We start from the raw sequence: 115,343 nt of genomic DNA, 5'->3' as shown, positions 1-115,343 counted from the left end.
ATAGGTTAATAAAAGAAGAAGTGCCATTGGAGTTTACTAAAGGCAGAAAAATTACAGAGCGGGGGCTTAAAAATATTTTAATAAATATTGAAGGAAGTCCTATAAAAGTAACAGCTAAGCAATATGTAAAATTAGATAATGGATTAAACATTATGTGGATGCAGTAAGTAAGTTGTAAAAGGTAGTGGTTTTATGAAATATCTTGCTCACTTTGACAAAGATAAAAGATATGGACAACCATTAAATGAACATCTGAAAGCTGTTGCAGAGATGTGTACTGAAATAGTGCCCAATGTAGTAAAATTTAAGGATATGGACAATGATATAATAAAATACTTAGCATATAATATTGGCTTTTTCCACGATATAGGTAAATACTCGAATTTTTTTCAAGAATATTTAATAGGTAATTACAAAGGTTCCTATAAAAATCATGCTCATATCTCTGCTTGCTTTTCTTATTTATTTTTATTTGATAAAGTTAAAATGATATGTAAGAATGAGAATTTAATGTATATACTTATGTATCTGTGCTATATTATTGTGCGAATGCACCACAACTCTTTGACATTGGATCGGTTGTTTACCATTGAAGGTCAAGATGTAATGTGGCAAGAGCTTAATGTAATAAGGCAGAATTTATTTGAAAATCAACATCAAATTTTAGATGATTTATCAAGTATTGCTCCGAATTTAAAGGATCTTGATTTTTCAACATATCTTGATTTAGAGAGATTAAAGGGAAACAAATATTTTATGAATATGCCTCAACTTTTAAAAATGGGACGATTTGCTGATGAACAATGGTATTTTTTTCTTATATATATGTTTTCATTGCTTGTAGATAGCGACAAACTAGATTCGGCTGAGCTCGTACATAGGTCAGGAAAGTCTATTTCACATAGTAGAGTTGCCAAGTATTTGGCATTTAAGGATAAGGGTAGTGTTGATAAAACATTGCTTTTAAAAAGAGAAAATGCTCGTAGAGAGATGATGAATAATGTAGATAGTTTAACAGATGAACAGATAAAAAACAGCAGATTTTTCATTATTACTGCTCCTACCGGAATTGGTAAAACTTTATCTTCTTTACAATGTGCTTTAAGATTACAGCAAAGAATACAAGATATAGAAGAATATGTTCCAAAAATAATAACTGCTATTCCATTTATCAATATTATCGAACAGACACGTAAAGAGTATGAAAATGTTATAGGAGATCAGGCAAGTTTGGTTGTGCATCATAGATTGGCTGATATTGCATCTAATATAAAATCTAGCGAAAATATACCGATAAGCAAAGCTTTACTTGAGATAGAAGCTTGGGAAGGAGATGTAATTTTAACAACATTTGTCCAATTATTTCAATCTATATTTACGGGTAGAAACAGTGCACTAAAAAAACTTAATAAATTGGCAGGAAGTATCGTAATATTGGATGAAGTACAAGCAATACCAGAGAAATATATGCCTCTTGTTGGTGCTACTTTGCAGAAAATATCTGAATATTATGGTACTCGATTCATACTTATGACAGCTACTCAGCCGAAGATATTGGAATTTGGTGATCGGTTACTGAATAGTCATGAATATAGTAGTAAGAAAACAATTGATTTGTTTCCTTCTTCAGAGACATACTTTGCTCAATTGAAAAGGACTAAATTTGTACCAGTTTTGGAAGAAGAAATGAATACGGACAAATTTGTAGAATTTTTTATTGAAAAATGGAATCCACTTAAATCGGCTGTCATAGTTGTAAATACTATAGAAAGAAGCATAGAGGTATATTATGCATTAAAGTCAGAACTCAAAGGACGAGGTATTGATACTCCTGTGTATTATTTATCGACTAACATAATACCAAAAAAGAGGATGTCGGTTATTCAGGAAGTTGATAAGCTATTGAGAGCTAATAAATCCGTTATTCTGGTTTCTACTCAGACCATAGAAGCAGGAGTAGATTTAGATTTTGACATAGCTTTTAGAGATTTTGCTCCATTAGACTCATTGGTACAGACGGCTGGTCGTGTGAATAGGAATAGTCAAAAAGGTGAACACTTGCCAGTTTACATAGTAAAATTAGCTCATGATAGCGATTATATATATCACCTTTTTAATAGGAAGTTAACAATGGATCTGCTGAGAGAATATAAAGAAATTTACGAATGGCAATATAATAAAATTGTAGATAGGTATTATGACAAAATATTAAGTTTAGGTATACCTCAAGAATCGAAAAATATATGGAATGAAGGTATATTGAAATTAGATTTTAATAAGATACCAGAATTTAAGTTAATAGAGGATTTGTCGTTCATATGCGATGTGTATGTGGAGAAGGATGAAAATGCTACTGTTTTAGCCAATGAATATGAAAATATTATTTTAGAACGAGGTGATTATGCACATTACAATTCATTTGAACGCAAGGCGTTATTAAGGAATATTACGGCAAAAATGAATGATTATATAATACAAGTTAAAGAACGAAAAGTTGAAAGCAATTTGTTGCAGAATTTTGAAATCAGAAATGGGGTACAGAGTTCACTACGGTGGATTTCACCAAAAGATGTATCTAAATTATATGATGAGGAAACAGGTTTTAAATTTATTTAAAAGAAAATTATATAGTCGTTAACATTAAAAAATTTTAAGTAATATTATTACAGAATAACTACAGTGTATTAATTTTAATTTTGAAATTTTCTAAAAAAATATGATAAAATTGCACTAAAATACCCGCTTTGTGAATCAATAAGCGGATGTTGAGGTGCGAAAAAAACATAATTACAAAAACCAAGCGTGGCTATTATGAACTATCAAATAGTATTAATCCAGAGGAAGCCATTATAGCTAGGCTATTTCCTAATGCAGTCATTTTTCTAGAAAGCGCACTTATTTATTATGGCTATACTGATAGAATACCCTCGATAGGACTATATGTGATGTTCTTCGTTATGAGAATAAGCTTGAAAAAGAAGTATTTAACAATGCAGTCCAGCGCTATGTAAAAGACCAAAAGAAAAATATAAGAAAGCTGTTTGAGTACGCTGAATTGTTTAATATCAAAAATGGACCTGTGCTAATAGTGTAGACACAAATAGTTTAAGTTTTCATATCATTGTAAGAGCAGCTTCATACGCCTCTTGAGGGGAATAGCACTATGAATCCTTTTTTGATTATACCAGGATTTAATATATTCAAAGATTGCTATTCTAGCGTCGCTGAAATCATAATATTTGTGATGATTAACCACTTTTTTTTCAATACAGAATGAAAGAATTTAATACAAGCATTGTCATAGGGATTGCCGTTTCTGCAAAGGAATGAACAATGCCTTTTTAGGATAGATATTCCTCAAATTTAGAGCTTGTGTACTGTGTTCAGAATAATGCCATTTGGTTTTTTTAACATTTAAGCAGGTATTTTCTACAGCTCTGATTGCTAATTTAGTAGTTGTAGAAGTAACCATATGAATACCCAATAATCTTTTTAAGAAGGTTTTCTTTTTATTCTTCAACTGGTTTAGATGAGTGGGAATGAAACTTTTTGACTTGATAGTAAGAGGTATGAATTAATAAAATATGTAGATAAAGTTATTGGAGATTAAGCTGTAAAAGGTAGACAAATAGGTATTATTAATCTTAATTTCGAAATTTTATAAAAATAGGTTCTAATTTTATTTACAAATAAAGTGCCGCGTTATGTCTATAACATCTGATAAAATAAAAAGAGAAGCTAAAGATCATCTTATTCATCTTTTGATAAGAGTTAGAAATTTTTATTGTTTTTTTTATTTTTTTATGTGAGAAAATTTTTGATATTGTTTTTTTAAGTGCTTGGTGTTAAAATTTGAATAAGAATGTTTTATCGAAAGTTTAGAGGTGTGATGTATGGGGTGAGGGATTGTACTTGTTTGGAAGAGAGTGATAAGTATTTTGAGAATTTACTTAATCAATCTGCAGTAAGAGGGGTTTTAGGCTTTATCGAGCTTAACAGCGATGAGCTAAATTATATAGCTGATTTAATTTCAAAAGAAGTTGTGAAGCCTTCTTTTGCTAAGTCAGAGTCATTAACTGTATCTATTTTTCTTGTTTGGATTGGCATTATATACTATCAGGATGGCAATTTCTGGTCACATGTATACAATATTTTAAATATATCATCAGATCAAATGCAGTTGCAAAAATATTTAGGCGAGATTTTTTTAAAGACAGTTAAAAAATATAAATTGGTGATGTTTAAGGATAAGCTGCGTTATATCATGCCAATTTTAGCTCATGGTTTCATCCCTAATTTTTATCTCAATGATTATTTTTCTAATATTATACTTCGGATATACAGAGAAAGAGAGGAAGCAGGGCTAAATATCAATTTTGAAGAAGTTAAGCACATTGTATCAAATTGGAGGAAAGAATATAAAGCATATATAGAAAAAGAGGATAGGATTCATAATCTTGATGAAAAGGAAAGAGAATTGCTGATTGCCAAGGATGTATTTTTGAATTTTGTAAAACTTCAGCATTTGATTAAATTAAGAAAACTAATAAAAAAGTCACAGGTGCTTAAGGAACTTTTGCTGATTCCAGATAGATGGCTAGAAGAAAAAGAGGCAGAAAGCGAAAAAATAAGCCTGCAATTGGAGAGATTTCGTGAGATATTCGAGAAGCGGTCTACTTTTGAAAATGAATATAAAGAATTAAATAATCGAATAAAAAGTGAAGCAAAGAAACTTTTTAATCATTGGGATGATGAAAGCGCTAAAGCAGTTTTAGATATTTCTATTGATGAAATAAAATTGCTCTTTAAAAGCGTTATGGACGACAAGAAAAGATTTGGTGGCCCTATGGGGCTGTTTTTCCGACTTTTTATGCCAAGAAAGTATATGATGATGAATGATAACAAAAGAAAATTAGCTTATATGTTTGTTAATATTCCAATAAAGGAGGATTTCTTAAAAGATCTTAATGAGAAACATATTGATGAGTTAATTAATTTTCAAGAGCTTTTAAAAAAGAAAAAGAATTTGGAGTTGTCTTTAAAGGAGATAGTTGAATCAGAAAGAGAAGCTGCAGCAGCAATAAGTGATACTTATACAACTGAGGATATTGTGTCACAATTTAAAAAGCAGTTAGAAAAAACAAACAATGAGATTGCATCATATAAGCAGAATTTAGTTATTTTAGGGAAAGGCAAATTAGATGAAGGAAAAGAAGAATTAAATGAGCAGAGGAATTTGAGAAAGAAGATAAAATCAATCAAGAGTGAAATCTTTTCTCAGTATGATATCAATACATTAGTAAAAAATTTATCACTTAAATTGAAGTATTCGAGTGAACATGAAATTGAGGAACAGTTGAAAAGAGTACAGCAGAAGAAAAAAGGTCTGATGGACGAGTTTAAAGACTCTATTAATCCTCTATATTTTATGAATGAATCCACACGTGTCTTTATTTATCAAGGTGGAGAAATAGCGGATCAGTTTATTTTTCAATCCTTATTATTAATTCAAAGTCTAGAACATGAGAAAGAAAATACATACAATATTTTGCTGCCATCGAGAATAAAAAAATCTATGGAGGATTGGTGGCAGCAAGAAGGTAAAAATTTGCTTACAGAAGAAAGAAAAAGGAAAGAACAAAGAGAAGGAAATAGAATCTCCGTACATAAACCAATCATCAGATTGGATACCATAGAGAGAGCAATTAAGGTTGAAATACCGTCACAATTCATTGAAAATCAAGAGGAAGTTATTTTTACATTAAACGAAGAAAGCGATATAAGAAAAGAGATAAAGATCGACATAAGAAAAACGGATGACAAGAACTACTGTACTGTACCAGTTTCTTTTAATATTGAAAGACCAATGGAAGGTTATCATTTTAAATTATTGATAGGTAAGAAATTTCATGAGTGGAAGGTAAAGGGTATTGATAAGGACTATAAATTCATGTTTTTTACAAATGGAAAGGAGCTTATAGAAGATCTTTTATATCTACCGTATGACAGCTTATATATAGTTGTTCCAATAGGCAGCAAATTTACTCCAAATGAGATAGTAAAAGAAAGAGAAAGACTAATAGGGGATTGGTCTGCATATGAATTTTGCTACATCGATTTAAATGAAATTGACATGTTTCTTATTGAAAGTGGAGGAGGACAATATCTATATAAAAAAAGGGTAAATATTAAGCTGCAGGTATTGAAAGGAAATATGCTAAAAGGAGTACATTCAGGCGGAAAAACAGTGTACAATAATAGATTGCCAGATATAGTTTTCTCAATAAATGATTATGATGATATATCTTATTATGGTTTGCGATTTGATTATCAAGATAATAGCATCTATATGCCACTTGCAGATTTTGATGCATTTATTAAGAGTGGAAATGTCATTTTAATCAATCTGGGTGCCATTGTTTCTCACATTTATGGCGTATGCAAAGTATCATTGATTTATAAGCAAAGTATTATATGGACTGATGACATTGTGGTGGTACCAGATTTAAATATAAAATTTAATCAAAAGTTGTATCCGCCACAGGAAAAGGGAAAAATCCAATTAGGCATATTAGAATTAAGTTCGCAATATCCATTTAAAGTAATGCTTTATACCAATGCGAATGTTGTAGAAGTCGCTGATAATAAAAATTACATAGAATTTGATACAGCAAATGATCAAGTAGATTTGTTATTGCAATATTTTTTAGACACAGAAGTTAGCATTGATATATCTATTGTAGTTCCAAAAATTTATTGGAAAACTGATGATACTGAAGAATGGTGTAGTAGCATTGAAGAGATATGGTTTGAAGATATAGGAAATTTTTACTTAAAGCTACCTACTTCTACTTCTACAAAAGTTAAATTAACGTTATCTCCTGATGTTCAAACAATTGTACCTACTGTGAAAAAAGAAGCAATAGTGTTTAATTTGCGCCAATTTAGTGACAGCATTCGAAGTTGCAACAAAGTGCTTCAGGATTTGGTTCTTTCATTCGATGATGAAGATATTTCTCCGATTTTGCTTGGACGCATTCGACTCTATTGGCAGGTAAAAGATATTGTATTAAGTATGAAAATAGACAATGGAAAAAGGATAATTTCAATCAAGTGGGAGGATCTTGGAAAGGCATCTAATAGAGTTGTCCGTTTATGGCCATTAAATGAAGAGAATTTAGATATGATTGAGTATATCATTGCTGATGGGGTATCACAGTTAGAAATTTCTGAAGATATAGAGAAACTGCCTATTGGTACATACAGATTACAATTTGACGTTGATGATCCATGGAGTGATGATGAAGCTTTGTTGCCGATGGCAGAAGATGGAAATTGCATGGATATCATAGTAGGGGATAAAAGTGAGATATTACAGGAAGTTATAGAAAATGGGTTAGATATAGTTGCTTTTGATGTTGACGGAAAGAAGATCGTATCAGAAGGAAATTATTGGATCGATGATATAAAGACATATTCCGAATTTGAAGGAGAAGAAGGGATGGTTGGCAATATTTATACTTTTGGCGAAAGTGGCAATATTGTACCTCTTGAATACAATCCAGCAAGCTTTTACTTTATGTTAGATCCAAAATATTTTACTAAACTTCCTTTTTTAATAGACAGAGACAAAGATGGATATACGTATTGTAAAAGGTGTAAAGTATTATTTTCAGAAATAGCACATCGTGAATGCAGGAATGATGTAATACTTCCTGACTCTATTTTTGTTAGAATAAGAAGGAGAGGATAGAGATGGCAAAATTAGACCCGCTTTCTGCCACAGAGAGAATTGTAAATAGATATTTGAGTTATGTTGAGACTACATTTTCGTTTAGCGATGTAAATTTGCAGAAACAATTGAAAGAAGAGCTTAGAGGAGTAGGTAGATTTTCAAAGGGACCTATATTAGAAGCTACACCGCCATTTGAAAGCAGCAATTCTATAGACGATATGATTGAGGAAAGAGTTTTATCAAATGAGTTTAAAAAACTTTGTACGCAAGAGCTGCCATTAGAGCGCAACCTATATTTACATCAAAAAAATGCAATTTATAAATTAGTTAAAGATAGAAGGAATCTAATTATAGCGACAGGTACCGGAAGTGGTAAGACCGAAACATTTTTGATACCTATTCTTAATCATTTATTTAGAGAAAAAGAAAATGGTAAGTTAGGACCTGGAGTGAGAGCTCTTCTATTATACCCTATGAATGCGCTTGCTAATGACCAGTTAAAAAGAATGCGTAGACTTCTTAAAAATTATCCTAGTATAACATTTGGTAGTTATACAGGTGAAACTGAAAAAGAAGAAAAGCAAGCTATAGAGCAATTTAAGAAGATGAATCCAAAAGAAGATTTGCTGCCAAATGAGCTACTATCAAGAAAAAGGATGCAGGATACTCCACCGCATATTTTACTTACTAACTATGCGATGTTAGAGTATTTGTTATTGCGCCCGGAGGATAATGTGTTTTTTGATGGAGACTATGCAAAGAATTGGCGATTTATTGTGATTGATGAGATACACATATATTCAGGAGCCAAGGGTATTGAATTGGCTATGCTTTTAAGAAGGTTAAAAGATAGAGTAGTAAAAAGTCGACATGGTGTATTACAGTGCATAGGTACGAGTGCAACACTTGTTGGTGAAAAAGAAGATGATTATAAAGACGTGACAGAGTTTGCTGAGAGGTTATTTGGTGAAAAATTCGAGTGGATTAAAGGTGACTCAAGACGTCAAGATGTTGTGACTGGAAACAAAAAGAGGCTTGTTATTTCACAAGAAAGCTGGAATAAATCTGATGTTAGTCTTTATAATAAGTGGGTTGAAATAGTTGAAGGGAAAGACGTAAATAAAATTGAAAGATTGATTGAAGAAGGCTTAAAAGCCGGTATACCCATTGATGTTTTAGAAAAAGCGAGAAAAAATTCGGATGGGGATTGGAGAAAATTTATTTATATAGTTCTTAGTGGTGATAGTCGGTTGATTGCATTACAAAACATGCTGGAAAAAGAGCCACAGTATTTGTCGAAAGCTGCTAATGTATTATTTGAAGATGAAAGTGATAAGCAACAATTGTTAGTTTCATTAGTTCACTTAGCAAATAACGCAAAAATGGGTGTAAATGAACAGCCTTTGCTTCCAGCAAGATATCATCTGTTTATACGAGCTCTTGAAGGAGGTTTTATTTCTCTATTTCCTAAAAAGCGATTATACTTAGAAAGGCGTGAGTGGGTAGAAGACGAAAAAGGATGCAAATACCGAGTTTTTGAAATTGCAACATGTTCTCAGTGCAGTTCAGTATATTTAGTTGGAGAAATCGATAGAAAGAATGATATAAAGTTTTTAAAACAACCTGGCAATCGTTATTTTGAAGACAGCAACAATTTAGAATATTTTTTGCTTGTTGGAAATAAAGAGCTCGTTCCAGAAAACGAAGATGAGATAGTGTCATCAGGTGAAGATGTTAATTTTTTGGAAAAAGAATATGTGCTTTGTGGTAAGTGCGGTGCCATAAAGGATATAAATGAAATAAGTGATTTTTGCAGCTGTGGTGAAGAGTATAAAGTTTGTGTCATTAAAAGCGATAGTAAAAATGGCGCATTACATAAGTGCCCAGCTTGTGGAACAATGAATACAATAGGCTCAGTAGCAAGGAGATTTGTCATTGGAAATGAAGCTGCTACAAGTGTTTTATCAACTGCTCTTTATCAAGAGATTCCTGATAAAATTGAAGATGTAATAAATGATGATATTGATAATGACTCAGGATGGAATGTGCAGATTAGTGAGGAAGCTAAAACTGAGAGCAATCGCAGAATGTTGATATTCTCTGACAGCCGGCAGGATGCTGCATTCTTTTCTACGTATTTACAGACATCTTATAACCAAATTTTGCAAAGGCGCCTTATTATCATGACATTAGAAAAGTACAAGGATAAAGTTATTAAAAATGAATGGAGAGTAGAAGATTTAGCTGAATACCTAAAAAAATTGATGAATGATTTAAAACTTTTTGATTTAAGCCAACAGCAATTGGAAGAAGAAGCATGGAAATGGGTGCTTTATGAGTTTATGGACAGAGGCGGTTCAACTAGCTTAGAATCACTTGGACTTTTAGGGTTTGTGCCGGTTATGCCATCTGATATAAATTTTGGAAGAGCACTAAAAAGTGATCCTTGGAATCTTACAGAAGATGAGATAAAAAGGATAATGATGATTCTTTTGGATAGCATGCGGAAAAATGGGGCTATTTGCTTTCCTGATAGTGTCAGTCCAAAAGATCAATTTTTTGCACCATTAAATAAAGAATTCTATTTTAAGGAGAATTATGCGATACCTGGCTATATTTATAGTTGGAATCCTGTATCTAAAGGGAGAAATAATACTCGCCTGGACTTTTTAATGCGTCTTTTTAAAGCTAAAGGAAAGAATATTAGTCGCAAAGAAATAGAAGAATTTCTAGAAAATGTATGGAATAAATTACTGTTAGGTAATAAATCGCCTTGGAATAAATATATATCAAGTCACTATGAACGTAACAATATCGGGCAGGTATTTAGATTGAATTTGGATTATTGGAAACTTGTTCCTTCTATAGTTGATGAATCGATTAAGTGGTACAGGTGTACTAAGTGTAATAGGCTATCGTTGCACAATGTTTTGGGAGTTTGCCCTACATATCGATGCGATGGACGTTTAGTTGAGTGTGATCCAAAAGATATATTTAGAGATAATCACTATAGGAAACTCTACACAGACATACTGCCTTTAACTTTAAAAGCCAGTGAACATACTGCACAGCTTACTACTGAAACGGCAGCAGAAATCCAAAAAAAATTTGAGAATGGAGAGATCAACGTTTTAAGTAGCTCTACAACATTTGAATTAGGTGTTGATGTGGGAGACTTGGAGACGGTTTTTATGCGCAATGTACCACCAACGCCTGCCAATTATGTACAGCGTGCAGGACGAGCAGGTAGGAGAACTAGTACAACAGCGTTTGTTCTTACATTTGCTCAAAGACGGTCGCATGATTTTACTTATTATTCAGATCCATTAAATATTGTCAATGGGAAGGTACAAACACCGCACATCGAGATTAAAAATGAAAAAATCATAAAAAGGCATGTATATGCTGTAGCTTTAGCGATGTTTTGGAGATTAAATCCAAATTGTTTTGGAGAGGTTAAAAAATTTTTTATCGAAGATGACAGGCCAATTACCACGATAATAGAGGATTTTTTGATAAAGAGGCCAATGGAATTAAAAGAAAGCCTTATGAGAATTGTGCCAGATGATTTGCATGATGTACTTGGTATCGATGATTGGAGTTGGATGTATGGTTTGCTGGATGAGAAAGAAGGTGTATTAAAAAAGGCAGAGGCAAATTTGCTAAATGATTTGAGGGAATTAAGGAACTTTGAAGAAGAATGCGTCAATGATAAAAACTATTCAAAAGCATCAGCAATTCAGAGGACTATAAACACTTTGGAACGACGCTACATTATTAATTATTTGTCTCAAAATAATGTTATTCCTAAGTATGGATTCCCTGTAGATGTAGTGGAATTGAAAGTGGATCATCATGGAGATGAAGCTAAAGGATTGGAACTGACAAGAGATTTAAAAATAGCATTATCAGAATATGCTCCAGAAAGTCAGATTGTTGCTGGAGGTAAATTATGGACTAGTAAATACATTAAAAAACTGCCTGACCGCGATCCGATTAAATATAATTATGCTATTTGCGATTATTGTGGACATTATTATAGCAATATTGCTGATGTCGAAAAAGATTTTGATACTTGCAGCGTCTGTGGACATAAGATTGGAAATAATCGAGGGGTTTTCATTACACCTGAATTTGGATTTATAGCCGGAGAACCGCAGAAACCAACATTGGTAAAGCCTGAAAGGACATACAGCACTCGAAAATATTTTGCAAAAGAAGGTAAAATCGAAAGAGAACATGAGTATGAGATAGGTGGTTTTCACATAAATATTCAAGCAGGTGATGGAAAGTTAGCAGTTATAAATAGTGCAGGGAAAAGAGGATTTAAAGTATGTGAAACTTGTGGTTACTCAGAAATTAATACTGGCAACCCCTTGAAGATCCATAAAACACCGATGGGTAAAAGTTGCAAAGGTAAATTATCTCGCTATTCGCTTGGCTATGAGTTTAAAACAGATATATTATCATTAAAAATCGTGGGCTATTCCAATGAACGAGAAGGATTTTGGGAATCCTTATTATATGGTTTAATTGAAGGAGCTTGTCGAGAGTTGGAGATTGAGCGGCAGGATATAGATGGTACTTTATACACATACTCAAAAGATCCTTATAGCCCTGCTATAGTATTATTTGATGACGTACCTGGTGGAGCCGGTCAAGTCAAAAGAATCGCCGATAAGGAAAACTTTATAAGAGTATTGAATAGGACATTAGACGTTGTTTCGAGTTGTGAATGTGGTGGAGAAAGGGCTGATACAAGCTGTTATGGGTGCTTACGCAACTATACAAATCAGTATTGCCATGATAAATTAAAAAGAATTTACGTAATAGATTTTATTAATAACCTTTTAAATCAACACAAATAAAAAATGCAGAAGGATAGTTCTGTTGCGTTATAGATGTAATCTGCGATTATAATAAAATAATCACCAATATTGTTACAATAGACATATACAAGAGATTTCTTTAAATCCTGAAGATGTAGATGTTATTGTATTCTGGTCGAAAAATTATGGACCATTGCTCAATAAACTGGATGAGCTAAAAGATAAGTACAGGTTATATTTTTTATTTACGATAACGGGACTAAAAGGAATACTAGAAGAGAATGTAATAGATCCTAATATAGCCATAGAGCAATTTATTAATATATCTTCAAAATTTTCGCCGGAACATATTCAATGGAGGTTTGACCCCATAGTTCTTACAAATGTAACGGAAGCTGATTTTTATATTAATAAATTTACCGAAATAGCAAAAAGATTATATGGTTATACACATCGTTGTTACATTAGCTTTGCTAATATATATACTAAGGTTTTGAGAAATTTTGAATATTTAGAGAAAGTTAGGAACATTAAATTATTAGATAAAAACATAATATATAAAAAAGAGGTTGCTGAAAAATTAGCTGATATTGGTGAGAAATACGATATAAAGTTATACAGTTGTTGCAACGATTTTTTAATAAGCGATAGAATTAGTAAGGCAAGTTGTATTGATGCCGAATATTTAAATAGATTATTTAATATAAATATCAAATCATCTAAAAGTCCAACTAGAAAACAATGTGGATGTTACAAAAGTGTAGATATAGGTGTGTATAATACATGTCCTAATGGATGTTATTATTGCTACGCCAATTATAATAGAGAATTGGCTATGAAGAATTATAAACAACATAATAATAGATCAATGTTTTTACTTAATAAAGATATTGAATTGATAAAAAGATTACCAGATAGGAAATGTGAAAGTAAACAAATCAGTATATTTGATGTGATATAGTCATTTATTATTACATATAGAAAGATTCGTAGAAAAGCCGGATTATGATACAGCAGTGAAATATGTCGAGCGTGGAGACTACATGTGGAATAGCGGAATTTTCATTTGGAAGATATCAACAATACTAAATGCCAAATAAGCAATTTAATAGCAGTCTTATTAAAAAGATATTGTGAATAGTTTAAGATATAGAAAAGCGGGTAAAATAACTTATAAGTAATATTTTTATTAAATATAGTTGTGTTTATTACTTATAAGTAATATAATATAAGTAAGGAGACACATAATGAAGGTGTTGTATAATATAATATATCCGGAGCAATTTTATAGTACTAAAATTTATACACATCCTAAATTTGAAGAAGAATTAAAGAATATTTTGGAATATAGTGGATATAAAGAAAAGTTTATAAGAATGTATAGGCAAAGACTTAAATTTTTAGAAGAGTATCAAAATCAATGTTATAAGAAAAGAGATTGGTTTGAAATTTTAAAGAAAACCGATGGATTGTATTCAATGAAGTTTAAGGGATCGAAAAATATAAGGATAATTTTTAAGTTTACTGGATATAACAAACAAAATATTGCATTATTGTTATGTACATTTGAAGAAAAAAATTCAAAAAATAATAGCAAAAGTAGTTATAAAGAGGCAATCTATATTGCAGAAGAAAGATTAGATGAAATAAGAGAGTTACTGGATTAGCTTTCTGCAATGCAATTAAAATGAGGAGGGAATTTATTATGGAGATTATTGACAATGAATTAAAATTAGGAGATGCATGGAAGTTAATTGATGAGTTAGCTGATGAATCAACAAAAGAAAAGTTTGAATTAGATGATATATTATATGAGATTTCTATGAAGATATATGAATTTAGGATTAAAAATGATTTGACGCAAAAACAGCTTGCTGAGAAATTGGAAATTAAGCAATCAATGGTATCAAAACTTGAAAGTGGTCAATATAATCCAACCATTGAACAACTGTGGAAAATTTCAAAAAAGCTAGGATGGAATTTTAAGATAATATTTGGGGAAGAGAATAGCAAAGCTAAAATCTGGGATACAGTTGACTTTGAAGAAAACCTAAATGATGAAACAGATAAGAAATTAGAGACTAAATTGGCGGTGGGGTCATGATTAATGTAAATAAGGTGTTAGCAGACTTTCAGTTTGTTGGGAATAGGGTATCTGATTTTAAAATTGAGACGAGAGATATAAGAACAAATGAGTTTAAAGTACATGTTACTTACGATTTTGATTATAATATAAAAGAAGTTAAAGAATTGGAAGATAAATATATAGGATATATTGAATTTATAACTGTGATAAAGGCAAAAGTTAAGAATTCAATTTTGTTTAAAATTAATTTAACTATGGAAGGTGTATTTGTTGGAAATACTCAAAAGTTAAAACAAGATGATTTTCTTGGCATGCTGGAGCTAAATGGCTTAACGACACTTTCTCAGTTATCGCGGGCATATATTTTAACTGTTACATCTCTTTCTGGAATAAATCCACCAGTAAAATTGCCTATGGTAAATATTTTTAAATTAATGCAGCAGAAAAAGAATAATGAAGCAAATAAAAAATAAACAGGAAACAAGGAATTTGCTTATAGTTTTAAAAACAATTATGTTAAATTACTGTTTTTGTTTGACTATGACCACGATTTTATGTATTATTGAAAATGATCGTGTATAAGGTGTGATAGGCTATGTTAATACAATGTACAAAAAAGTTGTTAGATGTGCTGGAGAGAAAACCCGTTACGTATGAAGAAGAAAATTTATTATTTTCTTGGCACGCGAATTTAATTACATTGAATCGAAGGAAAACGATAGTTCTTGTAAATGATAAAAACAGATATGTGGTTGTTTTATATGGACTTAAGGCAAAGGATTTTAGAAGGTTTGATGAAGCTATTTTAAATGCTATTCGTCTGGTGTTATTAGATGAGTGTATTGATGAAGAAATTGTGGAAGAGTATATAAGACAGGCGGGAAAAGTTGTATACGGAAAAACAAAAAATAGTATTTATGTAGGGAAAATGAATGCTGCTTGTAATGTGGTGTACTTATATGAAGATTTGCTTTTGGACAATACAGTTTATCAAACTTTTGTAAGCAAAGTGGCAAGCCGTTATTGGGTAGGCAAACAGGAAGAAGGATATACACCTCCAAGTAAAGAAATGTTTAAAGATTTAGAAGCTTTTGCTGATAGACCCATTTTTAAATGCATGGCAGTAGAGTTAAAAGTAACACTTGAGATAGAAAATCATAATATTTGGCGCAGGCTTGTTGTTCCCACAAATACTACATTTACACAGCTTCACAAAGTGCTTCAGGCTGCTTTTGGCTGGCAAGATTATCATCTTCACGAATTTTTCATTTATGGCAATGAACGACAGGATGTCTCATTTATCAATCATCCTTCTTACAGTAAAGATGGATATAAGGCGATTGTAAATTTAGTCAGCGATGAAGAAGCTTTTGATTATCCGAACGAGAGCGGCATAGAAATGATTTTTGAAGCGGGTATTAAGTTATCAGAATATATTCCGCAATATAAAAGGTTGATGTATGTTTATGACTTTGGAGACAATTGGCAGCATTATATTGAAGTTCAAAAGATCATTGACAATTATGATAAAAATTATGCTGTCTGTATTGATGGGGAAGGAAATGCCCCACCAGAAGATGTAGGCGGTGAATATGGCTATGATGAATTTTTAGAAATAATTTCTGATAAAAACAATCCGGAATATGAAAATATGATGGCTTGGGGAGAGAATCAAGGATACAAAGAATTTGATATTGAGGAGGTAAATAAAAAGATTAGTTCATTCTATGAATTAAGTTGCTAACTATGGAATGTTTATTAAATTGGTCAAATAAGTTTATCATGTTTAAAAGAAGCTCTAACGGTAAGTGGGTCACAGGTAACCCTCTTTTATAATTTTTTCACATAAATTAACTTTTATTCAAAATCCTTTCTATATTCAGGATCTTTGAGAAGTTTTTCTTGCTGTTTTTTTATTTCATCAGCAGTAACTAAAAAAGCATATACATATCTTAATTGCTCTTCTGTCAAAACTTGTCCTTTAAAAGTTAACATTTTTCGACCATCTAAAAACTGTTCAATATCTTCAATAGGTATATCTTTATAATTTGAAGAAGTATTTTGACCTTCAATATTATTACTTTCATTAACTTGACGCATAATTTCATCAGATGTTGTATCAAGTGCTTTAGCAATTTTAGAAAGCATTTCAGGATCAAAATATTTATTTTTATTATTTTCTATTTTATATATTGCAGTATTACTAACCCCTAGTATATTTGCTAACTCTCTTTGAGATATATTTTTATTTTGTCTTAATTCTCTTATTACATCGCCAATTGTTTTTTTATTCCTCATCGTAACACTTCCTTTAAAAATTGCTTTTCAATTTCCAATTATAGCAAAAAAGTGACATGAATGTCAACAATAAAGTGACAACTAATTTAAAATTTGTAACCATGTAGAAAAAAGTGATATATATGTAATCTATATAGAGATTAATTATAAAAATTAATAGCTAGATAGTTGACATCCAAATGATTATATACTATAATAAAAATAATCAAATAGATTATTACGAGGAGGATAACTATGGTAAATGTTATTAATGAGATACTTATAAAATATGGTCTAACTCAAAAACAATTATCACAAAAAGTTTATATAAGCCAACGACAACTAATACGCATTAAAAAAGGCGAATCGCGTCCAGGGAATAAATTCATAACAGGTCTAAAAAATGCATTTCCAGAGATTGACCTAAACGAACTTATCGAAAACAGAAAATAAGAATCTTTATTCTAGACAATGTAAATGATACCAATTGCTGTGAAAATTAAGTAAATTGAATGTTATACAATGCACTAATAACTTTTAATAGTTTAAACTTAGTTTTATAAGGATGCCTCCTTTTCTGGCATGATTTCAGTTATATTATGATAATTCTATGAAATTGGAGGAAGTCCTTTGAAATATGCGAAACCTTAAGATTTTAAAGTTTTTTGGGTTTTGCAAATTAAAATCTAATAATTAATGGAGGTGTTAAATTTTTATAAAATAATGAAAAGTTTGGGAGTGTGTGACAACTTATCAAGTAAGTTAGAAAGGAGTATTTGGTTATGTTTAAAAAAGGTTTTTTATGCATTTTGACTTTTATATTTAGTGTAAGCGTTCTACTGACTGGGTGCGGTAATACTTCATCAAAAAAAACTAATTCAAATGTTCAACAAGGTAAAGTAGAATTGACTATGTGGCATTATTTTGCTCAATCTAATCAACAGAAAGCACTTAAAGAAATAGGTGATGCCTTTTCTAAATCTAAGGATGGTAAAGTGACAATAAAATTTCAATATATTCCTTTTGCACAATTAAAACAACAGATTACAATTGGTGCTACCGGTGGTAATTTACCTGATCTTGTGCAAATTGATAGTCCTGATCATGCTTCTTTTGCATCGATGGGTATATTAGAAGATTTAACACCAGAAATAGAACAATGGGGCCAGGTAAAAAAATTTTTTGATGGACCTATACATTCTGTAATGTTAGATGGAAAATATTATGGACTGCCTCTTGACAGTAACTGTTTAGTTCTTTTCTATAATGTAAAAATGTTTAAAAATGCAGGATTAAGCAAACCACCTGCAACCTGGAGTGAACTGGAAGATTATGCAAAAAAATTGACAAAGGGTGATATAAAAGGACTTGCTTTTTCAGCGATAAAAAGTGAGGAAAGTACATTTCAATTTTTACCCTTTGTATGGCAAGCGGGAGCTGATTATAACAATTTAGATTCTAAAGGTGGTATTGAAGCTTTAAGTTTTTGGACAGATTTAGTAAAGAATGGATATGTAAGTAAAGATGTTTTAAACCAAACTCAAGGTGATATTGTAACTGCACAATTTGCTAGTGAGAAGGTTGCAATGATGATTAATGGGCCATATGAAATACCAACGATAGAACAGGCTGCTCCAGATTTTAAAGCAAACGAAGATTGGAAAGTTGCTCCATTGCCTACATATAAAACAGCGGCATCAGCTTTAGGAGGAGAAAACATAGCAGTAATAAAGAGTAGTAAACATAAAGATTTAGCGTGGGAATTTATCAAGTTTTTTGAACAACCACAAATTGCTGAAAAATGGTATAAAGAGGCTGGATATTTACCATCGAGAAAAGATGTTGCAGAGACGTCCAGTTACTGGAAGGATGATCCTATTTTATCTGTGCTTAGCGAAGAGATGAACGTTGCAAGACCACGAGGTCCAGAGCCAAGATGGCCAGAAATTTCAACTGCCATTCAGGAAGCAATACAAGAAGCTCTTACTGGAACGGCGTCACCTGAACAAGCATTGAAAAATGCTTCTGAGCAAATTAACAAAGTGATAAATAAAAAGTAATAAATAATTACTTATTAGTTAATGTTGTTTACGAAGCAAGACTATAGAATTGCATATTTTACTTTTCTATAGTCTTGCAAAAAAATGTTTGTTAAGGAAGTGATTTGGTTGATAAATAAAGTTAATCTGACACCACGTTTTAGAAAAATTCATTACATATATAATTATAGTGTTAAAAATAATTTATCAGGTTATTTATTTGTATTGCCTGCTATAATATTTTTGTTAGTGCTAATTCTTTACCCTATTATATATAATTTTGTTCTAAGTTTTCAAAATGCTACTGTTAGTACATTAAATAGCTCTAGTAAGGAATTTATTGGATTTAATAATTATAAAGAAATTATATACGATAATGCGTTTAAAGCTGCTTTGCGAAATACATTTATTTATACAATCGCATGTATTATATTTCAATTTATAATAGGTTTTATGCTAGCATTGTTCTTTACTCGAAATTTTAAGTTGGCATCATTTCTGAGAGGGCTAACTATGATAGGTTGGATGATACCAGTTGTTGTTACCGCTGCGATTTATAAGTGGATGTTTGATAGCTCTAGTGGAGTTATAAATTATTTTCTTTCGAGTATTGGTATCAAACCTGTGGAATGGTTAACTAACACCGGGACTGCATTATGGGGGGTAATTATTGCAAATATCTGGATTGGTATTCCGTTTAATATGATTCTTTTATCTGCAGGTTTAACTACGCTTCCTGTTACTATTTATGAAGCCGCCGACATAGATGGCGCATCTAAAATCCAGAAATTTTTTTACATAACAGTTCCATTACTTTTTCCGACTATAAAGGTAGTTCTAGCACTAGGATTTTTATATACATTTAAAGTATTTGACCTAATATATGCAATGACAGGAGGGGGACCTGTAAATAGTACCGAAGTTCTGGCTACATTATCGTATAAATATTCATTTGTACAATTTAATTTTGGATATGGAGCTGCTACGGCAAATGTTTTATTTATAATTTTGTTTGCAGTAGGATTATTATATTTAAAGTTTACTGTAGATGAGGAGGTAAACAGATGAGTCAAAATAAAGATAAGTTTTTAAATCTTTTTGGAATAATAATAATTGGTATCTACTTGTTTCCTGTGTATTGGATGTTCAATACATCATTGAAGACCAATAATGAAATATTTGCAAATCCGCCTACATTTTTTCCGCATGTGGTAACAATTTTATCATATATTGAACAATCTAAAGGCATTCTACTATATTTTTTTAACAGCATGTATACATCAATATTTACTACTTTACTAACATTGATATTAGCAGTACCAGCCGCTTATGGAATAGCAAAATATAGAATAAAAGGTCGAGGAATAATTTTACTTTCATTTTTAGTAGCTCAAATGCTGCCGGGTGCTGTTTTATTGACTCCACTTTTCATTTCTTTTAAATCAGCAGGAATTTTAAATACCCAGTACGCTCCGATACTTGCTAATGCTACCGCAACAATACCGTTTTCTATAATAATGTTAAGACCATATTTTTTAAATGTTCCTTCTGAATTAGAAGAATCGGCTAGAATTGACGGATGTAATAATATAATGAGCTTTTTAAGAATAGTAGTTCCAATATCATATCCTGTATTAATAATTTGTGGTGCTCTTTCATTTTTAATGTCATGGGGCAATCTGATATTTCCTTTGACGTTTCTAACTGATGAAAACAAATGGCCTATGACGGTCACAATTTATAGAGCTATTGGACAATATGGCACTCAGTGGAATGATCTTATGGCATTTGCTACAATAGTTACTTTACCAGTTATAATAATGTTTATGTTTGCACAAAAGTATTTGATAAGTGGATTAACTGCCGGTGCATTAAAAGAGTAAATAAATTTTGATTTAAAGTAATTTTTTTACTTCGCTATAATACATAGATATGAGTATAATTGAAAAAATAGTCAAAAACAAAAACCAAATATGCACAAGTCTACTATAATACATGGAAGGGAGGTGAAAAGAAAAAATTTTTATTTCAGTTGTTATAAAAAAATATTAGGTGGTGAGATTTATGCTATGTTAATCATTAGGTTTACACCATAAATGTTTAACTGTGGAGATATTTAAATATATAAAACCTAACCCTAATAATATAATGGAGGGATAATGAAATGGAAAGCATATTCCGTACTGAAATTAATCGTCTTATATGGGAATATAATGGCGAGAAGATTTGGATTGAACCGTGGGGTAAAGATAGCTTACGATTACGTTGTACTATGGAAGCACAGATGCCTGAAAATAGGGATTGGGCCCTTTTACCACAACCAGAAATTAAAGTTGAAATTAAAATTGACGAAAAATGTGCATCTATTACCAATGGTAAACTTACATGTCGTATAAATGAAAATGGTTTTGTGAAGTTTGAAAACGAAAAAGGAGAGACATTGCTTGCTGAACGTTGGCAAAATAGGCAAAATGTTAACAACCGTATATCTCTTATGATACCTGGGCGTGAACTTAAGCCAATACCAGGAGGTCTATATAAAGCGATAGTACGTTTTGAAGGAATTGAAGGAGAAAAATTTTATGGACTAGGACAGCGACAAGAGCCTTTTTTGAATTTAAAAGGCTGTGAACTTGAACTGGCACAGCGCAACTCACAGGTGAATATTCCTTTTGTTTTATCAAATCGTGGTTATGGTTTTTTATGGCATAATCCAGCTTACGGGCGTGTATCATTTGCTAGAAATTGTACTACATGGGTAGCTGAAGTAACACCATTAATTGATTATTGGGTTACTGCAGGTGATACTCCTGCTGAAATTGTTGAAAAATATATGGAGGTTACAGGTAAACCACCAATGATGCCTTATTTTGCTTCAGGATTTTGGCAATGTAAGCTTCGTTATCGTACTCAGGAAGAATTGCTTGATGTTGTGCGAGAATACAAACGCAGAGGATTACCTATTTCAGTAATAGTTATTGACTTTTTCCATTGGCAGCAGCAAGGTGAGTGGTGTTTTGATCCAAAATATTGGCCAGATCCTGAAGGAATGGTAAAAGAGCTTAAAGAAATGGGCGTAGAACTTATGGTATCAATATGGCCTACTGTGGATCCGCGTAGTAGAAATTATAGTGAAATGAAACGCAAGGGGTATTTGGTACGTACTGAACGTGGATTTCGTACACAAATGATTTTTAAGGGTAATGAGGTATTTGTTGATTTTACAAATCCTGATGCTCAAAAATATGTATGGAATAAGGTTAAAGAGAATTATTTCAGATATGGTATAAGGATTTTTTGGCTTGATGAAGCTGAACCAGAATATTCGGTTTATGATTTTGATAACATACGTTATTACTTAGGTCCAAACTTAGAAGTTGGTAATATATATCCAATGCTTTATGCAAAAGCTTTTTATGATGGGATGATGCAAGAGGGCATTAATGATGTTATTAATCTTGCACGTTGCGCGTGGGCTGGAAGTCAGCGTTACGGAGCTGCTGTATGGTCTGGTGATATTCATTCAAATTTTGAAACTTTGCGTAAACAGGTATGTGCTGGCCTTAACATGGGGCTTTCTGGGATACCGTGGTGGACAACAGATATAGGAGGTTTTTTTGGAGGCGATCCTAACGATAAAAAATTTCGTGAGTTAATCATTCGTTGGTTTCAGTATGGAACATTTTGCCCAATTTTCAGATTGCATGGGTATCGATTGCCAACAGGAGAGAATATAAGCGATGGAGATACAGACATACACGATGTCGATACTTGTGGACCAAATGAAGTATGGAGTTTTGGAGAAGAAGCATATGAAATAATAAAGGATTTGTTGTTTTTGCGAGAAAGATTGCGTCCCTATATTATGGAACAGATGAAAGCAGCACATGAAAAGGGTACACCACCAATGCGTCCGCTATTTTATGATTTTCCAAATGATAACGAAGCTTGGAATATAGAAGATCAATTTATGTTTGGTCCAGATATTCTTGTTGCTCCTGTACTTTACGAAGGTGCAAGGTCAAGGGAAGTTTATTTGCCATCAGGTACAGAATGGAGAGATGTTAATTCAGGTTTAGTTTATGACGGTGGGCAATATATTAAATGTGATGCGCCACTAAAAATTATACCGTTGTTTACTAGGAAAGAAGCTAGTATTCAAATAAAGTCTTGATTTACACGCATTTATTGAGACTGTGGGAAGTTTTATAATTTCAAAATTTCCTGCAATCTCTATTTTTTTTATAGCAATAAATATATAATAAAACTAACCATTTTATTAGGGTTTTTCAGTAGGTATTATGTTTAATTTTTATAATTAAAATATATACTATGTGGGGGGAAAATCCGATGAATATAAAAATAAGAGAAGCATTATTTAATGATTATAAATCAATAAGTACTCTCATTAAAGAAGTACATAGTCTACATGTTAAAAATAGGCCGGATGTGTATGCTGATGTGGAGAATCCTTTTACAGAAGAAAGGTTTAAGGAGATATTAAATGACGATAAAGGGAAGATTTTTGTCGTAGAAGATAGTAATAATGAAATAATAGCTTACAGCATTGTAGAAATAATGACTACGAGAAATATTCCAATTCTTAAAGAGAGAAAATTTGTCTATATAGATGATTTATGTGTTAGTTCCACTCATAGAAGAAAAGGCGTGGGGAGAATGCTATTTAAGCATATTGTTGATTATGCAAAAAAATCAGGTGCAGATGCTCTTGAATTAACTGTATGGGAATTTAACAGCGATGCGATTAAGTTTTACGAAGGATTGGGTATGACGACAAAAAACAGAAGAATGGAATTGAAGATTTAACAAAAATCTTTAAATTCTTTTTTATGCCTTTTCATAAATTGCCATATTATGATGTTTATATTAGAAGAAACCTGATTGGTTGATAATATTTAAGTAAAATGTTAAAATTAAGGTAAGTAAAGGGATAAGAGAAAATTATGAAAATTACAATAATGTCAAATTTATAGGAGTGATTAACAGTGAAGTCAAATTTAAACGAAGTGTGGAATTTAATAGATAGTCTGCCGTATGCAGAAAAAAAATAATTTATAAAAGAATGCAAAATGAAATAAACAATAAATTGCTTGATATAGTTGATAAGGTTAATGAAAGAGCTGATACGGATCCAATATCTTTAGAGGACATAACAAAAGAAGTAGAGGATGTTAGAAGGAAGAGATATGGGGGAAAAAATTAAAATAGTTGTAGATACTAATATTTTTATCAGTGCTTTTTTAGGTAGCAAAAAGGCTAGGTTTTTGTTAAAAGATATCATTTATAAATAGCTCAAAGTAGTTGTTTATGCGTGTATTGATAGTCAAATAATACATTTTATTATTGTAAATATGGGTGAAGAAGTGGGCTTGTGTCTACTCTATTGATACAAGTCCAGTTTTTTAGTTATGTGGGAAATCTTATTCATCAGTTATTACCTTATCTTTTGCAAAATACAGAAAATGATGAGATAGACAGGAATAAATGTATTGAAAGAGGTTAGTGCTTGTATGATGTAGAAGATGCAATATGCAGATTAATCGTACAACGCATCTAGAGAGTACAAGAGAAGCCTTCAAGTAAACAAACGTGTAACATGGCGTATAAGAAGAAAGATAAAGAAATAGGTGCACTAGATAAAAGTATATGAAATTGCAAAGTCTCAGTTAAAGGAGAATTAATTGAAGGTATATAGGGGTGTCGCCAAATGGATTTAGTAGATACCTATGCAAGATGGATAAAGAAGAATGTAGATAACCCAGAGATGGTCAGAAAGCTTATTATATTAGGTTTGAAGGCAGAACATGCCTACTTTTCTCTATTTAAAGACAAAAAAGTGCCAAGGTCGTTTAACTACCTAAATAAGATAGGTGTGGAGTTTATATTAAATCCTTTGATATATAGAAATCAGTCAGCATGGGTCAATTTGTTTGCTCCCACCGAAATACTTCATGCTATGGACATATACCCTTTGTGTATAGAGGCCTTTTCTTCTTTCCTTGTTGGTTTTCACTGTGAAGATGTATATGTAGACTATGCCCAACGGTTCGGGATATCTGATACCCTTTGTAGCTATCATAAGGGATTTATAGGAGCTGCTTTAACCGGTCTTTTGCCAAAACCTAAGTTTATGATTACATCATCAATGCTGTGCGATGCCAATATAAGTACATTCAGATATCTTTCATGGTATCACCATATACCCATGTATTCCATAGATGTGCCGCTTGAATATAGCCAACAGAGCATTAGCTATTTAGAAAAACAGCTTAGGGAAATGGTGAAGATGCTGGAAGAGGCAACAGGTAAAAAGATGGATGAGGATAAACTGAAGGATGTAATAAAAAGGGAGAATAAGATTCACGCACATATGAATAGATATATTGATGCTTTGAGGTATAAATGCCATCCTACCACCTTGACGTTAGAGATGTATATGTTGTTTATCAATCATACATTTATGGGGACTCAACCAACATTGAATTTTTATGAGATGTTGACAAATGAGCTGAATAGCTTTCCACACAGCAAAGCAAAGAGGGTATTTTGGGTGCACATCGTGCCTTTTTATCCATATGCATTAAAGCAGTATTTTAATTACAGCCATAGGTATGAAATTTTGGGACTTGACCTGAATTTTGATTATTTAGAGGAGATGGATTATGAAAACCCGTACAGGGCATTGGCCAGAAAAATGCTTCTTAATAATAACAATGGGCCTTATCAAAGGAAAGTGGACAGCATAATGAGCATAGTTGACAGGCTGCAACCTGACGATATAATACATTTTTGTCAGTGGGGATGTAAGCAGTCTGTAGGAGGAATGATGCTGCTTAAAAAGGCGCTGGATGAAAGGGGCATACCTTTTCTTGCTTTGGATGGCGATGGAGCGGATCGGCGCAACCATCATGAAGGACAGATAAATACCAGGTTGGAAGCTTTTTTGGAGATGTTAGATAAGTAAGGGAGATGCTTATGATCATAGGATATATATGTAAATATACACCTATAAAGCTTTTGGAGAGCATGGGTATTGAATGTGTGCGCATTGAGCCAGCATATATTGATAATGGTATAGCCGAAGCCCATATGCATCCCAATGTGTGTACATACGTAAAGGGAGTGCTGACAGAAGTATTTAAGGGGGGATATGATGGCATAATCCTTGTAAACTGCTGTGATAGCGTAATGCGGTTGTATGATGTCATGAAAAACGCAGAAAAGGACAAAATGATATATATGCTGGATTTACCGAGGAAAAGCGGAGACCAGTCAGTGGCCATGTATGCCTCCGAAATAAGAAAACTTATTCAGACATTTACAGATTTCTATGGGAAAAAATTTAATGCTCATGATTTTATAAGATATATATCGACAGAGCAGGAAAATGCCGGGCAATTTAATATGCCCAAGGGAAACGAGGGTATAAGGCTGGCTATAATGGGAGCCAGATGCAATTCTTCTCTTATTGATTTGCTTAAAAAGGCAGGGGCAGATGAGGTGTTAAATTATACATGTACTGGGGATTTATTAAATTATATGCCGCTTCCTGATTTCTCAGCACGTGAGCAGGACATAATAGAGTGGTATGCTGGAAGCCTTATCCGCTCTATACCATGTATGCGCATGGCAGATATTGATAGAAGACGTGATATGTTGAAGGATATAATGGCAAACGTTAATGGAATTGTGTATCATACTATAAAATTTTGTGAGTTCTATTCATATGAGTATTCGTATATAAAGGACAATTATCGTTTTCCCATCTTAAAGATAGAGACCGATTTTACCCAGGGCAGTGAAGGACAACTTATAACAAGGATTGGTGCCTTTGTGGAATCATTGAAGGGTAGCAATAATAAGGCAGAGAGACCTTCACATGGAACTAGGAAAACTATAGTTGCCGGCATAGACAGCGGGTCTTTGTCAACCGACGTTGTTATACTGGATGAAGACTGTAATATACTGTCATATAGCATTGTACCAACTGGTGCATCTATAGTGGATAGTGCTAACAAGGCCTTTTCACAATCTCTTAAAAGAGCTGGGATTGCTCCACAAGATGTTTCGTTCATCGTATCTACTGGATATGGGCGCATTAATATCCCTTTTGCCAATAAACAGGTAACAGAGATAACTTGCCACGGCAAGGGAGCCTATTTCTTAAATAGCAATATAAGGACTATCATTGATATAGGCGGTCAGGATAGTAAGGTTATAAGACTGGATGAAGATGGCAATGTGGTGGATTTTGTAATGAATGATAGGTGTTCGGCAGGTACTGGACGATTTTTGGAAGTTATGGCAAAGGCCCTTGAAATTCCACTGGAAAAGATGGGAGAAGAAGCTGAAAAGGCGACGGAAGACATAAATATTACAAGCATATGCACGGTTTTTGCAGAGTCGGAGGTTATATCCCTTATTGCACAGAATAAAAAAAGGGCAGATATAATAAAGGGATTGCACAATTCAGTGGCCAGCAAAACAATTGGCTTGCTTGACAGGCTTGGCAGGAAGGGTGCCTATATGATGACAGGTGGAGTGGCAAAAAATAGAGGTGTGGTAGATGCAATAGAGCAGCGAATAGGGAACAAAGTACATATTCCTGCGGAGCCACAGATGGTAGGAGCTTTGGGAGCAGCCATTTTGGCGCTACAGGAAATTAAGGTGAAACAAGTTAAGTAAATGAAAATATACGGCTCATTGCTATGACTGCATCCATTAGTAAAGTGCAATTTTGACGGCAAGAAATTGTGGTATATGGGTATAGCTATATGCCCTTATTTTTTATTTTTATCAGGAGTTTATAATTTACAATAATTATTATATAATAATTATAGGCATTTTACTGCAAAAGAGGTGATGAAATGTTTTTGAAATATATGAAAAAATTCTTTAACGGTAAACATGAACCGAAATTTATGGCACTCGACTTTTTTAAATATATAGGACCGGGACTTTTAGTTACTGTCGGCTTTATTGATCCCGGCAATTGGGCGTCAAATGTTGCTGCAGGATCAGACTACGGCTACAAATTGTTGTGGATAGTGACTCTTTCTACTATTATGCTTATTATACTTCAGCACAATGCAGCACATCTCGGAATCGTTACAGGCTACTGCATGTCTGAGGCTGCAAATAAATATTTAAAGCCGCACATATCAAAAATATCGCTTATTTCAGCGGTTTTTGCCTCTATATCGACAGCACTTGCAGAGATCCTCGGTGCGGCAATAGCTCTCAATATGCTGTTTAAAATACCTATAAAAATTGGAAGTTTACTTACGCTTATCCTTGTATCGTGGATGCTTTATACAAACTCATATAGAAAGCTTGAGAAGTGGATTATTGGATTTGTATCGGTTATAGGTATTTCTTTCATATTTGAGTTGTCTTTAGTCCATATAAAATGGAGCGAAGCTTTAGTAGGATGGGTAAGACCTGATTTTCCGTATGGGTCGATGCCAGTTATAATGAGCGTACTTGGTGCTGTCGTGATGCCGCATAATCTTTTTTTACATTCAGAGATTATACAGAGCAGGCAGTGGAATATACAGGATGAGCACATCATGGTAAGACAGCTTAACTATGAGTTTTTTGATACGCTGTTTTCAATGATTATAGGATGGGCAATAAACAGCGCAATGATACTTGTTGCAGCGTCAACTTTTTTTATCAACAATGTGCATGTTACAGAGCTTGAACAGGCGCAGCATTTGCTAAAGCCTCTTCTTGGAAATGCATCGGCAATTGTTTTTGCACTGGCTCTTCTTTTATCTGGTATTTCTTCATCTGTCACAGCTGGAATGGCAGGAGGCAGTATTTTTGCCGGGCTTTATGATGAGCCGTACGATATTAGAGACAGCCATACAAAGACTGGAGTTGCTATTACATATATTTTCGCAGTACTTATTATACTTTTTATAAAAAATCCGTTTGAGGGACTTGTTTATTCACAGATGTTTTTAAGTATACAGCTTCCTATTACAATTTTCCTTCTTATATATCTGACCTCTTCAAAGAGGATAATGGGAAAGTTTGCAAACACGCTATTTTATAGAATTCTTCTATGGACGATAGGGATTATTGTGTCGATTCTAAACATTATGCTTTTATTAAGCTATATCAAATAAATTGATTATTTTACTGGAATAATGATAGAATTAAATCAAATAGATGTCTTACGAAATCTGTAATAGAATCAGCAAAGACAAATGAAGGCATATAACACTGTTTTGTGATATAATTATGTAAAAGTGTTGAAAAGGGAAGTGTTAGTGTGACTACTAATATAAATAATAAATGACATTTTGATGATGGCATTATTAGTAATAAAGAGTTAGATTTATTATCGAATCTAGCTATATATTTTAGAAATGGGAAAATCGATCTGGTTGATATTAAAAAAAGCTAATCCTTTGCTATTGTATCAAATAGCGAAATATGGCAAGCTTCTTTATGGCTCATTAAGGCATTTTGATGAATTTAAATATTATGCATCTTTAAGATATGCTGATACACAATTTTTAAGGGATCAAAAGAGACGGCATCTGCGTAAGGAAATATAATACGTGTCCTAATGGATGTTACTATTGTTATGCAAATTATAACATAGAAATGGCTATGTATAATTATAAAACATAATAATAGATAAATGTTTTTGCTTAATAAAAATATCGAATTAATAAAAAGATTACCAGATAAAAACAAATTAGTATTTTTGATATATAAACATAAATCCATATTTATATTTCCTTAGCGAAATAAAAATTTCTTTAAAAAAGAAGGAAATTGTTATTTTTTGTCGAATATATTATTGTTGTTTATGTTACATGATCCGATAAAATTTATGAGGCTGTTTCGGCGCCATTAAATTTTGTCGGTTGTAATATAAGAGTGGATAGCGGAGATGATAATTTAAATTGTCGATGTCCGTAGGGCGGAGTTTTGCCTTTTTATACCATTTGCTTTTTTAGCAATGACTTATGATAACTATGGAAATAAAAGAGTGAAATATTTGATTTTGTAGTCGATTTTTGACTTAAATTTAATTAAGCGAGGTTATAATGATGACAACATTGAGAGAACTATACGAATATAGAGAAATGCTTTTTAGCATGGTAAAGAAAGATTTAAGGACAAGATATAGAGGCTCTTTTTTAGGTTTTTTGTGGACATTTATTAATCCTTTGCTGCAACTTGTAGTATATTCAATAGTTTTTTCTACAATTATGAGGATGAATATATATAATTTTGCTATGTTTTTATTTGTAGCACTACTACCGTGGATATTTTTTTCAACTTCAATTACACAGAGTACTACAACTATTATGGCAAATAGCAATCTTGTCAAAAAAATATATTTCCCGAGGATTATATTGCCTATATCTGTTGCACTTACTGGTTTTATAAACATGATATTTGGCTTTATTATAGTATTTATAGTGCTTTTTATTTTTAAAATTCATCTTTCATCTTCTATAGTACTGCTGCCGATAGTAATGATAAATGAATTATTGTTTGTAGTAGGATTGAGTATTATTTTTTCTGCTCTAAATGTGTTTTTTAGAGACCTTGAGCATATATTGGGAATTGTAACAATGGCATGGTTCTATTTAACGCCTATTGTTTTTCCTATTAATTTAGTACCAGATAAATATTTAAAACTGTTTTTTTTAAATCCTATGACTTCGATTATTTTACCTTACAGAGATATTCTTTATTATGGACTCTGGCCAAGTAAAAAGTCTTTGCTTTTGATTTTTTTGATGGGTATATGTTTTAATGTTTTTGCATTTATTTTGTTTGATAGACTTCAAAGAAGATTTGCGGAGGAAATATAATTATGTATGCTATCGAAGTAGATAATGTAACAAAGATTTTTAAGATTCATAGGGGCAAGCCAACTACATTAAAAGACAGGCTTATTTTAAAGAACAGGAGTTTAATCGAGGAATTTGTGCCTTTAAATAACGTTTCTTTAAAAGTTAAAAAAGGAGAATCAATTGGTATAATTGGAGAAAATGGTTCTGGGAAAAGTACCCTCCTTAAGCTAATTTCTAAGATTATATATCCGGACAATGGAAAGATCATAACAAGAGGTAAAGTATCGAGTCTTATTGAATTAGGAGCAGGTTTTCATCCTGATTTTACAGGGAGGGAAAACATATATGTAAATGCGTCTATTTTTGGCTTTACAAAGAGAGAAATTGATAAAAAAATTGATGATATTATATCTTTTTCTGAATTAGAGGAATTTATTGATACGCCTGTAAGGACATATTCATCAGGTATGTATATGAGGCTTGCATTTTCAGTTGCAATAAATATTGACCCTGATATATTTTTAATTGATGAGATATTAGCGGTTGGAGATGAGCATTTCCAAAGAAAATGCTTTAACAAACTAAGTGAGTTTAAAAAAAAAGGTGTTACTATTGTTATTGTGTCACATGATTTAGGTTCGATTGAAAAATTATGTGATAAAGCTGTTTGGATAGATAAAGGTATTGTAAAGGAAGAGGGGTCTCCGCGGGATGTCATAAGGTCATATCTTGATTTTTCCACGGAAAGGGATAATAAAAAAGATATGAATATTAGTGTAAAAGCTGAAACAAATGCCGCAGAGGATAATATAATTGGGACAGGTGAAGTTAGAATTACAAAAGTTAAGCTTATCGATGCAGATGGCAGAGAAAAAAACACTTTTAGAACAGGAGAAGAAGCTATAATTAAAATATCTTACAAATGTAATTCGGACGTAGGGAATGATGTGGTATTTGGGATGGCAGTATACAACAGCAATGGGTTAAACTGTTTTGGCACTAATACGCACCTTGACAATATAAATATTAAAGAATTGAAAAGTGAAGGTGAAGTAATGTTTCGAATAAAAGAATTAAATCTTCTCGATGGTGAATATTTTCTTGATGTTTCATGCCATAGAATTAGTGGTGAACTTTATGACTACAAAAAATCAGTATTAACTTTTAATACATACTCAACAATAAAAGAAGTTGGAATATTTAGGCTGGACCATGAATGGCAAATATTATAGTGGGTGATGAATTTTGTCTAAAATCAAAAAAAGCATTATATCGATATTTTTTCTTTTATTATCTGTATTGTTTTTAATTGCTAATGTTAATATTTCAAGTGAGTTTTATACGAGATTTACAGATGAAGTGCCGGTGAGGTATAAGGCGAAAATTATTATTGAAGATGGAAATTTAAATTTTTCACCTGGGCAGAATGCAATTTTAAAGTTAAGACTTGTAAATGAAGGTTCGTATGTGTGGAATGGTTTAGAACCTCAACCTGTAATGTTATCTTATAATATTCTGGACAGCAATTTAAAAGCTGTTAAATCAGATTGCGGAAATATAGTTATTCCGGGTGAAATTTATTATAAATATTTTGTAGATGTAGATGTACCAATAACTGTTCCAAATGCGAAGGGGTCTTACTATATAGAGTTTAATCTGAAGAAGGGCAATAAAGCTGTGTATGTGTCAGATGAAAAAATAAAAATAGAAGTAAAATAAGACAAATCATTATTAGGAATATATGGGAGATGTACTTTTTAAGATTTAATAATAGAGAAAAGCAATTTTTTACAATTGTAGATGATAATATAAAATCTCAACATTTAAAAATTACTCATCACCTTTATGGTTAAGAATAAAGGTGATGATTTTAGGAGGAAGTAGTTATGGAGATTAGCTGCCGTTATGGAATTTTTGAAATTATGTCTTTAAACGATTTGATATCTAAATCGCTTATAGAGTATGGAGAATGGGCACAAATAGAAATAGATACCCTTGCTAAGTTTATTAAACCAGGAGATACAGTAATAGATGCAGGTGCATACATTGGTACGCATACAATAGCATTTGCTAATATAGTTGGCAATAGTGGCAGGGTAATTGCATTTGAACCAAATCCTATAGCTTTTAGAATATTAGAAAATAATTGTGTACGAAATTCATGCAGTAATGTTGTATTATATCCATATGCATTAGGAAATGCTGAAGGGCAGGTTAGTTTATTTATTAATACAAATAACAATGTAGGTGGAAGTTGCTTGTTAGATGTTAATAAAGAAAGTAATGACAGAAATCATCAAATTATTGTTGAACAACGGCGACTTGATTCTATTTTAAACGATTCACTCCATTTTATTAAAGCGGACGTAGAAGGTATGGAACTTGAATTGTTAGAGGGCAGCGAAAATTTAATAATTAAGTATAAACCTGTAATTTTTCTTGAGTTAATTAGTCTACAAAATTCTGTACCTATACTTGAATGGGCTAAAAGATTTGGTTATATAGTTTATGGTATTATAAGTTCTGCATATAACGAGAAAAATTATAATTCATCTACCAAAAACATATTTGGGGAGGCAAAAGAATGCGGACTTTTATTGATTCATTTAAATAAGTTCTATAAATACGAGGATAGTTTGTATATTCTCAATCTTCCCAAAATAGAAACAGTTGATGATTTAGCATTACTTTTACTACACAAACCTCAATATCCTTACGAAATATTGAGTACATCGAAAGCGGCTTTAAAATTGGGTATCAATTATCCTTCTCCTAAAATTGGTTCTTTAGAAAATGAATTAAAATTAAAAGATACAAATATCAAAAATCTAAGCAATGAGCTCACCAACAAAGACTCATTTATTCAAGAGCTAAACTCGAAGATGATCTCATTAGAGAACAAATTAGAATCAAGAGAGGTTGAAATCAAAAGTCTAAGCAATGAGCTCACCAACAAAGACTCATTTATTGAAGAACTAAACTCTAAGATTATTTCTTTAGAGAACGAATTAATTTCTGTTTTACTCAGCAGAAGTTGGCGCTATACAAGACCCATAAGAAAGATCTTAAATAGATTAAGGAAAATAAAGAAAAAAGTAATAGGAAGGACGACAGGAATATGATTAAATGTATTAAATTTTTTGGTTTATCAGGTAAAAAATATATTATAAAAAAGAGCGGACTTTTTGACGAAATATATTATTTAAAATCGTATCCAGATGTAAGACAAGCTGACATAGACCCAATTAAACATTATATATTATTTGGTGAAAAGGAAAGAAGAAATCCTAGTCCATATTTTCAGACGGCGTTTTATTTAGATAAATATCCCGATGTGGCTCAAAGCGGTGTAAATCCACTTTTGCATTATATTTTATTTGGTGCAAAAGAAGGAAGATGGCCAAATCCTGAGTTTGACTCAGGATACTACTTGTTAGCAAATCCAGATGTTAAAGATGCAGGATTAAATCCTCTTGTACACTATATAAAATATGGTCAATATGAAGGTAGAAAAACGAAGGTAAACAATGGAGAGAGATTATTAGCAATTCAAAATGACCCTGCAAAACTCATAAAACTATTGAGATTAATTAATAAAACGAACGTCAAAAAGAGCATCGATTACATAAGAACGTATGGATTAAAAGCGTTTTTTGATAAGATGAGATTGAAGTTAAATACTGTAAATTCAGATTTAAAGATATACGAAGAAAATTACAAGAACATATCGGATGTTATAGATTTATTATTACCAGAACCTTTCATACCACAAGTAAGTATTTCAAGGCCAATAGATATATTGATTCCTGTATATAATGGAAGAGAATTTTTAGATTCTTTACTTAAAAGCATTGTAAAAAATACTTTTGTTCCTTATAGACTTTTAATAGCAAATGATAAGAGTACGGATCCCAGTATATCCAAATATTTAGCAGATTTTGAAAATAATAATCCAAATATAGACATTACTATTATTGAGAATGAAGAGAATTTAGGTTTTGTAAAGACAGTTAATAAACTTGCTAAGCTTACTAAAAATCATTTTGTTATTATAAATACAGATACTGAGGTACCACCACATTGGCTAGAACGAATGATATATCCAATAATAATAAAAAATAATATTGCAAGTGTAACTCCATTTACTAATGCAGGGACAATTTGTAGTTTTCCAAATTTTCTTGTTGACAATCCAATATTTGAGGGTATGGATGTTGCTACCTTAGATTCATACTTTCAATATGTAGATTTTGAAAAAAATTATGTTGAAATTCCAACAGCAGTTGGATTTTGTATGGCTGTAAATCGGAAAGTATATGAAAAGATTGGTCTTTTTGATGAAATATTTGGAAGAGGCTTCTATGAGGAAAATGATTGGTCTATGAGAGCAAGAAAGAATGGTTATAAACATGTGATAGCTACAAATCTTTTTGTTTATCACAAACATGGTGGTTCTTTCTTGTCAGAAGAAAAGAAAAAATTAAATGAAAGAAATAGTAAAATCATGCGTGAAAAACATCCTGAGTATTTTAAATTAGTTGAAGAATTTGTAAGAAAAGATCCCTTAAAAGATTTAAGAGAGAACTTAAGCAAACTTATACGTGAATCTGAATATAACAAAGCTGGAAAACCGACTGTATTTTACATAGGTCATTTGAGCGCAAAGTCTGGTGTAGGAGAAGCTGCTAGAGGTTATATTAAATCATTAGAACTTCTAGGTTTTCAAATAAAAAAATTTGATTTATCTGAAAAGGATTGGTTTAATAGACTTATTAAAGAATATATAACATATTATCCATCTTACGTTTTTGTTCATATGACAGCGAATGAGTTTCTTCATTTTTTAGAATATTCTTATTATAGAAGAAATTTTTTTGCTCGCATTAAAAAAATCTCTAATGTAATAGGAGTTTGGGCGTGGGAATCAAATGAGCCTACAAATGATTTTGTAAATGCAAGTCCATACTTTGATGAGATTTTTTCAATAAGCTCATATATGAAAGAAGCTTTACAAAAGTTAAATATTAATACTTCTGTTGTACCACATGTAGTAGAGTTACAAAGCATAAAAAGTGAAGAAATAGCTGTGTTAAAGGATATAAGAAAGAATTATAATTTTATAGTTGGCTATATGTGCGACTTAAATAGTTGGTCTTATAGAAAAAACCCTATTGGGGTTATAGAAGCGTTTATTAAAGCATTTAATAACAATGAAAATGTAGCTTTGATATTAAAAATTTCTGGTTGGGATAAACATACAACTGATATGTTAGAGATAAATAATAAAATTAAAAATAGCAAGAATATATATATAGTTAAAGAATATTGGACTGATGGACAAAAAAATTTTTTCTATGAAAATATAGATGTTTATTTAGCACTATTTCGTGCAGAAGGCTTTGGTCTCACCGTGGCAGAAGCAATGTTACATGGTGTTCCAGTTGTATGCACGAAATATTCTGGAGTTTTAGATTTTACAGATGAAAAAAGTGTTTTTTATGTAAATTATCAACTATCACCAATTCCGCAAGATTGGGGACCTTATAAAAAGGGTTGGTTATGGGCTAATCCAGATGTTGAAGAAGCATCGCAATTATTGGCTTATATATATAAAAATACAAATATCGCAAAGGTAAAAGCTAAAGAAGGGCAAGAAAAAATAAGAAAAATGTTATCAAAGCATAACATAGCTTCAATAATATATGCGACTCTATCAAAGTATAAATATAAACTCTTTAAGATAGATTAGAATTGGTGTAATATATTTTATGCGATAAAAACAAATGGAGTACCAATAAAATGTAAGCACTTTAGTTGGGGCAAAAATAATGACTTTAATTTAGCAATAAATTATGTAAATTCAAAAATAAAAAAAATGAGGAGGAACATGGACGCATATACGGTGAATTAGATGTTAGAATATCGAACGGTGATGTGATTAAGAGCTATATGGTTTCGATACCAAAATAGGGGGTATATAGTTACATAGATGATATATAGATGAAAATAGAAGAGCAAAGAAGAAGCACATTTACAAAGAGGATTGATTATTATATGGTAGATATTCTTTTATCAACATATAATGGGGAGAAATATATAAAAGAACAAATAGAGTCTATTTTAAATCAGACTTATACAAATTGGCGGTTATTAATACGTGATGATGGTTCATGCGATAGAACGTTAGATATAATAGAAGAGTATGTCAAAAAGCTTAATGGGAAAATATATTTTATCAATGATAGTGATAAGCATCTTGGAGCATCAATGAGTTTTTTTAAGTTATTAAATTATTCTACTGCTGATTATATTATGTTTTGCGATCAAGATGATGTTTGGATACCTGACAAGATAGAAATAACTATAGGGAAAATGAAAGATTTGGAAAAACTTTATCCAGATAAGCCTATATTGGTTCATTCTAATTTAAAAGTTGTAGATGTTGGCTCGAAAACAATTAATGAATCTTTTTGGAAATATCAAAAGTTGAATCCAAATTTAAAAAGATTGAATAATCTTTTAATACAAAACAATGTTACAGGCTGTACTGTTATGATAAACAGAAAACTTAAGAATTTATTAAAAACCGTTCCAAGCAACGCAATAATGCATGATTGGTGGCTTGCACTAATAGCATCGGCATTTGGTATTGTTGAGTATATTGACGAACCACTTATACTTTATAGACAACATGGAGGAAATGATACAGGTGCAAAGAAATACGGAATTTCCTATTTTATTAATAAAACCTTAAATTATGATGAAGCAGTTAAAACAATTAATAAAATTATTAACCAAGGCAAAGAGTTTTATTCAATATACGAGAACATGCTTGCAAAAGAGCAAAAAGACATTATTTATAATTTTATTACACTTTTTGAAGTAGGCAGGCTTAAAAGAATTTATCGCATATTTAAGTATAAATTCTTCAAATATGGCTTTTTGCGAAATTTCGGGTTTATAATTGTCATGCTTATACCGGGTAAAACAAAGGAAAAGGTGATTGCAGATGAAAGTTTCAGTAATAATTCCAACTCTAAATTGCGAAAAGACGATTGAAAATCTCTTAAAAAGGCTAAAGAATCAGACGCAAAAAGCCGATGAAGTAATAGTAGTGGATTCTGAATCTAATGATAATACTGCAGAGATTGCAGAAGAAGAAGGGGCTAAAGTTATAAAAATAAAACGCAGGGATTTCGACCATGGTGGTACGAGAAATTTTGCTGTAGAAAATTCTACAGGAGATGCTATTATTTTTTTAACACAGGATGCACTTCCATATGATGAATATTTTATTGAAAATATTGTTGGACCATTAAAAAATAGTGATGTAGCTGCAGTATACGGAAGGCAAATAGCAAATGAAGATGCTATACCAACTGAGAAGTTTGCGAGACTTTTTAATTATCCGGAAAAAGGATTTATAAAGAGCAAAGAAAATATTAAAGAACTAAGAATTAAAGCATTTTTTTTCTCAAATGTGTGTTCGGCAATAAGGAGAAAAGAATTTGAGCAAGCCGGGAAATTTCCGGATAATACCATTATGAATGAAGATATGATTATTGCATCTAAGCTTATACTAAATGGATATAAAATAGCATATTCGCCAAACGCGATAGTTATACATTATCATAATTATAGTCCGATAAAACAATTTAAAAGAAATTTTGACATTGGCGTATTCTTTTCAGAAAATAGCTGGATTTTGAAATATGGAAAAGCAGAAGGCGAAGGAATTAAATTTTTGAAAGATGAGATTGAATTTTTGTGGAATAATGATAAAAAATGGATAATATATGCGATAATTGACAATATATTCAGGTATTCTGGTTATCAATGTGGTTTAAAACATAAATTTATTCCATTATTTATAAAAAAAAGAATCAGTATGAACACAAATTACTGGTTAATTAAAGAGAGGAGATTTTAATATAATGAAAGGTGTAATATTAGCTGGTGGAACGGGTTCAAGATTGTTTCCACTAACAAAAGTAACCAACAAGCATTTACTACCTGTAGGAAAATATCCAATGATTTATTATCCTATTTATAGGCTAATCGAGGCTGGAATTACAGAAATACTTATTGTAACTGGTAAAGAACATATGGGTAGTGTTGTTAATTTACTCGGCAGTGGTTATGAGTTTGGTGTAGAGTTTACATATAAAATTCAGGATCAGCCTGGTGGTATTGCTCAGGCTTTGGGATTAGCTGAGCATTTTGTAAATGGAGATAAATGTGTTGTAATACTTGGCGATAACATATTTGAAGATAATATCAATTCGTTTGTATCAAGCTTTGAAAAACAAGAAAAAGGTGCTAAAGTCTTATTAAAAGAAGTTCCGGATCCAGAAAGGTTTGGTGTCGCAGAATTAAAAGGAAGTAAAATAATATCAATTGAAGAAAAGCCAAAAAATCCGAAGAGTAATTATTGTGTGACAGGTATATACATGTATGACAGCAGAGTTTTTGATATAATCAAAACGCTGAAGCCGTCCGGAAGAGGAGAACTTGAAATAACAGACGTAAATAATGCATATATAAAAGATGGTACACTTACATATGACATACTTGAGGGTTCATGGACAGATGCGGGAACATTTGAATCTTTAAAAAGAGCGAATGAATTATCGTATAATATAGAGCTTAATTTTAGGGATGCATTAGAATATGCAGCATCTACAAAAGAAATGGAGGATTAGCAATGGAAGAATTAATACAAGGGGTAGAAGTAAAAAAACTTATAAAGCACGTTGATGATAGAGGCTTCTTCATGGAAATATTGAGAGATGACGATAACCTTTTAAAAAGATTTGGACAGGCTTCTATGTCTTTAACATATCCAGGTGTAATAAAAGCATTTCACTACCACAAATTACAGGATGATTTGTGGTTTTTTCCAAAAGGTAATGCACAGGTTGTACTGCATGATATGAGAGATGACTCGCCTACAAAAGGTATGACAAATGTATTTTATATGGGTGAGCACAATCCAATTTTATTATTAATACCTGTGGGTGTTGCACATGGGTATAGAGTTTTAGGAAATGAACCTGTAATAATAACTTATTTTACTACGATGTCATATAACCGAGAAAATCCTGATGAATATAGGATACCATGGGATGATCCGACAATAGGGTTTGATTGGACTACAAAAAACAGGTGAGGTGTTAAGATGAAGGTATTAGTAACAGGTGGAGCAGGGTTTATAGGAAGTAACTTTATAAAATACATGCTTAAAGAACATAAAGATTATAAAGTAATAAACCTAGATAAACTTACATATGCAGGAAACCTTGAAAATTTAAAAGATGTAGAAAACAACTCTAATTATATATTCGTTAAAGGCGATATAACAGACAGGGAGATAGTTGAAAAAATATTTTCGGATGGTATAGATTATGTTGTAAACTTTGCTGCAGAGTCCCATGTTGATAGGAGTATAGAAGATCCTAGTATATTTTTAAAAACTAATGTTTTGGGTACGCAAGTTTTGTTAGATGCAGCAAAAAAATATGGTGTTAAAAAGTATTTGCAAGTGTCTACTGATGAAGTATACGGTTCGCTTGGAAAAACGGGGTATTTTACTGAACAAACATCATTATCACCAAATAGCCCTTATTCTGCAAGTAAAGCATCGGCTGATTTACTTGTTCGAGCTTATCATCATACGTTTGGAACACCTGTAAATATAACAAGATGCTCAAATAATTATGGACCGTATCAATTTCCCGAAAAATTAATACCTCTTATGATAATAAACGCATTGTATGACAAAGAACTACCGGTATATGGTGACGGATTAAATGTAAGAGATTGGTTGTATGTAGAAGATCACTGTAGAGCCATTGATTTAGTACTGCACAAGGGGAAAATTGGTGAAGTATATAATATAGGTGGAAACAATGAGAAAGCAAATATAGAGATAGTGAAACTTATATTAAAAGAACTGAACAAACCAGAATCATTAATTAAATATGTAAAAGATAGACCTGGACATGATAGGCGTTACGCTATAGATTCAACAAAAATACAGCAAGAACTTGGCTGGAAACCAATATACCATTTTGATGAAGGGATGAAGAAAACAATAAAATGGTATATAGACAATGAAGAATGGTGGAACAAGATAATATCAGGTGAATATCAGGATTATTATGTAAAGATGTATAAAAACAGGTAGGTGACGTAATTGAAAATATTAGTAACAGGCAAAACAGGTCAGCTGGGATATGATTTATATGAGCTTTTAAAAGATAAGGAAGATGTTGTAGCTGCAGGAAGAGAAGAATTTGATGTAACTGATATAGATAGTACACATAAATTTATAAAAGAATATTTGCCCGATATAATAATACATTGCGCTGCATATACAAAAGTAGATGACTGCGAAAAAAATATTGATTTAGCTTATAATGTAAATGCTTTGGGTGCAGGTAATATTGCTTCGATATGTAGTGACATAAATGCAAAAATGGTGTACATATCGACAGATTATGTTTTTGATGGGAGTAAAAATATACCATACACGGAATTTGATACACCTAATCCTTTAAATACTTATGGCAGGAGCAAACTTGCGGGCGAAAACATAGTAAAAGAAATATTGGATAAACATTATATTGTAAGAACATCATGGTTATACGGCATAAATGGCAATAATTTTGTTAAAACGATGTTGAGATTATCTAAAGAGAGAAATATGCTTAAAGTAGTAAATGATCAGCATGGGACACCTACTTTTACGAGAGATCTCGCAGAAGGATTGTATTTTCTTATAAAAACAGATGCATACGGGACATATCACATGACAAACAGTGGAGAAACGACTTGGTTTGAATTTGCTAAAAAGATATTTGAAATTGCCAATATAAATATTAATGTAGAACCAATAACAACAGAAGAATATAATGCACCGGCATTAAGACCGAAATATTCTGTTCTCAGTAATTATGTTTTAAAACTGAGATTTAACTACGAATTGAGAAATTGGAAAGAAGGACTAAAAAGCTATCTTAAATTTTCAGTTTAAAGTGAAGGTGTATAATATATGAAATATAAATCTTTTAATATAGTAATAGATGCGTTTGCTCTATTACTCTCCTTTGTTCTTTCTTTATTTTTGCGCTTTAATTTTATTTTTAAAAATATTATTATTGAATGGTATATATATTCTTTCTTGATTATTATGGTTATAGATTTATTAGTTTTATATTTTAAAGGTATATATGAAAAAAATTTTAGCAATGTATTTGAACAAATAAGTGTTATATTTGAAGGACTTATATATTCTACATCTTTATATATTATAATATCATATTCAATAAAAAATACTATATTTTCAAGATTAACATTAGGGTATTTTATTATTTTGTCACTTATATTCCAAATCATCGGGAAGTATTTGCTTTTATATCTTAGAAAATTAGAGTATAGTAAAGGCAAGGGGGTGATAAATACATTAGCCATTGGTGAAATTCAGACTTTTAGTGAGAATTTATTAAAAGAGATAAATAAGAAACATGAATTTGGACTTAATATAATAGGTGTTTTATCTGAACATCATGAAAATAACAGTTTTTTTAATTGTATAGGGGATATTAAAGACTTAGGAAAAATTATTGATAAATATAATGTTAAATCGATTATTATTACTTCTAAAATAGATGACGTTGAAGAAATTGTTGATTACTGTCTTTTGAAATATATAAGTATTTATACTTTAGGAAATGCGATTAATTTAATGAACTATCCAGTAGAAATTGTATTTATAGAAGATACTCCTGTATTAAAAATAAAAGATGTTTTAATCAGCGGGACAACTGCCAGATTAAAGAGGTTAATTGATTTTACACTTTCATTGTTGTTAATCACAAGTTTATCACCATTATTAGTTTTGATTTCGATTTTGATAAAAATAACATCACCAGGGCCTATATTGTTTAAGCATAAAAGGTTAGGATTAAACGGCAAACTTATCAATGTCTATAAATTTAGAACTATGGTAGTAAATGCGCAGGAAGTATTAGAAAAAATTTTATCCGAGGATCCGGATTTAAAGAAGGAATACGAAGAAACATTCAAACTAAAAAATGATCCAAGGTTGACGAAAATAGGGAAAATTCTCAGAAAGACAAGTCTTGATGAATTACCGCAGCTTTTTAACGTTTTAAAAGGTGATATGAGTTTAGTTGGTCCAAGGCCAATTGTTTTAGAAGAAATAAATATGTATAAAGAATATGGAAAGTATCTTTTGCGTGTATTGCCTGGTGTAACAGGTTTATGGCAGGTTAGCGGCAGGAATGACGTTGATTATGAAGAAAGAATTAAAATGGATATGCATTATATTATGAATTGGAATTTATGGCTCGATATAAATATTCTTTTTAAGACGATACCCGCGGTACTTAAAAAAGATGGTGCTTATTGATAGCCTTGATTAATATAATAATAAAAATCCATATTATGGAGCTACAAAACAATCCATTAATTAAGCCTTTATAAAATTTATTATTAAGCATAAAATCACTCCTCTTATTATTATGTTAAGTAAATTATATTTTTATACACGAACTTTTAAAAAAGGGTGATGCATATGATAACAGGTGTTATAATGGCAGGGGGCAAAGGCGAAAGATTCTGGCCCAAAAGCAGGATAAAGATGCCAAAGCAGTTCTTGAAGCTTTATGGCGAAAAGACGATGATTCAGCAAACAGTGGACAGGCTTAAAAAATTGATGCCGATTGAAAATATATTTGTTGTTACAAACATAGATTACGCCGGTATTATTAGCGACCAGATACCGGAACTACCGACTGAAAATATATTGATAGAGCCAATGGGTAAAAATACTGCAGCATGTATAGGACTTGCGGCACTACATACAGAAAGACTTGATAAAAATTCTCTAATGGTTGTTGTTCCATCTGACCATGTGATAAAAGATGAAGAAACATATATAGATGTATTAGTATCAGCATTAGAAAAAGCACAAGATGGTGACAATCTCGTGACAATAGGTATAAAACCTACACATCCAGAAACAGGATATGGATATATAAACTTTAGGAAACTTACAAATGAAATAATAAACAATAATCCTATATATAAGGTAGAAAAATTCGTAGAAAAACCAGATCATGATACTGCAGTTAAATATGTAAAAAGCGGAGATTACCTCTGGAACAGCGGTATGTTTATATGGAAAACATCAACAATATTAAAGGCAATAAAAGAATACATGCCCGGATTAGACAAAGCATTAAATATGATAAGAGAATACTTTGATTCAGATGAGATAGAGAAAGTATTATATGAAGAATACTCAAAACTTGAAAGCATATCGATAGATTACGGCATAATGGAAAAAGCAAAAAATGTCTATGTGGTGCCCGGTGATTTTGGCTGGGATGATGTAGGAAGCTGGACATCAATAGAAAGGCTTTACGAAAAAGACGAGAATGGCAATGTCATAAAAGGCAATGTGGTAAGCGTAGATACAAAGAAATGTATCATAACAGGAAGCGAAAAGCTCATCGCAACACTTGGCATAGAAGATGTCATAATTGTAGACACAGAGGATGCTTTATTAATATGCTCAAAAGACAAAGCTCAGAATGTGAAAGAAGTATTGCAGGAGCTTAAAAAGGAGAAGAGTGAATATTTGTGATGATTAAAGACGAAATAATATCATATTTTTTTTTAAATTTTATCGATATGTTTATTATGGTAAAATTTAAAAAAACAATTTGATATATATTAGGGGTTTTATATGTTAAATTATGCAGAGCCCATGTCATGAAAGTAGGAAAATTTGGCTCAGAGGTAAACCAGCATTCGAGAAGAGAAGGGGTTAACAAGGTATGGATCATAAATTAGATGAGATTAAAAATATATTAGATTATTGGTATAAATTGGAGTTATTTATGCCATTTTGGCCTGAGATAAAAGGCGATAGGGTGATAGCAGATAAAAATAGGAAAATCATACCATATGTAGCCAAGACTAATGATGCAAATGATACATTTGTATATAACATATATCTTGGTAAGATTACTCTGCAGGATTTAATTGAGGATATGTTCAATGCCATTGGTGAAAGAGATGATCTAATTGATAAAGATACATCATTGTCCTGTGTCTGTGTGTTTCAATTAACTTATGAAGGAAAATACATTGAAAAATCATTTCGCGTGGTTAATTTGATCTGGGCAACTGCTAAGGTAATAGAAAGTAAAAGTTTAAATGTAGCACTTGATGAATCAGAAATAAAGGAATTCAATAAAGAAATAGATAGTTCTATATTAGATGAGTTACAACTAAAAGACAAAATAATGTCGTATGAAGATTTGATGAAGATTTTTAAATTTGTCATGAACAAGATTCCAGTAAAAATTAAAATGGAAGATAATGAGTTTTACGTATCTATAAATAAAGAATATATTAAGACAAACAATAATAACTCAGTTGAATACAATGTAGATAGCGGTTTGTCAAATGATAATAATTTCAAACAAGATGAGACTGAGTTGGATACGGTTCAAAATATGGTATCCAGTTTCTATCTTACAGATATTATGGAGATAATAAATAGTTTAAAAGAGCATGAGATTGAGAATAATGATAAAATTGTTGATTATATAGGAGCATTAAAAGAGGACAAGAATAGAATAGAGATTTGCAAAAATGAGGAAGAGATGGAAAAGTGGCTATTACCTGATAAATTTCCGCTTGGAAAATGGCCATCTGAATATAGCCCAAGTTTTATGCAGCAAATAGCCATAAATTTGGCCATATCAGAAGATAAAAATATGGGGTGGATATTCTCAATAAATGGACCACCCGGAACAGGGAAAACAACCCTTATAAAAGAGATAGTAGCTGAAAATGTGGTCAAAAGAGCGTTGCTCATGTGCAAATATGAAAATCCAGATTGCGCTTTTAAACAGCAAGAATTTAAAATGCCAGAGAATGAATTTTTAAGATATTATTATAAACCTGATAAACTGCTTACTAAATATGGAATTTTAATTGCGTCTAATAATAATACAGCTGTTGAGAATATCTCTATGGAATTACCAACTGCTGAAAGCGTCAAAAGTAGCAATACATCACATTTTGATATTGACTGTAATGAAGAGATCTATTTCTCTGGAATTGCAAATAAATTACTGAGTAATAAAAAATGCTGGGGGTTAATATCTGCACGACTTGGTAAAAAATCAAATATTAATAAATTTATAGATGCTATTTGGTTTAATAATGATATAAATCTGAAAAATTATTATAAAGATAGTAAACCTGATTGGTGCAGCGCAAAAAAAGAATTCATGGATAAGTATTCAAAGGTTATGGATTACAGAGAAAAAATTAAGGATGCAGTTGATGCAACAAACGAATATTATGAGCTTAAAAAAGAATGCAGTAATATTAGAAGTAAAATTGATAAGGAACAAAGAGATTTAAAAGAACAAGAGAATATATACAGTTTAAAGGTAGAGGAACAAAAAATTATAGTTGACCAAATAAAAATGTTAACAGAAAACTATAGGTTGCTCAAAACCCGGCTTCCACTTTTCAAAAGAGTATTCTCTTTCTTTTTTAAAAATGACCCTATTGTTTTTCAGCTTACCAAGCTGAGAGGGGAATTGAATTCAGCTATAATCAAACGTACAGATATGGATATGAAAATAAGTAATTTGTTACGTGATCTACATAATCTGAGAAGGAAATATGAAACAGATAAGAGTTATTTAAAAGATAAGGAAGAAAAACTGGCAAAAAGAAATGAAGATATTGCAGAGATTAAGAAACAGTTTGGTTCTAATTTTGCTGGTGAAGAATTTTGGGTGGATATAGAGAAAAATATAAATTCTCAACTTGCTTGCCCATGGACTGATAAAGAATATGATAAACTCAGAGAAGAATTATTCTATTATGCATTAAGACTACATAAGGCGTTTATCTTAAACTCAAAATCAGTAAAGCAAAATATAAATTGTTTGGTCAATATGTGGTGGAATAAATTTTCTATACAGAACAGAAGAGATGCATATGCTCATTTGATCAATACGTTATTTTTTATTGTGCCTGTAATTTCCACTACATTTGCGTCGGTATCTACGCTTTTAAAGTATATAGGTAAAGAAGAACTTGGTACGCTTATTATCGACGAAGCCGGACAGGCCACTCCTCAATCTGCTTTAGGAGCAATGTGGCGGACATGTAAATCCATTGTTATTGGTGACCCTATGCAAATAGAACCTATTGTTACAGTACCTGATATATTTTACGAGAAATTTGCAGCGGAATTAAATATAGATAAAGCATACATTTCTAAGACTGTATCGGTTCAGAATTTTGCGGATAAAGCAAATAGATATGGGGGGTATTTGGTTTGCGGAGATAATAATGTGTGGGCTGGCTGTCCATTGTTGGTACATAGACGCTGTATAGATCCTATGTTTTCTATTTCTAATGAGATTGCATATAATGGTAGAATGCTTAAGGAAACAAAAGAACCAGATAAAAATATACAACTTATATTTAATAAATCTGAATGGCTAAATATAGGAGGTAAAGAAAATGGAAACAAGGATCACTATGTTAAAGAACAAGGAGAAATGGTTGTTCAAATTGTATTAGATGCGATGAAATTAGACGGTAAACTTCCTAATCTTTTTATTATAAGTCCATTTAAATCTGTCATATATAATATGAAGAAAACCCTGAGGGAATCTATTAAAGAAAACCATAAGCAATATAATGATGATGATATTAATCAATGGTTGGAAAGGTCTTGTGGAACCATTCATACATTTCAAGGAAGGGAAGAAAATGAAGCTATTATTATACTCGGCTGTGATGGAAGAAGTGAAGCAGCTGCTCGATGGGCTGGAAGCAAACCCAATATACTCAATGTGGCTGTGACAAGGGCAAAGTATAGGGTTGTCTTTATAGGAAATCATGAATTATGGGAGAAGATACCTTATTTTGGGAAAGCATACAAAATTTTGAGCGAGTATACGAAAGAGCAGTACAATAAAGACCAGTGAGGACATTTTCTGGGGCACACAATGAGTAGTATGTGAAAAGGGTATGTCTTTCCACTGATTGATTTTAATCATCAGTGAGGTAATCTATTGAATTGCTTTTAATAACTGTAATCAAAATTTAATTCAGTTTACTTTCAACTTTATTTTAATATTTTATTTTTAAGATCATAAGAAAATGCATCGAACTTAACATTTATGGCATTGAGTATATTTTCTTGAGCTTTCTTTATTCTGCCTTCAATTTGGCCTTTCTTTATGCCCTCTTTAATGCCTTCTTCTTTTATTGCCGGGTCATATAGAGTTTTAATTATAATGGTCACATCCTCATCTATCTTATGGTATTCCCCATACTAACTATAAAGATAACCTGTTCTATTTACCAACATATCTAATATTCTCTTTAGATCACTAGTGAAAATTTGTTTCCTATCATGCAGCTTATTCAATATATTAAAGACTTTATTTATAGTGTTTATAAGTTTTTTTAAACTCTTCATTTATAAGCTGAGCCTTCTCTTTTTTAGGCCTATTGCTTTTATATATAGCCATTATCTTCTTTCTGAATTTGAATACATGCAATGGAAGTATAGCATGCATCGAATATCACCAGTTGCTTTGGAAACTTTAGCTAAAAAATAGTGGTATATAAATATTTATGTAATATGTTTTTAAGAAAGTAATTATGTTGATGCTGAAGACATACTTTTGATGTGCTCAAACGAAAATGGTAGAATTCGAAAGGAATATTGAGGGAATGAAAGAGAAGGAATGTCTGTGAAGATTCAAAGGCAATTTTAGTAAACAGGATTTTTTATCTTTTTATTTTTTTCTATGTGTCAAAATATTTCAAATGTTTATGTTGTTTTTAGAAAAATAAAGTGATAAAATGAAGGTATAATAATGCCTTATTTACAAAATTTTTTTAGAAGGCTTATACCAACATCTTCTAAGTGAACCACTTCTATGATATTGTTTTTTTATTTTAAAGTTTTTAATTGTCTTGAAGGGGTTATGGTTTTAGCTCATATATTTTTAAAGTTTATTGCTGGTCATCAAAGAATATGAAATGGAAGGTGAGTATCATATGTCTGTTGAGCAGGATAATTTTTTAGAAAATAAAGCAGATGTGTTATATGTGATAATGGGGACAAATCCATTTCCAAATATAATTTCTGCTGTGACGAGGCTAAAAAATGATGGGAGAATAATTTGCATATGTACGGATGAGACAGCAGAGTATCCATATGAAAGATTTAGGAAATTAATAGTTACTAAAAACATTACAAATAAGGTTGAGAAAATTGTGATTAGAGATAAATCCTATATGGGATCTATAAAAGATGCTTTGGTAAAAAAACTTGATGAAACCTTAAAGGAAGGCAATAATATAAATCTTTTGGAGCTAAATTACAATGGTGGTACAAAGGTAATGTCATCAGCAGCGTATGATGTAGTCAAAAATTATGATTATAAAAAGCGAGATACAGATGTGAATTTGACTTATATTGATCCTGAAAGAGAGTTTATATACTGTGAATACAAAAGAAAAAATAAGCAGGATTTTAATCACTTTTCAAAAAAGTTATCTGAGCTAAATGGATGCTGCGATCTAAGTGTAATGGACATAGTATGTACATATTTAGATGCTGATATGATTAGATTTGATAAAATAAAATACAAATCTAAAATGAATGAGTTATCAAATAAACTGGGTGATTTAGTAGCAAATATGAAAAACGATGATGAATACAACAAAGTAATAATTTTTATAAAATCTTTATACTGCCTTTCTAAAAAATACAATAAAGCAAGTGAAGAATTTAAAAATGAATTAAATGGATTATTTCGCAATTGTTCTGAAATGAAAGATTATATAGACATTAATTCTTTAGGATTTGACAGCAGCAAAGACATGTTTAATTATTTTAAAAAGACAGAGTGGCTAGAGGAATATATTTTAAATATATTAGTTGAACTTAAGGGTGAAGCCATTATAGATGATGCACTATCAAATATCACTAAAAAGTATGATGATAGTAATAAAGATGAATTTGAAGTTGATTTAGTGGCATATAGAAAATATAAAATATTTGCTATTTCAGTGACTTCAGAATCTGATACTGAAGTTGCCAAGAAAAAGTTATATGAAATAAAACAAAGGGCGAAGTATTTAGCAGGTGACGAATCAGGAATATGCTTTATTAATTTATGCTGGAATGTTAAACAAATAGAGGACGAATACAAAAACATATGGGACGATTTTACTACTAAAAATACACTTATATTAGGGGCACAAGATTTTCACAATTTAAAAGCTAAATTAAAAGAATGGATTATGGGAGGGGTTAGAAGTGGAATGCAATGCTGATTATCTTATTTCTCTCATAGGAACAAACCCTTTGCCGGCATTTATCACAATACTAAAAAATGCTGATAAGAATACGAAGATTAAGCTTGTCTATACGAAACCTACTAGGAACAATATAAGTTCTAAGAAAATCGCAGAAAACTTATCAAAAGTAGTTGTCGAAAAAATACCTAAAATAAGCGTAGAATTTGTAGAATGTGATAAAAGTAATACTAAAAAAATTCAAAAATGTATTAAGGATGTGATAGACTCAATTAAAAAAGATGCTGGCTATGGAGGTTATGCCAGAAAAGTAATCTTAGATTATTCAAGTGGTACTAAAGTAATGTCAGCTTTATTTACAGAAAGATTTGCGAATTTAAAAGAAGATATTTTGGCTGTTACAATTTCATATGTAGATGATGATGACAAACAAATATTTGAGTATTCTTACAAGGATAAAGATAAAAAATTTCCTATTAAAGAAATTGTAAATAGATTTGATTTGTCTGTGGAAGATATCACAAGAATACACGGCTATAGTAGATCTTCAAAGTCTCAGGAAGAGATTTTGAATGGAAAAGTTAAGTATATAAAGAATCCTGAGTTTATCTCTTCTAAAAATGGACTACCTATAAATGTAGATGAAGTTTATATTTTAGATGGGCGACTTATAATGTGTTTTAAATCTAAATATGAAAATAAAAACAAATCCGAGTATAAGATGGAGCTATTTAAAATAAAGGATATTTCAGATAAATTGGGCGGCAGTAAAAGTGAGATAATATATCAATCCGATTGTAATGGAGAAACAGTAATGAGACTTAAAAAAGATATAAAAAGTGATTATGAATATGAAATGGATGAAAGGGCTTCTTTTATAAATCTTAATGAATCTTTTGTTGAAAAAATAATTGAGAAGTTTAAAATTGAAGGAGGAAATTAAATGAATGCGTTGGTCTTATGGGAAATATCAAGAAAACAAGATTATATATTTTCCAGCAATAGGTTAAAAGAAAACATAGGTGCTTCCTTTATTATCGAAGAAATAGTAGAGGAATTACCAATGGAAATAGAAGAAGATTACAGCAAAAATGTTGTTTATAATGGTGGTGGCGGAAGTCTTTACAATTTTGAAGCTGTAGATAAAGCAAAGGAGTTTGTAAGTAAAATAAGTAAAGAGATACTTAAAAGTTATCCTGGCATAGAGGTGTTTTTCGTTATACAGGAATATGATGTGGAAGAAGATAGAGTAATTGATAAAATCGATGAATCTTATCATAAACTTGCTGTAAAGAAGAATAGGAGGATGTATAGTGGCATCCAAAATTCATTTGGAATTGAGACGGTATGCAGAGCTACTGGATTACCTGCTGAATATAAGGATGAAGAGGATAGATATATAAGTAAAGAAATAAAGGTAAAAATAGATAGCGCTAAAGATAAAAGAAGTAAAAAGTTTGATAAATTGCTTCCATCAAATATCAAAAGCATAAGGGAATTTGATGATTTAAGCAAAGGTGATAAAAACTATTTAGCAGTTGTACATATTGACGGGAATCGCATGGGAGAGAAATTTAATGAACTTAAGACATGTTTTAAATATGAAGACGGAAATTATAAAAAAACTAATGAAGAATACCTAGTGGCTCTGAAAAAATTTAGTAAAAATGTAAAAGAAATATTCGAAAATGCTTTTAAAGAGATGACATCAGTAATAGAAAAAAATCGTGATAATCTAAAAGATGATACAAAGATAGATGAAGACAAATTTCCTGTTATACCAATAATAGTAGCTGGCGATGATGTTACATACGTTACAAATGGAAAAATTGGTATAGAATCAGCAAGAGTTTTTTTGGAGTACTTAAATGATAAGGAGATAGAATTATATAAAGGTAAAAAAATTAAATTAAATGCTTGTGCAGGTGTTGCGATTGTAAGGATATCATATCCTTTTGCTAAAGCTTATCAGTTAGCTGAGGATTTATGCAGCAATGCCAAAAGAAAAATTATCAAGGATTATTATAATGAAGATAAGGACTTTTCACTTATAGATTGGCATATTGAACAAGGGGAGTTATCAGGTACAATAGCCGATATAAGGGAGAAATTCTATAAAACACTTGATGGGAAAGAACTATATATGAGGCCTTTGTATATGAATAATAATGAAAAGGAAGTATGGACAAGCTATAAAAATTTTAAAGAGGCATATAAAAACATCTCAGATAAAGAAATTTACGAGAAAAAGATTCCAAGAAGTAAGCTCAAACAGTTAAGAGATGTCCTCAAAGAAGGAGAAAAAGAAACTGAACGATTTTTAAAAGTAAATAATTTAGAAAATTGTTTTTCGAGATTAGAAGGGACAACTGGAGATTTTTGCTTTTATAATGATAAATGCATGTATTATGATGCTATTGAGATAATGGATCTTTTTATAAATGATTTGAAAGGGGATAAAAATGGGAAAGTATAGAATTGAAATGAAACTATTGACAGAAACAATATTTGGAAGTGGCTATTCAATACCGGGAACAGTTGATTTAGAAATAGTTTATGATGAGTATGGGCTGCCTTATATGAAGGGCAAGACATTTAAAGGCAATTTTAGAAAAGAAATGTCAGAAGTGGTAAAGTTGTTAGGGGAAGAGAAGTATAAGCATTTATTAGTATCTCTTCTTGGGAAGGAAAATGGAGGAGTAGATTCATGGAAGAACCTCAAATTCTCCGATTGCAGAATTGCAGAAAATATAAGGGGTGTTTTGGCATATGGAGTAAAAGAAAGACTTTTTGATTGCGATGAAGTAAAAGATGTTTTAACAGATGTAAGAAGTTTTACAAGTCTCGATGACGATGGTTCTTATAAAAAAGGCTCTTTAAGGCAATTTAGAGTGATTAAGAAAGGGCTTATATTTGTGGTTGATATTTATTCTGGCAGAGAATTATCTGAAGAAGAGCTGGGGATTATAGCTATCACAGCGAAAATGTTAAGGCATATTGGTACTATGAGGACAAGGGGCAAAGGAGAAGTTGAATGTAACTTTAAGGTTTTTCAAGATGGTGAGTATAAGGATATGACTCAAATCTATGTAGATAGCTTTTTAAAGGGGGTAAAGGATGATGGCAAAGTACCTAACATATGATATAGAAGCATTAGAGGATATAAAGCTTGCAAAAACAAATGTTCAAATAGATTCACAGGAGTCGATGGAATATATAACCGGTTCAGCTATTAGAGGAGCCTTCATATATGAATACATAAAGAAAAATAGTATATCAGATATAAATCAAGGAATCCATAAAGAAAAATTGTTAAAAGGTGGGATTAAATTTTTAAATGCATATCCAGTAAAAGATAAGTATGACGAAAGAAGTATTCCTTTTCCAAAATGTTATTTTGCACCCAAAAATGATATAAAGTCATTTGAAAGGTATTTGGAGCTCAAACTTGGTATTGACAATAAACTTGACCCTGGATTTGAAAGGATACGTATTGCAGAATTTTCGAAATATGATAATGGTGAGTATGACATAGTGAAAGTTAAGAAAAAGTCTAATCTTCATATAAACAAATCGCGAAATAAAAACAACCTTTTTAGATACGACTCTATAAAAAGGGGGCAGTTGTTTAAAGGCATTATAAAAGTTGAAGATGAGGCATATGTAGATGAAGTTATAGAATTATTTAATGATGCTGTTATATATATAGGGGGCTCAAAAGGGAGCGGTTATGGTAAGTGCAAGATTACAAATATGAAAAGTGAGAATGACAATCCAGAATACCTGATGTTTCGAGGTAAATACGATTTTGAAGATTATATTTATCTTTATGCAATGTCGGACATTATATATCGGAATGAATTGGGAGAGTATAAAACATTTATTGAACCCGAATATATTCGTGAAAAATTGAATCTTAAAAAAGTTGTTTATATTGATAGTTCAATTGAAACTAAACCTTTGACTAATTTTAATAATAAATGGAACTGTCGCACGCCTCAAATAGTTGGAATAAAAGCAGGAAGCATATTTAAATACAAGATTGAAGGAGAGATCAATGAAGAAGTATTAAAAGAATTTGTTGACAGAGGTATAGGAGAAAAAAAAGCAGATGGTTTTGGTAGAGTTGTATTGCTTGATGATATTGAAGAGATTTCTAAATTAAAGAGTTATGGCGATGAAAATGACACTAAGAGCGATTTGCATGAATTATTGGAAAGACTTAGACCTGAAGACGAGAAACAATTAAAAGATATGGTTACCATGATATTTAAGAAAAGGGTTGAAGATAAAATAGCAGAAAAGGTTTTGGATATAGATAATGACTTAGAAGGTCAAAAAGAGTTAAGGCAAAGTCAGTGGGGCAATTATAAGGATCTTTTTACTGAAATGCTTTATAAAGAACCTTATGAAGGAATTAAATATTATCAGGAATTTATAGAAAATATTAAGACTAAAGGAAGTGCTTCAAAAAACTCTTCATACAAGCAGTTAAGTAGAATAAAGTACAGAGATAGGGATTTTGTAGAGTTTTTAAATGATTTTGTTGTAAATAGTAATAATGTTGATTCATTTTATAGTGAAGCTAAAGTAAAGAGAATTGAGATTGGAAAAATCAAATCAGATGTAGATGAAAAATTTGTATATCAAATGAATTTAAAAGTTTTAATAGGACTTTGCCAATATCAGATTAGGAAGGAGGATGACAAGTGAGAGAGGTTAGTTTTATAACAGCAGAAATAATTAGCAAATCTCCTCTCTATATTGGAGATGATGACAGGGATATTTTGATTGATAAAGAAGAAGGGAAGGCATATCTTCCTGCAACAAGTATTGTGGGTTCTTTTAGGGCTTACCTAAAATCAATTGGTGAAGATTATATAAAGCTTTTTGGTGAGCAGAATATTGAAAGCTCTATTTATGTAAAAGATGCGTTTGCAGAAATAACTAAGTTTGAGAGAAGAAATAGAGTCGCTATTGATGATGTAGCAGGAAGCCAAGAAGATAAGCACAAAATTGACGAGAAATATTTATGTAAGGGATTAAAATTTAGTTTAACTTTTGAAATACATAGTAAAGAAAAACATGAAAGTTTAGATGAAATGATTTATAAATGTTTAAGGGCTCTAAATAAAGGTATAATTCGCTTTGGAAGCAATAAAAGTAACGGTTTAGGGATTTTTGAAGTAATAAGCGTTAAAAATTTAGTTTTTGATTTGGGGGAAATAGATAATTTAACAAAATATCTAAAAAACGATTTTTCAGGCATGAAGGAAATCAAAGATAATATTTTCAATACTGTTGAAGACAAAGCATATATTACATTTATAATAAATGGGGAGTTTACTACGCCATTATTAATAGGAGCTCCTAAAACTTTTAAAACAGGAGATGCTGACAGGAGAAACATTAAATCAGGTTCAGAATATATAGTACCTGGCAGCAGTTTTAAGGGTGTTTTAAGGTCAAGAGTTGAAAAAATTGCAAAACATTTTGATAGTTTAGATAAAGCAAAAGAAATGTTTGGTGATACGCAGGATGAGGAAGAAAAGCATATGTTAAGCAGAGTTTTTGTAAATGAATCTATAATAGACAATAGAAATTTTGAAGACAAAGTACATTATATTAGAATAAAAATTGATAGATTTGCTGGTGGTACAAGAAGTACTGCCTTAACGAATGATATTCCTGTGAAAGGGGAGACCCAGTTTAAAGTTCTTTACAGAAAGAAAAATGATGATGTATTTGATAATTATGCAATTGGCTTAATAACACTTGCTTTAAGAGATATGGGGACGGAAAATCTACCACTTGGCGGCGGTAGCAATATAGGGAGAGGTAGATTTAAAGCACGTACAATGGAAATAATGATTGGCGATAAAGTTATAAACATAGATTTTGATAAAAAGTCAATTTCCGATGAAAAAAAATTAAATTATTATGTTGCAGCCGCAAAAAACTTCATGAGACAGGAGGGTAAAGATGAATAATAGTTATCGGTTAAAAAAATTAGATATAAACAGTCTGAAAGAAATTTTTAAATTTGATTTTGATGGAGAATTTACATTAAAAAATAATTTGAATAAAGAGACATTGATAAATTTAGGATTGATAGATTGTATAATTTACAACTACGATTCAGTATTATCTGATAAAATCTCAAATGTAGATATAGATTATGACAACCTTATTGAGGCGAGATTTTTTAATAGCAGTGCAGAGATAAGATTATTTACTGATGATGATAAATTAAAAGGAACAATATTTATTGAAGAAGATTCTGTGGGAAAAAACGAATATATAGAGTCTGTATTTATTTTATATCCCAGATATGGTGAGAAAGAAGTATATGCTGAAAAACTGAGGGTAAGGAAATATATAAGTTATGATGATGATAATCAGGCTTATATAAGTTATGTAAAGCCTTGTGAACTAATTTTTAAGGAGTGATAATATGAAGCCGGAGATAATAGAAAAAAAGAAATTAGGTCAATATGCAGTAGCACCGTACAATTTTGTTAGTTTTCCAAAGAAAGCAGTAGTGAAATATAAAAAAATAGAGGAACTTCCAGCGCACAATGATTTTAAAGGATTGAGCGGATATGTAGAATATACTTTAAAAGCAGAGACGCCTATAATTGTATCTACAGGTGTTAAAGATAAGCAGGTACATTTTTTTATCAATACAAACGGGAAATATGCTATTCCTGGAAATACAATTAGAGGTATAGCAAGGACTAATTGTCAGATTTTAAGTTTTAGCAATATTATTGGAGAGAAGGATAAAGAGGGTAATTATGAAAACAGTGAAATTGAAAATTCGAGGTTTTTATATAGAGACATTGCAGGTAATAACTCTTTAAGTGCAAGATATAAAAGTATTTTAGGTGTTGATGTAACTAGAAGAATAGCAAAGAATGTTAAAGCAGGATATATAGTTAATAGAGCAAATAAATATTATATCGAACCAGCTAAAGAATTAAAAGTAGGTGTACCGTATTTCAGGATTGATGAGATAATATTAAGAAGGATTGCGTCAAATAAAAATATTGATGGAATCAATTTTATGTATAAAAAAGATTTGTTAAACTGTGAAGTTGAATTGAAAGAGATTAAAAGAGAAATAGCAAAGAATAAGGATAACAAGAGCAAAGAAAGAGAGTTGAATAGTAAGTTAAAAAGCATTTTAAAGGATTTATCAAATGAAAGAATATATAAACCATATCAAACAGGGATATCATTTGAGTTTGACAGTAAAACTGGAAGAATAATTGATATAAATAGAAAAGGCATACTCAGCCAAAATGGATATTTATTGTCTGGAGGTTTTATATTAGGCAAATTAAGCCATTATATAGTTCCTGAAGCAGATGATAAAAGCGGAAATATAAAAATTCTGAGAGAAGATATAGAAGCTTATAAAGATGACCTGATACGAACCAAAAAGATGAATAATAAAGAGGAAATTTTTAAAGGCAAGGAGTTTTTTGCTTTACCTAAAAAAAATGAAAGAAAGCCGGTATTCTATATAAATACCGATAGATTACATTTTGGATTTACACCTTATTTAAGAATTTATTATACAAAAACAGTTTTAGATGGTGTGTCACAATTGTATAAAGATACAAAAGATGTAAGTTATACAGATGGGATATTTGGCTTTAGTAAAAAGTTAAAAAGAGATGATGGAGAAGATAAGAATTTTAATTATAAATCCCGTGTCAGTTTTGAAGATGCAGAAGTTGTTGGAGAGCCAGTATTAGATGAAGATAGCGTAATGACTATAATACTTGCAGAACCGAAACCTACAAGCTATAATTTATACTTAAAACAGGATAAAGACGCAGATAAAAAGTTGCTTAAGATTTATGAGGATGATTTTAAAATAAGAGGTTTTAAACAGTATTGGTTAAAGGATTATATAGAGAAACCAGAATTAGAAGATGCCAAAGCTGAAGAAATGAAATTTACAATACACCCTTTAAAAGAAGGCACTATATTTAAAGGTAGGATATATTTTACAAATTTAGATGAAGAAGAATTGGGACTTTTAGGTTGGGCATTAAAATTAAATGATGGCTGTTACCAAAATATCGGATTAGCAAAGCCTTATGGTTTTGGTAGGGTTAAAGTTGAGAAAGTAAAATTATACATAGAAGACTTAAATAAAAAATATGATTATTTTAGTTTTGATTATTTTAATGAAGATGATTTGGACAAATACATAAATATTTACAAGAGGAATTTTTCAGATAAATATTTAAATGGGCAAGACATAGAAAACATAGATACGATAAAAGAATTTATGTTGATTAAGTCTAAAGTTATAAAAATTAAAGATGCGAATAATTACAGGTATATGGAATTAAATGAATTCAGAAATAAAAAGGCATTACCTGAAATACTTAAATATGAAGAGGCATTTTTAGAAAACAATATAAAAAGGTCTAAGAAAAGCGGTAATGTTGCAAAAAAGGACAGCTACAGTAAAATAGATAGAAATTATAAAAATAGCAATACTGCAATTGCTGATGCTTTTAGAAAAGCTGAGGAAAACAAAAATAAAAAGAAGAGGAAATAAGATGATGATTTCATATTACAGAAAGTATTTGGAACACAGGAAAATAAAGAAACGATAACAATAAATATATTTATTTTAATTATATAGAAATAGACAAATATCATACAGTATTTTATTTAAGAGATAATGAAGAAAAACATTATATTGACATATGTACTTGAGATTAACTTTATTAACTACCAAAATTCAAGGAAATAAAGAGGTATATTTATTATTAAGGATAGATGCATAAAAAACATCGGATGAAATCAATATAGATAAAAAGATAGCAAAGATATTTAAAAAATATAATGTAATAGAATATAAAGCATCAAATGATTATGTATCTATAGATGAGTATTTTAAAGGACTAAGTTATGCATTTTTACATAAATCAATAATGAATGTGGATGGGAATGACGAAAAAGAAGTAAATGACATAAAGATTGAAGAAATAACATTGACATTTATATGTGTAGGATATCCTAAGAGTCTTGAAAAGTTATTAAAAAGCAATGGTAAATCTGTAGAGAAATTTTATCTTAAAATGGGGGATTTTTCAACTGAAATACTGGGCAGAGAAACCACTGTTTTGCGTGAACTGAAAAGCCTTATTGCGTAATATTAATGATAAATATTTTTAAATTAATGCAACACAAAAAGGATAATGAAGTAAATTAAGGTTGCTTCTTTATTTGACTTTAAAAAGGGGCTGAAAATCTAATGAATATAAAAACAAGAAAAGCAATGTAAAATGATTATGAATCTATAAGCACCCTTGTTAAAGAAGTACATAGTTTACATGTTAAAAATAGGCCGGATGTGTATGCAGATGTGGAGAACCTAATAAGGCTTTCTTTTTACTGTAATAAAAGGAAAGCCTTATTTTTATATCATCATTTAAATTTTTGCATTTTCATTAAATAGCAGCAGATGTATTCTCATTTTAAAATTTTATTTTTGAGGTGGTTTTATCATAAGTCCATTGTTGAAGTGGTTTAAACCACCGACTAGGTCGATGATTGATAAAATCTCAATAATTTCTTCATCGGTTACGCCCTCTTCTTTTAATTTTTTGGTGTAGGTAGTAATGCACATTTTACAAATATTTAAAATTGATACGGTCAATGCAACAAAAAGCTTTGTTTTCCCGTCTATCTTGTCAGTTCACATTACAACACGTGATTTTTCAAGAGTTTAAGATATTCTGGCTTATTTGCCATTACACGTATTGTTGGAGGAACTACTCCAATTTCCTTTTCTATTTGCTCAATTAATTGCTTTACTTCTGGATTAGCATCTTTAACATATAAGTTCCTGTTATGGTTTCTATAAATTTTTATTATTATACTCGTTAAATATTTGATGTTATAATTATATCAAAATCTGCTAAATAATTTTTAACTTTCAAAGGAGGAGAGAACTTGGGATATCTAATTGAGAATAAAGATTTTGACGATATTTTAAATCTACTGAAGAAAGATTATAAAATTTATGCACCGAAACGTTTTGAAAATCGTGGCCGGTATTCTGACACAGATCTTATAAGATATGATGAGATAAAATCTTTGAGCGATATTGTATACGATGAAAAATCCGATTCTTCACCAAAAGAAGTCATATATCCAATAACACAAGCTTTGTTTTATTTCACAGAGGATGAGTACAGAGAAAGCAAAGTATTTGATAAAAAAATACTATTATTTGTAAGAGCTTGTGATATAAATGGCATAAGAAGACTTGATACGATTTTCCTCCAAAATGGTGGTGCAGAAGATATTTATTACAAAAGATTCCGTGAAAAAGTAAAATTCGTTTTGATGGAATGTAAAGATGGCTGGGATACCTGCTTCTGCGTTTCCATGAACTCCAATAAAACAGATAACTATAGTCTAGCGATAAGATTTAATAATGATAATGTAATGGTTGAAGTTAAAGATGATGAATTTATTGACATATTTAAAGATAAGAAAGAAATAGATTTTAAGCCTGAATTCGTAAAATCAAATCCGAAGGTTGTCCATGTTCCAGAAATAGATAACACAGATCTACTTAAAAAAGTATATGATCTTGACATGTGGGAAAGCTTTAATTCCCGCTGTATAAGCTGCGGTGCTTGTACTGCTGCTTGCATAACATGTAGCTGTTTTAATACAGTTGATTTAATTTACAGTGAAAATGTAAATGTCGGCGAAAGAAGAAGAGTGCAGGCAAGCTGTATGCACAAGGATTTTACAGAGATGGCGGGTGGCCATGTATTTAGAAAAACTGCCGGTGAAAGGATGAGATTCCGTACACTTCATAAAGTATATGATTATAAAGCTCGCTTTAAAACGGAAAACATGTGTGTCGGTTGCGGCCGCTGTGATGAAAGATGTCCAGAGTTAATATCCTTTTCGACAACGATAAATCGCTTATACGATGAAGTTGAAAAGTTGAAGTCGGGTAAAGGAGGCAGCATAAATGAATAATATTTTCATGCCTAAGCCATATAAGATACTTGAAATAGTTCATGAGACAGATTTGGAATACACATTTAGAGTTGAAGTTGATGTAAAAGCAGAGCATGGGCAGTTCTTTCAGATTTCCATTCCAAAGATAGGTGAAGCACCTATATCGATAAGCGCTATGGGTGACAATTGGATGGAATTTACTATAAGAAAAGTTGGAAAAGTAACAAATGAGATATTTAACTTATCTCCTGGCGATAAGATATTCATGAGAGGACCTTATGGTAATTCATTCCCTGTTAACAAATATAAAGGAAAAGACCTAGTCATTATAGCTGGTGGTACAGGTGTATCACCTGTGAGAAGCTTACTTAAGTATTTTTATGATAATTCGGAAGAAATAAAATCACTACACTTTATAGCAGGCTTTAAAGATGAAAACAGCGTCTTATTTAAAGAAGATTTAAATAATTTTAAGACAAAATTTAACACCATATATACTCTTGATAAGAAAAAAGTCGATGGATTTGAAGTTGGCTTGGTTACAGAGCATATAAGTAAAATACCATTTGATACCTTTGATGATTACAATGTCATTGTCGTTGGTCCGCCAGTTATGATGCATTTTACAGCATTAGAATTATTGAAAAATGGTGTGCCGGAAGATAAAATCTGGGTTTCATTTGAGAGAAAAATGTCTTGCGGAGTTGGAAAATGCGGTCACTGCAAGATAAACGAAACGTATGTTTGCCTCGAAGGTCCTGTGTTTAACTACACAAAAGCGAAGGATTTACTTGATTAATTTACTTGATTAAATGTGGAGGTGTATGTAATGAACTATGATATAGATGTAAAAAAAGTCCGCAGAAATTGTTACAGGCAATCGAAAGTCCGCGGTGAATTCATGCTGCAGATGCGTGTTCCAGGCGGTGTAATGGATGCTAAATATCTGTCATATGTAGAACATATTGCAAAAACATGGGGAAATGGACAATTTCATCTTGGCGTAAGACAAACTTTATCAATACCTGGAATAAAGTATGAATATATCGATGAAGTCAATAAGTATATAAAGACGTTCATTAAAGAGATAGAAGTAGACCTTTGTGGTGTTGACATGGAAGTAGATGACAATGGATATCCAACGATAGGTTCTAGAAACATTATGGCTTGCATAGGAAATAAACATTGCATAAAGGCAAATATAGACACAACATCACTTGCAAGAAAAATTGAAAAAATCATCTTTCCAAGTGATTATCATATAAAAGTAAGCATAGCCGGATGTCCTAATGACTGTGCAAAGGCTCATTTCAACGATTTTGGAATTATAGGCATTACAAAAACAGAATATGATTACGATCGCTGTATAGGATGTAAGAAATGTATCGAGGCTTGTAAACAACATGCTACAGGTGTTTTATATATGGTAAATGGAAAAATCGAGAAAGATTCGTGCTGCTGTGTTGGCTGTGGTGAGTGTGCACTTGTATGTCCCACAGGCGCTTGGTCTAGAAATCCTAAGAAATTCTACAGAGTCCTCATTGGTGGCAGAACCGGAAAACAGACACCTCGCATGGGAAAGATTTTCTTGAATTGGGTAACAGAAGATGTAGTGCTGGGCATACTTAAAAATTGGCAAGATTTCTCAGCAGAAGTATTGAATCATAAACCAGTATATCTCCATGGAGGTCACTTGATAGACAGGGCTGGATACAATAAATTTAAAGAGCTTATATTAAAGGGTGTAGAATTAAACCCTGAAGCTATGGTTGCAGATAGAATATTTTGGTCAGAAACTGAATACAGGTCAAACATAAATGTTAAGCCTGTTTGTGAATGTTAAATTAAAAGTAAAGGAAACTCCTTCACTTTTTTGATGGTTTATTATATATTTTAAGTGAATTGATTATTTTGATGTAAAATGATAAAATTAAGCCGTACAAATTTTAGGTGGTGATATTGTGCCGCTTTCGGATCAAGAGAGAAAAAATATACGTGAAACATGGCGTATAAAAGTCAAAAAAGATAGAGAAATAGAAACGTATAGAAAAAAAGAAGCTTTTGATAGAGTATATAAAATTGCAAAGATATTAAAAGAAAAGTATTTTGTTGATAAGGTTATATTGTATGGTTCACTTGCAAGGGATGACCGTTTTGATAATCTATCTGATATTGATATTTTTATTGATGGCTGGGATGATAGTAAATTTAACTATTGGACAATGTTGATTGATGTTGAAAATATTGCAAAGCCTTATAAAATAAGCATAGTTACGCAAAAAGAAGCTTATAAATCTCTGCTAAATGAAATATTAAGAGAAGGGAGGATTATAGAGTGACGGATATTAATAAAATTAAAGTTACATTAGCAAGACTACAGTTAGAACTTGAGAATATACAGAAATTATATGATACTTTAAATGAAAGAGGCTTATTAGAAAGTAAAAATAGAAGAGAGAAATTGGCTGATGATTTCATGCTAAGGGCTGTTGGCTCTATTTTTCATGATTTTTATACTTCCGTTAAGAATATGTTTAAAATTGTGGGTAGAAATATAGATAATTTGATCCCTTCAAGCTCTGAATGGCATCTAGAATTACTTGAACAAATGTCGACTCCTATAGAAGGAGAAAGGCCGGCTTTTATTAGTTCTAATTCAAAGTTATTGCTTAATGAATTTAGGGGATTTCGTCATGTATTTCGTAATGTTTATGGATTTAACCTAGTATCAGAACGCATTGAAAGACTACTAGATATTTTCCCCCATACTGTTGATAATTTAAGAAGGGATGTAGTACAGTTTATAGAAGACATGCAATCTATCATGATAGAGGAGTGATTTGAGGCTTACAAGCTCTAATTACTTTTACTTAAAATACTATGGATATAATTTTTTACCTTTACAATTTTAGAGTTTTAAAGTATAATTAGATTAATTTAATACTTGTGAAATTAGTTTGCGGGGGAACCATTTTGGTTGAGAAGGTAAAACCTAACCCTTAGAACCTGATGTAGTTAATACTACCGTAGGGAAGCAGGCTTGTGATTATAAAGCTTTACCATGCGGTAAAGCTTTTTTTATTATTCTGACATCAAATACTACCTTCTTTCTCCCCTTCATTTTACAAGTATCAAAAAAATAATTTATGAAAGGATGACTAAAATGAACTACACTACACAATTAGACGCAGCAAAAAAAGGAATTATTACAGAAGAGATGAATGTTGTGGCAGCTAAAGAAGATATTGAAGTGGATTTATTGATGAGTAAGATAGCTTCTGGTGAAGTAGTCATACCTGCGAATAAAAACCATGAAGCACTTAGTCCAGAAGGTGTAGGGGAAGGCCTTAGAACAAAAATAAATGTAAACCTAGGTGTATCAAGGGACTGCAACAATGTAGATGCAGAATTAGAAAAGGCAAAAAAAGCAATAGAAATGAAAGCAGAGTCAATTATGGATTTAAGTTCATACGGTAAGACTTTTGAATTTAGAAACAGATTGATAGAGATTTCTACAGCTATGATAGGTACTGTTCCAGTATATGATGCTGTAGGATATTACGACAAGGATTTAAAAGACATTACTCCTTCAGAATTTATAAAAATCGTGGAAAGGCATGCACAAGACGGCGTTGATTTTATGACCATCCATGCAGGCATTAATAGAGAAACAGCAGAAATTTTTAAAAGAAATGAAAGGCTTCTAAATATTGTTTCTCGCGGAGGCTCTTTATTATATACATGGATGGAATTAAATGAAAAGGAAAATCCTTTTTATGAATATTTTGATGATATTCTTGACATATGTGCTGAGTGCGATGTAACGATAAGCCTTGGCGATGCACTAAGGCCAGGCTGTATAAATGATTCCACAGATGCATGCCAAATAAAAGAGCTTATAACTTTGGGAGAATTAGCAAAAAGAGCTTATGAAAAGAATGTTCAGGTCATTATTGAGGGACCGGGGCATATGAGACTAAATGAAATCGAAGCAAATGTTTTGCTGGAGAAAAAGCTGTGTCATGGTGCGCCGTTTTATGTATTGGGGCCAATTGTAACAGATATTGCTCCAGGATATGATCACATTACAAGTGCAATTGGCGGTGCGATTGCCGCAGCAAGTGGAGCAGATTTTCTGTGTTATGTTACACCTGCGGAACATTTGAGGCTTCCAAAGATTGAAGATATGAAAGAAGGCATCATTGCTTCTAAAATAGCTGCGCATGCAGCAGATCTAGCAAAAGGCATACGTAATGCAGAAAAATGGGATAACGCTATGTCTTACGCAAGGAAAAAGCTTAATTGGGAAGAAATGTTTAAATTATCAATAGATCCTGAAAAAGCCCGTAGGTATAGAAGCGAATCTTTGCCTCATGACAGTGAAACATGTACAATGTGTGGGAATATGTGTGCTGTAAGAAACATGAATAAAGTTATTCGCGGCGAGAATGTCAGCTTATTAAAATATAATGATGAAAAATAAGGTTGGGATAAGCTATATGGATACTAAAAAAATTACATACTCAGCAATGCTAACTGCAATTGGGGTTCTGTTTGCAAATTTTATATTTTTTCCTGTAGGAGTTTCAAAAACAACACCAATACAGCATATTATTAACGTAATATCAGCAGTGACACTCGGGCCAGGATATGCTGTATTAATCGCATTTTCTATATCATTAATCAGAAATTTTATAGGTACTGGTACATTGCTGGCTTTTCCGGGCAGCATGATTGGGGCGTTTTTCGCTGGATTACTTTACAAAAAAACAAACAAGAAATTACTGGCAGTATTTGGTGAGATATTTGGAACAGGCATTGTTGGTGCAATACTTGCATTTCCAATAGCAAAATATGTTATAGGTAAAGATGTGGGAGCATTTTTCTTTGTTATGCCATTTCTGATTAATACAGTAACAGGCAGTATCATCGCATTTATAATACTTGAAGTTTTAGACAAAACAAAAAGTTTTTATAAATAAAATAAGCAAATTCGGCAAATTCATAATTTTATGGTATAATGGATGTGTAATCGAATAAAATATAAAAGGGGGCTACAGTATGCCTGATTTTGGGACTCCATTTGCTGGACTAGCTAATAAAAATAAAATTACCCATGAAGAGTTAGTAAGATCTATACGCTTTATGGTAGCTGCAGAGTATGAAGCGATTCAACTTTATACGCAGTTAGCAGAATCTACAGATAATGAATTGGCAAAGGCTGTTTTAGTAGATATAGCTGATGAGGAAAGAGTACATGCAGGAGAATTTTTGAGGCTTTTAAAGGAATTGGCACCAGACGAAGAAAAGCTGTATGAAGATGGTGCTAAAGAAGTAGAGGAAATGATTGAAAAATATAAGTAAATTTATAGAGAGGCATATTACATATTTAAAATATTTTTTACCTGAAAGCTTTCTTTTTACTTTAAGTAAAAGTGAAAGCCTTTTTTTGCTTGTACATAGTATGATAATAACTTTACTGTTGCATTTCAACAGTTATGTTAAGAAACATTGTATATGTATTTATATTTTATCATGTAAAATTTTTTTATAATATTGAAGGAATTTAAGTATGCAATGTGGAAATATAAAATATAATTTTGGAGAATAATGTGAATATGGTTAACAATGTAATAAATATTATATAAAATATATAATGTGATGAAAATATGAGAGGAGCGGAGAAGATTGAGGGAGGCTTTTAAGGAAACCACACAGGGAAAAGGAGCAAAAGAACAGTCATCTATTACTGATAGAGTAGTAGAATTAATTCAGAATTATTTACGCAATAAAGTTCAAGATGAACCAAATTTAGAAGAATTTTTAGATTATTTATCAGATTTTAAACCAGATATAGCCGAGAGTGTGACAACAAGGACAGTAGAACAATTGTTTGAAAAAGAGATAAAGAATATTAAAAGGAAAGACAATTTAGAAAAAGGCAATGGTAAAAAGGATTATGTTTCTTTGAATCATCCAGAAGGAGAGAAAGATACTAATTCAAAGCTTATTAATCTCTTTGAATTTCTTAAAGCATATCGCTCAAAAATGGAGGAACCTGTTAGAAATATATCAAATTATGAAGAAGTAGTAACTTGGTATAAAGATATACCTATAGGAGATGGCTGCTCTGTTCTTAGTGATGATCAGGATTCTTGGTTAATAGTAAAAAAGCAGGATATACCTAATCCACCAGACCCGCCTGAAGAGGTCAGAGAATGGCTCGATGGGCGATGGGACGATCCTTTTACAGAACCAAAAGTTAGAGAATCTAAAGTAATTATAGAGAAAGAAATCGATGAAGAGCATAAAGAAAAAGCAGATAAAAATAAAGTAGAAAAATTTGAGGATGATGCAGAACGTGTTAATATATGGAACTTATGGCTCAACAAAAAGTGGATTCCTTGGTCTCTAAAAGCGCAACCAAAAGTTAAGATTAAAAAGCTATATAATAAATTGTTTTTATTAAGTCAGCGTTTAGAGAGAGAACAAGAGGATTTGGAACTTGTATGGGGACATGGCATGCTCTATTGGAATTTGAATGGCTACCTAATCCGTCATCCTCTTCTTGCAACAAAAGTTTTTATTGATTTTGACGATTTACATGGCGTAATAAAAGTATCTCCAGGGATGTTGCCAACCACATTAGAAGTTAATTTCTTGCAGGGAACAGATCCACAGTATGTCAGGTTGTTTATGAAAATGCAAGAACAGCTTTCACAGGACCCCATAAATCCATGGGATAAAGGGGCATGTACAGAATTTTTTACCCGAATTGTAAATCAATTGAGCTCTGAAGGAAAAGTACTTTTTGATGCAAATGATCTTTCTATTAGTACACATGCGGTCATAACATATGAGCCTGTGATCTTTATAAGAAGAAGAAAAATGGGATATGTTCAAGATATTGAGACTATTTTAGAAGGGCTCAAAAACGGTAATAAGGTACCCGCACCTATAAGGAGCATAGTAGAAATAATAGATGATGCTTTTGATGAGAATAATAGTGAAACACATTCTACATCTAGTGATGAGATATTACTTCCACTGCCATCGAATAACGAGCAGTTTCAGGTAGTAGAAAGATTGGCATCACACGTGGGAGTCACTGTACAGGGACCACCAGGAACAGGTAAAAGTTATACAATAGCAAATCTTATATCTCATCTATTGGCACTTGGGAAAAGAGTCCTTGTAACAGCAAAAGCAGAAAGACCTCTTAAGGTGCTCCGTGAAAAAATTCCTGAGAATATACGACCACTTTGCATTACTTTATTAACTGATGATGCTGGTTCTTTTGCCGAGTTAGAACAGGCTGTAATGACGATGACAGAAAATGTTATTTCACTTGATAAGCCTGCTGCTAAAAGTACTATCAAAGAATTAAAGGATAAATTAAGAAAGATTAGGATGGAAATCTCAAATTTAAAACAGCGCATTAAGGAGATTTCAAAAAGAGAGACGATTACTTATTCAATATTTGGAAAAGAATATTCTTTATCAGAACTTGGCAAATGGCTTGCTGAAAATGAAGAGGAGTATGACTATATTCCTGATGAACTGGATAAAGATGCAGAACTTCCTCTTTCTTTGCAAGAGCTAAAAAGGCTATATGAACTGGCAGGTATAATTTTAAACAAAGATAGAGAGATGTTAAATTACAAACTGCCAGATATTGAGAAATTGCCTTATAGCATGAGCATTAGGGAGATAAAAGAGAAAATTAATTACTATAAAGAAAAAATAGATCCTGATTTTTTGAAGTCATACAATATGCCTTCAAATTTGAGCATTGAAAGGATAAATAGTTTACTAAAAGAATGTACTTTTGCATATGAAGAAGCAAAAAAATTTTCAAGCAGTCCATGGATGAATTTAATTTTTCAAGATGTGGGTAAAGGCGATTATCTCTATGAAAGTTGGGCTAATTTTTATCAGCGAATGACAAGTCAAGTTGAGGAAGTAATAAAGCTTAAGCAATACACAAGTAAGTATGAAATAGTATTGCCTTTGGATTGTGTTTTAACTGAATTGAAAAATGATGTAGAAGATATGCAAAATTATCTTGAGAAATCAAAGAAGATAAATTTTATTGCAAAATTATTTAATCCAAAGTTTAAGAAAATTATAAATAGTTGCCGCCTAAATAATGCTTTTATAACAACTAAAGAGGATACGTCAGTATTACTAGCGGAAATCGAACAACGTATAATAAAAAATAATATATCGAATGAATGGAAGAAGTTTGTTACAGTTTTAGATGGGCCAGAATTGGATACTGCCAATCCAAGATTTGAAGTTTTGTTACATGATTACTTAAAACTTATTAAAGATGTTTTTGATTGGCATCAAAGCAAATGGAAACTTTTAAAATCTGGTGTTGAAGAAGTAGGTTTAAGCTTTAAAGACAACAGCCTTGCTTCTATAGAAGTGGTTATAAATCAATTAACAAACATCTTAAATGATTTGTACTACAAAGATTTCAGTGAAAAGTACAGTGTTATCGAAAAATATTTAGAAGAAGAGATCGAGTTAAATGCGGATGTTTCTTATTTGTGGAGAGAGTTATTTAAGGCATTAAAAGACGAAGACTGGTCCAAATGGGATTCTATACTTGACAATATTAGAAGGTTAAAAAAAGTTGAAGTGCTAGAAGATGAATTTAAAAAATTAAAAGAAAAACTTGACGGTGTTGCACCTCGATGGGCAGAAAAGATTTTAAAAGATGGTGGCAATGGGACACCGCTAACATTACCTGATAATGTAATGGATGCTTGGAAATGGCGCAAGGCAGAAACGTGGCTTAGAAAATTATTGTCCGATGATGTCGTCAGTTTAACAAAAAAGTTAGAAAGTCTAAAAAATGATGAGAGCAGAGTCATTGTTGATTTAGTTACTCATTTAACATGGCTCAACTTGTCAATAAATGTTACGGAAGAGCAGCGCAGAAGCCTTATAGCATGGCAACAGCAAATGAAGAGAATAGGAAAGGGTACAGGAAAATATGCTTTACGTCGTAAACAAATTGCTCAAGCAGAAATGCAAAAGGCGAGAAATGCCGTTCCTGTATGGATTATGCCTATTAATAAAGTGATAGAGAATTTTTTACCGTGGGATCAGCCATTTGACGTTGTTATAGTTGATGAAAGCAGCCAAGTAGATATTTTTGGAATATTGGCTATGTTTAGGGCTAAAAAGGTGCTGATTGTTGGAGACGATAAACAGATAAGTCCACAAGGAGTTGGCATTAACCTGGGTGAAATACATGATCTCATGGATGGATATCTAGATGGAGTGCCTCATAAAGAGCTTTATGAGCCTCAATACAGTCTATACGATTTAGCTAAACAGATATTCCCAGGAACTATCATGCTGAAAGAACATTTTAGGTGTTTACCAGAGATAATTCAGTTTAGCAATGATCTCATGTACCAAGGTGAAATATTGCCACTTAGAGAAAGAGAGACAAAGTTAGGTGAAGATTGGCAACCAATAGTTTCTATAAAAGTGGATAATGGATATAGAATACCGGGAACCAAGATAAATGAGCCAGAAGCTGAAATGTTGGTCGAAAAAATTTTGGCATGTTGCAATGATCCAAGATACAAGGATATGTCGATGGGAGTAATATCGCTTTTGGGAAAAGAGCAAGCGGAATTCATAGAAACTAAGCTTTTAGATAGCCTAGGGCCGGAAGAGATGCGAAAAAGAAAGATACGCTGTGGTGATGCTTATTATTTCCAAGGCGATGAAAGGGATATAATGTTTTTATCATTGGTAGAAGCTAAAGGGGAGCATAGATTAGCTGTTTTAAATAAAGAGGATGACCGGCGCCGCTTCAATGTTGCAGTAAGTAGGGCTAGAAGTCAATTGTTTTTATTTTATTCTATTGATCCTGACGAATTCCATCCAGAAGATGTAAGATCACGCTTAATAAGGTATTGTATGAATCCGCACAGATTTGTGGAGCAATATGAAAAACTGGAGGATGCATGTGAGTCAGAATTTGAACGAAAGGTATTGAAAGACCTTATTAGCTTAGGATATTCTGTTAAACCGCAGTATAGAGTAGGTTATAAACGTATAGATTTTGTTGTGTTTGGAATGAATGAAAAACTTGCAATAGAGTGTGATGGTGACGCATATCATGGTCCAGAAAGATGGGAGGATGATTGGAACAGACAACTTATTTTGGAGCGCTTAGGATGGAAATTCTTCAGAATCCGTGGCAGCCAATATTTTAGAGATAGAGAAGGTACTATAAAGCAGTTAGTAGAGACATTAAATGAAATGGATATAAAGCCACTCCCTCTATAATCTTTGATTTTCTTTTAATATCTCACTCATTCTCAGATTCTCATGATCTTCAAAGAAGTCCTCATGTATAACAATGCTATTTATTCATGAATTTTACATGTTATAGGTAAACCAAATAAGCTTCTGTTGTTTTTTCCATATTTTGGCCTGTTTATTCCACTTAAGCTCATGTGGCATACCCTCCCATGTCTCACAGGATCTTTGTCCTTAATTCCTTCGTTCTGCCTTACATGAGGTGGATGTCAGTTATGCTCCTATGCTGGGTCTTAAGCCCTTATGGTGAAATTACCAACCTGACAATTCCGGCTCTCTTTGTCAATCTTCGAATCTTTTAATTGAGCTCTATAACTTTATTTGCTTTATTTTACCACCGCTTTGTTATCTAAGCCATCGCAGAAGCGATGTTGTCAAGGGTCAGCTTTGAAAAGTGAAGGATAGAAAAGCTGAGAGGGGTCCTTGCCCTTGACTGACATGATGTTAAGTGTCACTAAAGCAATGCAATTTACGCAACATTCCTAATCTTCTCTGGTCTTTTTACGTCTTTTAGCATCTTATTTCCATCGTATTTTACTCCCTTTTTTAGTATGGCAAAAAATATTCTTATAAGTTTACAGCATAACACTATCATTGACTGTTTCTTTTTTAGCGGGTTTTCTTTTCTTGCGGTGTAGTACTTGTGCAATTCCTGAAATTCTTTATTGTTTGCAAGTATTGGCATTACCATTTTGTATAGTGTACTTCTTAGCCTTCTTCGTCCTCTTTTGCTTATGGTCGTTTGCCCTTCGTGTTTCCCAGAGCTATTCTCAACCAGGTTATATCCCGCTAATTTTTGTATCTGCTTTGGATGTTCATATTTTGTTATGTCACCTACTTCAGCAATAAATGTTGCTGCTGTTATTACTCCTACACCCTTGATAGCTGTTATATCATTAGAACCTTGTACCTGCATAAATAGTTCTTCTATCTTGCTTTCTATATTTTTAAGTTGCCTTAACAGCATTTCGTACTGCTCTAGTATAAGTTTAATTTCTAATTCTGCCATTTCTATACCATGCTTTTTACCAACACTTTTATTGGCAGCTTCTACTAATTTTTCAGCTCTTTTTATTCCTACAGCCCGCTTTATTTCTTTCTTCCATGTTGCAAGTATTCCTTGTGTACCATTTTCTAACACCTTCGCTGGTGTAGGAAATTCTTTTAATGTTATCAGTGCTGCTTTTCCTTCCCAATCTGCAAAAACTTTATTAAATTCAGGAAAGTATATGTCAAGCCATCTTACAATCTGATTCTTTATTCTGTTTAAGTCTTTCATAAGCCTTTCTCTTATATCAACTACAATTCTAAGCTCACTGTATATTCCCTCTGGTATGTTAGGCTCAACATATCTCCCATCTTTAACAAGCATTGCGATTGTCTTAGGGTCCTTTCTATCATTTTTAGTTGGTGAATTATCGTCAAATTCCTTACTTCGCTTCACATGGAATGGGTTTACCAACACCACTTTATGATTCTTATCTCTAAGAAACTGAGCAAAGCAAAACCAATAATGACCCGTGGGCTCCATACCAATTACAAGCTTCTCTTTGTCATTTTTATTCATAATTTCTATAGCCCACTTAAGAAATTTTTCCATGCCATTACTATCATTGCTAAATTCAATATGCTTACCATACTCTATTCCTCTGAAATCAAAAGCTCTGGCATGGTGTGTCTCTTTGGCAATGTCTACATCTACTATTAATGTCTTTTCTTAGTGTATAATTTTAGTAGGCGGTAAAAAATAGAAAAAGGAAGGCATCCAAAAGATACCTTCCATTCACATGAATCATCCGCTATAATGTTTAAATAGAAAAAACAAAAAAGCGTTATAGAGGTGATTACATGCTAGAAATAAGTTTAAACGAAAATGAAATAAATTTCAAGGATTTAGAAGTAGAAATTTACAAATTAGTCTGCGAAGAAGCTTGTAAAATAATGGCTCAAATCCTTATGAAAATAGATGATATGCTACTAGAAAAAAGGGACAAAAAAGAATATAGGTGTAAAGGTAAAAAGCATACAAACGTAAAGACAATTATGGGCACTGTTGAATTTGATAAAAGAATTTATGGACATATAAATAGTGAAGGTAAAAAGGAATATGTTTATCTTTTAGATGAGTATTTAAAAATGGATACAATAGGGCATATATCAACAAATCTTATTGAAAAAGTTGTAGAAAATGTAACAGAAATATCATATAGAGAAGCAGCGAAAAATATAGAATCATTAACAAATCAAAGCATAAGCCATACAACTGCATGGAATATAATACAAAAGATTGGAGAGAAAATAGCGGAATTAGAAAAACAAGATATAAAACTATTCAAAGAAAACAAATTAAGAGGAGAAAAAGAAACAAAAATGTTATTTCAAGAAATGGATGGATTATGGTTATCTATGCAAGGCAAAGATAGACCAAAAGGCAAAAAAAGCAGAGGGAAGAAAGAAATAAAATTAGCAGTAGCATACGACGGATGGGTAAAAAGAAGCCCAGGAAGTAATGAATATATAACACATAATAAAATAGCATGTGCAGGATTTGCAAGCAGCAAAGAATTTAAAGAATTAGTAGATGCAACGATAGCAAAAGAATACAACATAGACGAAATAGAAATAAAGATAATAAATGGGGATGGAGCAAGTTGGATTAAAGAAAGCTTGGGAGAAGAAGGAGTATATTTTCAATTAGATCCATTTCATAAAAGCCAAGCAGTAATAAGGAATGTAGAGAACAAAAAAGATGCCCGCAAATTAATGAAAATGCTAGATGAAGGAAAAGCAGAAGAAAGCCTAGAATACATAGCAAAATTAATGATAGAGCAAAAAGATGATGAAAAGCAAATGAAGAAATTAGAAAAACTATATAACTATTTAGTAGCCAATAAAGAAGGGATAAAACCATACCAAAAGAGAGAAGAAATAAAAATACCAGAAGCCCCAGAAGGAATAGAATACAAACATTTAGGAACAATGGAAAACAATATATTTGACACATTAGCAAGCAGAATGAATGCAGGAAAAATGAGTTGGACAGAAAAAGGTGCAAACAATTTAGCAAAGATATTAGCCTTAAAGACAAGTGGAAAACTTTATAGTGTAGTAGAAACATACTTCAATGTTATAATATCAAAAGAAAAATTAACAGAGATAAAAGAAGAAATAAAACTATCAGCAGCGGATGTAAACAAAAAGCAGAAAAAAGCAAAAACATATCGCATACAAAGAGGCGGTATGCCGTTTGAAGGTTGTGCAATGACAAACAGTCGAAAAGCAATAAGAGAAATACTCAGATACAAATGTTTAAGTGAATTAAAAGTCATATAAAAGGCGCAATATGAAGATAAGAATGGAGTAATAACAATTGCACGAAAATTCACAATACATTAAACATTATGCGGATAAAATTTGAAGAAAAAAATTTGCCAACAACTACTTGACACAAACTCTCTTTAAAATTTTATTGACTTTATTATCCTGACTTTTGCAGTAAAAAAGGACAAAAAATGCCCATAACCTCTTTAAAATAAAGGGTTTTGGGCTTTTTGCTTTTGTCAAAGATTCATGGTGAGATCAGAACTTTTTTGTCTGTGCTAAAGATTTTTTTATTTCCCCAAGACTCATAATTTTTTTTCTAAAATCAATGTTTAACTCTTTTCCAATATCTTCAAGAGCATTATTACAAAAATCAAATAAATAATAATTCTCTTTGATATGACTGCAGCATGCCTTACCAAGACTTTCAAGTATTTCTGTTACCGAATATTTGCCTTTCAATCTATATTCTAATATCCTTACAATTACAAGTGCTATAAAGCATATCAAAAAGTGAGCATCAATATGCTCTTTTAGCGACAAATAGACAGGTCTACTTTCAAAATCACTTTTCGTTACTTTGAAGGATTCTTCTATCTTCCAAAGCCCACGATACATGTCAATTATTTTTTCAGGCGTCTCTTTGTATTCACTGGTCACTATAGCATAATAGCCATCAAATTTTTCTTCTTCACGTAATTTTTCTTCGTCAAAAGCCAAATGCTGACGCACACTCTCGGATATTTCCCCTGTATCAGCATCAAAAACAAGATTCTTTACATATTTAGCTGCACCATATGATATAGATTTATTGTACTTCCCAGGATTTTTAATCATATCCATTGCTTTAGCTATTGAAGCTGCATGATCTATCTTGGCTTTAGCTGCATATTCAGGACTATAGAAAATAACTTGTTTCTCATCTACTACCTTTTTTATTTTTTTGCCATTCGTTGCAGTTACTTGAATTTCCCTAGGGTAAAGTCTTGATTTGATTTTAAAGCCATTACCCTTATTAATATATCCGCTTTCATCAAGAACATAATCCTGAAAATCTTTGTCTGCACTACGAATAGAATAACTTAATACATAGCCGTTCTTAGCTGATAGAATATACCAGATATTATCACCAGTAGTTAATCCTCTATCTGCTACAATAATTATTCTACCTAAAGAATATTCTCGTTGGATCCTGCTTAAAGCTGGAATCAAAGTAGTTTTATCAGGCACATTACCAGGAAAAAGCTTATATGTAATGGGGATACCATTGGTATCCATAAATAATCCCATCTGTACAATCGGATCCGGTCTGTGTTCTTTAGAAACTCCTTTTTTACGCAATTCATCCTGCTCATCAATTTCAAAATAATAGTTAGTAACATCATAGTAAACCAAATCTGTATTACGATCATACAAAGATTTAATGTGCTCATGAATCCAAAGTTGTAAAGCTTCACTATGCTTGTTGAAAAAAGTAAGACATCTATAAACATCATCCAAAGAAAAATCAAATTTCTCAAAGAATATATCTTTATTCTCATAAGTCTTTTTCTTTGAAGCAGGATACAATAAGCGTGAGAATACAAGAAGTTTCATGATAGCATTAGCATCATATTCTTCTTTTGAGTGACGTTGTCTGTTTTTTAGAAATTTATCTATTTCAAGCTCATGATAAATTTTACTAAAAGCTGCATAGCCAAAGTTTTTACGATTAACAGAGTTAGAAGGTATCAACTCATTTTTAGCAATAGTAAACGTAAGATGAGCATTTTCAGATAATCTTTGTTCCTCTAACTTTTTCGCTTCGTGAGTAAAAAATTCAATAGGATTCTCATACTTTTTTTCCAATTCATCAAGGTAACCAAGAGATTCAATGGTTACAGATCTTGTGGTTTTGGTATTTTTATCCCAATAATTATGAACAATAGATAAGTATGTACGGCCAGTTTTTTTATTTGTAGCTTTTCTAAGATACATAGTAGCATCGCTCCCCCTTTAATACTAATTATAACACAATAATCCAGAAAAATCCATATAAAAATGACAAAATTTTAAAATAAATTTACCCGAAATCATTAGTAAAATTAATGGTTTCGGGTTACGTTATATAAGAATTTGCTGCAAAACTAGGGAAGATAAAGTTATTTGAGCTTGAGAAGCTTGAAAAGATAGTCATAGACATTTCAAATAAAGAACTAAAAATGATTGTAATTTTAGGAGGAATATTAGGATTTATTATAGGTATATTTCAAGCTTTTATTGTACGACTTTTATAGATATTGACAAATTTCGATATCAATTATATAATATATAAAAATTAATATTATTGGCTATGAGAGGGAAAGTAGATATTTTAAAATATCAAAGAGATTGAATGACATTGGCTGAAATCATTCAAATATTTTAAATATTGAAGACCACCCTTGAGCTGCGGATGATAAATCCGATCGGTAATTCCGTTATAATATTGAGTATAATTAAGAGTGGAACCGCAGAAACCTCTGCCTCTTTCGGGGCATGGGGTTTTTTTGTATTTAAATAAAAGGAGGTAAAAACATGAAGATAAAATTAAAAGATGGTACAGAAAAAGAATTTGAAAATGGCCAAAATGTGTATCAAATAGCAAAGAGCTTAAATCAAAAACTTGCCAAAGAAGCACTTGGCGGTAAGTTCAATGGGAAGATTGTTGAACTTTTAACACCTATTAATGAAGACGGGAAATTAGAAATACTGACATTTGATGATGAAGATGGTAAAAAAATTTATTGGCATACAACATCACATATTATGGCACAAGCTATAAAAAGACTTTATAAGGATGTAAAATTAACAATAGGCCCTGCTATAGATAATGGCTTTTACTATGATTTTGATGTTGATGTACCGTTTACTGTAGAGGACTTTGCAAAAATTGAAGATGAGATGAATAAAATTATAAAAGAGGATTTAAAACTTGAAAAATTTGTCCTGCAAAGAGATGAAGCCATAAAGTTCATGGAGGATAAAAATGAGCCGTATAAAGTTGAGCTTATTGAGGACCTTCCAGAAGATGCTGTAATTTCCTTTTACAGACAAGGTGAATTTACAGACCTTTGTGCGGGACCGCATTTACCATCAACTGGTATGGTTAAAGCTTTTAAGCTTCTTTCAGTAGCTGGTGCATACTGGAGAGGCGATGAGCATAATAAGATGCTTCAGAGGATATATGGAATTAGCTTTCCTAAAAAGAGCATGATTGATGAATATCTTAATATGTTAGAGGAAGCTAAGAAAAGAGACCATCGTAAGTTAGGTAAAGATCTTGACCTTTTTAGTATTCACAATGAAGGACCAGGATTTCCATTCTTTCATCCAAAGGGAATGGTACTGAGGAATATACTTGAAGATTTTTGGAGAAAAGAACATGCAAAAAGAGGTTATCTTGAGATAAAGACACCAATTATACTAAATGAAGAATTATGGCATAGGTCTGGTCACTGGGATCATTATAAAGAGAATATGTATTTTACAAAAATAGAGGGAGAAGATTATGCGATTAAACCTATGAATTGCCCTGGAGCACTGCTTGTATATAATTCAACGATGCATAGCTATAGAGACCTTCCATTAAGGTTGTGCGAGCTTGGTTTAGTTCATAGACATGAACTATCTGGCGCATTACATGGGCTTATGAGGGTTAGAAGCTTTACACAAGATGATGCACATTTATTTATGACACCAGATCAGGTTGAATCAGAAATACTTGGCGTTATAAAACTTATAGATTATTTTTACAAAATATTCGGTTTTGAATATTTTGTTGAACTATCAACAAGACCGGAAAATTCAATAGGTTCTGATGAAGATTGGGAAAATGCTACTAATGCTTTAATAAAAGCGATGGAACATATTGGACTGAAATATAAAGTTAACGAAGGTGATGGAGCATTCTATGGGCCTAAAATAGATTTTCATTTAAAAGATAGCATAGGACGTACATGGCAATGCGGAACGATACAGCTGGACTTTCAGATGCCAGAAAGATTCAACTGTGAATATATAGGCGCAGACGGTGAAAAACATAGGCCTGTTATGCTTCACAGAGTTGTATTCGGAAGTATTGAAAGATTTATTGCAATACTTACGGAGAATTTTGCAGGAGCATTTCCAACATGGCTTGCACCTGTTCAAGTAAAAATACTTCCTATATCAGATAAGCAAATGGGTTATGCACAAAATATTTATCAAAGATTATTAGAAAACGAAATTAGAGTTGAGATGGATAATAGAAATGAAAAGATAGGATATAAAATAAGGGAAGCACAATTGCAGAAGATACCATACATGCTTATACTTGGTGATAAAGAAGTCGAAGCAGGTAATGTATCTGTTAGGTCGAGAAGGGAAGGCGATCTTGGTTCTAAATCTTTGCAAGAATTTTTATCAAGTATATTAGAAGAAATAAAAAATAAATCTCTTTAGATAAATCAAAAGATATGAGCTATCTCATATCTTTTCTATATTGATTACTATAGAAAAACATGATAATCTAATTATGAGATTACCATTATGGAGGGTTATCATGGCGACCAAAAATAGGGAGGTCTACAAATATCTCAATTACAACATAAAAATGAATTTACTAAATGGTATAACATTTTCGATAGGTTTTAATATGATCATGCCATTTGTAGGAATCTTTGCAATTAAATTAGGTGCTAATAATTACGAAGTGTCGCTAATAAATTCTTTGCCGGCATTGATGGCTGTTATTGGAATCATACCTGCTGTAATATTCATTAATAGATCAAATAATGTCTTTAAATTTTCTTACATTCTTGAATACATTACAAGAACTTTTTACTTGTTTGTTGCGCTGGTCCCTTTTTTGAATGGCTATAAACCAGAAGCAGTAGTACTATTTGTAGGATTACTTAATTTACCAGCAATTATTGTCGGTATGTGTTGGCAGTCTTTCATGAGTGATTTGATACCAGCCGAATTTCGTGGGAAAGTTTTTGCAGATAGAAATATTTGGACGGGTTTACTTGGAACAGTATCAGTTTTGATAACAGGATTACTGCTTGATAGGATCAAATTTCCATATGGGTATCAAATAATGTTTTTCATTGCCTTCGTTTTTGGTATGTTAGATTCGTACTATTTTTCAAAGCTTCATTATGTAAGCAAAAATGATAAGAAAGAACCAGTAATGCCTTTTTTAGAATCATTCAAATCCATTATAAAATCAAAAAAGTTTATTTATTTTAGCCTTACTTCGTTCATTTTTACATTTACTTGGATGATGGCGTGGCCGATATTTACCATATATAAAGTCGATAACCTAAATGCCAATAATGCTTGGATGAGCATATTTACGATTGTAGGGTCCATAGGATCAATAATTTCTTATAGGAAATGGGCAGAATTAGCAGACAGGAAGGGAAATGGATTAGCTTTAAGCATAAGCACTTTGCTGATCGCTGTTATACCAATTATGTGGGCAAAAGTTACAAGCTTATATTTAGGAGCTTTTGTTGATTTTTACGGTGGTATTGCAACTGCTGGATATTTAATGCTATCATTAAACTGGTTATTGGAGTTATTACCTGATCATAAAGAAAAGATGAATTATATTGCTATCTATACTATTGTAACGCAATTTGCTGCATTCATATCACCAATATTTGGAACGTGGGTATATGAAGTGACAGGCTATTCAACATTTATGTATATAACAACTATTGCAAGAATATTATCCAGTATATTATTTTTTGCAGTAGCAGCGTATAAACCGACGAAGGTAGTTTATAGAAAAGGAGGAGTTTAGATGAGATATTTAACATCTGGTGAAACCCATGGTGAAGCACTTGCAGCAATAATTGAAGGCTTGCCATCAAATCTTTATGTAGATAAAAATTTTATAGATAATGAGCTTAAAAGAAGACAGTCCGGCTATGGAAGAGGAGAAAGGATGGCAATAGAAAAAGATACAATCCATATTTTAAGTGGCATTAGGAATAATAAAACAACGGGTGCACCATTATGTTTTTTAATAAAAAATCGAGATTACGAAAACTGGAAGGACAAGGAAATACCTGAAATAACAAAGCCAAGGCCTGGTCATGCTGATTTATCTGGTGCTATCAAATATAATCAGAGAGACATGAGAAACATACTTGAAAGGGCAAGTGCCAGAGAAACAGCTGCAAGAGTTGCTATAGGCAGCATTGCAAAACTTTTGCTTAATAATTTTGGGATTACAGTTAAAAGCAAAGTATTAGAGATAGGTGGGAAAAAAAACGAAGAAGAATGGAAATTGCGCATAGATGAGGCAAAAAAAGACGGTGATACACTTGGAGGAATTATTGAGATAACAATAGATGGTGTGCCAATTGGCCTCGGCAGCCATACACAATGGGATAGAAAACTTGATGCAATATTAGCATATAATATAATGAGTGTCCAAGCAATTAAAGGCGTGGAATTTGGTATGGGTTTTTATGCTGCGAAAAATAGTGGTCTTATGGTTCATGATGAGATATATTATAACGGAAAATTTTATCGTAAAACAAATAATGCAGGTGGTATTGAAGGTGGTATATCAAATGGGATGCCCATCGTCATAAAAGCGGCGATGAAACCTATACCTACTTTGAGAAAGCCTTTAAAATCTGTTGATATAAATACAAAAGAAGAAATAGAAGCGGTTTATGAAAGGTCTGACGTTACGGCGGTTGAAGCGGCATCTGTTGTACTTGAGGCTGTTTGTGCATGGGTAATAGCAGATGAATGTACAAAAAAATTCGGTGGAGATTCCATATCTGAGATGTTGAATAACTATAACTTGTATAATAAGTATGTTGAGGAATACTAAAATTTGAACTTAAAAGGTATTGACGATGAAAAAAGTATATGCTATAATTTAACATGTGTTTAAGTAGAAGCCCCCGCTTCTCACCTTTCACCGATGGTGTCAGGTTAACAATTGAAATGTTTTATAAACATCGATACTGAAGCGGGCTTATACTCGCTTATTTTTTTTGAAAATTTTAGGAGGTGCGTATTTATTAACAAGGAGCTGCAGGTTAATGAGGAAATAAGAGATAAGGAAGTACGCCTCATTGATCAGGATGGTAATCAATTAGGGCTAATGTCTGCAAAAGAAGCATATAAAATAGCGATGGAAAGACATATCGATTTGGTTAAAATTGCGCCACAGGCTAATCCACCCGTATGTAAATTGATGGACTTCGGGAAGTACAGGTATGAACAAAGCAAAAAAGAAAAGGAATCGAAAAAGAAACAAAAGGTTATAAATATTAAAGAGATTAGAATGACTCCTGCCATTGAAGAACATGATTTTGGTGTCAAATTAAAAAGTGCGATGAAATTTTTAAAAGATGGTAACAAAGTTAAAGTGACTATAAGGTTCAGAGGCAGAGAGGCAGCACACACAACTCTTGCTGAAGAACTATTAAATAAATTTGCAAAAAATATCGAAGAATTTGGTGTTGTTGAAAAAACCCCAAATATGGAAGGTAGAAATTTAATGATGGTAATAGCACCTAAAAACGTTTAATTAAGGAGGATATAAACATGCCAAAAATGAAAACACATAGAGGGGCAGCGAAGAGATTTTCTCTTACTAAAAGCGGAAAGGTAAAGAGAGCTAAGGCTTTTAAAAGACATATTTTAACTAAAAAGACGAGAAAAACCAAGAGAAATTTAAGAAAGATTGCTTACCTATACAGTACAGATGCAAAGAATATCAAACGTTTAATTCCTTATGCGTAAATTAATTAGGAGGTTATAAAGATGTCAAGAGTAAAGTCAGGTAAAGTTACAAGAAAAAGGCATAAAAAGATATTAAAACTTGCTAAAGGGTATTATGGCGCAAAAAGCAAACTATTTAGAGTTGCAAACCAGGCGGTAATGAAGTCGCTTAATTATGCATACATTGGTAGAAAATTAAGAAAAAGGGATTTTAGAAAACTATGGATTGCCAGAATTAACGCTGCAGCAAGAGCAAATGGTATATCATATAGCAGATTTATAAATGGACTTAAAAAGGCAAATATCGAGATAAATCGAAAGATGTTATCTGAAATGGCAATAAATGATGGTAAAGCCTTTGCAGATTTAGTTAACATAGCTAAACAACAGTTAAATGCGTAAATAATTTGAACTTATGGCCCGGTAGGTATATGCCGGGTTTTAGGTTATATTCAGGAAAGTGAAATATAGTATGGTTATAACTAGCGAAAAGAATGAATTAATTAAAGACATTAAAAAGCTTAACAATAAAAAATACAGGTATAAAAGAAGATTATTTTATATAGAAGGCAAAAACAATGTTATTGAGGCTTTAAAGAGTAATTTTAAGATAGAATACATATTGATTTCAGATAGTTATAAAGAAGCATTAAACATTGATAAAGATAAGCTTATTGTCGTTCAAGAAAATGTGTTAAGAAAAATATCTGATACAGTTACACCTCAAATGATAATGGCCGTTATAAAAATGCCCAATTACGATATTGATGATTTAGTCAAGAAAAATGGAATATATATAATAACAGATGAAGTACAGGACCCGGGTAATCTTGGAACAATTATAAGGTCTGCAGATGCCTTTAAAGCTGATGCAGTATTTACAATAAATAATACTGTTGATATATATAATCCAAAAGTATTAAGATCAACAATGGGATCAATATTTCATATACCTGTTGTTAATGTAATTTTATATGGTGAATTAATGGAAAACTTAAAAAAGAATGGTATAAAAATTTTATCAACAAATTTAAAGGCAAAGAAATATATTTATGAGTACGATATTTCAAATAATATTGCTTTAATATTTGGAAATGAATCAAGAGGCGTAAATCATAGCTTAGATAATTACATTGATGGATCATTTTTAATTCCGATGGAAGGAGACTCAGAATCTCTTAATGTATCAATAGCTGCTTCAATATGCTTATATGAATCTCAGAGGCAGAGGTTGATTAAATAGCTCAAAAATGCTATAATATTTGCAAAATATAGCTCAAATGCAATGAAGGAGTAAAGTACATTATAGACGAACACAGGGAGACAGTGCCATAGATTGAGAGCATTGTTGTTTTTAAGTAATGGAAAGTTCCCTCCTGAGCAGTATGCTGAACAAATAGTAGGCATAACCGGGTTATCCGTTATATATAATGAGTGGGCATTATTGCCAAAATAGGTGGTACCACGGTATTATATCTCCGTCCTTTTGTAGATGGAGATTTTTTAATTCTAAAACAAAATTTATATGAAAGGAGAGAATTTACTTGGAAGAGACGTTAAGGAAACTTTTTGAAGATGCAAAAAATGAATTAAAATCAGCAGATAATATGAAGACCTTAGAGGAATTGAGGATTAAATACCTTGGCAAAAAAGGTGAGTTAACAAAAATATTGAGAGGTATGGGAAGTCTATCACCTGAGGAAAGACCTATAGTAGGCAAATTGTCAAATGAGATAAGAAGCGAAATAGAAAATATGCTTACATCAAGAAAAGATGATATCCTAAAAAAAGAGAAAGAAAAAAAGATAAAGAGCGAATATATAGATATAACATTGCCCGGAAATAGAATAGATATTGGTCATAAACATCCGATGACAAAAGTTTTGGATGAAATAAAGGAGATATTTTTAGGGTTAGGATTTTCTATAGCAGAAGGACCTGAAGTAGAACTTGATTATTACAATTTTGAAGCATTAAATACACCACCAGATCATCCTGCAAGAGACCTTCAGGACACATTTTATATAACAAAAAATATTTTACTTAGGACACAGACATCGCCGGTACAAGTAAGGACAATGGAAAAAAATAAACCACCTATAAAAGTTATTTCTCCTGGTAGAGTTTACAGGTCAGACGAAATTGATGCAACACATTCACCAGTATTTAATCAGATTGAAGGGCTTGCTGTTGATGAAGGAATAACAATGGGGGATCTTAAGGGTGTTCTAAATCTATTTGCAAAGAGATTATTTGGTTCAAATACTAAGACAAAGTTTAGACCACATTATTTCCCATTTACAGAACCCAGTGCAGAGATGGATGTATCATGTTTTGTATGTGGTGGCGAAGGCTGTAGAGTATGCGGATATTCTGGATGGATAGAAATACTTGGTTCAGGAATGGTGCATCCGAATGTACTCAGGATGTCGGGAATAGATCCAGAGAAATACTCCGGTTTTGCGTTTGGAATGGGACTTGACAGAATAACCATGTTAAGTTATGGAATAGATGACTTAAGGCTATTATACGAAAATGATTTGAGATTTATCAAACAGTTTTAAGGAGGAAGATTAATGTTAGTATCTGTCGCATGGCTAAAGGATTATGTTGATGTTTCAGTTGATTCAAAAAAGCTTGCTGATGACCTTACAATGTCCGGTTCCAAAGTTGAAACAATAAAAAATTATGGAAATGATATAAAGAACGTTGTAATTGGGAGAATATTATCCCTGAGCAAACATCCTGATGCAGATAAACTTCAAGTTGGCATCGTCGACGTAGGCAATGAGAAATTACAGATTATAACAGGTGCACAAAATATTAAAGAAGGCGATTATATACCTGTTGCACTTCATGGCTCGACACTGCCAGGTGGTGTTAAAATAAAAAGAGGAAAGCTAAGAGGATTGGAATCCAATGGAATGATGTGTTCGGCTAGAGAATTAGGACTTGATGAAAGTATGCTTCCCGAATTTCAAAGGAACGGTATTTTTATATTGCCTGAACTACCTCTCGGCGAAGATGTTAAAAAAGCTCTTGAGCTAAATGATGATGTTATTGAATTTGAAATAACGCCAAATAGGCCAGATTGTCTATCCATAGTTGGTATTGCAAGGGAGACTGCTGCGACATATAGAAAAAGTTACAATTTGCCCAAAATAGAAATAAAGGAAATATCCGAAGAAAATCCTGCAAGGATTACAATTGAAGCAAAGGATTTATGCTATCGTTATGTTGCAAGGGTAGTTAGAAATGTAAAAATAGGTCCATCACCTATTTGGATGCAAATGAGATTATTAAAATCAGGTATAAGACCGATTAATAATATCGTTGATATTACAAATTATGTTATGTTAGAGCTTGGACAACCATTGCATGCATTTGACCTCGATAAGGTTAAAGACAGACACATAATTGTAAGAAGAGCAATAGATGGTGAGAAATTAATAACACTTGATGATAAAGAGAGAATTCTAGATAGCAATATGCTTGTTATAGCAGATACTGATAAAGCAATAGGATTAGCTGGTGTAATGGGTGGACAAAATACCGAGATAACAAGTGATACCGTCAATATTCTTATAGAAAGTGCCAATTTTAAGGGAAGCAATATAAGGTATACATCGAAAAAACTTGGATTGAGGAGCGAAGCATCTTCAAGATTTGAAAAAGGACTCGATCCAGAAATAACTGTACTTGCATGCAATAGGGCAGCACAGCTCATGGCTGATCTCAGTGGTGGAGAAATATTGAAAGATATGGTTGATGTATATCCAGAAACCTTTGAAAACAAAGTTTTAAATATTAGATATGAGAGAATAAACAGCCTTTTAGGAACCAATCTTACACAAAATGAGATGAAAGATTTATTGCAATTGCTTGATTTTGATGTAACTTATGACAATGATATTTTAAGGGTAACAGTACCTGCTTTTAGAAGGGACATAGAAGGTGAAGCAGATATAGCAGAAGAAGTTGGTAGATTATATGGATATAATAATATTGAAGATACACTTTTAAAAGGCACTCAAATAACTGCAGGAATTAAAACGACAGAACAAAAATTAGAAGATAGAGTAAAAGATATATTTTTATCATGCGGTTTAAATGAGATTATAACAACATCCTTTATGGGAATGAAAGACCTTGATAAAATAAATCTACCAGAAGATAGTCCATATAGAAAAGCAGTGAAAATAATGAACCCTCTCGGTGAAGATCAAGGTTATATGAGGACAACATTATTACCGTCGATGATGAATGTTGCATATACGAATTACAGCCGTAAAGTGTCTGATTTTAAAGCTTTTGAAATATCAAAAATTTTTGTTCCTAAATCATTACCAATAGAAGAACTGCCTATAGAAATTAAAACGGCGATTATAGGAATGTATGGTAAAGAGGTTGATTTTCTCAAACTTAAAGGAATTATTGAGGCTTTGATTGAGAGTCTCAATATAAAGGACGTGAAATATGTAAGGAGCAAAAATCCTTTGTATCATCCAGGAAGATCAGCCGATTTGATTATTAATGGTGATAATGTCGGTATTTTAGGTGAACTTAATCCCGACATAACGGAAAATTACGGCATTAATGAAGAAATGTATGTATCTGAATTAAACCTTGAAAAGATTTTTAAAATGGCGAATTTCAAAAGAAAATATAGTCCATTGCCGAAATATCCTGCGGTAGAAAGAGATATAGCCATTCTTGTATCAAAGGACACATATGTAGCGGATATAGAAGATATAATACGAAAAACTGGCGGCGAGCTTGTTGATGATGTAAAATTATTTGATGTATATACTGGTGAAAATATACCAGAAGATAAAAAGAGCGTCGCATACTCAATATGGTATAGGTCATATGAGAGAACTTTGACAGATGAAGAAGTAAAAAAAGTTCATGACAAAATTATTCAAACACTTAATGATAAAATAGGAGCACAACTTAGGTAAAAAGGCCGGAAACGGTCTTTTTTTTCTCAAAAAGAAGGAAATCTGAATTCTTTGTAGAAATAAATAAAGTAACGTTTGATATTGAGGGGATGTTCTTGTGGATATAAAGAAAATTACTGTTAATATAAATGGAAATGATTATATATTAAAAACAGATTATCCCGAAGATTATATAATGAAATTAGCTGGACATTTGAATGAAATAATAGCAGGGATATCTGAAAATTATAGTAAACTGTCCACACAAATGATTTTAGTTTTGGCGGCACTAAATATTACTGATGAGCTTTTTATTTCAAAAGAGGAGAATAACGCATTGAAAAAACAAATTGTATCACTAAAATCAGAGTTAAATAATGACAATGATAAAATAAAGACTTTGTCCGAAGAAATTGAAAATTTAAGAAAGGAACTTGAAGAATCGAGAGAGGAACTAGAAGAATATATTAAAACATTTGATGATGTCAGTTAAATATGATTAAAATATATATTAATAATTTAGATTAAGGTGGTTTAATGAGGAAGATTGAATTATTAGCACCTGCCGGAAACTACGATGTTTTAAAGACCGCAGTAAATTCTGGTGCAGATGCTGTTTATATTGGCGGTAAATATTTTGGTGCCCGTGCATATGCGGAAAATTTTGATGATATCATGCTAAAAGAGGCTGTAGAATATTGCCATTTGCGTGACACAAAAATATATATTGCGGTAAATACATTGATTTTTAATAAGGAATTTGATACCCTTTTAAAATATATTGATTATTTATGCAAGCTTAATATAGATGCGATAATCGTACAAGACTATGGTATCGTGAAATTTTTAAGAGATTATTATCCAGAAATGAAGATGCATGCAAGTACACAGATGACTTTGCATAATTTAGAAGGCGTAAAAGAGGCTTATGATGCCGGGATTAAAAGAGTTGTGCTGTCGAGGGAACTTACACTTAGGGAAATTGAAAATATCGTAAGCAATACAGAAGCTGAAATTGAAGTATTTGCACATGGCGCACTATGTGTTTCGTATTCAGGACAATGCCTATTTAGCAGTATAATTGGAGGAAGAAGTGGAAATAGGGGGCGGTGTGCACAGCCATGCCGGCTAAAATATGACTTTATCGATGATAAAGGTGATATAATAGAACATGATAAGCATTTATTAAGCATGGTCGATTTATGTACAATTGAGCATATCGGTGGTTTGATAAATGCCGGAATACACTCACTTAAAATTGAAGGTAGAATGAAAGAGAAAGAATATGTAGCATCTGTTGTTATGTCATATAGACAAGCTATCGATTCCTATTACAGTAATAAAAAATTCGATGTTTTTAAATATGTTGACATGATGTCTAGCATTTTTAATAGAGGTTTTTCAAGTGGATATCTTTTTGAGAAAAAGCCTAAGGAAATGAGCTATGATAATCCTAAGAATAAAGGAGTTATTGTCGGTGAAATTGTGTCAAAGCAAAACGATAGTTTTAAGCTTAAATTGATAAGGCCACTTTCAAATGGTGATGGTATATCAACAGAGAATGGTAAATACGGCTTTAAAGTTGATAAAATTATTAATAATGGAAAAGTGGTAGATAATGCAGAGGCGGGACAAATTGTAGAAATACAAAGGAAAGTTCCCGTTAAAAGAAGTGATTTTATTTATAAGACATATGATTACGAGTTAAATAAAAGTCTTATTAATATCACTGAAAAGAAGTCTCCTGTATCAATTTACATAAAGATGAGTGAAAATGAGCCACTATTTATTCGCATTGAAAATAACGAAAATATAGTTCATAATGAGGGAGAGATTAAAGCCGAAAAAGCAATGAAAAAAGCTTTTGATAGGGATATTTTGGTAGATAAAATATCCGCAATTAATGATACGGCTTTTTCTTTGAAGGATATAGAAGTTGAGATTGAGGATGGACTATTTTTACCAGTTAGTGAAATCAAAGAAACTCGAAGACGTGCGATTGAAAAACTTAAGAAACTTAAATTAAATTATAATGATTCAAAAGAAGTTGATTTTAAATTGCCATTGATTAATAAAAATAAAAGACAAAAATGTAAGCTTTCATTTTACAGCGAAAAGCTAAGTCATGTTCAAATTGCTGCTGAATTAAATATTGATAGAATTTATTTCAACTATAAAATGGATATTGATAACATTAAGGGTATTAAAAATTTAATTGGCGAATATGATATTATTCCTGCTTTTCCTCAAATTTTAAGAGAAGAAATGAATGATGCTAAGTTCGAACTTATAAAATTAAAGGATACAGGATTTAAGAAAATATTGATCTCAAATTTAGGGCTATACAGAGTTGCTAAGGAGATGGGTTTTAAAATATGCATTGACTATAATCTCAATATATTTAACAGTATGGCAGTTAATTTTTTCAACTCAACTGATACAATAACATTATCACCAGAGTTGAATTTAGTTCAAATAGAGGATATAACAAAAAGGCACACTATGAAATTTGAAGCTATCGTATATGGGAAACTTCCACTTATGACGATGGAATATTGCCCTATAAAAAATTTACATGGATGCGATAAGAAAATGTGTGAAACCGGGGAATATATTCTAAAAGACAGAAAAGGGAATTGCATGAGTATATTAAGCGATGGATTTTGCAGAATAAGGATATTAAATTCTGATGTGTTAATGATGATTGATAAAATAGACGACCTTATGAAAAGCGGACTTTCATATTTAAGAATTAATGATACAATAGAAAAAGACGAGGAAATAAAAAACGTGTTATCAGCTTACAAAAATGCATTAGATGGAATAGATTACAATTTACAAATAAAAAATTATACTAGAGGTCATTTTTATAGAGGGGTATTATAATGGAGGATAAATATTATAAAAATTTAGAATATGACAAAATTATTAATTTTATTGTTGAATACTGTGATTCTGAAACTGGTAAAGAAAAAGCGTTAAATATAAAACCATATAATGATATCAATATAGCTTTAAAAGAACTTGATAAAGTAAATGAAGCTATATCATTTATAAGCTCATATGGCGATATAGATTTTTCATTTAAAAATATAAGTGATATTTTAAATAAGGCAAGGATAAACTCAACACTAAATGCTGGACAACTTTTAAAAATTTCAAGATTTTTATCATTATCTGGAAGGGTAAAAGCTTATTTGAGAAATAAAAAGGATGAAAATAGTTATCCACTGCTTAGTGAATATAATAGCAGATTAACTCATCTTAAAGATTTTAATGAAAAAATTGATAGAATAATAATTTCAGAAGATGAGATATCAGATGATGCATCGCCGCTTTTGAAAGACATTAGAAGACAAAAAGTAAATATAAATAATAAAATAAGGGATACTCTAAACTCAATAATAACTTCATCATCAAAGGAACTTCAGGACCCTATTATAACAGTAAGGGATGGCAGATATGTTGTTCCTGTTAAGCAAGAATATCGTGGCACATTTAAGGGTATCATACATGACCAATCCTCAAGTGGTGCTACATTATTTATAGAGCCTATGCAGGTTGTTGAATTAAATAATGATTTAAGACAGGTGGAACTAAAAGAACAACAAGAAATCGAACGAATCTTGATAGAGCTAACAAAAGAAGTTAGTGATCATGTTTCTGAAATTCATGAAAACATGGTAGTACTGACGGAGCTTGATATAATTTTTGCAAAGGCGAAATATTCTATTAAGACAAATGCAACTAAGCCTTTGTTTAATACAAATCGATATATAAATTTGAAAAATGCAAGACATCCTCTACTACCACCGGATAAGGTAGTACCTATAAATGTATACTTAGGAGACGAATTTGATACGCTAGTCATAACAGGACCAAATACTGGAGGAAAAACAGTTACACTTAAGACAATAGGTCTACTTACATTAATGGCAATGACCGGGTTAAATATACCTGCAGACGAAGGCTCAGAAATTGCTTTTTTTGACGACATATTTGTCGATATAGGTGATGAACAAAGCATTGAGCAAAGCTTAAGCACATTTTCAGCACATATGACAAATATAGTAAAGATATTGGATAGTGTTTCAAATAATAGTTTGGTATTGCTTGATGAGCTTGGGGCTGGCACAGATCCTATTGAAGGTGCTGCACTTGCAATGAGTATTTTAGATTTCCTTCATAGAATAGGAGCTCGTACTATTGCGACAACACATTATAGTGAGCTTAAGCAGTATGCACTAAAAATGGATGGTGTTGAGAATGCTTCTGTTGAATTTGATGTTGAAACATTAAGGCCCACATATAAGCTAACAATAGGTATACCTGGCAAAAGCAATGCATTTGAGATAAGCAGAAGGCTTGGACTCCGTGAAGATGTTATTGATAATGCAAAGAATTATATAACCGGTGAAGTTTTAAGATTTGAAGACATAATTAAAGACCTAGAAGAGAAAAGAATCGAAGCGGAAAGGTCTAAACAAGAAATAGAACAATTAAAGCATAAAATTAATGAAATTAAAGAGGAATATGAGAAGAAAAAGAGACAAACTGAGGCAGAGAAAGACAGGATACTTGAAAAGGCAAGAGAGAAAGCTAAAAAAATTTTAGATAATGCAAGGATAGCTTCCGATGAAATAATATCAAAATTACGGGAAGCTGAAAAATCAGATAGAAAAAATAAGCTTATAGAAGAAGCAAGGCAAAAACTTAAGGAGAATATAAGCGACTTAGAAAATGGGCTTACAAAAACAAAAGTACCAACATATACAAAAATTCCCAAGAATATAATGCCTGGTCAATCAGTATATATTGTACCACTTGATCAGACAGGAACAGCGCTTTCTTCACCTGATAAAGATGGAAATGTTAAAATACAGGCAGGAATTTTAAAGATGAATGTTCATATAAGCAATTTAAGAGAAGCAGAATCACAGGAAGAAAAAGATATTGAAAGTGGTTTTAGTACTTATATGAATGAAAAATCATCAAGTATAAGTACATCGATAGATTTAAGAGGTAAGAACTTAGAAGATGCCGAATTAGAAGTTGATAAATACATTGATGATGCATACCTCGCCGGATTGAAACAGGTAACAATAATACATGGCAAAGGTACGGGTACATTGCGAAGTGGAATAACAAGACTTTTAAGACAAAATAAACATGTCAAATCATACAGGCTTGGAAGATATGGCGAAGGTGAAGACGGTGTAACAATTGTAGAAATAAAAGAAAAATAAGTAACCAAAATGCCTCTTCTAACATAAAATATAGAGGAGGTGTTTTTTAATTGAGAAAGAGAAGATGGGGAAAGAAAAGATTTAATATTTATCATATAAATAAATTTTACCTAAATGTATTTATTGGCTTGTTAACAATATCTATTATGTATTCATTTGTTGCTTATAGATTAAGGCCAGCATTACTTGCTGCCAGTGAGACGGTGGCACAGGATGTAGCCGTAAAGTCTATAAATAAATCAATAAATGAAAAAGTACTAAAAGGCATAGAATATAAAGATTTAATAAGTGTTAGGACTGATAAAAACGGTAAAGTATCTATGCTGCAAGCAAATACAATTGAGATGAACTTACTATCAACAAAAATAACACAAGATGTTCAAGATAATCTAAATAATATCGGATCTGTTTATGTAAAATTGCCACTTGGGGCATTGATATCGAAAGATATTTTTGCAAGTACAGGTCCAAGGGTTAAAGTAGGGCTAATGCCTATAGGTGTGGTAAATGTTGACTTTCAGTCAAGTTTTGAGCCTGCAGGCATAAATCAAACTCGGCATATAATATATCTTTACATAAAAGCAAATATTCAGATTATAGCACCACTTGTATCTGACAAAATACAAGTTTCAACACATATGCCTGTAGCGGATAGTATTATAGTAGGAGATGTGCCAGGAAGTTATGTTGATGTAAATGGTAATAAATATACTGTACCAATTCCCAATAATGGCAATTCAAATATAAACGTAGAAAGCAATTGACATTATATTAAAATATATGGTATAATGATATTTGTCAATAAGATGGGGGTGTAGCTCAGCTGGGAGAGCACCTGCCTTGCAAGCAGGGGGTCAGGAGTTCGAATCTCCTCATCTCCACCATAGGTTTGTAGCTCATGCGATAAGAGCGTACGCCTGATAAGCGTGAGGTCGATGGTTAAAGTCCATCTAAGCCCACCAAAACCCTTAGAGGGTCTTTTTTTATGCCTATATATGTAAAAGTAAAAATTATGAAGGAATTTCATGATTTTTGTCGAATAAGATTAATATCTTTATCTACGGGGTGCAAATATGTCTCATAATTTTGAATATGATAAAAAACTTGATAATATTGTTAAGAAAACTATAGATGTAATTGATAACAGCAAGGAACAGATATATGAAATATTGGAAAAGACTAGAAACGAATATTATGACCTTGAAAATGAAATAAATGATTTAAAAGTTCGCATAAAAGCTGCTATCAAAGATGTAGAGGTCTTAGAGAGAAAAGAAAAACGTTCAAAGCTTAAACTTGCATACGTAAGTAAGCAATTTAACAGTATGACGGAAGAAGCTATTAAAGAGGCATACGATGAAGCAAAAGAAATACAAATAGAACTTATTTTAAAGAGACGCGAAGAAAAAGATCTAATTTTAAGGAGAAATGAGCTTGAAAGAAAGCTATTAGAGTATAGGTCAATCGTTGAAAAGGCCGAAAAACTTTCGACACAAATAGGTGTAGCATTAGAATATTTAACAGGTGATTTAACCAAAATGCACATGCAATTTGAAGAACTAAAAGATAAGCAGCTTTTGAATATTCAGATCATTGAAGCACAAGAAGAAGAAAGAAAAAGAATAGCAAGAGAAATTCATGATGGGCCAGCACAAGCAATTGCAAATGTTCTTTTAAAAGCAGAATTGTGCGAAAAACTTATAAATAAGGACGTAGAAAAGTCAAAAGAAGAACTTAAAAATTTGAAGGATATTGCACAAGGCTCTTTAAAAGAAGTTAGAAAAATAATATATGATTTAAGGCCGTCAACTCTAGATGACCTTGGCTTAATACCGGCTGTATCAAGATATGTTACAAATTTTATTAAAGAAACTGGGATTAATGTAGAATTATCTGTATTTTCAGATTACAAAAGACTTAATCCAGAAATTGAAATAACATGTTACAGGGTTATACAAGAAGCATTAACAAATATATATAAGCATTCAAAAGCAAATAATGCAATAGTAAAGTTAGAGTTTGGAGATTGTTTTATAAGTATAATAATAAAAGATGATGGAGTTGGCTTTAACAGCGATACATATGAAAATGGTTTTGGATTATTAGGTATGAGGGAAAGGGTACAAATTTTAAATGGAAAATTTGAAGTAAATAGTTCTCTTAATGAGGGCACACAAATCTATGTATCCATACCATTAGGTGGTGATAAAAGTAATGATCAACGTTATGATAGCTGATGACCATGCACTTTTGCGTCAAGGATTAAAACAGCTAATAGAATTAGAAGATGATATGACAGTTACATATCAAGCATCAGATGGTGAAGAGGCATATAAAGTAGCAAAAGAATTCCCTCCAGATATAATATTGATGGATATTAACATGCCACATATAAATGGGATAAAGGCTGCGAAGATGCTTAAAGATGAAAGTCAAAAGTATAAAATACTTTTTTTGACAATATATAACGACAGAGAATATTTACTGGAGGCATTAAAAATCGGTGTTGAAGGATATATCCTAAAAGATGCCGACTCAGATGAGTTAATGAAAGCCATAAGAATAATATATAACGGGGGAATATATATTCATCCATCACTTGTAAATGAAATAAGGAATTTAAATGATGACGATTATAAAAAGGACCTTACAGAAAGGGAGCTGCAAATTCTATCATTAATTGCTAAAGGCTACAGCAATAAAGCAATAGCGAAAAAATTATATTTAAGCGAAAAAACAGTAAAAAATCACGTTTATAGCATATTTAAGAAGTTAGATGTGAAAGACAGAACACAAGCAGCCATATATCTTTTAAAAAATAAAAATATATACAATACTAATACATAAAATTTGCTTTTAATAGAAAAATATTTTATAGTTAATATATAATTAAAAAATAATAACCTGGGGGGTATTAGAATGGAGAATAATGATTTAAAAGAAATTGAAAAGAACTTTGGCTATAAAAATATTAATGGATGGCCTAGGGTAAGTAGCGAAGAAAAAGATAAGATATTCGAATTTGCCGAAGACTATAAAGTGTTTATGAGTGAATGCAAAACAGAAAGGGAAGTTGCAGATAGAATTATTAAAATAGCCGAAGAAAATGGATTTATAGATATTGAAACAGCTACAAATTTAAAGCCAGGAAGTAAAGTATATTATAATAACAAGGGAAAATCAGTAGTTATGGCAGTAATAGGAAATGAATCGATGCAGACGGGATTTAAAGCATCTGCTGCACATATTGATTCACCAAGGATTGATTTAAAACAAAATCCTTTGTACGAAGATGGTGGACTTGGATTATTTAAAACACATTATTATGGTGGTATTAAGAAATATCAGTGGGTTACAATACCACTCGCATTACATGGAGTAGTTGTAAAAGAAAATGGTGATAAAATTACTTTCAAACTTGGTGAAGATGAGAAGGATCCTATTCTATACATAACAGATTTATTACCACATCTCGGGAAAGAACAGATGGAAAAGAAAATGGCTGATGCAATAACAGGTGAGGCATTAAATCCAATAATTGGCAGTATACCTTTATCTGATGAAATTTCAGTAAAACCTAATTTGTTGAAACTTTTAAATGAGAAGTATGGTATAGTTGAATCTGATTTTTTGAGCTCGGAATTGGAGCTTGTACCGGCATATAAGCCAAGGGACATAGGTTTTGATAGAAGTATGATTGGTGCATATGGACAGGATGATAGAATTTGCGCATATAGTGTGCTAAGAGCAATACTTGATGTGAAAAATCCAGAAAAAACCGCAGTTGCTATCTTTGCTGATAAAGAAGAGATCGGAAGTATGGGCAATACCGGATTGCAATCAAGGTTTTTTGAAAATGCAATAGCAGAAATTCTCGAGAAACATGAGGGAACTACGGATATAAAACTGAGAAAGACAATGAAAAATTCTGAGTTACTATCTGCTGATGTTAGTTCTGCTTTTGATCCTTTATATCCGGATGTAAGCGAAAAACTAAATACGGCTTATATTGGGAATGGCATATGCTTAACAAAATATACTGGAGCTCGCGGAAAAGCTGGTTCAAATGACGCAAATGCTGAATTTGTTGCAAAAGTAAGAAGAATATTCAACGAAAATAACGTTATATGGCAGACAGGTGAACTAGGAAAAGTTGATATAGGTGGCGGCGGAACAGTAGCACAGTATGCTGCAAGTTATGGCATGGATGTTGTTGATTGCGGTGTCGCACTTTTAAGTATGCATTCACCCTATGAGTTATCATCAAAACTAGACCTTTACATGGGATATAAAGCATATAAATCATTCCTTGAAAGCAAGTAAAAAACCGGGTTAATCCCGATTTTTTTTATTTGCTTATACATATATTCGACGAACATCATGAAAAACCTTCAAGTAATATGTGGACATAGAGGAATTTTTATCAATTTATGATGTAATTGAATATATTAAAAAAGAGGAGGTGCTCAAATGAGATATGCTATTTTGGTATTCTATTCATATCAACATGCTGTATTATGTGAGAAAATCTTAAGACAAAATAATATACCAGTTGAGTTTATTCCAACACCGAGGTCTATAATGAACAGCTGCAGTCACTCTTTAAAATTTGGATTAGAGTTCGTAGAAGTTGTAAAAATAATCATACAAAGAATAAATATCCCTTATAAAGGGATATATGAGGTTGAAAAAACATATTATGGTTATAATGTCATAGGTGTTCGTTAGATTTACCAAAAAATATTGATTTTAATTTGTCAATTGTACCCATTTCCATTTTTTCATTTAACTTCGAATTTAATATGATTATTTTATTTTGCAGATCTTTTATCTGCTTTTTTAATCTTTCATTTTCTGAGAGAACACCATTATACATTGTATTTAAATTATCGACTTTTGAAGAATATTTAGCTTTGTCTTCATAAATTTTTTTTAAATTATCTTTTAATTCCTCTATACTTCTATTTTTTAATGAAACCTCATAGTTTCTCTGACTTAAATTCCTTTCAAGGCGTATTTTCTCTTTTTGCAGATTTTCTATTTTTTTAGATAAGGCATTAAGGTACTCTTGAACCTCCTTGATATAAAAAGTAAAATAACTTTCTTTATCGTATGATATTCCTGTAGTTTCTTCTGCTAAAGGTATATCCTCACCATTTAAATTTACATAAGATATTTTTTCGCATGTTGGATCGATTTTTTTAATGAATTCATAATTCAAAGGTTTTTCTGCTAATTTAAAGGGTTTGCTGAAACTATTGCCGCCGTCAGATGATATAGCATTATAAAACGAATTTTGCTGTATCCAGGTACACCATAAATTATTATTTATTATGCGCATATAAGGGTTAATTATATTGTCAGAAAATGAAAGTGTAATTTTTTTATCCCAAGAACCCTTTGGCCAACCTCCATCAACTTTTTTTCTGTATTTTAATTCTTTAATAATGTTTTCTTCTACCCAACATATGTGAATATTTCTTTTATCATCTATTTTTATATTTGGATAAGATATAGAAACAGCTTCAGATATAATTGTCTTTTGCGCCCAAATATCATTTATATACGTAGTATAATAAATTCTACAAATATTTTCATTTGTAATATACACTACATGCAATATTCCGTAATTATCGACATCGACATTATAAAATGGCTTCAAACTACTTTTGATTACAGCTATTTCGTTGATTTTCCATACATTATTAAAGCAATAATGTTTAAGTCTTATATTTCTCGAACTTGATTTATTATGCTCCATAAAAAAGACATGAATTTCGTTTTTTACAATAAATAATCTTAAATTATCAATAAAGATGTTATTCTCATTATAATGATATATTACACTTTTTGTCACTTTTTTATCTTTATACGAAACAATTACTAAATTTTGTTCTTTACTAAAGTAAACTATATAAAGATCTTTATTTGAATCAAATGAAGCGTCAAAATCACTATTAACATTATCTATTATGTTTATTTCTTTAGATGCTTCATCAAGAGAATTGATAGTGATATTATTATTTTTTATGTTGAGAATATATTTTCTGCCATCTTTATCTATTAAAACCTTGTCCATAAAATACCTCCTTTCAATTAAAATATATTCATAGTTTGTAACAAATATTATGGGTACTACGTATATTGTAATTAGAAAAACGAAATCTTCAATATCAATTAAAATAAATCTAAGGGGGAAATAAAATGGCATTTGCTAAAAAATTAATTGGACAGCAAGAAGTAGGACCAGGTCCTGTTGAACCAGGCCAACTTCCAGAACCGACAGAAATAACTTGCATAGAAGTTACAAAGATATACGATGCTTGCTCACAAAGATTATGCCTTGACAATATACCACCAATACCATTTGTCCCGACTATTACAAATCCGACATTTGGTCGCTGTGAGAATGTTACTGTAACACTCGTAAGTCCTCCTGGATTTACTATTACACCTATTCCTGAAAGACCAGGATTTGCAAGGGTACAGGCAACATTCCAAGTAACATATGATGTTATTATTACAAATGCATCTGGTGATGTTCAAACATTAACAGGATTAACAACTACATTTTCAAAAGATATAGTACTTTATGTACCGGAACCTGCGACTGCAATTATGAAATACGAGGCGGTTGCTGAATGCTTATTTGGAAGAGTAAATGTTGGAACGCCAACAACAGTTGAAGTAATTATAGGTGTATGGATTATAATAAAATCAGCAATGGATGTACAGTTGCTTGTTCCATCATATGGATTCTGTCCTGTACCGCCTGAATGTGAAGAATTTCCTACAAATGTTTGCGATGAGTTTATGTCAAGACCATTCCCACCGATATTCCCACCGCAAAAAGCTCCGTATTCACCATATTGATAATAATGAACAAAAAAGCCAGCAAAAGCTGGCTTTTTACATAAATGCTTTAGGAGGGGTATTGTGAAGATATTATTTATAACTTTTATAGATATATTAAATTCGTTGCCACAAAGGAGCCACCATATTATAGAATTTCTAAAAGGTAAATATGATTTGACTGTAGTATTCTGCCGTTATGATGACTTAGGTATATTAAAGAAGAAGGATGAAATGATAAAATATATAGGTATACCAGTAAAATTTGCGAGTCTTTTTAGTCCGATGACACTTTATAAAAGTTATATTGAACTTGATAGTGAAAAATACGATGTATGTATTGCACAAGGTCCATGGGCAGGCATAACAGCAGTAGAACTTCTCAAGGCAGGAAAAATAAATTTTTTGGCCTATGAGGACATCGACTATTTTCCAGCTTTCTTTGAATATGAAGATGTTTATAATAGGACTAAATACATGGAAAAATACTGCATAGAAAACTCTGATGTAACATTTAGTGTTAATCAACATTTAGTAGAACTGAGGGAACATATGACTGGGATTACACCATATTACATACCAAATGGTGTTAATTACGAAATCTTTAAAAATGAAAAAGCAATACATGAAGGTATTTGTCTCATATTCAGTGGTTCTCTGGAACATTGGTCTGGAATGGAATTGCCTATAAAAGCATTACCAATTTTAAGAAGAGAGTGTGGAAATGTATATATTGAAATTATTGGTAGAGGTAAATATGAACCTACACTTAGAAAATTGGCAAGGGATTATATGGTAGATGATTATGTACATTTTAATGGAATAGTAAAATACAATGATTTACCAAATTATTTTAAAAAAGCGGATATTGGATTATGCACTTTATTTCCGACGGAACTAATAAAATATTCTTTTCCTTTAAAAGCGATAGAATATATGGCATCAGGGTTGCCTGTTATTGCAACTGATATAGGGGATCTTGGTGATTTGATAAAAAATAATGAATGTGGTATAACAATAGAGTATAATATTATTGATTATATTGAAAAAACCATAGAATTAATCAATGGAAAAAATAAAATGATGATATGTGGACAAAATGGTAGAAAATTGGCGATATCATATGATTGGAACGAAATTTTCAAAAAAGAAATGAAAATCATTTATGAAAAACTAAATAAAGGGATAAAAATAAATTGAAGGGTGCGTTAATTATGAGTGAAAATATAAAAGATGATATATTGCTGAGATTGAAGACAATAAAAGGCCATATAGCAGGAATAGAGAAAATGGTTGAAGAAAACAAAGGATGTTCTGATGTGCTTTTGCAAATTGCTGCTGTTCGGTCATCACTTGAAAAGGTTGGATTGTCTATTATCAATGAACATGCACAGGAATGTCTTCTTTCAAATGAAGATGGCAAAATATCATTTGAGGATATGCAAAGTGTAGTTAATTTATTAGTTAAATTTCTTAAATAATAGTTGAATATAATAAAGTCCTATTATATAATAAAGTTACCACCCCCTATATATAAGGGGGGTAAAGGAGGGTGACAAATGATTAGTAAGGATATGATTGTATTTGATGTACTAGAGAAATATCCAAAGCTCGAAAATGTATTTAAAAATAATGGTATAAGATGCTTTGGATGAGGTGGTGCACTCTACATGAGTATCGAGCGGGCCGCTCGAATGTATGGGGTAAACTTAGAAAATTTATTAAAAGATCTAAATAATAAAATTAATCAAGATTAGGTTTATGTCTAATAGGGTTTGATTTTTTTCAAACCCTATTAAAATTGTTAAAGATATTTAATAATATTGATAATCTATTATAAAAGATGTATAATATTTATGAAAGAGGTGTTTCACATGAGGGTTCATGGTGTTGTTGATAGAATTGAAGATGATGTAGCTGTTGTTGTACTTGACGATGAAAAGAAAATAAATATTCCTGTAAAATATCTTCCTAGCAATGTTATGGAAGGGGACGTTATTGACATCTCTTTAAATGTAAATAAAGAAGAAACAGTTAAAAGGGCACGTAAATTGAAAAAATTAATGGAAGATGTATTTGAAGAAGATTAATTTTTTACGTGTTTATTTGTTAATAATTTAACTATTATGTACGTAAATATAATTTTGTAGTAAGATTATTGTATACAGTATACGGGGGATTTTTATGACTATTACTGTTTGTGTTGGAAGCTCATGCCATCTTAAAGGTTCATATGACGTTATCAATATACTAAAAAGATATATAAAGGATTATAATCTTGAGGGCAAAGTGGAGCTAAAAGCAGATTTTTGTATGGGCAATTGCATGAGGGCAGTTTCTATTAAAATAAATAATGGTGAATGTCTTTCTATTAAATCAAATCTAGTTCAAAAATTTTTTAAAGAAAATATTTTGGCAAATATAAAATGAGCGTTATTAATTTTAAGAAAGCCAACTGTAGAAACTGCTATAAATGTATAAGATATTGCCCTGTAAAAGCTATAAAAGTTAATAATGAACAAGCGGAAATAGTTGATTACATGTGTATCGCTTGCGGAAGATGCTTAAATGTATGCCCGCAAAATGCTAAAACAGTGCGCTCGGATATCGAAACGGTTAAGATGTTTTTGAATAAAGGGGAGAAAGTTATCTTTACTGTAGCACCTTCGTATCCAGCACTTGTAGGCTATGAGAATTCATTTAAATTTATTAATGCTCTTAAAATGTTAGGACCTGATTTGATTTTGGAGACATCCATTGGTGCTAAGCTAATAACAAAAGAGTATGAAAAATACTATAACGATTTGTCATATGACAATTTGATTACTACGTCATGTCCATCAGTAAATTATTTAGTCGAAAAATATTATCCAGAATTAATAAATTGTCTTGTACCTGTTGTGTCACCAATGATAGCTATTGGAAGGACAATAAAGAAAATCTATGGTGATAAAACAAAAGTTGTATTTATAGGACCGTGTCTTGCTAAAAAAGTTGAAATGAATGATTTTAGTTGTGAAAATGCTATTGATGCAGTTCTTACTTTTGAGGAAATTAATGACTGGTTAAAAGAAGAAGAAATTGATGTAGAGAGTCTTGATGATTATAGGGATTTTAACGATGTAGATATTCCTTTTGAATTATATCCAATTGAAGGTAAAACAATCGACTGTATGGATGTAGATTTGAATATACGTAATGTTGTTTCGGTTTCTTCTATTGATGAAATTAGGGGTTTGCTAAATGATATAAAGTCTGGTGTTTTGCATGGATACTGGATAGAAGCGAATACTTGTAATGGCAGTTGTATCAATGGTCCAGCATTTGGTAAAATAAATAAAAGCATTGTCAAAAGAAGAGAAGAAGTATTGAATTATTCAAAATTAAAAAGTCAGTACCATGCTAAAAATACTTTAAATATAGATTCAATACCAGACCTTACAAGAAAATTTATTAATTTAAGCGATAAATGGAAAGTACCATCTGAAGATGATATAAAAAATATATTGTCACGGATTGGTAAATTTACAAAAGACGATGAATTAAATTGCGGTGCATGTGGATATGATACATGTCGTGAAAAAGCTATTGCAGTATATAACGGTATGGCTGAACCCTATATGTGTATGCCATACATGAGAGGAAGGGCCGAAACATTATCGAATATTATCATCGGTTCTACACCTAATGCTATAATTGCTATTAACAATAAATATGAAATACAAGACATGAATAGGGCATTTGAAAAGATGTTTCTTGTAAATTCTGCTATGCTTAAAAACGAGGATTTGTCATTAATAATTGATATATCAGATTTTAAAGATGTCATAGAAAATAAGAAAAATATATATAACAAAAAAGTATCCTTTAAGAATTATGGCATAGTTGCAATAGAGAGTATTTATTATTTAGAGGAATATAAAATTGCAATTGGAATTTTTACAGACATAACCAAAATTGAAAAGCAGAAAGATGCTCTTTCTAAGGTAAAAAAAGAGAATTACGAACTTGCACAGCAAGTTATAGACAGACAAATGAAAGTAGCTCAGGAGATAGCAAGCCTTCTTGGAGAGACAACAGCAGAAACGAAAGTGATATTGACAAGGATGAAGGATATGCTATTGAATCAAGGTGATAACGAATGAGTTACTATATTGATGTTGCACATGCTTCACTGAATAAATATGGTGAAGAATTGTGCGGTGATAGTGTACAAATTATACGTAAAAAAGATTATGTCATGGCAGTACTCGCAGATGGCCTTGGTAGTGGAGTAAAAGCTAACATTTTATCAACACTTACATCTAGAATTGTATCAAAGATGCTTGATATGGGCTCTAAATTATCTGATGTTGTTGATACAGTGGCACATACTTTACCAATATGTAGCGAAAGAAATATAGCATATTCTACATTTACAGTAGTATCGATAGAAGGTGATAATGTTCATATTGTTGAATATGATAATCCTTCAGTATTTTATTTTAAAAATGGCCTTCCTAAAAAAATTAATAAGGATTTAATAGTCATAGGCGATAAGAAGATATACGAAAGTTCATTTAAGCTAGAGTTAAATGATACTTTAGTACTTGTATCAGACGGGGTTATACATGCCGGTGTTGGAGGCATCTTAAATCTCGGTTGGCAATGGGAAAATGTATCACAGTATTTAGAGAAAACTATAAAGGTGTTAGATGACTCTTCAGATATATGTTACCAACTTATAACAACGTGTAAAAATTTGTATAGAAATAAGCCTGGTGATGATGCTACTGCTATAGTGATTAAAGCAAATGAATCTAAAAAAGTTACAGTTATGATAGGACCGCCAATTCTTAAAAATATGGACGAATGGGTTGTTAAGAAACTGGTAAAAAGTGAAGGATTGAAAGTAGTATGTGGTGGTACTGCTGCAAAAATTGTAGGAAGAGTACTAAATAAAAAAGTATTGACTACAACTGATTATATTGACCCTGATATACCTCCTATTGCTAAGATAGATGGTATTGATTTAGTAACAGAAGGTGTGCTAACTCTAAGAAGGGTTGTAGAACTTTTTAAGGATTACATTGAAAATAATAATGTAGATTTACTTAAATATTCTAAAAAAGATGGCGCAACAAAATTATTTAAGATATTAAATTATTCTACGGATATTAATTTTTTAGTCGGTCAAGCCGTTAATAGTGCACACCAAAATCCTGATTTTCCTACAGATTTAAGGATAAAGATTAAAATCGTAGAAGAACTTATTGATTTATTATACAAGTTAAATAAAAATATAGAAGTTAATTATTTTTAGAAGGGGTAGATAATCTTGTTTAAATTTAATTCCGATATTCAGATGTTAAAGTATGAGGTATTATACAAAGTAGCAAAATTAACATTAGAAGATAAGCTGGATGAAGAATATGATGAAATACCATACGAAATAATTCCTGGCACAAAACCTAGATTTAGATGCTGTGTGTATAAAGAAAGAGCTATCCTCGAGCAGAGAATAAAAGTAGCGATGGGTAAAAATTTAAAAAGAACTATGAAATATGCCATCGAAGGCGAGGAACCCATTATACAAATACTAGATATAGCCTGTGAAGAATGTCCTATCAAAAGATACAGGGTTACAGAAGCATGTCGTGGCTGTTTAACACATAAATGTACAGAGGTTTGTCCGAAAGGTGCTATATCTATTATAGATAAGAGAAGTCATATAGATTATGATAAATGTATTGAATGTGGCAGATGTAAAGATGCATGTCCATATAATGCGATATCAGATACTTTAAGACCATGCATACGCTCTTGTACAGCGAAAGCAATAACTATGGATGAAGAATTAAAAGCGGCTATTAATTATGAGAAATGTACTTCATGTGGAGCGTGCACATTGGCATGCCCATTTGGTGCTATAACAGATAAATCATACATCGTAGGCATAATAAGAGCTATAAAAAGCGGAAAAAAGGTTTATGCATTAATTGCACCTGCTATAGCATCTCAATTTAAAGATGCAACAGTAGGGCAAGTTAAATCTGCTTTAAGGAAATTAGGATTCACAGATGTTATAGAAGTTGCACTTGGAGCTGATTTTGTTGCAACAGAAGAGGCAAAAGAATTTAGCGAAAAAATAGGTGATATAAAAGTCATGACAAGCTCATGCTGCCCTGCATTTGTGACACATATTAGGAAAAGCTATCCTGAACTTGCTGAAAATGTATCGACAACAGTATCACCTATGACGGCTATCTCAAAATACATTAAAAAGTTTGATCCTGCTGCATTAACTGTTTTTATAGGTCCATGTACCGCCAAAAAATCAGAAATCATGAGAGATGAAATTAAAGGAATAACGGATTATGCCATGACATTTGAAGAAATGGTGGCTGTACTTGATGCAGCGGAAATAGATATCAAAGAGCAGGAAGACATGAAAGTTGAGGATGCAACACTGTTTGGAAGAAAATTTGCAAGGTCTGGCGGCGTATTAGAAGCTGTGAAAGAAGCAATAAAAGAAATGGACGTTGATATAGAACTTAATCCAGTTATTTGCAATGGACTTGAGGAATGCAATAAAACTTTAAAAATAATGAAAGCGGGAAAACTTCCCAATAATTTTGTAGAAGGAATGGCATGCATTGGCGGATGCATTGGAGGTGCTGGTGTTATCAATAACAATGTAAATCAAGCAAAGTTAGCAGTAAATAAATTTGGTGATACATCGACATACAAAAATATAAAAGAAAGAATTGACCAGCTCGATACAGATGAAGTTGATTTTCATGTGCCACACGAAAAAAAAATACAAATAAATCATTGAAAGAAGCTTAAAAAGAGAATCAAAACTTTCTCTTTTTAAATAAAAGTATAAGTATTAATATGTTTATCATAGGGGTTCGATTTGTCGAACCTTTTAATTTTCTTTTTAGAGTTGAAATATAAGCTGACATTAACATATAATATATATGTTAAATATAGAAAATATGTGAGGATTGGTATAAATGGAAGTGTACCTCGACAATAGCGCAACAACGAGAGTTCGAAAAGAAGTAATTGATAAAATGGTTGATGTATTGGATAATGAATATGGCAATCCTTCATCGATACATTTAAAAGGATATAGAGCTGAAAAGATCCTTGATGTGTCAAGAGATAGTGTAGCAAAATTAATAAAATCTGAGAAAGATAATGTAGTTTTTACGTCCGGTGGTACAGAATCAAATAATTTTGCCATACGTGGTATAGCATATGGAATGAAGAGGATGGGAAATCATATTATTACCTCAAAAATCGAACATCCATCTGTCTTAAATGTCATGAAACAATTAGAAGAAGAGGGGTATAATGTTACATATCTTAATGTAGATAAAAATGGCAAAATTAATTTAGGAGAGCTTGAACAAGCTATAAACGATAAAACCATACTCATTTCGATAATGGGTGTAAATAATGAAATAGGTACAATCGAACCTATTGATATGATAGCTAAATTAAAAGAAAAATCAAATATAGCTTATTATCATGTAGATGGTGTACAAGCTATCGGTAAAATTGATATAAATGTAAAGGATCAAAATATAGATTTATTATCAATAAGTGGTCACAAGATACATGGCCCAAAGGGTATTGGTGCGCTTTATATAAAAAAAGGTACTAAAATAAAACCTATAATATATGGTGGTGGGCAAGAGCGCAATCTTAGATCAGGTACAGAAAACTTGCCGGGTATTGCAGGCCTTGGATTAGCATGTAAATTAATAAGCGAAAATTTTAAAACTTATACATCAAAACTAATGGCCCTAAAAAAGAGGTTATATGACGGAATTATTAGTGAGATAACTGATGTTCATTTGAATGGTCCCGATATTGATAATGGCGCACCGCAAATATTAAATGTGTCTTTTTTGGGCGTAAGAGGTGAAGTGCTATTACATGCTTTGGAAGAAAAAGGTATATATGTTTCAACGGGTTCTGCTTGTTCATCACATAAAGAAACTGAAAGTCACGTTTTGAAATCAATTGGACTAAGCCATGATTTTATTGAAAGTGCTATTAGATTTTCACTTGGTTTATTTAATACAGAAAATGAAATTGACTATACGATTGATACCCTAAAAGAAAAAGTTAATCTTTTAAGAAAGTATAAAAGGAGGTAAAAATGGATTTAATCTTAGTAAAATATGGTGAATTAGCATTAAAAGGTGACAATAGGACATATTTTGAAAACAAACTTGTAAAAAATATAAAAAATGCATTAAATGGATATGAAGATATAAAAGTGGAGAAAACTCACGGCAGAATTTATATTGAATATCCAGGAAATGTGAATGATATCATTGATAAATTAAAAAAGGTTTTTGGTATAGTCGGTATTACGATTGCTAAAAAAGTTGATTTAAACATTGAAACAATATATAAAACCGCCATTGATATAATGAGAGAGCATTCAGGAAAGAGCTTTAAAGTAGAGACTCGTAGACCAAATAAATCATTTCCCTATGAGAGCATGGAAATAAGCCGTATGGTTGGAGCAAAGGTGTTAGAAAATGTAGACAATATTTATGTTGATGTTCATAATCCCGACGTTATTTTAAATATTGAGATACGTGAAAGGGCTTACTTATATATAGGTGTTATAGACGGCATTGGAGGTATGCCACTTGGTACAAATGGAAAAGCGATGGTGCTTTTATCAGGTGGAATTGATAGCCCTGTTGCTGCATGGATGATGATGAAGAGAGGCGTTGAAGTAGAAGCTATTTACTTTCACAGTCCACCATATACGCAGGAAAGAGCTAAGGATAAAGTTATTGATTTGTGCAAGACATTGACTGAGTACGGTCAAATAATATATCTTCATGTAGTTAATTTTACAGATTTTCAGCTCGCTATTTATGATAAATGTCCTCCCAAAATGACAACTATAATAATGAGAAGAATGATGATGAGAGTAGCCGAAAATATAGCTAGGAAATATGACGCTATGGCACTTGTCACAGGCGAAAGTTTAGGACAGGTTGCGAGCCAAACAATTGAGAGTCTTTACTGCACAAATGCAGTAGTGAAAATGCCCGTTTTTAGGCCTTTAATTGGTATGGATAAGAGTGAAATTGTAGAGTTAGCGCAAAAAATTGGAACATATGACATATCAATAAGGCCTTATGAAGATTGCTGTACTATATTTGTACCTAAACATCCTCTTATAAAACCTGTACTAGAGGATGTAATTGAAGGCGAGAAAAATTTAGATTATCAATATTATATTGATAATCTAAACGTAGAGCAAATTAAAATAAAACCTGAGTGAATATTAATTATTGTAATAAGGGTTCGATAAATCGAACCCTTATTCGTTGTATGAATTTGAATATTAAGATCACTAATTTATTAAATTGCTTAAAAAATATTTTATTTTTAATTTTATTTTATACTTTTATACAACATTGTTTTAAGAAAAGATTAATATATTGAAAATAAAAATTAAAATAATTAAATATTAAACAAAATATTATAAAATATATTGAAATAAATATTGAATATATTGATACATGTGTTATAATATAATCAACAATAAAAAATTGATACAAAAAGAAGAAATTTTGGGTGGTGATATATTTGAATGAAGTAATTGGAAGATGCCCTATATGCAATGAAAAATTCACTGTTACAAAACTTACCTGTCCTAAATGTGGCACATCTATGGAAGGTGATTTTGAGATGTGCAAATTCTGTTATTTATCAAAAGAACAGAGAGACTTTATGGAAGTCTTTATAAAATGCAGAGGCAATATTAAAGAAATGGAAAAGGAGCTTGGCATTTCATATCCAACAATAAGAACTAAGCTTGACAATCTTATAATTGCTTTAGGTTATAAAGTTGAGGAAAGGCCGACTGTAAATAAAAAAGAAGTGTTAGAAAGGCTGGAAATCGGAGAGATAACGGCACAAGAAGCACTGAAATTATTAAAAGAAGAATGATTAGAGAAGCATATATGAATGAAGAGATTTAAGGACTTCTAATTCTTCTATTAATGTAGGCAACATTGAAAAAGGATGTGGAATTTCTTTTAATCTGAATACAACAAATGGAAGATGTAAGGTTGATTTTCCTGCATTGTATTTAGATAATAGAAGCGGAAATTATGCAGAAGGTAAAACAGAAAATTATGAGTTATCTAATAAAAAGGTCGAGATAGTTGCATTAACATCAAACGCTAATATTAATATAATTAAAGGAGGTTTCATAAATAGATGATGAAAAGAAATGCTATGATATAAATTAATATCTAACGTAAAAGCTTGATATCATTGACTATCACTAAAGGAGCTACAGCATCGGCCCATGGATAATATTTACGATCCATGGGCTAAAATTTTAAAATTAAAAACCCTGTAAGAAAATCATTTAGCTATTTTATACATTAAACCGAAATACAACAACATCTCCATCTTCCATAACATAATCTTTGCCTTCGAGTCGCATTAATCCTTTTTCTTTTGCTGCTGTTTCAGAGCCGGATTCAACATAATCCTTATACGATATTACTTCAGCTCTTATAAATCCCTTTTCAAAGTCTGTATGGATTTTTCCAGCCGCTTGCGGTGCTTTTGTACCATTTTTTATTGTCCAAGCTCTTACTTCTTTTGGGCCGGCTGTGAAAAATGTAATAAGACCGAGCAAAGAATATCCGTGCCTTATTATATTATTTAGTCCTGGTTCCTTTAAACCATATTCAGAAAGTAGTTCGCTTTTTTCATCATCTGGTAATGATGATAGTTCTTCTTCAATTTTCGCTGATATAACTATTACTTCGGATTTCTCATTTGATGCATATTCTTTAAGTTTTTTCACATATTCATTTTCTTCCCCTGATATAAGGTCGTCTTCAGATATATTTGCAGCATACATTACAGGTTTTGATGTCAATAACATAAGCTGATTCACAAAAGCCTGTTCTTCTTCATCAAAATCGATATTACGTACAGGTTTACCAGCATCTAGTACATTTTTAATTTTTTCTAATATATTAAGTTCGAACGCAGCAGTTTTATCATTTTTGGCATACTTTGAGGTTTTTGCAATGCGCTTTTCTATAACTTCCAAGTCTGCAAGCACTAATTCAAGTGTTATAATTTCTATATCTCTTATTGGGTCTATATTACCTTCCACATGCGTAATGTTGCTGTCTTCAAAACACCTTACTACATTTAGTATCGCATCAACTTCTCTTATATGTGATAAAAACTTATTTCCAAGTCCTTCACCTTTACTTGCACCTTTTACAAGCCCCGCTATATCCACGAATTTAATAGTTGCTGGAATTATTTTCTGTGGATTTACTATTTTAGCAAGTTCATAAAGTCTATTGTCAGGAACTGATACAATTCCGACATTTGGTTCTATTGTACAAAAAGGATAATTCGCACATTCAGCACCGGCCTGTGTTATAGCATTAAAAATTGTACTTTTACCAACATTAGGTAATCCTACTATACCTATTTCCATCTATATTCCTCCGTGATGTTTTAAAATTTTATGTATAAAAATTTTTACAAATTGCATCAAATAGAATTATATATGAAATATGATAAAAGTTCAAATGATATTGAGATATACCAAAAATATACATATGGTATAATAATAAATTACATTTATGTGAGCAAAATATTTATGGGAGGTGTTTGAATTGAAAAAGGCAAGAAACTTTTTTTTAATGTTATTAGCTTTGATAATGGCTTTAACTATATCATTAACAGGTTGTAAGCCTGCTAAAAGACCCAGTCCTACAAGATATACACCACCTGCACCAAGGATGACAACACCGGCACCGCAAAGGACGCCAACAACACCTGCACCAACAACTCCGGTACCGGCAAGAAGACCGGCACCTGAAAGTGCTAGAGCAGCAAGAATTGCGACAAATGTTGCTAAAATACCGGAAGTAAATAAAGCGACAGTCGTAATATCGGGTAACACTGCTATTGTCGGTATTGATATGAAATCAAAGGTACAAGGTGCACATGAGACTGAAGTTAAGAAGAAGGTTGAAAAGATTGTAAGAGATACTGATAAGGGAATAAAACATGTTTCAACTACATCGGATCCAGATCTATATACACGACTCAATAATATTGCAAAAGGTATAGCCGCTGGCAGGCCATTATCAGAATTTACTAAACAGATTGCAGAGATTTTAAAGAGAATCACACCAAGTGCATAGGATAAACTCGGGGAAACCCGGGTTTATATTTTGTTGACACAAAATAATATTTGAAATATAATTAAGGTCAATTGGATTATTATAGAAGGAGTGATAAAATATGTCCATTTATAAGGATAAAATTAGTAATGGTATAAATCTCTACATAAATCAAATGAAAAAATTTAAAACAATTACGATAAACATTTATATACATAATAAGCTTGGAGATGACGCCACAGAATTTGCTTTGTTACCTTCAGTATTAAAAAGAGGAAGTAAGAATATTAAAACATATAAAGAAATAACTAAATATCTAGAGGGTTTATATGGTGCTACATTATTGTTTTCAGTATATAAAAAAGGTGAAAGGCAGATAGGACAATTTAGACTAGAGATAGCCGATAGTAACTACATTAAAGATGATATTACAGAAGAAGGAATTAAATTTTTAGCAGATATATTATTGAATCCATTAGTTGTGAATAATGGGTTTAATAAAATATACGTTGACCAGGAAAAAGAAATACAAAGAAATTTAATAAATTCAAGGATAAATGAAAAGACAAAATATGCTGTCGATAGGTGTATAGAAGAAATGTGCAAAGATGAGAATTATTCTATATACGAGCTTGGCAATGTAGATTACCTCGACAAAATTGATGAATCTAATCTCTATGAATATTATAAAAAATGTATAAGGACATTGCCAATTGACATATATGTAACAGGGAATGTTGACAAAGAGAAAATCAAATATTTTTTCGAAAAATATTTTAATATCAATAGAGATAATATCATCGATATACCGGATACTCCGATATATAAGAAAATAGAAAAAGTTAATTATGTAAGAGAAGAATTAGATGTTACACAAGGTAAATTGACATTAGGATTTAGAACAAATGTAAAACCGAGTGATAGCGAATATTTCCCGCTTCTTGTATATAGTGGGGTTCTTGGTGGTGGTCCATTTTCAAAATTATTTATGAATGTTAGGGAAAAGGCGAGTCTTGCATATTATGCGCATTCAAGGCTTGAAAGATTTAAAGGCCTTATGCTTATAATGTCAGGTATAGAAATAAAAAATTATCAGAAGGCTTTAGATATTATATTAAAACAAATTGAAGAAATAAAAAACGGTAATATAACTGACTATGAATTTGATTCAACATTAAAGGCATTAAATACATCGATGAATTCTATAAAAGATAATGCAACACAGATTTCTGATTTTTATTTGTCACAGAATTTGGCACATTTGGATTATGATATAGACGAATTTTTACATAAAATAAATGAAGTGACTATAAATGATGTTGTTGATGTTTCAAAAAAGATAGAGTTAGATACTGTATATTTTATGACTAATAAAGAAGGAGGGACTCAAAAATGAAAGAGCTATACAGCAAAATAATAGGCGAAATGATGTACTATTATGAGCATGAAAGCGGCTTGAAGGTATATATAATGCCAAAAACAGGATTTGTTAAACAGTATGCCATGTTTGCAACACATTATGGATCCAATGATAGCAAATTTATTGTACCAGGTGAAGCAGATGTAACACATGTTCCTGATGGCATAGCACATTTTTTAGAGCATAAAATGTTTGAAGAGGAAAAAGGTAGTATATTTGAGGAGTTTTCTAAGGAAGGTGCTTCTGCAAATGCATATACAAATTTTACAACTACCGCTTACCTTTTTGCAAGCACTGACAAATTCTATGAGAACTTAAAACTTCTTTTAAATTTTGTTCAGCATCCATACTTTACAGATGAGAATGTAGAAAAAGAGAAGGGCATAATTGCACAGGAAATTAAAATGTATGAGGACGACCCTGCATGGAGGTCATATTTTAACATGCTTGGTGGATTGTACAATGTTCACCCTGTAAAAGTTGATATAGCTGGTACTGTTGAGTCAATTTCAAAAATAGATAAGGATATTTTATACAAGTGTTATAAAACTTTCTATCACCCATCAAATATGGTTTTGTTTGTAACTGGTGATATAGATTATAAAGAAGTTATTGACATTGTCAACTCAAACATAAAAGAAAAGACAAAACAAGGCGAAATCAAAAGAATTTATCCAGACGAGCCTAAGTCTTTATGTAATAGATATGTTGAGCAAAAAATGGCTGTTTCAATGCCTTTGTTTAATATTGGGTTTAAAGACAAGGACATTGGTTATGGTGGTTTGAAACTTCTTAAAAAAGACATTGTTACTCAGATATGTCTGGAACTTTTGGCGGGCAAAAGCTCGGATCTTTATGAAAAACTCTATAACGAAGGTCTTATCGATACTACATTTGAAACAGAATATGTTGGTGAAGTTGATCATGGATATTCAATAATTGGTGGTCAATCAAAGGATCCATTATCAGTGAAAGAAAAGATTATAGATGAATTAAAAAAAGTGGATGAGATAACCGAAGATGATTTTGATAGGATTAAGAAAAAAATAACGGGAAGATTTTTGAGGGCATTTAATTCTGTTGAAAGTATATCACATAGCTTTATTTCATACTATATGAGGGACATAAATATACTTGATTATCCTTCAGTTATTGATGTGGTAACATATAAGGATGTCTTAGACAGATTTAAAAATCACTTTAATGAAGAAAATTGTGTATTATCTGTTATAAAACCTTAAGTTAAGTATTACATATTTTGTAAAACGAGTTTAACTCGTTATTTTTTTTTGAAAAAATTTTATTATTTTTGAAGGATTTTTAAGTTTTATATAGAATAAACATAATAAGTGGTTTAAAGTGGTGCAAAGTGGTTTAATGTGAAATGGAAATGGGTGTATTAATATGTTAATGGGACAATACGACCATACAATAGACGCAAAGGGCAGAGTAATCATACCTGCCAAGTTTAGAGAGGAACTTGGTGATAAATTCGTGTTGACAAGAGGACTTGATAACTGTCTTTTTGTATACTCATTAGCGGAATGGTCAAATATAGAGATGAAACTTAAATCACTACCACTTAACAGAAAGGATGCAAGGGCATTTACAAGGTTTTTTCTTGCTGGTGCCACTGAATGTGAAATAGATAAACAGGGAAGAGTATTAATACCGACTAATTTAAGAGAGTACGCAAAAATCGATAAAGAGGTTGTTATAATAGGTGTTTCTTCGAGAGTCGAAATTTGGAGTAAAGAAGTTTGGAACGATTATTCAAATAATGTTGACATTTCATTTGAAGATGTTGCAGAACACCTTGATGATTTAAATATATAAGGTGATCTTATGGAATTTAAACATAAAAGTGTATTGTTAAAAGAAACAATTGAATATCTAAAAATAAAGCCTGACGGTATTTATGTTGATGGAACGTTGGGCGGTGGTGGTCATTCATATGAAATATTAAAGTTAATTGAGAAGGGTAAGTTAATTGCAATTGATAGGGATATGGATGCGATAAGTGCGGCGTC

At 31.6% G+C, this 115,343-nt stretch carries 96 protein-coding genes, 1 tRNA gene, 1 pseudogene, 1 riboswitch and 2 other annotated features (2 of these 101 only partly in view); of the genes and pseudogenes, 90 read left to right on the top strand and 8 right to left on the bottom strand.

What is annotated here, in order from left to right:
• Together cas5 and CPG45_RS01640 are read left to right on the top strand one after the other, a co-directional pair.
• Nucleotides 1-167, top strand: partial view of a CRISPR-associated protein Cas5 gene (cas5, locus tag CPG45_RS01645; protein ID WP_096230334.1) — the 3' portion only. It extends 592 nt beyond the left edge of the window; only the last 167 of its 759 coding nucleotides appear in the window; its start codon lies off the left edge, out of view; the stop codon is at nt 165-167.
• 25 nt (nt 168-192) lie between these two features.
• Complete coding sequence (locus CPG45_RS01640; protein WP_096230333.1) at nt 193-2,616, top strand: CRISPR-associated helicase/endonuclease Cas3; 2,424 nt, start codon at nt 193-195, stop codon at nt 2,614-2,616.
• A gap of 502 nt (nt 2,617-3,118) precedes the next feature.
• On the opposite strand, the gene CPG45_RS18070 is transcribed toward CPG45_RS01640, so the two are convergent.
• Nucleotides 3,119-3,256, bottom strand: a complete 138-nt coding sequence (locus tag CPG45_RS18070) for an IS3 family transposase (RefSeq protein WP_157732303.1) — start codon at nt 3,254-3,256, stop codon at nt 3,119-3,121.
• 660 nt (nt 3,257-3,916) lie between these two features.
• Between CPG45_RS18070 and CPG45_RS01625 the strand changes: the two genes are divergently transcribed.
• From CPG45_RS01625 to CPG45_RS01590, 8 genes and pseudogenes are all read left to right on the top strand, one after another.
• Nucleotides 3,917-7,753: a hypothetical protein gene (locus CPG45_RS01625; RefSeq protein ID WP_231968923.1), complete on the top strand. Its 3,837-nt coding sequence runs from the start codon at nt 3,917-3,919 to the stop codon at nt 7,751-7,753.
• A 2-nt stretch (nt 7,754-7,755) separates the two neighbouring features.
• The gene (locus CPG45_RS01620) at nt 7,756-12,603 is read left to right on the top strand and encodes a DEAD/DEAH box helicase (protein ID WP_096230330.1); all 4,848 of its coding nucleotides are present in this window, start codon (nt 7,756-7,758) and stop codon (nt 12,601-12,603) included.
• A gap of 85 nt (nt 12,604-12,688) precedes the next feature.
• On the top strand, nt 12,689-13,525 hold the full coding sequence (locus CPG45_RS01615) for a DUF1848 family protein (protein ID WP_096230329.1): 837 nt from the start codon (nt 12,689-12,691) through the stop codon (nt 13,523-13,525).
• Nucleotides 13,526-13,541: 16 nt separating this feature from the next.
• A pseudogene (locus CPG45_RS17830) lies at nt 13,542-13,658 on the top strand (sugar phosphate nucleotidyltransferase); the annotation flags it as partial.
• Between the two features lie 153 nt (nt 13,659-13,811).
• The gene (locus tag CPG45_RS01605) at nt 13,812-14,231 is read left to right on the top strand and encodes a hypothetical protein (protein ID WP_096230327.1); all 420 of its coding nucleotides are present in this window, start codon (nt 13,812-13,814) and stop codon (nt 14,229-14,231) included.
• A 38-nt stretch (nt 14,232-14,269) separates the two neighbouring features.
• Nucleotides 14,270-14,668, top strand: a complete 399-nt coding sequence (locus CPG45_RS01600) for a helix-turn-helix domain-containing protein (RefSeq protein ID WP_096230326.1) — start codon at nt 14,270-14,272, stop codon at nt 14,666-14,668.
• Complete coding sequence (locus tag CPG45_RS01595) at nt 14,665-15,123, top strand: protein-export chaperone SecB (RefSeq protein ID WP_096230325.1); 459 nt, start codon at nt 14,665-14,667, stop codon at nt 15,121-15,123. Before CPG45_RS01600 ends, CPG45_RS01595 begins: the two co-directional genes overlap by 4 nt.
• 122 nt (nt 15,124-15,245) lie before the next feature.
• Entirely contained in the window at nt 15,246-16,394 is a 1,149-nt protein-coding gene (locus tag CPG45_RS01590; protein ID WP_096230324.1) for a plasmid pRiA4b ORF-3 family protein, read from the top strand.
• Nucleotides 16,395-16,507: 113 nt separating this feature from the next.
• Here the strand turns inward: CPG45_RS01590 and CPG45_RS01585 are convergent, their stop codons facing one another.
• On the bottom strand, nt 16,508-16,948 hold the full coding sequence (locus tag CPG45_RS01585; RefSeq protein WP_096230323.1) for a helix-turn-helix domain-containing protein: 441 nt from the start codon (nt 16,946-16,948) through the stop codon (nt 16,508-16,510).
• Nucleotides 16,949-17,182: 234 nt separating this feature from the next.
• Here CPG45_RS01585 and CPG45_RS01580 point away from each other — a divergent pair, with 234 nt between their 5' ends.
• The 25 genes from CPG45_RS01580 to CPG45_RS01460 all read left to right on the top strand — a co-directional run bounded on the left by CPG45_RS01580 (nt 17,183) and on the right by CPG45_RS01460 (nt 47,869).
• Nucleotides 17,183-17,380, top strand: coding sequence for a helix-turn-helix domain-containing protein (locus CPG45_RS01580; protein WP_096230322.1), 198 nt, complete (start codon nt 17,183-17,185; stop codon nt 17,378-17,380).
• Nucleotides 17,381-17,709: 329 nt separating this feature from the next.
• Nucleotides 17,710-18,987 (top strand): sugar ABC transporter substrate-binding protein, encoded by a 1,278-nt coding sequence (locus CPG45_RS01575; RefSeq protein ID WP_096230321.1) that lies wholly within the window; start codon nt 17,710-17,712, stop codon nt 18,985-18,987.
• Between the two features lie 108 nt (nt 18,988-19,095).
• Nucleotides 19,096-20,034, top strand: coding sequence for a carbohydrate ABC transporter permease (locus tag CPG45_RS01570; RefSeq protein ID WP_197702828.1), 939 nt, complete (start codon nt 19,096-19,098; stop codon nt 20,032-20,034).
• Entirely contained in the window at nt 20,031-20,849 is an 819-nt protein-coding gene (locus CPG45_RS01565; protein WP_096230319.1) for a carbohydrate ABC transporter permease, read from the top strand. Before CPG45_RS01570 ends, CPG45_RS01565 begins: the two co-directional genes overlap by 4 nt.
• Nucleotides 20,850-21,130: 281 nt before the next feature.
• A complete protein-coding gene (locus CPG45_RS01560; protein WP_096230318.1) occupies nt 21,131-23,140 on the top strand; it encodes a glycoside hydrolase family 31 protein in 2,010 nt (669 codons plus the stop codon).
• Between the two features lie 176 nt (nt 23,141-23,316).
• Nucleotides 23,317-23,793 (top strand): GNAT family N-acetyltransferase, encoded by a 477-nt coding sequence (locus tag CPG45_RS01555; RefSeq protein WP_096230317.1) that lies wholly within the window; start codon nt 23,317-23,319, stop codon nt 23,791-23,793.
• A gap of 256 nt (nt 23,794-24,049) precedes the next feature.
• Entirely contained in the window at nt 24,050-24,190 is a 141-nt protein-coding gene (locus CPG45_RS17265; protein ID WP_231968921.1) for a hypothetical protein, read from the top strand.
• 504 nt (nt 24,191-24,694) lie between these two features.
• The gene (locus tag CPG45_RS01540) at nt 24,695-25,951 is read left to right on the top strand and encodes a 2-hydroxyacyl-CoA dehydratase subunit D (RefSeq protein ID WP_096230316.1); all 1,257 of its coding nucleotides are present in this window, start codon (nt 24,695-24,697) and stop codon (nt 25,949-25,951) included.
• A gap of 11 nt (nt 25,952-25,962) precedes the next feature.
• Nucleotides 25,963-27,672 carry an acyl-CoA dehydratase activase gene (locus CPG45_RS01535; protein WP_096230315.1) on the top strand — a complete coding sequence of 570 codons (1,710 nt, stop codon included), beginning with the start codon at nt 25,963-25,965 and terminating at the stop codon, nt 27,670-27,672.
• Between the two features lie 182 nt (nt 27,673-27,854).
• Entirely contained in the window at nt 27,855-29,120 is a 1,266-nt protein-coding gene (locus tag CPG45_RS01530) for an Nramp family divalent metal transporter (RefSeq protein WP_502695797.1), read from the top strand.
• Nucleotides 29,121-29,381: 261 nt separating this feature from the next.
• A complete protein-coding gene (locus tag CPG45_RS16685) occupies nt 29,382-29,555 on the top strand; it encodes a hypothetical protein (RefSeq protein WP_172856451.1) in 174 nt (57 codons plus the stop codon).
• A gap of 498 nt (nt 29,556-30,053) precedes the next feature.
• On the top strand, nt 30,054-30,830 hold the full coding sequence (locus CPG45_RS01525) for an ABC transporter permease (protein ID WP_197702827.1): 777 nt from the start codon (nt 30,054-30,056) through the stop codon (nt 30,828-30,830).
• Between the two features lie 2 nt (nt 30,831-30,832).
• Nucleotides 30,833-32,044 (top strand): ABC transporter ATP-binding protein, encoded by a 1,212-nt coding sequence (locus CPG45_RS17260; RefSeq protein ID WP_096230313.1) that lies wholly within the window; start codon nt 30,833-30,835, stop codon nt 32,042-32,044.
• Nucleotides 32,045-32,057: 13 nt separating this feature from the next.
• Nucleotides 32,058-32,531: a hypothetical protein gene (locus CPG45_RS01515; protein ID WP_096230312.1), complete on the top strand. Its 474-nt coding sequence runs from the start codon at nt 32,058-32,060 to the stop codon at nt 32,529-32,531.
• A gap of 167 nt (nt 32,532-32,698) precedes the next feature.
• Nucleotides 32,699-33,934 carry an FkbM family methyltransferase gene (locus tag CPG45_RS01510; RefSeq protein ID WP_096230311.1) on the top strand — a complete coding sequence of 412 codons (1,236 nt, stop codon included), beginning with the start codon at nt 32,699-32,701 and terminating at the stop codon, nt 33,932-33,934.
• A complete protein-coding gene (locus tag CPG45_RS01505; RefSeq protein ID WP_096230310.1) occupies nt 33,931-36,561 on the top strand; it encodes a glycosyltransferase in 2,631 nt (876 codons plus the stop codon). Before CPG45_RS01510 ends, CPG45_RS01505 begins: the two co-directional genes overlap by 4 nt.
• Before the next feature lie 251 nt (nt 36,562-36,812).
• Nucleotides 36,813-37,871 carry a glycosyltransferase family 2 protein gene (locus tag CPG45_RS01500; RefSeq protein ID WP_231968919.1) on the top strand — a complete coding sequence of 353 codons (1,059 nt, stop codon included), beginning with the start codon at nt 36,813-36,815 and terminating at the stop codon, nt 37,869-37,871.
• Nucleotides 37,822-38,742, top strand: a complete 921-nt coding sequence (locus CPG45_RS01495; RefSeq protein WP_096230309.1) for a glycosyltransferase family 2 protein — start codon at nt 37,822-37,824, stop codon at nt 38,740-38,742. Before CPG45_RS01500 ends, CPG45_RS01495 begins: the two co-directional genes overlap by 50 nt.
• A 4-nt stretch (nt 38,743-38,746) precedes the next feature.
• Nucleotides 38,747-39,514 (top strand): sugar phosphate nucleotidyltransferase, encoded by a 768-nt coding sequence (locus CPG45_RS01490; protein WP_096230308.1) that lies wholly within the window; start codon nt 38,747-38,749, stop codon nt 39,512-39,514.
• A 2-nt stretch (nt 39,515-39,516) separates the two neighbouring features.
• On the top strand, nt 39,517-39,981 hold the full coding sequence (locus CPG45_RS01485) for a dTDP-4-dehydrorhamnose 3,5-epimerase family protein (protein ID WP_096230307.1): 465 nt from the start codon (nt 39,517-39,519) through the stop codon (nt 39,979-39,981).
• Between the two features lie 9 nt (nt 39,982-39,990).
• Nucleotides 39,991-40,998, top strand: coding sequence for a dTDP-glucose 4,6-dehydratase (gene rfbB / locus CPG45_RS01480; RefSeq protein WP_096230306.1), 1,008 nt, complete (start codon nt 39,991-39,993; stop codon nt 40,996-40,998).
• 9 nt (nt 40,999-41,007) lie between these two features.
• The gene (gene rfbD / locus CPG45_RS01475) at nt 41,008-41,847 is read left to right on the top strand and encodes a dTDP-4-dehydrorhamnose reductase (protein ID WP_096230305.1); all 840 of its coding nucleotides are present in this window, start codon (nt 41,008-41,010) and stop codon (nt 41,845-41,847) included.
• 18 nt (nt 41,848-41,865) lie between these two features.
• Nucleotides 41,866-43,245 (top strand): sugar transferase, encoded by a 1,380-nt coding sequence (locus CPG45_RS01470; RefSeq protein ID WP_096230304.1) that lies wholly within the window; start codon nt 41,866-41,868, stop codon nt 43,243-43,245.
• A 165-nt stretch (nt 43,246-43,410) separates the two neighbouring features.
• Nucleotides 43,411-44,484: a mannose-1-phosphate guanylyltransferase gene (locus tag CPG45_RS01465; RefSeq protein ID WP_096230303.1), complete on the top strand. Its 1,074-nt coding sequence runs from the start codon at nt 43,411-43,413 to the stop codon at nt 44,482-44,484.
• Between the two features lie 193 nt (nt 44,485-44,677).
• Nucleotides 44,678-47,869, top strand: a complete 3,192-nt coding sequence (locus CPG45_RS01460; protein WP_096230302.1) for a DEAD/DEAH box helicase — start codon at nt 44,678-44,680, stop codon at nt 47,867-47,869.
• A 140-nt stretch (nt 47,870-48,009) separates the two neighbouring features.
• Here the strand turns inward: CPG45_RS01460 and CPG45_RS01455 are convergent, their stop codons facing one another.
• Nucleotides 48,010-48,189: a hypothetical protein gene (locus tag CPG45_RS01455; protein ID WP_096230301.1), complete on the bottom strand. Its 180-nt coding sequence runs from the start codon at nt 48,187-48,189 to the stop codon at nt 48,010-48,012.
• Between the two features lie 764 nt (nt 48,190-48,953).
• Here CPG45_RS01455 and CPG45_RS01450 point away from each other — a divergent pair.
• The 9 genes from CPG45_RS01450 (at nt 48,954) to CPG45_RS01410 (ending at nt 59,401) form a co-directional block, all read left to right on the top strand.
• A complete protein-coding gene (locus CPG45_RS01450) occupies nt 48,954-50,237 on the top strand; it encodes a PDDEXK family nuclease (RefSeq protein ID WP_096230300.1) in 1,284 nt (427 codons plus the stop codon).
• Complete coding sequence (locus CPG45_RS01445; RefSeq protein ID WP_096230299.1) at nt 50,221-51,162, top strand: hypothetical protein; 942 nt, start codon at nt 50,221-50,223, stop codon at nt 51,160-51,162. The genes CPG45_RS01450 and CPG45_RS01445 overlap by 17 nt, the downstream gene beginning before the upstream one ends.
• Nucleotides 51,163-52,695: a Cas10/Cmr2 second palm domain-containing protein gene (locus CPG45_RS01440; protein WP_096230298.1), complete on the top strand. Its 1,533-nt coding sequence runs from the start codon at nt 51,163-51,165 to the stop codon at nt 52,693-52,695.
• On the top strand, nt 52,682-53,362 hold the full coding sequence (locus tag CPG45_RS01435; protein ID WP_096230297.1) for an RAMP superfamily CRISPR-associated protein: 681 nt from the start codon (nt 52,682-52,684) through the stop codon (nt 53,360-53,362). The genes CPG45_RS01440 and CPG45_RS01435 overlap by 14 nt, the downstream gene beginning before the upstream one ends.
• A complete protein-coding gene (locus tag CPG45_RS01430; RefSeq protein ID WP_096230296.1) occupies nt 53,337-54,932 on the top strand; it encodes an RAMP superfamily CRISPR-associated protein in 1,596 nt (531 codons plus the stop codon). Before CPG45_RS01435 ends, CPG45_RS01430 begins: the two co-directional genes overlap by 26 nt.
• Nucleotides 54,929-56,209, top strand: coding sequence for an RAMP superfamily CRISPR-associated protein (locus CPG45_RS01425; RefSeq protein ID WP_096230295.1), 1,281 nt, complete (start codon nt 54,929-54,931; stop codon nt 56,207-56,209). The genes CPG45_RS01430 and CPG45_RS01425 overlap by 4 nt, the downstream gene beginning before the upstream one ends.
• Entirely contained in the window at nt 56,202-56,669 is a 468-nt protein-coding gene (locus CPG45_RS01420) for a hypothetical protein (RefSeq protein ID WP_096230294.1), read from the top strand. Before CPG45_RS01425 ends, CPG45_RS01420 begins: the two co-directional genes overlap by 8 nt.
• A gap of 4 nt (nt 56,670-56,673) precedes the next feature.
• Nucleotides 56,674-58,800 carry a TIGR03986 family type III CRISPR-associated RAMP protein gene (locus tag CPG45_RS01415; RefSeq protein WP_096230293.1) on the top strand — a complete coding sequence of 709 codons (2,127 nt, stop codon included), beginning with the start codon at nt 56,674-56,676 and terminating at the stop codon, nt 58,798-58,800.
• Nucleotides 58,801-59,179: 379 nt separating this feature from the next.
• Nucleotides 59,180-59,401 carry a hypothetical protein gene (locus CPG45_RS01410; protein WP_096230292.1) on the top strand — a complete coding sequence of 74 codons (222 nt, stop codon included), beginning with the start codon at nt 59,180-59,182 and terminating at the stop codon, nt 59,399-59,401.
• Between the two features lie 332 nt (nt 59,402-59,733).
• Here CPG45_RS01410 and CPG45_RS17255 read toward each other — a convergent pair whose 3' ends face one another.
• Nucleotides 59,734-59,907, bottom strand: a complete 174-nt coding sequence (locus CPG45_RS17255) for a carboxymuconolactone decarboxylase family protein (RefSeq protein WP_231968917.1) — start codon at nt 59,905-59,907, stop codon at nt 59,734-59,736.
• A gap of 296 nt (nt 59,908-60,203) precedes the next feature.
• Here CPG45_RS17255 and asrA point away from each other — a divergent pair, with 296 nt between their 5' ends.
• The 9 genes from asrA (at nt 60,204) to CPG45_RS01355 (ending at nt 71,549) form a co-directional block, all read left to right on the top strand.
• Nucleotides 60,204-61,250, top strand: coding sequence for an anaerobic sulfite reductase subunit AsrA (gene asrA, locus CPG45_RS01395; protein WP_096230291.1), 1,047 nt, complete (start codon nt 60,204-60,206; stop codon nt 61,248-61,250).
• Nucleotides 61,243-62,031 carry an anaerobic sulfite reductase subunit AsrB gene (gene asrB, locus CPG45_RS01390; RefSeq protein ID WP_096230290.1) on the top strand — a complete coding sequence of 263 codons (789 nt, stop codon included), beginning with the start codon at nt 61,243-61,245 and terminating at the stop codon, nt 62,029-62,031. The genes asrA and asrB overlap by 8 nt, the downstream gene beginning before the upstream one ends.
• A gap of 30 nt (nt 62,032-62,061) precedes the next feature.
• Nucleotides 62,062-63,075, top strand: a complete 1,014-nt coding sequence (asrC, locus tag CPG45_RS01385) for a sulfite reductase subunit C (protein ID WP_096230289.1) — start codon at nt 62,062-62,064, stop codon at nt 63,073-63,075.
• Nucleotides 63,076-63,193: 118 nt separating this feature from the next.
• A complete protein-coding gene (locus tag CPG45_RS01380; RefSeq protein WP_096230288.1) occupies nt 63,194-63,571 on the top strand; it encodes a nucleotidyltransferase family protein in 378 nt (125 codons plus the stop codon).
• On the top strand, nt 63,568-64,071 hold the full coding sequence (locus CPG45_RS01375; RefSeq protein ID WP_096230287.1) for a ribonuclease toxin HepT-like protein: 504 nt from the start codon (nt 63,568-63,570) through the stop codon (nt 64,069-64,071). Before CPG45_RS01380 ends, CPG45_RS01375 begins: the two co-directional genes overlap by 4 nt.
• Before the next feature lie 112 nt (nt 64,072-64,183).
• A riboswitch (TPP riboswitch) is annotated at nt 64,184-64,283 on the top strand.
• Nucleotides 64,284-64,395: 112 nt separating this feature from the next.
• Nucleotides 64,396-65,715: a phosphomethylpyrimidine synthase ThiC gene (gene thiC, locus CPG45_RS01370; protein WP_096230286.1), complete on the top strand. Its 1,320-nt coding sequence runs from the start codon at nt 64,396-64,398 to the stop codon at nt 65,713-65,715.
• A gap of 16 nt (nt 65,716-65,731) precedes the next feature.
• A complete protein-coding gene (gene thiW / locus CPG45_RS01365) occupies nt 65,732-66,214 on the top strand; it encodes an energy coupling factor transporter S component ThiW (protein WP_096233408.1) in 483 nt (160 codons plus the stop codon).
• Nucleotides 66,215-66,293: 79 nt separating this feature from the next.
• Entirely contained in the window at nt 66,294-66,596 is a 303-nt protein-coding gene (gene encB, locus CPG45_RS01360; RefSeq protein WP_096230285.1) for an encapsulin nanocompartment ferritin-likeEncB family encapsulin nanocompartment ferritin-like cargo protein cargo protein, read from the top strand.
• Between the two features lie 324 nt (nt 66,597-66,920).
• Nucleotides 66,921-71,549 carry a PDDEXK-like endonuclease domain-containing protein gene (locus tag CPG45_RS01355; RefSeq protein ID WP_096230284.1) on the top strand — a complete coding sequence of 1,543 codons (4,629 nt, stop codon included), beginning with the start codon at nt 66,921-66,923 and terminating at the stop codon, nt 71,547-71,549.
• Nucleotides 71,550-72,051: 502 nt separating this feature from the next.
• Here the strand turns inward: CPG45_RS01355 and CPG45_RS01350 are convergent.
• Nucleotides 72,052-73,287 carry an IS110 family RNA-guided transposase gene (locus CPG45_RS01350; RefSeq protein WP_231969063.1) on the bottom strand — a complete coding sequence of 412 codons (1,236 nt, stop codon included), beginning with the start codon at nt 73,285-73,287 and terminating at the stop codon, nt 72,052-72,054.
• A gap of 143 nt (nt 73,288-73,430) precedes the next feature.
• Between CPG45_RS01350 and CPG45_RS01345 the strand changes: the two genes are divergently transcribed.
• Nucleotides 73,431-74,915, top strand: coding sequence for an ISLre2 family transposase (locus CPG45_RS01345; RefSeq protein WP_096230214.1), 1,485 nt, complete (start codon nt 73,431-73,433; stop codon nt 74,913-74,915).
• Between the two features lie 246 nt (nt 74,916-75,161).
• Here CPG45_RS01345 and CPG45_RS01340 read toward each other — a convergent pair whose 3' ends face one another.
• Nucleotides 75,162-76,880: an IS1634 family transposase gene (locus CPG45_RS01340; RefSeq protein ID WP_096230283.1), complete on the bottom strand. Its 1,719-nt coding sequence runs from the start codon at nt 76,878-76,880 to the stop codon at nt 75,162-75,164.
• 158 nt (nt 76,881-77,038) lie between these two features.
• Here CPG45_RS01340 and CPG45_RS01335 point away from each other — a divergent pair, with 158 nt between their 5' ends.
• The 19 genes from CPG45_RS01335 to CPG45_RS01240 all read left to right on the top strand — a co-directional run bounded on the left by CPG45_RS01335 (nt 77,039) and on the right by CPG45_RS01240 (nt 97,572).
• On the top strand, nt 77,039-77,179 hold the full coding sequence (locus tag CPG45_RS01335) for a DUF445 family protein (protein WP_255405162.1): 141 nt from the start codon (nt 77,039-77,041) through the stop codon (nt 77,177-77,179).
• A gap of 280 nt (nt 77,180-77,459) precedes the next feature.
• The gene (gene thrS, locus CPG45_RS01330; RefSeq protein ID WP_096230282.1) at nt 77,460-79,364 is read left to right on the top strand and encodes a threonine--tRNA ligase; all 1,905 of its coding nucleotides are present in this window, start codon (nt 77,460-77,462) and stop codon (nt 79,362-79,364) included.
• Nucleotides 79,365-79,464: 100 nt separating this feature from the next.
• The gene (locus tag CPG45_RS01325; protein WP_096230281.1) at nt 79,465-80,712 is read left to right on the top strand and encodes an MFS transporter; all 1,248 of its coding nucleotides are present in this window, start codon (nt 79,465-79,467) and stop codon (nt 80,710-80,712) included.
• Nucleotides 80,713-81,759: a chorismate synthase gene (gene aroC, locus CPG45_RS01320; protein ID WP_096230280.1), complete on the top strand. Its 1,047-nt coding sequence runs from the start codon at nt 80,713-80,715 to the stop codon at nt 81,757-81,759.
• Nucleotides 81,760-81,814: 55 nt separating this feature from the next.
• Nucleotides 81,815-81,930, top strand: a sequence feature (ribosomal protein L20 leader region).
• 21 nt (nt 81,931-81,951) lie between these two features.
• Nucleotides 81,952-82,464 (top strand): translation initiation factor IF-3, encoded by a 513-nt coding sequence (gene infC / locus CPG45_RS01315; protein ID WP_231969060.1) that lies wholly within the window; start codon nt 81,952-81,954, stop codon nt 82,462-82,464.
• A 17-nt stretch (nt 82,465-82,481) separates the two neighbouring features.
• The gene (gene rpmI, locus CPG45_RS01310; RefSeq protein WP_096230279.1) at nt 82,482-82,679 is read left to right on the top strand and encodes a 50S ribosomal protein L35; all 198 of its coding nucleotides are present in this window, start codon (nt 82,482-82,484) and stop codon (nt 82,677-82,679) included.
• Between the two features lie 21 nt (nt 82,680-82,700).
• On the top strand, nt 82,701-83,060 hold the full coding sequence (rplT, locus tag CPG45_RS01305; protein WP_096230278.1) for a 50S ribosomal protein L20: 360 nt from the start codon (nt 82,701-82,703) through the stop codon (nt 83,058-83,060).
• Nucleotides 83,061-83,130: 70 nt separating this feature from the next.
• Complete coding sequence (locus CPG45_RS01300) at nt 83,131-83,901, top strand: TrmH family RNA methyltransferase (RefSeq protein ID WP_096230277.1); 771 nt, start codon at nt 83,131-83,133, stop codon at nt 83,899-83,901.
• A gap of 33 nt (nt 83,902-83,934) precedes the next feature.
• Nucleotides 83,935-84,147: a binding site (T-box leader), on the top strand.
• Nucleotides 84,148-84,202: 55 nt separating this feature from the next.
• The gene (gene pheS, locus CPG45_RS01295; protein WP_096230276.1) at nt 84,203-85,222 is read left to right on the top strand and encodes a phenylalanine--tRNA ligase subunit alpha; all 1,020 of its coding nucleotides are present in this window, start codon (nt 84,203-84,205) and stop codon (nt 85,220-85,222) included.
• A gap of 12 nt (nt 85,223-85,234) precedes the next feature.
• Complete coding sequence (gene pheT, locus CPG45_RS01290; RefSeq protein ID WP_096230275.1) at nt 85,235-87,619, top strand: phenylalanine--tRNA ligase subunit beta; 2,385 nt, start codon at nt 85,235-85,237, stop codon at nt 87,617-87,619.
• Between the two features lie 97 nt (nt 87,620-87,716).
• Entirely contained in the window at nt 87,717-88,091 is a 375-nt protein-coding gene (locus CPG45_RS01285) for a cell division protein ZapA (protein WP_096230274.1), read from the top strand.
• Nucleotides 88,092-88,135: 44 nt separating this feature from the next.
• Nucleotides 88,136-90,484, top strand: a complete 2,349-nt coding sequence (locus tag CPG45_RS01280; protein WP_096230273.1) for a U32 family peptidase — start codon at nt 88,136-88,138, stop codon at nt 90,482-90,484.
• Nucleotides 90,484-92,844, top strand: coding sequence for an endonuclease MutS2 (locus tag CPG45_RS01275; protein ID WP_096230272.1), 2,361 nt, complete (start codon nt 90,484-90,486; stop codon nt 92,842-92,844). The genes CPG45_RS01280 and CPG45_RS01275 overlap by 1 nt, the downstream gene beginning before the upstream one ends.
• 50 nt (nt 92,845-92,894) lie before the next feature.
• The gene (yunB, locus tag CPG45_RS01270) at nt 92,895-93,608 is read left to right on the top strand and encodes a sporulation protein YunB (protein WP_096230271.1); all 714 of its coding nucleotides are present in this window, start codon (nt 92,895-92,897) and stop codon (nt 93,606-93,608) included.
• 44 nt (nt 93,609-93,652) lie between these two features.
• A tRNA-Ala gene (locus tag CPG45_RS01265) sits at nt 93,653-93,728 on the top strand.
• 189 nt (nt 93,729-93,917) lie between these two features.
• Entirely contained in the window at nt 93,918-95,081 is a 1,164-nt protein-coding gene (locus tag CPG45_RS01255) for a sensor histidine kinase (RefSeq protein ID WP_096230270.1), read from the top strand.
• Nucleotides 95,059-95,691 carry a response regulator gene (locus CPG45_RS01250; RefSeq protein ID WP_096230269.1) on the top strand — a complete coding sequence of 211 codons (633 nt, stop codon included), beginning with the start codon at nt 95,059-95,061 and terminating at the stop codon, nt 95,689-95,691. The genes CPG45_RS01255 and CPG45_RS01250 overlap by 23 nt, the downstream gene beginning before the upstream one ends.
• 72 nt (nt 95,692-95,763) lie before the next feature.
• Complete coding sequence (locus tag CPG45_RS01245) at nt 95,764-97,167, top strand: aminopeptidase (RefSeq protein WP_096230268.1); 1,404 nt, start codon at nt 95,764-95,766, stop codon at nt 97,165-97,167.
• Nucleotides 97,168-97,314: 147 nt separating this feature from the next.
• A complete protein-coding gene (locus CPG45_RS01240) occupies nt 97,315-97,572 on the top strand; it encodes a putative Se/S carrier protein (RefSeq protein ID WP_096230267.1) in 258 nt (85 codons plus the stop codon).
• Here the strand turns inward: CPG45_RS01240 and CPG45_RS01235 are convergent.
• On the bottom strand, nt 97,556-98,923 hold the full coding sequence (locus CPG45_RS01235; protein WP_096230266.1) for a hypothetical protein: 1,368 nt from the start codon (nt 98,921-98,923) through the stop codon (nt 97,556-97,558). The genes CPG45_RS01240 and CPG45_RS01235 overlap by 17 nt on opposite strands.
• A gap of 125 nt (nt 98,924-99,048) precedes the next feature.
• On the opposite strand from CPG45_RS01235, the gene CPG45_RS01230 reads away from it, so the two are divergent.
• From CPG45_RS01230 to CPG45_RS01175, 12 genes are all read left to right on the top strand, one after another.
• A complete protein-coding gene (locus tag CPG45_RS01230; RefSeq protein WP_096230265.1) occupies nt 99,049-99,717 on the top strand; it encodes a hypothetical protein in 669 nt (222 codons plus the stop codon).
• A gap of 63 nt (nt 99,718-99,780) precedes the next feature.
• Nucleotides 99,781-100,896, top strand: coding sequence for a glycosyltransferase family 4 protein (locus CPG45_RS01225; RefSeq protein WP_096230264.1), 1,116 nt, complete (start codon nt 99,781-99,783; stop codon nt 100,894-100,896).
• Nucleotides 100,897-100,910: 14 nt separating this feature from the next.
• Complete coding sequence (locus CPG45_RS01220) at nt 100,911-101,177, top strand: metal-sensitive transcriptional regulator (RefSeq protein WP_096230263.1); 267 nt, start codon at nt 100,911-100,913, stop codon at nt 101,175-101,177.
• A 78-nt stretch (nt 101,178-101,255) separates the two neighbouring features.
• Nucleotides 101,256-101,351, top strand: coding sequence for a DUF1858 domain-containing protein (locus CPG45_RS01215; protein ID WP_096230262.1), 96 nt, complete (start codon nt 101,256-101,258; stop codon nt 101,349-101,351).
• Between the two features lie 219 nt (nt 101,352-101,570).
• Nucleotides 101,571-101,786: a DUF3006 domain-containing protein gene (locus CPG45_RS01210; protein ID WP_096230261.1), complete on the top strand. Its 216-nt coding sequence runs from the start codon at nt 101,571-101,573 to the stop codon at nt 101,784-101,786.
• A 94-nt stretch (nt 101,787-101,880) separates the two neighbouring features.
• Nucleotides 101,881-102,126: a (2Fe-2S) ferredoxin domain-containing protein gene (locus CPG45_RS01205; protein WP_096230260.1), complete on the top strand. Its 246-nt coding sequence runs from the start codon at nt 101,881-101,883 to the stop codon at nt 102,124-102,126.
• Nucleotides 102,123-103,841 carry a [Fe-Fe] hydrogenase large subunit C-terminal domain-containing protein gene (locus CPG45_RS01200; protein ID WP_096230259.1) on the top strand — a complete coding sequence of 573 codons (1,719 nt, stop codon included), beginning with the start codon at nt 102,123-102,125 and terminating at the stop codon, nt 103,839-103,841. The genes CPG45_RS01205 and CPG45_RS01200 overlap by 4 nt, the downstream gene beginning before the upstream one ends.
• Nucleotides 103,838-104,998, top strand: coding sequence for a SpoIIE family protein phosphatase (locus tag CPG45_RS01195; RefSeq protein WP_096230258.1), 1,161 nt, complete (start codon nt 103,838-103,840; stop codon nt 104,996-104,998). Before CPG45_RS01200 ends, CPG45_RS01195 begins: the two co-directional genes overlap by 4 nt.
• Nucleotides 104,999-105,013: 15 nt before the next feature.
• The gene (locus tag CPG45_RS01190; protein ID WP_096230257.1) at nt 105,014-106,513 is read left to right on the top strand and encodes a 4Fe-4S dicluster domain-containing protein; all 1,500 of its coding nucleotides are present in this window, start codon (nt 105,014-105,016) and stop codon (nt 106,511-106,513) included.
• Nucleotides 106,514-106,694: 181 nt separating this feature from the next.
• Complete coding sequence (locus tag CPG45_RS01185) at nt 106,695-107,849, top strand: cysteine desulfurase family protein (RefSeq protein WP_096230256.1); 1,155 nt, start codon at nt 106,695-106,697, stop codon at nt 107,847-107,849.
• Nucleotides 107,850-107,851: 2 nt separating this feature from the next.
• Complete coding sequence (gene thiI, locus CPG45_RS01180; RefSeq protein ID WP_096230255.1) at nt 107,852-109,000, top strand: tRNA uracil 4-sulfurtransferase ThiI; 1,149 nt, start codon at nt 107,852-107,854, stop codon at nt 108,998-109,000.
• A gap of 308 nt (nt 109,001-109,308) precedes the next feature.
• Nucleotides 109,309-109,671: a DUF2089 domain-containing protein gene (locus CPG45_RS01175; protein ID WP_096230254.1), complete on the top strand. Its 363-nt coding sequence runs from the start codon at nt 109,309-109,311 to the stop codon at nt 109,669-109,671.
• A 436-nt stretch (nt 109,672-110,107) separates the two neighbouring features.
• Here the strand turns inward: CPG45_RS01175 and ychF are convergent, their stop codons facing one another.
• Nucleotides 110,108-111,199 (bottom strand): redox-regulated ATPase YchF, encoded by a 1,092-nt coding sequence (ychF, locus tag CPG45_RS01170; RefSeq protein WP_096230253.1) that lies wholly within the window; start codon nt 111,197-111,199, stop codon nt 110,108-110,110.
• A 181-nt stretch (nt 111,200-111,380) separates the two neighbouring features.
• On the opposite strand from ychF, the gene CPG45_RS01165 reads away from it, so the two are divergent.
• The 5 genes from CPG45_RS01165 to rsmH all read left to right on the top strand — a co-directional run.
• On the top strand, nt 111,381-111,914 hold the full coding sequence (locus CPG45_RS01165) for a YhcN/YlaJ family sporulation lipoprotein (protein WP_096230252.1): 534 nt from the start codon (nt 111,381-111,383) through the stop codon (nt 111,912-111,914).
• Between the two features lie 100 nt (nt 111,915-112,014).
• Nucleotides 112,015-113,289 carry an EF-P 5-aminopentanol modification-associated protein YfmF gene (gene yfmF, locus CPG45_RS01160; protein WP_096230251.1) on the top strand — a complete coding sequence of 425 codons (1,275 nt, stop codon included), beginning with the start codon at nt 112,015-112,017 and terminating at the stop codon, nt 113,287-113,289.
• Complete coding sequence (gene yfmH / locus CPG45_RS01155; RefSeq protein WP_096230250.1) at nt 113,286-114,554, top strand: EF-P 5-aminopentanol modification-associated protein YfmH; 1,269 nt, start codon at nt 113,286-113,288, stop codon at nt 114,552-114,554. Before yfmF ends, yfmH begins: the two co-directional genes overlap by 4 nt.
• 163 nt (nt 114,555-114,717) lie before the next feature.
• Entirely contained in the window at nt 114,718-115,149 is a 432-nt protein-coding gene (gene mraZ / locus CPG45_RS01150; protein ID WP_096230249.1) for a division/cell wall cluster transcriptional repressor MraZ, read from the top strand.
• Between the two features lie 9 nt (nt 115,150-115,158).
• Nucleotides 115,159-115,343, top strand: partial view of a 16S rRNA (cytosine(1402)-N(4))-methyltransferase RsmH gene (gene rsmH / locus CPG45_RS01145; protein ID WP_096230248.1) — the 5' portion only. It continues 757 nt past the right edge of the window; only the first 185 of its 942 coding nucleotides appear in the window; it begins with the start codon at nt 115,159-115,161; its stop codon lies beyond the right edge, outside the window.

It is taken from the genome of Thermoanaerobacterium sp. RBIITD (genome assembly GCF_900205865.1).
Classification (GTDB): domain Bacteria; phylum Bacillota; class Thermoanaerobacteria; order Thermoanaerobacterales; family Thermoanaerobacteraceae; genus Thermoanaerobacterium.
Note: the sequence above shows the minus strand (reverse complement) of the source record. Positions and strands in the feature narration are given on the sequence as shown.

Bases quoted from the DNA above. Each gene is read 5' to 3' on its own strand.
- CPG45_RS01640 (WP_096230333.1), top strand. From the start codon at position 193: ATGAAATATCTTGCTCACTTTGACAAAGATAAAAGATATGGACAACCA.
- CPG45_RS01620 (WP_096230330.1), top strand. From the start codon at position 7,756: ATGGCAAAATTAGACCCGCTTTCTGCCACAGAGAGAATTGTAAATAGA.
- CPG45_RS01605 (WP_096230327.1), top strand. From the start codon at position 13,812: ATGAAGGTGTTGTATAATATAATATATCCGGAGCAATTTTATAGTACT.
- CPG45_RS01600 (WP_096230326.1), top strand. From the start codon at position 14,270: ATGGAGATTATTGACAATGAATTAAAATTAGGAGATGCATGGAAGTTA.
- CPG45_RS01595 (WP_096230325.1), top strand. From the start codon at position 14,665: ATGATTAATGTAAATAAGGTGTTAGCAGACTTTCAGTTTGTTGGGAAT.
- CPG45_RS01590 (WP_096230324.1), top strand. From the start codon at position 15,246: ATGTTAATACAATGTACAAAAAAGTTGTTAGATGTGCTGGAGAGAAAA.
- CPG45_RS01585 (WP_096230323.1), bottom strand. From the start codon at position 16,948: ATGAGGAATAAAAAAACAATTGGCGATGTAATAAGAGAATTAAGACAA.
- CPG45_RS01580 (WP_096230322.1), top strand. From the start codon at position 17,183: ATGGTAAATGTTATTAATGAGATACTTATAAAATATGGTCTAACTCAA.
- CPG45_RS01575 (WP_096230321.1), top strand. From the start codon at position 17,710: ATGTTTAAAAAAGGTTTTTTATGCATTTTGACTTTTATATTTAGTGTA.
- CPG45_RS01565 (WP_096230319.1), top strand. From the start codon at position 20,031: ATGAGTCAAAATAAAGATAAGTTTTTAAATCTTTTTGGAATAATAATA.
- CPG45_RS01560 (WP_096230318.1), top strand. From the start codon at position 21,131: ATGGAAAGCATATTCCGTACTGAAATTAATCGTCTTATATGGGAATAT.
- CPG45_RS01555 (WP_096230317.1), top strand. From the start codon at position 23,317: ATGAATATAAAAATAAGAGAAGCATTATTTAATGATTATAAATCAATA.
- CPG45_RS17265 (WP_231968921.1), top strand. From the start codon at position 24,050: ATGCAAAATGAAATAAACAATAAATTGCTTGATATAGTTGATAAGGTT.
- CPG45_RS01540 (WP_096230316.1), top strand. From the start codon at position 24,695: ATGGATTTAGTAGATACCTATGCAAGATGGATAAAGAAGAATGTAGAT.
- CPG45_RS01535 (WP_096230315.1), top strand. From the start codon at position 25,963: ATGATCATAGGATATATATGTAAATATACACCTATAAAGCTTTTGGAG.
- CPG45_RS01530 (WP_502695797.1), top strand. From the start codon at position 27,855: ATGTTTTTGAAATATATGAAAAAATTCTTTAACGGTAAACATGAACCG.
- CPG45_RS01525 (WP_197702827.1), top strand. From the start codon at position 30,054: ATGATGACAACATTGAGAGAACTATACGAATATAGAGAAATGCTTTTT.
- CPG45_RS17260 (WP_096230313.1), top strand. From the start codon at position 30,833: ATGTATGCTATCGAAGTAGATAATGTAACAAAGATTTTTAAGATTCAT.
- CPG45_RS01510 (WP_096230311.1), top strand. From the start codon at position 32,699: ATGGAGATTAGCTGCCGTTATGGAATTTTTGAAATTATGTCTTTAAAC.
- CPG45_RS01505 (WP_096230310.1), top strand. From the start codon at position 33,931: ATGATTAAATGTATTAAATTTTTTGGTTTATCAGGTAAAAAATATATT.
- CPG45_RS01500 (WP_231968919.1), top strand. From the start codon at position 36,813: ATGAAAATAGAAGAGCAAAGAAGAAGCACATTTACAAAGAGGATTGAT.
- CPG45_RS01495 (WP_096230309.1), top strand. From the start codon at position 37,822: ATGAAAGTTTCAGTAATAATTCCAACTCTAAATTGCGAAAAGACGATT.
- CPG45_RS01490 (WP_096230308.1), top strand. From the start codon at position 38,747: ATGAAAGGTGTAATATTAGCTGGTGGAACGGGTTCAAGATTGTTTCCA.
- CPG45_RS01485 (WP_096230307.1), top strand. From the start codon at position 39,517: ATGGAAGAATTAATACAAGGGGTAGAAGTAAAAAAACTTATAAAGCAC.
- rfbB (WP_096230306.1), top strand. From the start codon at position 39,991: ATGAAGGTATTAGTAACAGGTGGAGCAGGGTTTATAGGAAGTAACTTT.
- CPG45_RS01470 (WP_096230304.1), top strand. From the start codon at position 41,866: ATGAAATATAAATCTTTTAATATAGTAATAGATGCGTTTGCTCTATTA.
- CPG45_RS01465 (WP_096230303.1), top strand. From the start codon at position 43,411: ATGATAACAGGTGTTATAATGGCAGGGGGCAAAGGCGAAAGATTCTGG.
- CPG45_RS01460 (WP_096230302.1), top strand. From the start codon at position 44,678: ATGGATCATAAATTAGATGAGATTAAAAATATATTAGATTATTGGTAT.
- CPG45_RS01450 (WP_096230300.1), top strand. From the start codon at position 48,954: ATGTCTGTTGAGCAGGATAATTTTTTAGAAAATAAAGCAGATGTGTTA.
- CPG45_RS01440 (WP_096230298.1), top strand. From the start codon at position 51,163: ATGAATGCGTTGGTCTTATGGGAAATATCAAGAAAACAAGATTATATA.
- CPG45_RS01435 (WP_096230297.1), top strand. From the start codon at position 52,682: ATGGGAAAGTATAGAATTGAAATGAAACTATTGACAGAAACAATATTT.
- CPG45_RS01430 (WP_096230296.1), top strand. From the start codon at position 53,337: ATGATGGCAAAGTACCTAACATATGATATAGAAGCATTAGAGGATATA.
- CPG45_RS01420 (WP_096230294.1), top strand. From the start codon at position 56,202: ATGAATAATAGTTATCGGTTAAAAAAATTAGATATAAACAGTCTGAAA.
- CPG45_RS01415 (WP_096230293.1), top strand. From the start codon at position 56,674: ATGAAGCCGGAGATAATAGAAAAAAAGAAATTAGGTCAATATGCAGTA.
- CPG45_RS01410 (WP_096230292.1), top strand. From the start codon at position 59,180: ATGAATGTGGATGGGAATGACGAAAAAGAAGTAAATGACATAAAGATT.
- asrB (WP_096230290.1), top strand. From the start codon at position 61,243: ATGAATAATATTTTCATGCCTAAGCCATATAAGATACTTGAAATAGTT.
- asrC (WP_096230289.1), top strand. From the start codon at position 62,062: ATGAACTATGATATAGATGTAAAAAAAGTCCGCAGAAATTGTTACAGG.
- thiC (WP_096230286.1), top strand. From the start codon at position 64,396: ATGAACTACACTACACAATTAGACGCAGCAAAAAAAGGAATTATTACA.
- thiW (WP_096233408.1), top strand. From the start codon at position 65,732: ATGGATACTAAAAAAATTACATACTCAGCAATGCTAACTGCAATTGGG.
- encB (WP_096230285.1), top strand. From the start codon at position 66,294: ATGCCTGATTTTGGGACTCCATTTGCTGGACTAGCTAATAAAAATAAA.
- CPG45_RS01345 (WP_096230214.1), top strand. From the start codon at position 73,431: ATGCTAGAAATAAGTTTAAACGAAAATGAAATAAATTTCAAGGATTTA.
- CPG45_RS01340 (WP_096230283.1), bottom strand. From the start codon at position 76,880: ATGTATCTTAGAAAAGCTACAAATAAAAAAACTGGCCGTACATACTTA.
- thrS (WP_096230282.1), top strand. From the start codon at position 77,460: ATGAAGATAAAATTAAAAGATGGTACAGAAAAAGAATTTGAAAATGGC.
- CPG45_RS01325 (WP_096230281.1), top strand. From the start codon at position 79,465: ATGGCGACCAAAAATAGGGAGGTCTACAAATATCTCAATTACAACATA.
- aroC (WP_096230280.1), top strand. From the start codon at position 80,713: ATGAGATATTTAACATCTGGTGAAACCCATGGTGAAGCACTTGCAGCA.
- rpmI (WP_096230279.1), top strand. From the start codon at position 82,482: ATGCCAAAAATGAAAACACATAGAGGGGCAGCGAAGAGATTTTCTCTT.
- rplT (WP_096230278.1), top strand. From the start codon at position 82,701: ATGTCAAGAGTAAAGTCAGGTAAAGTTACAAGAAAAAGGCATAAAAAG.
- CPG45_RS01300 (WP_096230277.1), top strand. From the start codon at position 83,131: ATGGTTATAACTAGCGAAAAGAATGAATTAATTAAAGACATTAAAAAG.
- pheT (WP_096230275.1), top strand. From the start codon at position 85,235: ATGTTAGTATCTGTCGCATGGCTAAAGGATTATGTTGATGTTTCAGTT.
- CPG45_RS01280 (WP_096230273.1), top strand. From the start codon at position 88,136: ATGAGGAAGATTGAATTATTAGCACCTGCCGGAAACTACGATGTTTTA.
- CPG45_RS01275 (WP_096230272.1), top strand. From the start codon at position 90,484: ATGGAGGATAAATATTATAAAAATTTAGAATATGACAAAATTATTAAT.
- CPG45_RS01255 (WP_096230270.1), top strand. From the start codon at position 93,918: ATGTCTCATAATTTTGAATATGATAAAAAACTTGATAATATTGTTAAG.
- CPG45_RS01250 (WP_096230269.1), top strand. From the start codon at position 95,059: ATGATCAACGTTATGATAGCTGATGACCATGCACTTTTGCGTCAAGGA.
- CPG45_RS01245 (WP_096230268.1), top strand. From the start codon at position 95,764: ATGGAGAATAATGATTTAAAAGAAATTGAAAAGAACTTTGGCTATAAA.
- CPG45_RS01240 (WP_096230267.1), top strand. From the start codon at position 97,315: ATGAGATATGCTATTTTGGTATTCTATTCATATCAACATGCTGTATTA.
- CPG45_RS01235 (WP_096230266.1), bottom strand. From the start codon at position 98,923: ATGGACAAGGTTTTAATAGATAAAGATGGCAGAAAATATATTCTCAAC.
- CPG45_RS01230 (WP_096230265.1), top strand. From the start codon at position 99,049: ATGGCATTTGCTAAAAAATTAATTGGACAGCAAGAAGTAGGACCAGGT.
- CPG45_RS01220 (WP_096230263.1), top strand. From the start codon at position 100,911: ATGAGTGAAAATATAAAAGATGATATATTGCTGAGATTGAAGACAATA.
- CPG45_RS01215 (WP_096230262.1), top strand. From the start codon at position 101,256: ATGATTAGTAAGGATATGATTGTATTTGATGTACTAGAGAAATATCCA.
- CPG45_RS01210 (WP_096230261.1), top strand. From the start codon at position 101,571: ATGAGGGTTCATGGTGTTGTTGATAGAATTGAAGATGATGTAGCTGTT.
- CPG45_RS01205 (WP_096230260.1), top strand. From the start codon at position 101,881: ATGACTATTACTGTTTGTGTTGGAAGCTCATGCCATCTTAAAGGTTCA.
- CPG45_RS01200 (WP_096230259.1), top strand. From the start codon at position 102,123: ATGAGCGTTATTAATTTTAAGAAAGCCAACTGTAGAAACTGCTATAAA.
- CPG45_RS01195 (WP_096230258.1), top strand. From the start codon at position 103,838: ATGAGTTACTATATTGATGTTGCACATGCTTCACTGAATAAATATGGT.
- CPG45_RS01185 (WP_096230256.1), top strand. From the start codon at position 106,695: ATGGAAGTGTACCTCGACAATAGCGCAACAACGAGAGTTCGAAAAGAA.
- thiI (WP_096230255.1), top strand. From the start codon at position 107,852: ATGGATTTAATCTTAGTAAAATATGGTGAATTAGCATTAAAAGGTGAC.
- ychF (WP_096230253.1), bottom strand. From the start codon at position 111,199: ATGGAAATAGGTATAGTAGGATTACCTAATGTTGGTAAAAGTACAATT.
- yfmF (WP_096230251.1), top strand. From the start codon at position 112,015: ATGTCCATTTATAAGGATAAAATTAGTAATGGTATAAATCTCTACATA.
- yfmH (WP_096230250.1), top strand. From the start codon at position 113,286: ATGAAAGAGCTATACAGCAAAATAATAGGCGAAATGATGTACTATTAT.
- mraZ (WP_096230249.1), top strand. From the start codon at position 114,718: ATGTTAATGGGACAATACGACCATACAATAGACGCAAAGGGCAGAGTA.